Genomic DNA, 115343 nt, shown 5'->3' with positions numbered 1-115343 from the left:
TGTCCCTGGGGTTCGGCGGAACACGCGCCGAAACCGAACGCGGTGTCTTTCTGAACACCCGAGTCCGTCCGGACGGCCGGATCGAGTGGAAGCATCACTTCGCTCATCTGGCCGCACAGGCGATCGCCGCTTCTGCGGATGACACGGTATCCCCCGCCGTACTCACGCCGACCGGGTGGGAGGACCTCGCCGCCGTGCAAGCCCCCATCACTCTCGTGCGCGCGATCGCCGGTTTCGTCACCGCGCCGGACGGTGAGGAGTTCGCACGCCGGGTGCCGGCAGCGCGGGTCATTGCCATGGACGCCACCCACAACGTGCAAGAAACCGCCCCGGCAGAACTCGCCGATGCCATTCGCGAACTGGCTGACCGCACCACGCTCTAGGCTCTACCCGAATCGGCACACAGCACCTGCCGCACCGAGAGGATCTCGCCCTTCATGTTCCGACGCACCAAACGCGCAGCCGTCATTTCGGTCATCGCTGCCACCGCCGTCATCCTGAGTGCCTGCGCCGGGTCTGGACCCGATCCGGTCGAGACCGCCACCGGCGTCCCGGATGCCAGCGCAACGCTCACCGTCGGGCTCGTCCTGGAGCCGACGAACCTCGATATCCGCCACACCAGCGGAGCGGCGATCGAACAGGTCCTCATCGACAACGTCTATGAAGGCTTGGTCACGCGCACGCAGGACAACACGATCGAACCGCGCCTGGCCTCCGACTACGAGGTCTCCCCCGACGGACTCACCTACACCTTCACGCTCAATGAGGGGCTCACCTTCCACAGCGGAACCGCGCTCACATCGGCAGATGTCGTGGCCTCCTTCGAGGCCGTTCGTGCCGACGAAACGATGCAGGGCTTCGCTGATTTCGCTGGTTTTGCCTCGGTCACGGCACCTGATGCGAGCACGGTCGTCATCACGCTGACGCAACCGAACCAGAACTTCCTGTTCGCACTCACCGGTCCCGCGGGGCTCGTATTCCAGTCCGGGGACACCACCGATATGCAGACTGCGGAGAACGGCACCGGCCCCTTCACACTGCAGAAGTGGAGTAAGGGCAGTTCGATCACCTTCGCCCGATACGACGAGTACTGGGGCGAGCCGGCAGGCGTCGCCGAGGTCGTCTTCGAGTACATCCCGGACTTCACGGCAGGCGTCAATGCCGCGCTCGACGGCAGCTTGGATGTTCTCACCGCCGTCGATCCTAACCTCGCACCCGAACTCGAATCCTCCGGTGAGTTCCTGCTGACGCGGGGACGCACCACCGACAAGGCCACCCTCGCCTTCAACAACGCCAAGGCTCCCTTGGATGACATCCGTGTTCGCGAAGCACTGCGCCTTGCCGTCGATCACGAGGGCCTTATCGAGGCGGTCGGCGCCGGCACCACCCAGTACGGGCCGATTCCCGAACTCGATCCCGGTTACGAAGACCTGTCCGACGTCGCACCCTACGACCCGGAGCGCGCAAAAGAGCTGCTCGCCGAGGCCGGACATGAAACGCTCGATCTGACGTTGACCATTCCGTCCTTCTACGGCACCACTGTCCCGCAGGTGCTCGTGTCTGACTTCTCCAAGGTCGGAGTCACGCTCGAAGTCGACCCGGTCGAATTCCCCACCTGGCTCGAGGATGTCTACACCAACCACGACTACGACCTCAGTTTCGTGCTGCACGTCGAGCCCCGCGACTTCGGCAACTTCGCTGACCCGACGTACTACTTCGGTTACGACAACCCCGAGGTTCAGCGGCTCTACGCCGAGGCCCTTGCCGAGATCGATGAGGATGCCTCGGCCGAGTTGCTGGCCGAAGCCGCACGCCTCGTCTCAGAGGACCACGCTGCAGACTGGCTGTACACCGGCGAGACCATCACTGCCGTCCGCCCGACCGTATCCGGATTCCCGCAAGACTCCATCAACTCGCGAATCAACCTCGCGGGTGTCACCGTCGTCACCGAATAGCCCGGTGCTGCGCTACACGCTCACACGAGGGGTCCTGCTCATCGCCGGACTCCTCGTGTCGAGCGTGCTCATCTTCCTGACTCTGCGGGTGTTCCCCGGCGACGTCGCACAGTTGATCGCGGGCACGCAGGCATCGCCTGCCACTGTGGAGGCGCTGCGGGAGTCGCTGGGGCTCAACCACCCCCTGCCAGTGCAGTACGGCGATTGGATCGGCGGAGTACTCACCGGTGATCTGGGCACGTCTCAGCTCAGTGGGGCCTCCGTCGGCGAGGAACTCGTCGAGAAGGCGCAGGTGACCGTCCCGCTGGGCATCATGTCGCTGGTGATCGCATTACTCATCGCGATTCCGTTCGGCGTCCTCTCGGCAGTACTGCGCGGACGAGCGGGAGGCACGGCCATCAGCGTGGCCGCGCAATCCCTCGCAGCAGTCCCGGTCATCTGGGCGGGGATGATGCTCATCGTGGTCTTCGCCGTCTGGCTCGGAGTGCTGCCGGCGCAGGGCTTCCCCCGCAGCGGATGGTCCGAGCCATGGCAGGCGATCCGGGCGCTGCTGCTGCCTGCGCTCACGATCGGCATAGTCGAGGGGGCGATGCTGCTGCGCTTCGTGCGCAGCGCCAGTCTGCAGGCGCGCGGTCAGGACTTCGTCCGTACAGCCGCGGCCAAAGGACTCACGCGCAATCAGGCGCTGATCCGGCACGGCATCCCTGCTGTGGGCCTGTCGATTGTGACCGTCCTGGGACTGCAGGTTGCCGGGATCATCGTCGGCTCGGTTGTGATCGAACAGCTTTTCACCCTGCCGGGAATCGGCCGGATGCTGGTAGCCGACGTCGGAACACGTGATCTGGTCAAAGTGCAAAGTGAGCTGCTGGTACTCACCGGGTTTGTTCTCATCATCGGCTTCATCGTCGATCTCATCCATCATTTCGTCGACCCCAGACAGCGGGAGGCCGCATGATGCCGCGCTGGCTGCGCTCGCTGTGGAGCAGCGCAACGGGACGTTTCGGGCTCATCACCGCAGGGGCGATCGCCCTGATCGCGCTGGTATCGATATTTTGGACGCCGTTCAATCCCCTCGACGCGAACGTCCGCAACCGGTGGGCTGCCCCCAGTTGGCCGCACCTGCTGGGCACCGATAACACGGGCCGCGACATCCTCAGCCTCATCATGGTTGGTGCCCGCACAACCGTTTTCGTGAGCATCGGCGCCGGAGTCATCGCGACCCTCATCGGCATCCTGCTGGCGACTCTGGGAGCTCTGACCTTCCGCTGGATGAGAGAGACCGTCGCCGTTCTCGTCGACATCCTCATCGCCTTTCCCGTACTGATCATCGCCATGATGATCTCCTCGGTGTGGGGCGGATCACTGTGGGTGGTGATCTGGGCGGTGGGCATCGGCTTCGGCGTCAACATCGCACGCGTCACTCGTCCAGAGCTGCGACGGGTCCAGAAGAGCGATTTCGTGCTGGCCGGAAGAGCATCGGGGCTGTCGGCCGGTCAGAATCTGCTCCGTCACCTGCTGCCCAACGTTGCACCGGTGTTCATCGTCCAGCTGTCCTGGTCTATGGCGGTCGCCGTGCTCGCTGAGGCGGGGCTGTCCTACCTCGGTTTCGGTGCGTCCGTCGTTGAACCGTCCTGGGGCATTCTGCTGGCGGATCTGCAGCGGTACATCATCATCCACCCGCTCTCGGTGGTCTGGCCGGGCCTGGCCATCACGATCACGGTGCTGGCATTGAATCTTCTGGGCGATGCGCTGCGCGAGGCGACCGATCCGACGCTGCGGCACCGGTCGGCCGAACTACATACTCCGGCGGTGGTCGCATGAGTCTCATCGTCGAGGATCTCGTCGTCGTCATCGACGGCAGACGCGTCATCGACGGCATCTCATTCGAGGTGCCCGATGGCGCGCGGCTCGGTCTGATCGGTGAGTCCGGCTCCGGAAAGTCCGTCACCGCTCTCGCGATTATGGGCCTGCTCCCCGATGGTGCAACAGCCAGCGGCAGCATCCGCTGGAATGGCACGGAGCTCATCGGGATGCCCGACAAGCACCTCGCCCGCCTGCGCGGCGACGATATCGGCATCGTGTTCCAGGAGCCCCAGACGGCGCTGAACCCGATCCGCACCGTCGGCAGGCAGATCGCCGAATCGGTCCGAATCCACACCCGGGTCAGCAGGCGCGAAGCGCGTGAGCGGGCTGTCGAAGAGGCGACGCGGGTGCGTCTGCCCGACCCCCGATCCACGATAGACAAATACCCGCACCAGCTCTCCGGAGGCCAACGGCAACGCGTCGCGATCGCCATGGCGCTCGCATGCAGACCGCAGCTGCTCATCGCCGATGAGCCGACCACCGCTCTGGATGTCACTATTCAGGCCGAGATCCTGCAATTGCTGCTCTCGCTGGTCGAGGAGCAGGGCATGTCGCTGATGTTCATCACTCACGACCTCGCCGTGCTCGCGCAGGTCGCCACCCACGGGGTGGTCCTGGAGGACGGGAAGGTGATCGAGCACGCACCGGTTTCCACGCTGCTGACCGCCCCCACCTCTCCGATTACGCAGGGGCTGCTGCGCGATGCCACCGCAACGCTGTGGCGCCCGAACGGTGGTGAAGCGTGAGCCTGATCGAAACTCGAGGCCTCAGTCGCGACTTCCCCGTGCCCAAGAAGGCGATGTTCGAACGCGCGCAGACGCAGACAGCGTTGCATCCCACAGATCTAAACATCGAGGCGGGTGAATCCATCGGCCTCATCGGCGAGTCCGGTTCTGGAAAGTCGACGCTGGTGCGGCTTCTGCTGGGACTCGATCGCCCGACGAGCGGCTCGGTCACCATCGACGGCAAGAGCGTGGATGCCAGCGGCTCCGCCCGTTCGTTGCACTGGCTGCGTCGTCAGAGCGGACTCGTCTTCCAAGACCCCTACGCATCGTTGGATCCCCGGATGAACGCCGGGCAGATCATCGCTGAGCCGCTGTGGGCACTGGGCATTGCCGGCGATCGACGCTCCCGCGTTCGTGAAGTTCTCACGCAGGTCGGACTCGAGCCCGAGATGGCTGACCGCTACCCGCACGAGTTCTCCGGTGGTCAGCGGCAGCGGGTCGCCATCGCACGAGCCATCGTCCACCGTCCCCGCATCCTCGTCGGCGATGAGCCGATGTCTGCCCTGGACGTCACCGTGCGCGCCCAGGTGCTGGAACTGTTCGAGCAGCTCCTGCGCACCGAGGAGTTGACCCTCATCGTCGTCTCGCACGATATCGGTATGGTGCAGAACCTCTGCGACACGGTCGCCGTGATGAAGGACGGGCACATCGTGGAGCGCGGCACGACAACCGACGTCCTGCTGAATCCGCAGCAGGCCTATACCCAGAGACTGCTCGCGGCGATCCCGGTCATTCCCGCAGCCGCCCGCGGTGACTCTGCTTCGGCGTGAGCGACTTCTGTAGGTAGACCGTCCCCAACGAGCGACCGAATTTGAACCCGAGGCCGCTCATGCGCCCGGACTCGATAAAACCGAGCTTCCTGTGCAATCGGATCGATGCATCCGCTCCGCTGTCGCTGATCACCGCCACGATCTCGCGCAGTCGGATCTGCTCGCACGCGTCGATCAGCTGTTCCAGCAGCGCCGTGCCCAACCCTTTTCCCCCCGCGGCCGGCCCCAGATAAATGGAACTCTCCACCGTGTACCGATACGCGGATTTCGCCGCCCACGGCTGCACAAGCGCGTAGCCGATCACCTGATTCGTCGCCGTGACCGCAACGATGAACGGCAGTTTGAGCCGCTGGAGCATCGAGAACTTCTCACGCCAGAACCGGTGTGTGGTGGGCTTCTCATCGAAGGTCACCACGGAGTTTTCGACGTAGTGGTTGTAGATGGCCCGAATGTCCGGCAGATCGCTGATCCTGACGGCGCGGATCGTGTACGCGAACGTCTCCGCCTCGGGTGGCATCGCCTGCAGATGCCGCGGTAAACGTCGACGCCGGTCACCGGGTTCGAACTGCATTCCGTCAGAATAGTGCTGGTTGCAGGTCACCGGAATCATCGGCACTCGCGACATTCCAATCGACCGGAGCCGCCCCCTGCTGCTGCAGAAGATCGTTGGCGCGGGAGAACGGTCTCGAGCCGAAGAATCCTCTTCGCGCTGACAGCGGTGAAGGATGCGCGGACTCGATGATCGGCGTCTCACCCAGCATCGGCTCGAGCCGCGCAGCATCCTTGCCCCACAGGATCGCAACCAGCGGCCGGCCGCGGGCCACCAGTGCCCGAATTGCCAGCTCGGTGATCTCCTCCCAGCCCCAACCGCGATGAGAGCCCGGCTCTCCCGGGCGAACCGTGAGCACACGGTTCAGCAGCAGCACACCCTGGTCGCTCCAGGCACTCAGGTCACCATGCACCGCCGGCTGGATGCCGAGATCATCGTGCAGCTCACGATAGATGTTCACCAGGCTCCGCGGCAGCGGACGCACATGGCGATCGGCGGCGAAGGAGAGCCCGATGGGATGCCCTGGGGTCGGGTATGGATCCTGCCCGACGATGAGCACGCGCACATCGTCCAGCGGCCGCTGGAACGCTCGCAGAATGTGCTCGGGCGCAGGAAGGTAGGGCTCGGACTGCAGTCGTTGCTCCATCGCGGCGATCGCATCCGCCTCCGGGGCGAGAGCCGCGGCCCAGCCGGGATCGATCAGCGAGCGGTGCAACACCCGCGGTCAGTCCTCGGATTCGGTGCGCACGCGCAATGTTCCACGGGCGAGCAGGTGCTGTGCGGACTGCGCGACCGGACGCATCGTGATCAGATCGAGGTTCACGTGGCCCGGAGCGTCGAGGGCGTAGCCGATGACGTCGGCGACGTCGTGGGCAGTGAGCGGAGCATCCACACCGGAGTACACCGACTCCGCGCCGAGTCGATCTCCGCGCAGGCGGTTGAGGGTGAACTCTTCGGTGTGCACCATGCCCGGGGCAACCTCGACGACGCGCAACGGCTCGCCGTTGAGTTCCTGACGCAGCACCTTGACGATCATCGACTGCGCGGCTTTCGCTGCGTTGTAGCCGGATCCGCCGGGGTACGCCGTCTGTGCTGCTGTGGAGGTGACGAAGATCAGGTCGCCATGACCGTCGGATACCGCAGCACGCCGCAACAGCGGCAGCATCCCGGCCACCAGCCGCTGGGTCGCGAGCACGTTGACGTCGAACATCCACTGCCAGTCATCGCTGTTGCCGTCTTCGACGCGATCGGTTCCGCGGGCGCCGCCAGCAACCTGTACGAGCGCGTGCACGGGCCCGGAAGCATCCAACTCGGCGATGAGGTCGGCCACCGCATCCGCGTCGGTCAGATCGCACGCGATCGCCGAAGCCCCGGTCTCCTCGACCAGCTGCTGCAAGCGATCCTGGCGTCTGGCGACGCCAATGACGTCCCAACCACGGGAGCGGAGCTCTCGCACGGTCGCCTCGCCGATCCCTGAACTTGCACCTGTCACGACTGCACGCCTGATCACCATGCATCAACCGTACGGCTTTTCCGCCGCGGCGCATGTTACGTAACATTTCCGGCGCGTTGTTGCGCAGCACGGCGTTACGTACTCTTCATGAAGCGGCATCCGCCGTCCTGACCTCTATCCGATCCAGGGAGAACCTCATGTCCGCAGCTGAAACCTGGCGTTTCGAGACCAAGCAGATCCACTCGGGCGCCGCACCCGACCCGGTCACGAAGGCACGTGCCACACCGATCTACCAGACCACGTCGTACGTCTTCGACAATGCGGACCACGCTGCGAATCTGTTCGCGCTCGCTGAGTTCGGCAACATCTACACGCGCATTCAGAACCCCACCCAGGACGTGCTCGAGCAGCGCCTCGCCGCCCTCGAAGGCGGCACCGGTGCTCTCGTCCTCTCCAGCGGCCAGGCGGCATCGACGTTCGCTGTGCTGAACATCGCGCAGGCCGGCGATCACATCGTCTCTTCCAGCTCGATCTACGGCGGCACGTACAACCTTTTCAAGTACACCCTCGCCAAGCTCGGCATCGACGTCACGTTCGTCGAGAACCAGGACGACGCCGAAGAGTGGCGACAGGCCATCCGCCCGAACACCAAGCTGCTGTTCGCGGAGACCATCGGAAACCCGCGCATCAATGTGCTCGACATCCGCACCATCGCAGATATCGCTCACGCGGACGGCGTCCCGCTGATCGTCGACAACACGATCGCGACGCCGTACCTGCTGCGTCCGTTCGAGCATGGCGCTGACATCGTCGTCCACTCGGTGACGAAGTTCCTCGGCGGCCATGGCACCACCATCGGCGGCGCCATCATCGATGGCGGCACCTTCGAATGGTCTAAGAACGTTGAGAAGTTCCCGGGCTTGAGCGAGCCAGACCCCTCGTACCACGGCGCCAGCTACACCACCGCCGTCGGTGACTCGCTCGCGTACATCATCAAGGCTCGCGTGCAGCTGCTTCGTGACCTCGGATCGGCCATCTCCCCGCAGAGCGCGTGGAACCTCATCCAGGGCATCGAGACTCTCTCACTGCGCATCGAGCGCCACGTGCAGAACGCGCAGGAGATCGCCGAGTGGCTCGACAGCCGCGAGGACATCGCCTCGGTGAACTACTCGGGCCTGCCCGCGTCGCCGTGGTACGCCAAGGCCAACGAGTACCTCCCCAAGGGCGTCGGCGCTGTGCTGTCGTTCGAGCTCAAGGGCGGCGTCGAGGCAGGTCGTGAGTTCGTCAACAGCCTGTCGCTGTTCAGCCACCTCGCTAACATCGGCGACGTGCGCTCACTCGTCATCCACCCGGCATCCACCACGCACTCGCAGCTCTCGCCTGAGCAGCAGCTCACTGCCGGCGTCACGCCGGGCCTGGTGCGCCTGTCGGTAGGACTCGAGAACATCGACGACCTCAAGGCTGACCTCGACCAGGCACTCGCTGCCGCGCGCCGTGTGTCGGAGGCTGCTCGCGCCTAAGGCGTCCACAGCCCGCGCTGAGCGGTACTGGAAGAAGAACCCGGGTCGGTGCAACCGCTGACCCGGGTTCTTCCTCTTCACCGAGCAGATGGCACACGCCGGGGCGGACCAGACGCGTAACGTGCGCCCGGATGCCCCCTGAGCAGGCGACAATGGAGGCATGGACTGGCAGAGCACCTCCGAAGACACCGTGCCCTCGGCACGGGTGACGGCGGCGGATGCTCGTCTGCTGCGAGCGCGACCCCCTGTCACCGGAGCGTGGCGCGACGGCGACCCGGTCGGAGACCGCAAGTTCGTGGCATTCGGACCATTCCGCACCGAGAGCGGGCAGGAGTTGCCCAGCATCCGCGTGGCCTATGAGTCGTGGGGCGAGCTGAACGACACTCGCACCAACGCCATTCTTGTGCTGCATGCGCTCACCGGTGACAGCCACCTGCGCGGTGAAGCCGGCGCCGGGCATCCGACGGCCGGCTGGTGGGAAGACATCGTCGGACCCGGTGCGCCGCTAGACACCGATCGCTGGTGCGTCATCGCGCCGAACATGCTCGGCGGATGCCAGGGTTCCACCGGCCCCGCAAGCGTCGCCCCGAACGGTTATGAGTGGGCCTCGCGCTTTCCCTACCTCACGATCCGTGATCAGGTCGAAGCTCAAGTGCTGCTGGCGGATCAGCTGGGAATCGACAGCTGGGCGGCCGTGATCGGCGGTTCGATGGGCGGCATGCACGCACTGGAATGGGCTGTCACACATCCCGAGCGCGTTGAGCGTCTCGCGGTGCTGTCCTCTCCCCCGACGACCACGGCCGACCAGATCGCTCTGAACTCTGTGCAGATCGAGGCGATCCGCATCGATCCTCGATTCCAGGGCGGCGAGTACTACGATCTCAGCGACGGGGACGGCCCGCACCGCGGTCTCGCGTTGGCCCGCCGGATGGCGCTACTGAACTATCGCAGCCCGATCGAGTTGAACCAGCGCTTCCAACGCTCGTGGCAGTCCGGGGTGTCGCCGCTAGGCAGCGGCGGCCGCTTCGCCGTGGAGAGCTATATCGACTTCCACGGAAACAAGTTCACTCGCCGTTTCGATGCCAACAGCTATATCACCGTGGTCGAGGCGATGAACTCGCATGATGTCGGACGCGACCGTGGCGGTGTTGAGGAGGCCCTGCACACGGTCACCGCGACCACACTTGTCCTCGGCATCGACACGGACAGGCTGTTCCCGGTCGACGGGCAGCATCGCATCGCGCGCAGCATCCCGAACACCCTCGACGGCAACGAAGCGGTCGTGCTGGCCAGCGACTTCGGGCACGACGGTTTCCTCATCGAGACCGATGAGGTCGGCGCCCACCTGCGCCGGTTGCTCGCGGCGTGAGTCAGTCGCGCAGGTAGCTCCACGGCAGAGCTGCGGTCTCCAGCCGATGGCGGCCGGTGCCGCCCTCGGGGTGTACTGCATCGCCGCCCCAGACGAAGACTCCGCCGTCGATGATGTGCGTGGCGTAGAGCGAAGGTGCGGATGCTTGCGCCAACGCCGCCGCAACGCTCTCGCTCGACGCCAACTCATGCAGTGTCACCCACGTCGGCGGGAACAGGCGCAGCCGGCCCTCGGCGTGCAGCCGCAGCGCTTCAGGGGGTGTCAGCCAGCGCGATTCCTCTACTTCGTCGGGCGCAAGGACGAGCTCTCCCGCGGGCGCGGGCGCGAGGAAGAACCAGGTGCGTATGCGTTTTGGTGCTTCGGCCGGTGGTATCCAGCACGACAGCGTGACCAGGCGGGCTGGCCGAAGCCCCACTTCTTCTACACATTCGCGAATCGCTGCGACCGCGGCGATCTGCTGCTCCTCACCAGCGTCAGCGCGGTCGAGCTCTTCGACCACCCCGCCGGGGAAGACCCAGCCGCCGGCGAACGAGCCGTGGTCGGGTCGGCGAATCAGCAGAGTCTCCAGCCCGCCGGGTGAATCGCGCAGCAGTATCGCTGTCCCACCGACCGGCATCGTATCCATGGGATCACCCTACGCGTCACGGCGTTCGCCCCGAGGATTACGGTCGCCTCACCGTTTCCAGCCGGGACAGTATCGCGCCGTGCGGACGGCTACCCTGATCCGTGCGAGCGTGGGTAGCGAGGATCTCGAACCCGGCGCGCGCGAGTTCCTTCTTCAGGGCATCGACCGGCCAGAAGTAGGCGGTCACTATTGCATGGTCGAAGGGCTCGATCCGAGGGCCCTCGAAGAAGCCGAGCAGCAGCGTGCCGCCTGGGTGGAGGCAGCGCGCGAACTCTCCGATGATCGAGGGAACGCGCTCGGGCTCGGTATGGATGAGGGAGTACCAGCTCAGGATTCCGCCCAGAGAGCCGTCCTCCACAGGCAGCGACTCCAGGTCACCGACGCGGAAGAGCAGGTCCGGGAACCGGGCTGCCGCGCGCCCGACGAATTCGGGCACGAGGTCAAGCCCTTCGACCTCGACACCGTGGTCGCGGAGAAATGCCGTCCAGTGGCCGGGCCCGCTCCCCGCGTCGAGAGCACGGCCTCTGATCGTTGCAGCCCACTCGGAAATGACCCGGCGGTCCTCGGCGGCCATCGCCTCGACGGAGCCGAGGTACTCGGTGTACTCATCCGCTCGGGCCCCATAGCTGCTCCGGACCTTCTCGACAGCCATCAACCCTACGGCGTGCTGTCGCGCGCGGAGGAGATTTCATCGACCGCCTTCTCGAGCCGCTCGATCTTGCCGTCGATCTCGCCCTCATATCCTGCACGGATGTCGGCTTTCAGAACCAACGATATGCGTGAGCCGAACGGCTCCACCGCTTCGGTCGCCCGCTTGACGACGTCCATCACCGTGTCCCAGTCGGGGCCTTCAATCTCGGTGAACATGCTGGTGGTTCGGTGCGCGAGCCCCGATTCACGAACAACCTTCACGGCTGCTGCGACCGCGTCATGGACGGAACCGTCTTCGCGGCCGGTGCCAGAAGGAGCAACGGAGAATGCAACAAGCATCATGTACCTCTCAGATCAGGATCGGTGGGAAATAGGGCGAACAGGAACGCGCACGAGTGCCCGAACCGCAAGCACCAGCAGGACGACCACCAACACGTTGCGAACGGTCAGCAGCAACACCGGTAGCAGCTGGGTGCGCAATAATCCGTCGTAGGTCAGCGGATAGACCAGGCAGGTCAGCGCAGCCAGGCCGAGTACGATGCCGGCCGGCACGCCCGAGCGGGTGCGATCGAAGATGATCCACATGATCACCGGAACAATCAGCCATGTCTGGAACTGGGGCGAACCGACTTTGTTCGTCACGATCAGCACAAGTACCGCGGCCAGAGCGAGCGGCGGGAACAGCCGAGGAAACGACGCCCCGCGCATCGCTTTGACTGCCCCGATCCCGATGACGACGGCCAGCGCCAGCACCATCAGCGGGGTCAGCATCCAGGCGATGAACTCGACGCCCGGTGCGCCGATCTGGAACGTCAGAATGTCGAAGCTGTAATCAACGGATGCTGCGCCGAAATGCGCCATCCACATGAACGGTGTCGCGGCGACCGCTTCGATCTGCAGGCCGCGTCCGGTCTGCTCGGTCAGAAAACCGAACAGATGCTGGTCAGCACCGAGGAGGAACAGCACGACGATGATCGCTGCCGTGGTCGCTGCTGCGGTGAGGAGGATACGCATCCGATTCTTCGATGCCGCGACCGCCGCGAGCACAAGAGCCCCCGGCCAAATCTTGATCCAGGCGGCGAATGTGAGCACGATCGCGGCCGCGCCGGGGCGACGCACGAGCCACAGCCCGCCCACGACAGCCAGCGGCACCGTCACCGCATCGATGCGGTACATGGCGATCGGGCCGAACAGCGCCAGCGCTCCCGTCCAAAACCATCCCGCTGAGCGCCGCCGTGCGGAACCGGTGCGCCCGACGAGAAGGCCGAAGGCGACCGCATCCAGAGCTGTCACCAACACCGCCCAGCCGATCAGATATGCATCCACCGCCCCGACCACCCCGGTCAGCGGCCACGCGAGCATCTGTGTGAGCAGCATGGGCAGCAGCGCCGGTTGCGGGTATACCCACGACTCGGTGATCCCGACCACGGGCCCACCGCTGAGTGCCGCCTGGGACCACGGCTGATACACGATGACGACGTCGCCCATCGGCTGGCTCGGAAACACCCACCCCTGCCAGGCGACGAGAACATGCACGGCGAGGAACGTGCCCCACAGCAACAGTGTCCGCAACCTCACGAGAGCAGGTCCCCGATGGCAACGGGAAGAGCCTCTGCCACATCGAGCGCGACGATCGGGTGCCCGGTCTGACCATCAAGCGCCCCGGATGCTATGCGTGCCGCATATCCGTGCAACCATGCTCCGGCAGCGGCGAGCTCAGCGATCGGAGCCGCCGGCTTGCTGGCCAGGAGCGCGCCGAGCGCGCCGGCAAGCACGTCACCGGCGCCGGCCGTGGCCAACCAGCCCGGTGCGGACGCCACCGCGATGACAGCGTCGCCGGCTGCCGCCACGAGCGTTGTGGATCCCTTCACCAGCACGGTGCATCCCAGCGCTTCGGCGACTGCGGCCGCATCCGCCGCACGATCCCCGGATTCAGTCAGTTGGAGCTGCTCGCACAACCGAGCGAATTCCCCCGCGTGCGGAGTCACGAGTACGGGCGCAGCAGCTCCACGAACCAGATCCAGCGCGCCTGCATCAACGACGACGGGTGCCTGACCCGCCAGGATCTCGTGCAGCGCCTCGGTCTCCGCAGGAATACGCGTCGCAGCGTCGGTGCCGGACCCGATCACCCAGGCATCCACTCGGGTGCGTCCGATGTCCGGTGCCGCCACTGTCTCCGGTCGGCGGGCGATGACAGCGTCCGCTGCGCGCCCCGTCCCGACGAATCGAACGAATCCCGCACCTGCACGCCACGCTGCCTCAACACCCAGCACGGCAGCGCCCGGATAGGCATCCGTCCCCGTCCGAACAGCGACAACGCCCCGAGAGTACTTGTCGTCGCCAGCGCCGGGCACCCGCAGCAGGTGCGCGGTGTCAGCCCGGGACCACTCGCGCATATCGACCATAGCTTCCACGCTAGCGCGCCTGCCCGGTTGAGACGGCACTACGGTCGAAGGGTGAGTCTTCTCTTTTCCCCTCTCAGCATCCGTTCTGTCACCTTCCCGAACCGCCTCTGGGTCTCCCCGATGTGTATGTACAGCGCAATCGACGGCGTGGTGCAGGAATGGCATCACACCCACCTCACCCAGTTCGCCAGCGGTGGCGCCGGGCTCATCGTCGCCGAGGCATCCGCTGTCGTTCCCGAGGGCCGCATCTCCCCGCGCGATGCCGGGCTGTGGAACGATGCGCAGCGTGATGCGTGGGCGCCGATCGTTGCGGCGATTCATGCGCGTGGTGGACTCGCCGGAATCCAACTCGCCCACGCCGGCCGCAAAGCGTCCACGTGGTGGCCGTGGGCCGAGACGCAGGGATCAGTCGCGCATGCTGACGGCGGCTGGCAGACGGTCGCGCCGTCGGTCGTCGCCTTCGCCGGCTTCGATGAGCCGGCCGCGATGGATGCCGCGGGCATCGAGAGTCTTGTTGACAGCTTCCGCGCCGCTGCCCGACGCGCACTGGATGCCGGGTTCGACGTACTGGAGGTTCACGGCGCGCACGGGTATCTGCTGCACCAGTTCCTCTCCCCGCTGTCGAATCTGCGCACCGACGAATACGGCGGCTCGCTCGAAAACCGGGCACGGCTGCTCCTGCGCGTGGTTGATGCTGTGCGCGAAGAGGCCGGCAACGATGTGCCGCTCTTCGTCCGCATCTCAGCCACCGACCACGCCGATGGCGGCTTCCTCCCCGCGGAAGCGACCGCAGTGAGCACGTGGTTGCTCGAGCACGGAGCCGATCTCATCGACGTCTCCAGCGGCGGACTCGTGGCGCACCAGCAGATCGATGTGCATCCTGGCTATCAGGTGCCGCTTGCCGCGACGCTTCGCCAGAGCGGTGCGGTCCGGACGAGCGCTGTCGGACTCATCACCACGGGGCAGCAGGCCGAGCAGGTGCTTGCCGATGGCGCGGCTGATGCCGTCTTCGCCGGTCGGGAATGGCTACGGGATCCGCACTTCGGCCTGCGGGCCGCACACGAACTCGCAGCACCGGTCACGTGGCCGTCCCAGTACCTCCGCGCACGCTGGCGCTGACCTGCGGGGACACGCGCCCCGAGGGGCACGGGCGCATCAGCGCCCGTGCACCCGTCGAGTCGCGTCCTGGACCTCGCCGATGAGCTCTTCGAGGATGTCCTCCAGGAACAGCACCGCCGTCGTCTCACCCTGGGAGTTGCGCACCTTCGCGAGGTGCCGGCCGGCACGGCGCATGAGTGCAAGCACGTCTTCCAGGTCGGTGTCTTCCTGCACCGGCACCATGTGATGGATGCGCTTGGTCGGGATCGGTGCCACCGTCATCGTGGCGGCGTCCGCTCCTTCCGAGGCACGCAGGATGTCCTTGAGGTGCACATAACCGACCGGCACCTGCTGCTCATCCACGATCACGTAGCGGGAGAATCCGTATCGGGCGACGGCACGCTCAATGTCATCCGGTGTCGTGGTCTGCGGCAGCGTGACCAGATCACCGAGCGAGACGGCGACATCACGTGCCTTCTTATCGGTGAACTCCACGGCCTTGGCGACAGCACCAGAGGTATCTGAAAGCAGTCCCTCCCGACGCGACTGGGTGACGATCGTGGCCACCTCGTCGATCGTGAAGGTCGACGCCGCTTCGTTCTTCGGCTCGACCTTGAACAGCCGCAACACGCCATTGGCGGTCGTGTTCAGAACCCAGATCACCGGCATGAACACCTTCGACACCCATACCAGCGGTGGGGCGAGGATGAGCACCGCACGATCAGGTACCGAGAACGCCAGGTTCTTCGGCACCATTTCGCCGAACACCACGTGCAGGTACGAGACCAGCAGCAGTGCGATCGCGAAGCCGACGATGTCTACAACCGCATCCGGCCACCCGAGAGCGTGCATCGGCACACCGAGCAGATGGTGGATCGCGGGCTCTGAGACGTTCAGGATCAGCAATGAGCAGATCGTGATGCCGAGTTGGGACGTGGCGAGCATGAGCGTTGCATGCTCCATGGCAAACAGCGCAGTCTTAGCCGCCCGCGACCCCTGCTCAGCGCGGGGCTCGATCTGCGAGCGACGTGCCGAGATCACGGCGAACTCTGCGCCGACGAAAAAGGCGTTCGCGATGAGAAGTACGACGAGCCAGACGATTCCTGCCCAGTCGTTCATCGGGTCACCCCCTCGGCCGTGGCGTCAACCGGCACGGGCGTGTACCGGATGCGATCGACGCGGCGACCGTCCATCCGGATCACCTGCAGCACACCAGAGTCCAACGAGACCTCATCTCCGATCACGGGAACGCGCTCGAGAACACTCATCATGTAGCCGCCGACGGTGTCGTAGACATCTCCCTCGGGAACCTGGACTCCTGTGCTGCTGCGCAGCTCATCAGGACGCAGCTCCCCCGGAAACGCGATCGAGTCGCTGCTGCGAACGACGCCGGCACGGGTGCGGTCGTGTTCGTCTGAAACCTCTCCGACGATCTCCTCGATCAGATCCTCCAGAGTGACGATTCCGGCGGTTCCGCCGTACTCGTCAACGACGATGGCCATCTGGTAGCCCTTGGCACGCAACTCGGACACCAGCACATCGAGGTGCAGCGTCTCCGGTACTCGCAACGGATCCGTGGACAGCGCGCCCACCGGAACGTCCACGCGACGCTCCCGCGGCACCGAAACCGCCGCTTTCAGATGCACGACGCCGGTGATGTCGTCGAGGTCGTCCGAATACACCGGGAACCGGCTCAGGCCGGTGCGTCGGGCCAATTGAATGACGTCTTCGGCCGAATCTCCGGAGAAGATCGCGTGCATGCTGGGACGCGGAGTCATGACATCGCCCGCGGAGAGCCGGGCGAAGGTCAGACTGCGATCGAGCAGGCTGGCGGTGTCCGCCTCCAGCACACCGGCAAGCGCCGAACGGCGCACCAGTGAGGAGAGCTCTTCAGCGCTTCGTGCGCCGGACAGCTCTTCTTTCGGCTCAATGCCCATGCTGCGCAGCACCCCGTTGGCGCTGTTGTTGAGCATCACGATCGCCGGTTTGAACACCGCGGTGAAACCGGTCTGGAATGGGATGACCAGTTTGGCTGTCTGACGAGGCAGCGCGAGGGCGAAGTTCTTCGGAACGAGCTCGCCGAGAATCATCGACAGCACAGTGGCGACCACTATCGCAACGACGGTGGCGATAGGACGGACAGCACCTTCGGCGATGCCCCAGGTGATCAGCACCGGGCCGAGCAGATTGGAAAGCGCTGGCTCCATCGTGTAACCGGTCAACAGAGTCGTCAGCGTGATGCCCAGCTGCGCCGACGAAAGATGAGTCGACGTGTGTTTGAGAGCGGAGATCGTCAGCGCCAGCCGGCTTTCGCCGCGGGCCTGACGAGCTTCTAGCTCTGCACGATCAAGGTTGACGAGGGCGAACTCACTCGCAACGAATAAACCTGTTCCTACTGTGAGTAGGAGCCCCACGCCCAGCATGACGTAGTCCATCAGCTGCTTCCCTCCTCAGAGGAAGGCAACGGGCAGTGGGGCACAATACTACAACTGGGAGGGTCGTCCATGATGCTTAGATTCTACCGAACTTCTACCAGCTGACCGGCAGCGCCTTGCCCTCCTCGTAGCCCGCAGCCGATTGCCTGCCGACCAGCGCGCGTTCGTGAAACTCCGGCACAGACGCCGCTCCCGCGTAGGTGAACGACGAACGCACCCCGGAGGTGATCATGTCGAGCAGATCCTCCACACCCGGGCGCAGCGGGTCGAGGTAGATCTTCGAGGAGGAGATCCCCTCTGCGAACAACTCCTTGCGTGCGCGCTCGTAGGCGTCGAGCCGGCCGAACCGCGCTTGCACCGCTTTCGTGGATGCCATCCCCCACGACTCCTTGTAGATGCGCCCCTCGGCGTCAGCAAGCAGCTCACCGGGAGCCTCGATCGTTCCGGCGAACCAGGAGCCGATCATCACGGATGCGGCTCCCGCCGCCAGTGCCAGCGCGACGTCGCGCGGATAGCGCACTCCCCCGTCTGCCCAGACGTGTGCTCCGTGGGAGCGCGCAGCCTCTGCGGTTTCGAGCACGGCCGAGAATTGTGGTCGTCCCACCGCGGTCATCATCCGCGTGGTGCACATCGCGCCGGGACCGACGCCGACTTTCAGAATGGATGCCCCGGCGTCGACGAGATCGTGCACCCCGTCGGCGGTGACGATGTTGCCGGCCACGATCGGGATACCGAGATTCAGCGCGGCGACGGTGCGAAGCGCACGCAGCATCCCGTCCTGGTGCCCGTGCGCAGTGTCGAGGACGAGCACGTCGACGCCCGCTTCTGCCAGCGCTGTCGCCTTTGCGGCGACGTCGCCGTTGATCCCGACGGCGGCACCGACAGCGAGTCGACCGTCCGCGTCGACGGCTGGCGCATACAGCGTTGATCTCAGGGCGCTGCGCGCGCTGAGCGTTCCGACCAAGCGGCCATGATCGACGACCGCGACCACCTCCGCGCCCGTTTCGGTGATGACGTCGAATGCTGAACGCGCATCCGTGATGTCCTCAGCATCCAGAGCAGGCGTGCCGGTGTGCACAAGATCGCCCAACTGCGCATCGGGCAGGGCGGTTGCCAGCCGGGTGGCTGGCAGGATGCCGCGGATCGCGGATGTTTCCACGGTCGCGCCCCTTTCGGCGACGACGATGCCGTGCCCGACAGCAGGCGGCACCAGGCGCAGCGCATCAGCGGCCGTGGCTGAAGGTGGGAGCACGAGCGGGCTGTCCCATGCCACCGGCTGCGCCTTGACGTTGCGGATCGCAGCGTCCAGATCCTGCAACGGCATGTCCTGCGGAAGGATGCCCAGACCACCGCGCCGCGCAAGCACCGCAGCCAGCCGGGGACCGGTCACGGAGTTCATGTTCGAGGCGACCAGCGGCAACGTCGCAGGCGTGCCGTCGTGCGGTGAGAGATCCACGGAAAGCCGGCTGGTGATGTCCGAGTGCCGCGGCACCAGAAAGACATCTGAGTATGTGAGATCGACCTGAGGCTGCTCGCTGACGAACTTCATACCCCCACGGTATCTTTCCAAGCAGCGAAACGGGCGAGTCTACGCGCGTATTCACATGCCAGAACACGTTAGGCTAGTACACGCGATGCATCGTTCCGGACGTTTCGGACTCGAGCATGAGACACAGCTTCAGCGATGAAAGAGGGCGATAACGCGTGGCGAACCAGGTGGCCGGCGTCGGGGGTTCAGACGACGGAGATTTCGGAGCCAATTCGTGGCTCGTCGACGAACTCTACGAACAGTTCAAAGTTGATCGCAACTCCGTCGACAAGGAGTGGTGGCCGATCCTGGAGAACTACAAGCCCGCCAGCGCGGCGGCTCCGCCCGCTTCGACGACGCCTTCGAGCACGTCCGCAGCCGCAGCCGAGCACCCCGTGACTGCACCGATCCCCGTGATCGGTCTGCAGCCGGTGGCGCGCACCACGGCGAAGCCCGCAGCGCCGGCACCGATCCCTGCCCAGGCTCCCAAGCCAACGGCCAAGGCCGCTGCCGAGGAATCGGCCGACGAGGACAAGGCCACTCCGCTTCGCGGCATGTCCAAGACCCTCGCGGCGAACATGGACCAGTCGCTCACCGTTCCGACAGCGACCAGTGTGCGCACGATCCCGGCGAAGCTGCTGATCGACAACCGCATCGTCATCAACAACCACATGTCGCGCTCGCGCGGCGGCAAGGTCAGCTTCACCCACCTCATCGGCTGGGCGCTGATCCAGACGTTGAAGGAGTTCCCAAGCCAGAACGTCTTCTACGCCGAGATCGACGGCAAGCCCTCTGTGGTCGCTCCCGCGCATGTCAACCTCGGCATCGCGATCGACATTCCCAAGCCTGACGGCACCCGTGCACTGATGGTGCCGAGCATCAAGCGCTCAGACACGCTGACGTTCACCGAATACCTCGCGGCCTACGAAGACCTCGTCACCCGCGCTCGAAACAACAAGCTGACCGCCGGCGACTTTGCCGGCACCACGGTCTCGCTCACGAACCCGGGCGGCATCGGCACCGTGCACTCCGTGCCGCGTCTGATGAAGGGCCAGGGCTGCATCATCGGCGCCGGCGCTTTGGACTACCCGGCAGAGTTCCAGGGCGCGAGCGCCAAGACACTGTCCGAGCTCGGCATCGGCAAGACCATCACGCTCACCAGCACCTACGACCACCGTGTCATCCAGGGTGCCGGGTCTGGCGAGTTCCTGAAGAAGGCGCACGAGCTGCTGATCGGTCAGCGCGGCTTCTACGACGACATCTTCGCTGCGCTGCGCATTCCGTACGCGCCGATCCGTTGGAACCCCGATATCGCCGTTGACCTCGCTGAGCGCGTCGACAAGCAGTCGCGGGTGCAGGAGCTCATCAATTCGTACCGCGTCCGCGGTCACCTGATGGCCGACATCGACCCACTCGAGTACGTGCAGCGTTCGCACCCCGACCTCGAGATCGAAAGCCACGGCCTGACGTTCTGGGATCTGGACCGCGAGTTTGTCACCGGCGGTTTCGGCGGTAAGCGCGTCATGAAGCTGCGCGACATCCTGGGCGTTCTTCGCGACTCGTACTGCCGCACGCTCGGCATCGAGTACATGCACATTCAGGATCCGGAGCAGCGCCGCTGGTTCCAGGAGAAGCTCGAGGTCAAGTACCAGAAGCCCGGCCACGCCGAGCAGCTGCGGGTCTTGCGCAAGCTCAACGAGGCTGAAGCGTTCGAGACCTTCCTGCAGACGAAGTTCGTCGGCCAGAAGCGCTTCTCCCTCGAGGGCGGCGAATCGCTGATCCCCCTGCTGGATGAGATCCTCCAGGGCGCAGCCGCGGCTTCCCTCGACGGTGCGGCGATCGGTATGGCACACCGCGGCCGACTGAACGTGCTCACCAACATCGCCGGCAAGACCTACGGTCATGTGTTCCGCGAGTTCGAAGGCATCCAGACTCCGGGCAACCAGCGCGGCTCTGGCGATGTGAAGTACCACCTCGGCACCGAGGGCACATTCGTCTCGGACGACAACTCCGAGCTGCCCATCTACCTCGCAGCGAACCCCTCGCACCTCGAGACTGTCGACGGCGTGCTCGAGGGCATCGTCCGCGCGAAGCAGGACCGCAAGCCCATCGGCACGTTCTCCTGGCTGCCGATCCTGGTGCACGGTGATGCCGCGTTCTCCGGGCAGGGCGTCGTCGTCGAGACGATGCAGATGTCGCAGCTGCGCGGTTACCGCACCGGGGGCACGATCCACGTGGTCGTCAACAACCAGGTCGGTTTCACCACGACGCCGACGGATGCCCGCACCTCGGTCTACGCGACCGACGTCGCCAAGACCATCCAGGCGCCGATCTTCCATGTCAACGGCGATGACCCCGAGTCGGTCATCCGCGTTGCTCAGCTCGCGTTCGAGTACCGTGAGCGCTTCCACAGCGACGTCGTCATCGATCTCGTCTGCTACCGCCGCCGCGGTCACAACGAGGGCGATGACCCGTCGATGACGCAGCCCCTGATGACCGACCTCATCCAGGCGAAGCGTTCGGTTCGCAAGCTCTACACCGAGGCGCTCGTCGGTCGCGGTGACATCACCCAAGAAGAGTACGAGCAGGCGAAGGACGACTTCCAAGGCCGTCTGGAGGTCGCGTTCGCTGAGACGCACGCTGCGGAGACCGGCGCAACGCCGATCGCTCCGGAACTCACGTCCTCGAACGAGGTCGTCGGCGAGCCCGAGGTCACCGGCATCTCGCCAGAGATCGTCTCGCTGATCGCGGAAGCATTCGCGAACAAGCCAGAGGGCTTCACCGTTCACCCGAAGATCCAGCAGCTGCTCGACAAGCGCGTCGAGATGACGCGCAGCGGCAACATCGACTGGGGCTTCGGCGAACTGCTCGCATTCGGGTCGCTGCTGGCTGAGGGTACCCCGGTGCGCCTGGCCGGCCAGGACTCGCGCCGTGGCACGTTCGTGCAGCGCCACGCAGTCATGCACGACCGCGCCAACGGGCAGGAATGGCTGCCGCTGTCGAACATCTCGGAGAGCCAGGGGCGATTCTTCGTCTATGACTCGCTGCTGAGCGAGTACGCGGCGCTGGGCTACGAGTACGGGTACTCGGTTGAGGCTCCAGAAGCTCTCGTGCTCTGGGAAGCGCAGTTCGGTGACTTCGCGAACACCGCCCAGGCCGTCATCGACGAGTACATCTCCTCAGCCGAGCAGAAGTGGGGCCAGCAGTCCGGCGTCACGCTCCTGCTGCCGCACGGGTACGAGGGCCAGGGCCCGGATCACTCCTCGGCACGCATCGAGCGTTTCCTGCAGCTGTGCGCTCAGGAGAACATGATCGTTGCCCGTCCGTCGACGCCGGCTTCGTACTTCCACCTGCTGCGCCGTCAGGCGTACGCTCGTCCGCGCAAGCCGCTCATCGTCTTCACGCCGAAGGCCATGCTGCGTCTGCGCGGTGCGACCAGCAGCGTCGAGGACTTCACCCAGGGTCGTTTCCAGCCCGTGATCGACGACAATCGCGGTGTAGACCCCGCGGCCGTCAAGCGTGTGCTCGTACACTCCGGCAAGGTGCACTGGGATCTGCGCAGCGAGCTGGAGAAGAACCCGAACCCGGAGATCGCGCTGGTGCGGCTGGAGCAGCTGTACCCGACGCCGATCGATGCGCTAAAGGCAATCACCGACTCGTACCCGAACGCGGAGCTCGTCTGGGTTCAGGAGGAGCCGGAGAACCAGGGCGCATGGCCGTTCCTCGCTCTCGCCTTCGCCGATGTTCCCGGTGACCGGCAGTTCCGGACCGTTGCACGCACGGCATCCGCTTCTCCGGCGAGTGGCTCCTCCAAGGTGCACGCCGTCGAGCAGGCAGATCTGCTCAAGCGTGCCCTCACGATGGACTGATCATGGCCTGATCATGACTTGATCGCACGAACCCCGTAGCGCCGCAGATCCTGCAGCGCTACGGGGTTCGTGCTCAGTATCAGGTACTCAGTACCAGATACTCAGTACCGGCGCTTCAGCGGCTCGGAAAGCGTCGTCGATGGATGCAGCAACCTCAGCCGTGACATCCATCCGGCCAGCAGCCCGCAACTGCGCGGCGCTGACGCCACCGACGTACAGCGCGGAGAGCGTCGAGACATCAAGGGTGACATCCGCTTCTCCGCCCTCGACTGGGGTAAGCAGCGCGTGGCCGTCTTCGATGGCCAACCGCCAGCATCCCGAAGCGAAGCCGAGCGTGTCGTCCACGCGCAGCACGATATCCAGCGGCGCGCGGTAGGTGCGAGCGGTGAGTGCGGCCGGAACATCCAGAATGCGCAACCAGCCGTGATCGTGCACCGCAATGTCGACACCGCGCTGATCGGCAACCAGCCACGGCAGCGGATCATCGGTGGGCCGGAGGTCGACAGAGATCTTGTTCACGAGATCGTGCTGCAGAGCGAAGCCCCAGAGGGCGCGAAGCGCATCGGGTGTAACCGTGGAGATCTGGTAGATCGACATCTCAGAGCGGAACTGCCCGGGGATCTCTTCGACCTTGTACGCCATCACACCGCGCACAGCACCGGTCTCATCGAGATAGCGCACTCCACGCACGGCCGCCGGGGCGGGGTGACCGGCTGCAAGGCCTGCAACGCGGTCCCAACGGCGATCCCACCCGGCGACCTGCCCGGCTCGCTGGGTGCGCTCCACCTCGTGCAGCGCGGCAAAGCTCTTCTTCAACGTCTCTTTATCGACGTACTCCAGGGCGCCGGACGGCGTCCCCCCGGCCCACCCGGCTCGTCTGGTGTCGACGGTGACCCGCGCAACCGGAACCGCGGATGCGAAACCGTAGCGGCCGTAGATCGTCGCTTCCGAGACCGTGAGGCCGGCGATGGCGATGCCGGCGGATGCCGCTGCGCGAAGCTCGCCCTCCAGCAGGGCCCGGGCGATGCCGCGGCGCCGGTGCGTACCGGCCACGGTCACCGAACTGATCGCCCACATCTCGATCTCGCCGCCGGGAACCGTCAGCGGTGTGGTCCAGGAGTTGATTGTCGCAACCGGCCACGCACCCACCGGTGCATCCGCCTCGAACACGCCGATGTTGCGACGGTCAGCGATCGCGGCGCCATCGGCCTCGACGACATCTGCTGCCGGATCCTTGTCGAGGAACCCCCGAGCGTCGGCGCGCACGAAGGCTTCGCTATCGGCAGCCGATGCGGTGTCGATAATTCGATAGGTCAATCGTTGAACGGCAAGCCGATCAAAAGAAGAGGGGTCGACGGGGACATTTCGTGCGTCGGTCATCCTTCCACCCTAAAGGCAGACCACCGACAGCGTCGGTCAGTGCGCGGCGGCCTGGGCAGCGCGTAGCTTGGCCAGCACCTGGTCACGCAGCTCTTCCGGAGCCGTCTCCTTGCACGCGCGAGCCACGACCTCGGTCAGAGTGCTGGCGACAAGCGCCTCACCCTGGCAGGACGCACAGTTCTCGATGTGCTCGCGGATCTCGGCGTGCTCGGTCTTGCACACTTCGTTGCGGAGGTACTCCTCCAAGTCCTGACGGGCTTTGGTGCAGCCGCAATCGCTCATTTCTTGCTCCTTGTAGCGGCCGCGGCGATTCCTCGCTCCGCGGCATAATCCGACAGCAACTCGCGCAACATCCGTCTGCCACGGTGCAGACGACTCATCACGGTGCCGATGGGGGTTTTCATGATGTCGGCGATCTCCTGGTAGGCGAATCCCTCGACATCTGCCAAGTAGACCGCCAACCGGAAGTCTTCCGGTACTTCCTGCAGGGCATCCTTCACGACAGACGCGGGCATCCGATCGATGGCTTCTGCCTCAGCCGAGCGGCTGTGCGTCGCCGTCGTCGACTCTGCTCCGCCCATCTGCCAGTCTTCCAACTCGTCGATCGTGCCCTGATAGGGCTCGCGCTGACGCTTGCGGTAGATGTTGATGTACGTGTTCGTGAGGATGCGGTACAACCACGCCTTGAGGTTCGTTCCCTGTGTGAACGACGCCCAGGACGCGAAGGCCTTGACGAACGTCTCCTGCACAAGGTCTGCCGCATCGGCGGGATTGCGCGTCATACGCATCGCCGCCGCATACAGCTGATCCATGAAGGGAATCGCCTGTTCCTCGAACTCACGCCGAGCGTCGCCGAGTGTGTCTGCGGGTGCCGTGTCATCCATCACGGGCCAGTCTAGGCCGACGAGCACCTCCAGCCCACTCTCCAGCGTTGCGACCATAGTCACTCCTTCTCGGCGGTTTGCGTACCATTCACTAAGGTGGAACCGATGACTGACACACGGTATTCCCCTTCCCCCGCCAGGGGCGCCTACACCGCGCCCGATGCATCTGGCGCTGTGAACTCGACGCTGACCATTCCCGGGTCGAAGTCACTGACCAACCGCGAGCTGATCATTGCCGCTCTCGCCGATGGCCCCGGCCGCCTGGTCGGCCCGCTGCATTCCGATGACTCGCGCCGGATGGTCGATGCGCTGCGAGCACTCGGAGTAGGTATCGAAGAGGTCGAAGGGGCCGGTGAATTCGGTCCTGACCTGGAGATCACTCCCGCGCCGCTCACCGGCGGAGCCGAGATCGACTGCGGGCAGGCCGGCACCGTCATGCGTTTCATCGCACCGCTTGCGGGCCTTGCCACTGAGGATGTCCGCATCACCGCGCATGAAACCGCGCTTCACCGTCCGATGGGTGCCATGATCACCGCGCTGCGCGATTTGGGCGTCGACATTGATGACGAGGGCACGTGGTCCCTGCCGTTCACCGTTCGCGGCCATGGCCGCATTCGCGGCGGTCGCCTGGAAGTGGATGCCTCGGCATCCAGCCAGTTCGTCTCAGGGCTCCTGCTGGCCGCCCCCCGCTTCGACGTCGGATTGCACCTCGTCCACACCGGTGAGCACCTGCCGAGCCTGCCGCACATCGACATGACGATCGAGTCGCTCAGCCGCCGCGGCATCCGCATCGAAAGACCGGCGACCGGCGAGTGGCTGGTGGAGGCGGGCATCCCGCGCGCCAAGGAGATCGCGATCGAGCCTGATCTGTCCAACGCCGCACCATTCCTGGCAGCGGCGATGGTCACCGGTGGCGAGGTGACGATCACGGGATGGCCGCTGCATTCCACCCAGCCGGGCGCGCTGCTGCCGGAGATCCTGCAGGCCATGGGCGCCCACGTCGGCCGTCACGGCGGCGCGATGACCGTACGCGCCGGTGACAGCATCCGTGGCCTCGATCTGGACCTCTCCGCTGCCAGTGAACTGTCGCCCACGATCGTCGGGCTCGCGGCCTTCGCCGATGCGCCCACGACCATCCGCGGTATCGGGCATACGCGGATGCATGAGACCGATCGCATTGCCGCGCTGATCAAGAACCTCACGGCCCTCGGCGGCGAGGTCGAGGAACTTCCCGATGGGCTGCGCATCATCCCGCGTCCGCTGACCGGCGGCCACTGGGGCGCGCACCACGATCACCGTATGGCGACAACCGGCGCGCTGGTCGGACTGCGCGTGCCTGGCGTCATCATCGATGACATCGGCACCACGGCCAAGACTCTGCCGGAGTTCACCCAGCTGTGGGAGCGGATGCTGGGAGGCACCGCCGCGTGAGTTGGCTCGACCCAGACGATGACCTCGAAGACGACTTCGAGGACTTCGACGAGACCAGCATCCGTCAGCGCCCTAATCCGAAAGCCAATCGTCCACGCACCAAGCGCCGGCCAGCGCACGAGGATGCGCAGGTCGGCAGGGTGCTCGGAGTCGATCGCGGCCGCTACAGCGTCATGCTGGATGAGGACACCACCGACGAACGGGTGATCACCAGTACGCGGGCACGCGAGCTCCGCCGCACTCCCATCGTCACCGGAGACCGGGCCCGTGTCGTGGGCGATACCTCCGGGACCGAAGGCACGCTCGCACGCATTGTCAGCATCGTCGATCGCACATCGTTGCTTCGTCGCAGCGCCGATGACAGCGATCTCGTCGAGCGCGTCATCGTGGCCAACGCCGATCAGATGCTGATCGTGGTCGCAGCCGCCGATCCCGAACCACGCGCACGCCTGGTCGATCGTTACCTGGTCGCCGCTTTGGATGCCGGCATCCGCCCGCTGCTGGTCGTGACGAAGACCGATCTCGCCGATCCGAGCGCATTCCTGTCGTATTTCGACGGACTCGACCTGCAGGTGTTCACCAGCGCGAACGACCAGATGCCGCTCGAGGAGATCGGTGCGGCACTGATCGGCCACTCCACTGTTTTCGTCGGCCACTCCGGCGTCGGCAAGTCAACCCTGGTGAACGCTCTCGTCCCTACGGCAGACCGGGCTACCGGGCACGTCAATCAGGTCACCGGGCGCGGGCGTCACACCTCCTCGTCGACCGTCTCGCTGCGATACGAGGGCGCGGCCGGCTCCGGATGGGTGATTGATACTCCCGGGGTTCGTTCTTTCGGTCTCGGTCACATCGACCCGGCGAATGTGCTTGCCTCGTTCACGGAGCTCGCGTACGTCGCCCAGCGCTGTCCCCGCGGATGCACCCACCTGCCGGATGCTCCGGACTGTGCGCTCATCGAAGCAGCGGAGCAGGGTGAGCTGAACCCGGCCGAACTCGGGCGGCTGGACTCCCTGCAGCGCCTGCTGCAGACCTTCGCCGACAAGGCCGAAGCGAACCCGGGTTCGTCCTCGGGTCGATAGGCTGGTGCACGTGACGAATCTGCGCCTCGAACCCGGTACCGCTGCTCCCGACTTCTCGCTTCAGGATCAGGACGGGTCCACTGTGACCCTCGCTGACCTTCAGGGCCAGAAGACGATTCTGTACTTCTACCCGGCGGCGATGACACCGGGATGCACGACGCAGGCGTGCGACTTCCGCGACAGCATCACGTCGCTGCAGGGTGCCGGCTACCGCGTGATCGGCATTTCTCGGGATGAGCCGAGCAAGCTCGCTGCATTCCGTGAGCGCGATGCTCTCCCCTTCACGCTGCTCAGCGACCCCGATCACGCCGTGCACTCCGCCTACGGCGTGTGGGGCGAGAAGATGAACTACGGCAAGGTCGTCGAGGGCGTCATCCGTTCGACCTTCGTTCTGGATGAGAACGGCACGATCACCCACGCACAGTACAACGTCAAGGCGACCGGGCATGTTGCACGGCTGCGCAAGACGCTCGGCCTGGACGCCTGACCCGCCTCAGTCGGCGACCGGGTCCTCGGTGGAGTCGGGCGGGCGGACGGCCTCTTTCCTCGTGCTCGCGAGCAGGAGGACGAAGCACACGACGCTCGGGATACCCACGCCCAGGACGAACGTCCAGGCGATCGGCGGCACAGTGAGAGTCGCGAGCACCAGCGCGATGGCGAGCAGCTGCAGCACCACTCCCCCGGACCGCGCCCACATGTGGCCGACCCGCGTCCCCCAGGCGAAGGCGAAGAGCGCCGCAGCACCGATCAGGGTCAGCACGATCAGTGCGATGGCTGTGATCAGCGACGCCGCTTCGCCCGCCCCCAACTGGAAAAGTTCGATGATCGCAAACACCGTTACGGCGGCGCCTTCGAGGGCCAAAACCGCAGCTGCTGCCATCGCAAGGCGGGGTGCACGCACAATGTCTCCTGAGAAATCAGATTTGTAGGCAGAAAATCCTTGATTTCGCGCCCGAGCTGTAACACAATGTTAACAGTCATGTGCTCCCACAGCGGCGTGGGGCGAGCAGATGCTCGCACTACAACTGAGCGACGACACCCGATATCGTCGCCCGAACTGAGCGTTCGTACCGCGATCACTCACTGAGAATCCACACCAAGGAGCCCTAATGGACTGGCGCGACAAATCCGCCTGCCTGACCGTCGATCCCGAGCTGTTCTTCCCCGTGGGGAACACCGGGCCTGCGGTCGACCAGATCGAGAAGGCCAAGGCGGTCTGCGCCACCTGCACCGTCACCGAGGTCTGCCTGCAGTACGCGCTGGAGACGAGTCAGGACTCCGGTGTGTGGGGTGGCCTTTCCGAGGACGAGCGCCGTGCGCTCAAGCGCCGCGCCGCTCGTGCGCGTCGCGCCTCCTGACCGCGTTCACACCTTTACGAAAAAGGCCCTCCTTCCGGAGGGCCTTTCTCATTTCTTCAACCAGCGCATCGGGATGTCGATGGACACCTCGGTGCCCTCCCCGTCGCTTCCGCGCCACTGGATGGAGCCACTGAGCTCGCCCTGGATCAGAGTGTGAATGATCTGAGTCCCCAGGCCCTGTCCCACGCGCCCCTCCGGCATACCGTGCCCGGTGTCACGCACGGAGACGTGCAGGTTGTCGTCAGTTCGGACAGCGTCGATCGTGACGGTGCCTTCCTTGCCGGCGAGACCATGCTCGACGGCGTTGGTGACGACCTCGGTCAGCGCCAGGGCCAGCGGTGTCGCATATTCGCTCGGCAAAACGCCGAACTTTCCGGTTGACTGCGTGCGCGCGCGGGTGTTGGGGGCAGCCGCCACCTCGGCGACAAGATTGAGCACACGATGGAAGACCTCGTCGAAGTCGACGGTCTGAGTGAGCCCCTGCGCCAAGGTGTCGTGCACGACGGCGATGGCGTCCACCCGACGCATGGCCTGACTGAGGGCGTCCCGTGCTTCATCGGAATGCGTACGACGCGCCTGAATGCGCAGCAGCGATGCCACCGTCTGCAGATTGTTCTTCACACGATGGTGGATCTCACGGATCGTGGCATCCTTCGTGATCAGCTCCTGCTCCTGGTGACGCAACTCGCTCACGTCACGGCACAGGATGATCGCACCGATGCGGTTGCCATGATCCTTCAGCGGGATGGCCCGCAGTGACACGGTGACACCCCGCGCTTCGATGTCGGTCCGCCAGGGAGCACGCCCCGTGACGACGACCGGAAGCGATTCATCGACCTGGCGGGTGGCCGGAAGAATCCGCGTTGTGACCTCGGCCAGCGACTCTCCCTCCAACTCGTCCTCGAACCCCATCCGGTTGAAAGCCGACAGCGCGTTCGGGCTGGCGAAGGTGCTGATGCCGTCCACATCAATGCGGATGAGGCCGTCAGAGGCACGGGGAGCGCCACGACGCGGCGACGTCGGTGCTGCGAGGTCGGGGAATTCCCCGGTGCTGATCATCTGGAACAGATCGTTCGCGCACTCGTCGAAGGTGATCTGCTGCCGGGACGGTACCCGCGCTTCACCGAGATTGGTGTGCCTGGTCAGGATGCCGATCACCGGTGTCCCTTCCCCGGCTCTGCCGCGCTCGCGCACGATCGGGACGGCTCGCACCCGGGTGGGAATCTCTTCGAACCAGTCCGGCGACGACGAATCGATGATCTCACTGGAGTCGAACGCGGACTGCACCTGCGTGCGCCACTGCGGACGAACCTGATCGCCGACGATATCGCGGTAGAACAGGGTCGCGGCGCCGCTGGGGCGCGTGTGCGCCACTGCGACGAAGGAGCCTTCCTTGGTGGCGACCCAGATGACGATATCTGCCGAGGCGAGGTCGGCGAGCAGCTGGCCGTCACCGGAGAGACGATGAAGCCATTCGACGTCGTTATCGGTCAGACAGCCCTGGGCATGGACGAGATCACTGAGGGTTGACACCTCATCAGCCTAGCGGCGCATCCGGTATGGAATTTGCTCACAGCACGGCGAATGAGGTCGCGCGCCACCGGCGATCCAATCCCTCCAGCCGGATAGCCACCGCCCGTGTTCGGCCGCGCCCCGCGACGATCACCACTGCCTCGACCACCCCGTCTGCGGGGAACGTTTCACGGATGGAGAGGATCTCGAAGACAGGTCGCGACGGCGCCGTGCCACGAGCATTCCGTGCGCGAGCGGAGAGGTTCGCTCGCGTGCCGAGTTTTCGATACGCTTCTTCGCTGAACCAGCGGGCCAGCTGGTCGAGTTCTCGCACACCGGCGAAAACCTCGAGGACTCCCTGTGTCAGACTCCGCACCAGCGCGGTGGGGTTCGGGAGGTCGTCGGCAGTGGTCGGTTGCGGTGCGAAATACTCATGAAGCGTCATCGTTGTCACTCTCGGTATCGAATGCGAGCCAGTACACCATGCGCGCGGCCCTGCTCGCACGGCTCTGACCAAAAATGTGGATAACCCGTACACGAGCAGAATCTCCCCTACGCTCGATCGCGTGCACTGGGATCGCCTGTTCGAAGACCTCGAAGGCCAGCTGGCCGCTGAGTGGGAGGCGGAGCGCGCCGTATTGGATGCTGAGTCCGAGCGGCTGCGGATCGCCAAGCTCAGCCTGCGCGTGCGCCTGCGTGTTCTGCAGGTGCAGGAAGCACCGGTGACGTTGCGGCTTGTGGACGGAAGTCGTCACTCTGCCTTGATCCGGGCGATCGGAGCGGATTGGGCTGCTGCACAGTCAGCCGGATCACCAACGGCGATCATCGTGCCGCTCGCCGCCCTGACGAGTGTTGAGACGCACCACGGCGCCCTCCTGGACACACTCGATGACACCCCGCTGCCGGCCGATGGACTGCGCGATCGGATGACGCTGGGATTTCTCTTTCGCGATCTGGCTCGTCGGCGCCTGCCGCTGCACCTCGCGCTTCGCGATGGCGAGGTGCTGCACGGAACGATCGATCGGGCCGGAAGCGATCACCTCGACATCGCCGTGCATGATCGGGGCGAGTCTCGCCGTGCCGATGCCGTGCGATCGTTCCGCATGGTGCCGGTGGATGCGCTGGTATGGGCACGCACCGATGGTGCGGCCCTCTAGCTCAGGAACGCGGCCGGCCCCATACCTCGGGGAAGCTCGCTTCGTCTGCCTGACGCCAGAGCGCCATGCGTCGAGCTGCTTCGGTCTGCTCTTCCAGGTACTCCGCGATGCTCTGCTCTTCAACCCGCCACCGAGCGGGAGAACCCAGCTGTGCGCCGCGCAGGCTCCCGGCCAGGATGAGCTCGATGACCTCATCTATTTCGACGCTCAGCAGTTCTGCCACCTGCGCAGGGGCGAGGTAGCGAGAAGCAGATATGGGCGAATCAGCCATAGTTCCATTGTGTCGTGCCCAGCGCCTCTGGCCAGACCGCTTTCAAGCCCTGTGGATAACTTTTCGCCTGTATTTTCAGATTCTGTGACGATGTGGACATGACGACCCAACCGCGCGCGCGACGCGCCTTCTGGGGCGACGTCCGATTTCTGATCGGCACCGCTCTAGTCATCCTCTCGATCGTCGGTGTCTGGCTGATCGTGTCTTCGGCACGGCAGACAACACCGATATTGCAGGCGAACCGTACGATCACCCAGGGTGAGGCGCTGGTCTCGGATGATTTCCGTGTCGTTGAGGTGAGTCTTGGCAGCGTGGAAGGCGGGTACCTCTCGCCACAGGAGCTGACCGGCGGCCTCATCGCCGCACGCACGCTCTCCGACGGTGAACTTCTGCCCGCGGCAGCGGCAGCCGAAGCCAAAAGCGGTCGCACGACCAACATCGTGATCGAAAGCAGTGTCGGCCTGCCTGAGGCAGTCGGCCCTGGCACGGCGGTCGAGCTCTGGTACTCACCGCTCATCGTGGACGGTGATGAGTTCGACGCCCCGCGTATTCTCTCCGCTGATGTCGTGGTCGCCTCCATCCCCGAGGGCGGCGGGATGCTCACCCAGCGAAGCGCGGCCGTTGAACTCGTGATCAACCGCGCAGATGTCGCAGACGTGCTGGCAGCCATCACCGGCGGAGCCGCCCTCTCCGTGGTGCCCGTCGGATCCGGCTCATGACCGCGGTCGTCGTCGCGTTGGATGAACCACGCGCCACATCCCTCAGCGCTGGACTGGAACGCGAGGGCATCCGCATCATCGCCGTCGTGCCAGCAGATGAGGTCACCCGCGCGCTGCTTTCTGAGGCCGACGCGATCATTCTGCCGGCGACCCGCGCGGCCGTGACCGCCGATTTGGTCGCGTTCTGCGACCAACTCGGCGTCCGCATCTGCACCCTCGGCGGCGGAGAATCACGAGTACTGAGCCGCTATGGGCTCCCCGAGTCGCTGCCCGATGATGCCGAGGCCTGGCAGATAGCGGATGCTCTCGCGCAGGAGATCCCAGAGATCGCACAGCCGCCAGCATCCTCAGCACGACGGGTGATCGCCGTCTGGGGTCCGCACGGCGCCCCAGGACGCTCAACCATCGCTATCCAGCTCGCTGTCGAGCTGTCTCGCTCGGGACGGGGCTGCGCTCTTGTGGACGCCGACACCGTCGCGCCGTCTCTCGCGCTGCTGCTGGGTCTGGGCGATGAAGCTCCGGGCATCGCTGCCGCCTGCCGGCGCGCAGAGCTCGGCGGTTTGGATGCTGCGGAGCTCAGTCGCCTCGCGGCCCGTGTGGAAACCAGCGCCGGCAGCATCGAGGTGCTTGCCGGACTCAACCGTCCGTCACGCTGGCCGGAGCTCTCCGCAACACGACTGCGCACCGCTATCCGACTCTGCCGCGACTGGGTCGACGACACGATCGTGGATATCTCAGCATCCTTCGACGCCGACGAGGAGATTTCAGACGACCTGTCCGGCCCCAAGCGGCATGCAGCCACTACGACGGTGCTGTGCGAAGCAGACCGGGTGATCGCGGTCACAGCCGGCGACCCGCTGTCAATCTCTCGGTTCCTGCGCGACTACGCCGAAGTGCGCGGACTCATCGGAGCAACCACGCAGATCTCGGTCGTCGTCAATCAGGTGCGCCCTGGCCCGCTCGGCATCGACGCCCGTGGTCAGATCCGTCGCGCACTCGAGCGCTTCTCGGCCATCACGGATGTGACGTTCCTGCCGTTCGACCAGCGCGCCGCCGACGCTGCCCTCCTGCACGCACGGCCGATGGCCGATGTCACGCCCCGCTCAGCCCTCGTTTCGGCGATCCGCCGACTCGCCGAGAGCCTGGATCCGCCAGCGCCGCGTCTGCGCGCTCAGGTCACTGCTGGTAACTTGCGAGGAAGTTCCCGAGTCGCTCGATGGCTTCGCCCAAAACCCGCGGCTCAGGGAGCGTCACCACGCGGAAATGATCCGGAGTGGGCCAGTTGAAGCCGGTGCCCTGCACGACCAGTATGCGCTCGGAGATCAGCAGGTCGTAGATGAACTTCTCATCGTCGTGGATCGCGTGCACGTTCGGGTCCAGGCGGGGGAAGGCATACAGCGCCCCCTGCGGCTTCACGCAGCTGACGCCGGGGATCGATTCCAGCCCCTGCCACGCAATGTCGCGCTGCTCATGCAGTCGCCCTGTCGGCGCGATGAGAGCGTCGATCGATTGCACGCCGCCCAGCGCCGCTTGCACGGCGTGCTGGGCCGGGACGTTCGGGCACAGGCGCGTCGAGGCGAGCAGGGTGATGCCCTCCAGGAACCCCGTGGCATGCCGCTGCGGCCCGGTGATGACCAGCCATCCGGAGCGGAACCCCGCCACCCGGTAGGTCTTGGAGAGCCCGTTGAACGTCAGGCACAGCAGATCGGGGGCCAGCGTGGCCGTGGGAATGTGTACGGCGTCATCGAAGAGGATGCGGTCGTAGATCTCGTCGGAGAGTATCAGCAGCTCGTTCTCACGAGCGATCTGCACGAGTCCCTCCAGAACCTCGCGCGAGTACACCGCACCGGTCGGGTTGTTCGGGTTGATGATGACGATCGCCTTGGTCTGCGGTGTCACCCTCGAGCGGATGTCCTCCAGATCGGGCGCCCACCCGTTCTGCTCATCGCAGATGTAGTGCACCGGGGTTCCGCCGGCAAGACTCGTCATCGCGGTCCACAGCGGGTAATCGGGTGCGGGGATCAGCACCTCGTCGCCCTCATTGAGCAGCGACTGCATCGTCATGGTGATCAATTCGGACACGCCATTGCCGAGGTAGACGTCATCCGGGCCGAAGCTCGGGAAGTCCTCGATCTGCTCGTAGCGGCTCACCACGGCGCGGCGGGCCGAGATGATACCGCGACTGTCGCTGTATCCGTGGGCCGTGGGAAGCGCTGCCAGCATGTCGTGCACGATCTGGTGCGGCGCCTCGAATCCGAAGATCGCGGGGTTTCCGGTGTGCAGTTTGAGGACGCTATGCCCCTCCGCCTCCATTCGCGCCGCCTCGACGAGCGCTTTACCGCGAATCTCGTACAGGACGTTCTTGAGTTTCGACGATTGATCGAACTGGCGCTTAGGGGTCATTGAAAAAGCCTACCGGCTTTCTGCCGGCAGGCTTTTTCAGATCAGCTGACGCTTACTTCTTCTTCTTTTTGCTCTCGGCGCGGCGCTGCTCACGGTTCTGCGCCTGCGGCGTCTCGCCATCAGTGCGCTGGCCGAATGCTCCGCGCGCCGCAGGTTCGGCTGCTTCACTACCTGCAGCTGCGGCCGCCTGGCGCAGTCGATCGGTTGCCGACTGCTGCACCTGGCCGCGTTCGTTACGCACTTCTACTTCGCCCGCGTCATTGGGTGCCGAGTACTCGAGGCGTTGCTCGCCACCGTCGACGGCAAGACCCTTCGCCTCCACCTCGGTGGTCTCGGAGTCTCCTACGCGGCGCACCTCGACCTCGAGGTTGTAGAGGTAGCCGACAGACTCTTCCTTGATCTGGCCCATCATCGACTGGAACATCGCGAAGCCTTCGCGCTGGTACTCGATCAGCGGATCACGCTGGGCCATCGCACGAAGCCCGATGCCGTCCTTGAGATAGTCCATCTCATAGAGATGATCACGCCAGCGACGGTCAAGAACCTGCAGCACGACGCGGCGCTCAAGCTCCCGCGTTGCGGCCTCGCCCAGCATCTCTTCGCGCTTCTCGTAGGCGATCTTCGCATCGGAGAGAAGCTCACGGGTCAGGCCGTCCGCGGCGATGCCGCCCTTGCGTCCTGCACCCTCAGCCACGACCTCGTCGATGGTCACGCCGACCGGGTACAGAGTCTTGAGCTCAGTCCACAGGGCGTCGAAGTCCCAACTCTCGTTGTGGCCCTGTCCGGTGTGATCAGCAACGACTCCGGTGATGGCGTCTTCGATGAAGTGCTGAACACGGTCGGCGATCTCGTCGCCCTGCAGGATCTGACGACGGTCGGCGTAGATCGCCTCGCGCTGGCGGTTGAGAACGTCATCGTACTTCAGCACGTTCTTGCGCATTTCAGCGTTGCGGGACTCCACCTGCGACTGCGCGCTGCGAATGGCGCGCGAGACCAGGCCCGATTCGATCGGCACGTCATCCGGGAAGTTCGTGCGCGCGAGAATCGCCTCGGCGGCACCGGACTGGAACAGCCGCATCAGATCGTCGGTGAGACTCAGATAGAAGCGGCTTTCGCCGGGGTCGCCCTGACGGCCGGAGCGACCGCGCAACTGGTTGTCGATGCGGCGAGACTCGTGGCGTTCGGTACCGAGCACATAGAGTCCGCCGGCTGCAGTGACCTTGGCGCTCTCTTCTGCGACGACCGCCTTCATCGACTCGTACGCCTCATCCCAGGCGGCCTCGTACTCTTCGGGCGTCTCTGCGGGGTCGAGGCCCCGCGACTTCAGCTCTTGCACAGCGAGGAACTCGGCGTTTCCACCGAGCATGATGTCGGTGCCTCGACCAGCCATGTTGGTGGCGACGGTGACGCCGCCCAGGCGACCGGCACGAGCGACGATCTCGGCCTCACGTGCGTGGTTCTTCGCGTTGAGGACCTCGTGCTTGATGCCCTTCTTCGCCAGCAGCCGCGAAAGGTACTCGCTCTTCTCAACGCTCACCGTGCCGACCAACACCGGCTGGCCGGCGGCGTGGCGCTCCACGATGTCTTCCACGACCTGGGCAAACTTCACGGTCTCGTTCTTGTAGACGAGGTCGGCCTGGTCCTTGCGGATCATCGGCTTGTTCGTCGGGATCTGCACGACACCGAGGTCGTACGTCGACATGAACTCCGCGGCTTCTGTCTCGGCCGTACCTGTCATGCCGGCGAGCTTGTCGTACAGACGGAAGTAGTTCTGCAACGTCACGGTGGCGAGTGTCTGGTTCTCAGCCTTGACCGGCACGTTCTCCTTGGCCTCAATGGCCTGGTGGATGCCCTCGTTGTAGCGGCGTCCGACCAGAATGCGGCCGGTGTGCTCATCAACGATCATGACCTCGTCGTTCATGACGACGTAATCGGTGTTCTTCTTGAACAGCGCGAGCGCTTTGATCGAGTTGTTCAGGAACGAGATCAGCGGCGTGTTGGCCGACTCATAGAGATTGTCGATGCCGAGATAGTCTTCGACCTTCTCGATGCCGGGTTCGAGTACGCCGACTGTGCGCTTCTTCTCGTCGACCTCGTAATCTTCACCGGCCTCGAGGGTACGAGCGATCTTGGCGAATTCGGTGAACCAGCGGTTCGCTTCGCCGGAGGACGGCCCCGAGATGATGAGCGGGGTGCGGGCCTCGTCGATCAGGATCGAGTCGACCTCATCGACAACGGCGAAGAAGTGATCGCGCTGCACAAGGTCTTCCTTGCGCCAGGCCATGTTGTCGCGCAGGTAGTCGAATCCGAACTCGTTGTTCGTTCCGTAGGTGATGTCCGCGGCGTATTGCTCACGTCGAACCGCCGGGGTCTGGCCCGACACGATGATGCCCGTCGTCATGCCGAGGGCACGGAAGATACGGCCCATGAGCTCTGCCTGGTACGAGGCCAGGAAGTCGTTGACCGTAATGACGTGCACGCCTTTGCCCGCGATCGCGTTGAGGTACGCGGGGAACGTGGCGACGAGCGTCTTTCCTTCACCGGTCTTCATCTCGGCGATGTTGCCGCGGTGAAGGGCTGCGCCACCCATCAGCTGAACGTCGTAGGCGCGCATTCCGAGGGTGCGCTTGGCCGCTTCACGAACGGCGGCGAATGCCTCCGGCATCAGCTGATCGAGCGTCTCGCCATTCTCGAAGCGTTCACGCAGCTCGACGGTCTCGTTCGCGAGTTCGTCGTCAGTGAGCTTCTGGAAGTCCTCCTCGAGCGCGTTGACGGCCTTGACTACCTGGTTCAGGCGTCGGATGACTCGACCTTCGCCTGCGCGCAGCAGCTTCTCAAGAGGATTCGCCACTTATGTCATCTCCCTGTTGTGGGTCAGATCCCAGCCACCCAGATCGGGCTTCAGTGCCGGGCATACCTCGCTATGTTACCGGCCGCGGCCCGTGCCAACGTGTGGATATCGCTCTCAGAGAAGTTGCTCGGTATGTATATACTCAGAAACGACTTCAGGAGGTCGCCATGTCTGTGCGTCAGAGCTTGCTCGCCATTCTCGATCAGGGCCCGTGCTACGGCTATCAACTACGCCATGAGTTCGATCGACGCACCGGGTCGACGTGGCCGCTGAACGTCGGGCAGATCTACAACACCCTCGAACGCCTCGAGCGCGACGGTCTCGTCGAGCGCGGCGAGGCGGATGATCAGGGGCACGTGTACTGGGAGATCACGGATGCCGGATCGGCTGAGGTCGCCGAGTGGCTCTCCTCCCCTGTCATGCGCACCCAGGCGACGCGCGATGAGCTGGCGATCAAACTGGCGGTAGCGGCGACTCTGCCCGGCGTGGATGTCAGCGCGGTCATCCAGGCGCAGCGTCGTGCTTCGCTGTCACATCTGCAGAGCCTCCAGAGGGCGAAATATGCGGGAGGCGACCCGGAAGGCCCAGCAGAGCTCGCCTGGTCGCTCGTGGTGGATTCGATGATCTTCACGGCGGAAGCCGAGGTGCGCTGGCTCGATCACACTGAGCAGCGTCTTGCCCTGCATCCGCACCATGCCATGGGTCTGGAGCTGGCGACCGAACGCCCCAAGCGCGGACGCCCCGCGGCCCAGAAGGCCACGGCACAGGAATCCACACGATGACCGAGACAGTCTTGCAGCTGGTCGGCGTAACGCAGCAGTACGGGCATGGCGCTATGGCGGTTTCCGCGCTATCCGGCGTCGACCTCGAAGTCCGACAGGGCGAGCTCGTGGCAATCATGGGCGCATCCGGATCCGGAAAGTCGACTCTGCTGTCCATCGCGGGAGGGCTGGCGACCCCGACCACCGGCGAGGTGATCATCGAGGGGTCCCACCTCAGCGAGCAGTCCCGCGCGCAGCTGGCGAAGCTGCGTCGCCGGTCACTGGGATTCGTCTTCCAAGATTTCAACCTCATCCCCACGCTCACCGCGATGGAGAACGTCACTCTTCCACTCGAACTGGATGGGTTCCGTGGCAGGGTCGCGCGTCGCGCGGGCAAGGATGCCCTCGCATCGGTGGGACTCGGCGACAAAAACGATTCCTATCCAGACGATCTGTCTGGCGGTCAGCAGCAGCGAGTCGCCATCGCGCGCGCCGTCGTGGGCGGTCGGCGCCTTATCCTCGCCGACGAGCCCACCGGAGCATTGGACTCGGTCACCGGCGAAATGGTGCTGAAGATGCTGCGAGCGCGAGTGGATGCGGGTGCAGCAGGCATCCTGGTCACCCATGAGGCCCGCCACGCTGCGTTCGCCGACCGCGTGGTGTTCCTTCGTGACGGACGCATCATCGACGAGACGCGGCACTCGGATGCCGATGTGTTGCTCGCGGGTGCGTCGCGGTGAGCGCAGCCGCCCGGTGGCGGGTCGCCTCCCGGCTGGCACATCGCCAGGTGCGGCGCACGATCTCATCGAGTGTGCTCATTGCGACTCTCATCGCGCTTCCGATCGCTGGAATGGCGGCGTTTTCCATCGTCATGTGGAGCGCGACTTCCACTCCCGAGGAGGCGGTGAAGGCCGAACTCGGTGAGATGCAGGCCTGGGTGCAGCCGGTCGGTGTGCCAGGTACCGGGTTCTGGCAGGCTCCGGCAGAGCCCGGGTGGAACGGATACTCATTCGAGAACAATCAGATGACGATGCCCGAGGGAGATCCGCTGTCGGATCCGCTCACCGCACTCCCGGCTGGAACCGAGTCGATCGCCGTGACCGAGGGCCAGGTCCGCGTGAGCACGGCTGCTGGCGTGGCGACGCTGCCCGCCTGGAGCGGCTCAGTCTGGGACGACCGCTTCCACGGCCGCTTCGATCTCATCGCTGGACGCGCGCCTGCAGCCTCCGACGAAGCCCTCGTGACCCCTGCCGGGCTGGAACGATTCGGAGTCGCGATCGGCGGTGACATCACGATGGCCGACTCCCTCGAGTCGTTCACCGTGGTCGGGACGATCGCGGCCGCCGGTGTCCCCGCTGACCAGACCGCGCTGTTCCTGCCAGATGACGTTGCCCTGACCGGCACGACAAAGTGGTTCCTGCCCGAGGAAACCATGAGCTGGGAGGACGTGGAAATCCTCAACGAGCAGGGCATCGTGGCCTACTCGCGAGAGGTTGTGCTCGATCCACCCGAGGCGACGAAGTCTGATGAATGGTCCTCGTCCAGCGGATCCGATGTCGCGGCGCAGGGCCTGTTCATGATGCTGGGCGCGGCCGGACTGTTTGCCGCGTATGTGGTAATCATGCTGGCCGGAGCCGCGTTCTCCGTCGCAGCAAGGCGCCAGCAGCGGTCACTTGCCGTCGCCGCAAGCGTCGGCGCGACCGGCGCCGACCTCAGACGGACGATCGTTCTGCAGGGAACCGTTCTCGGTCTCGCCGGCGGCCTGATCGGGCTCGCAGTCGGCACTGGCCTTGCCGGACTCATCATGTGGATCACCGACGACGGCTCGGGGACTCGTTACTGGGGCTTCCACATGCCCTGGGCTGTCCTTGCCAGCATCCTGATCTTCTCCCTTCTGGTGGGAACAGCCTCGGCTGCAATCCCGGCACGAACAGTCGCACGCTCTGACACTTTGAGCGCCCTGCGCGGCGCACGACGGCCGCAGAGCCCGCGCGCGTCACGGCCGATCTGGGGCTCGATCATCCTTCTCATCGGTGTGGGCATCACCATCGTGAGCGCTGTGACGATGGCCTCGATCAATGCGATCTCGCCGGAAGATCTGCCACTGGATTCGCCGGTGCGCGCCATCCCGCCCTTCGGCATCGTCATCGGGCCGATCCTCGTGCAGATCGGGATCCTGCTCTCCGGTCGGTGGTTGCTCTGGCTTGCTTCGCGCGTCCTGTCATTCGTCAGCCTCGCCGCGCGCCTGGCGTCACGGGATGCCGCGGCAAATGCCGCGCGCACGGTGCCGGCATTCGCGGCGATCGGAGCGACGGTTTTCATCGCGGTTTTCGCGCTCTCGCAGTCGTCGATGCAGACCGGCAGCAGCGCACGGAACTGGTATTACCAGGGCCCGGTCGGCTCTCTATCGGTGGAGTTCTACCCGTCCGGCAACGGAATCGTGATGCCAGTGACCGCCGCACAAGCCGATGAGTCCGCTGAAGCAGCGGTGGAGCTCGTCACGGACGCGGGCGCGACACGCGTCGGGATCGTCCGCGCCCAATCGGAGCCCGGTTACTACCCGTCTTCGGAAGACATCCCTGCCGAGGATCAGTGGATCATGGCACTGTTGCCCGAGGAGCACCTCCTCGATCCGACGACACAGGACTCTTACCACTTCAATGGCCCGTGGCCGACGAATCCAATCTCCGTGATCGAGCCCAATACGCTGTCAACCGTGCTCGGCATCGATCTCTCATCCGCACAGCTCAGCGAGTTCCGTGCGGGAGGAGCCCTCGTCACGGACCCCCGTTGGGTGACCGACGGCACCATCGACGTCGCGGCATGGACTGCCCGCGAGTCCCACGAGGGGCGCCTTCCGGACAACATCTGGATCCGGCAACCGGAACAGCCAGACGTTGCGGAGCCCCAATGGGAACAGCGCATCGACGCGATCACGGTCGAGGCCACACATGCACCCGTTGCTGTCGTAGTCACACCCGAGACCGCCGAACGCCTCGGAATGAATGTGCAGCCGGTCAAGGTGATCTCCGTGCCGGCCGAGCCACTCGAGAACGAGGACATGGATCGCGTCTACTCCCAGGCCGACCTGCTGAGCAGCCCCGAGGTCAGCCTGGCGCCGTACTACGAACGCGGTCCGTCCGAGGACATGTTTTGGATGGTCCCCGTCCTCCTCGGCGTCACTGTGCTCGTACTCGGCGCATCCGCGGTTGCGCTCGGTCTCGCGCGGTTCGAGCGCAGGCCCGACGATGCCACACTTTCAGCCGTGGGCGGCACTCGAGGGCTGCGACGGCGCATCGGATTCTGGCAGGGACTCATCATCGCCGGTTTTGGCACGATCGCCGGCGCAGCGGCGGGTGTTCTCCCGCCAATCGGCTTCGCGATCCAGTCCCGCGGGGACCTGATCGTGTCGGACATGCCGTGGCTCGTGCTTGCGCTGCTCGCAGTCGCACTGCCGCTGCTCATCGCCGTGGCGTCCTGGCTCGTCCCGCCCCGCGCTCCAGACCTCACCCGCCGCACAGTCATCGCGTGATGCTCAGCGAGATACCCAACAGAATAAGTAGGATCACTGTATGGCCGGTTTCTGGGGTAAACGCAAGCGCGAACAAGAAGAACGAGCAGCACAGGACGCAAGTCTCGCGCGCAACGCGGAGAAGGCACTGGTTGCGGCTGACGAGCGCGTCCGCACCGCCGGCGACGAACTCGCCTTCGCCGAGGCAGAGCTCGGCGCCTCGCTCACCAAGGATCTGAAGACAGCTCTGGATGCTGTGCGCACGCACCTTCGCGAGGCTTTCCACCTGCACCAGCTCAACCACGACGAGATCCCCGATACCGATGAGGAGCTGCGCACTCGCAACGCCCGCATTGTGCAGCTGTGCGAGTGGGCCGAAGATCTGCTCGATGAGAAGACGGCAGCCCTCGCGGACGCGGTCTCAACCGTGCGCAACGCGCCGAAGGTGCGCGAAAAGGTGCGCGCTGACGCGGAGAAGCTGACCGCACGCCTGCCCCAGGCCCGTAGCATCATCGATCGTCTCGCCAGTCGTTACGCCGAAACTGCCGTGCAGCAGGTCCGCAGCAGTGCCGACGAAGCCGAGCAGCTGATCGCGTTCGCCGCCCACGGCGCCGATGTCGCTGAGCGCCGCCGCGCGGCCCAGCAGAACGAAGAGGCCAACCTCGCCCTCGAAACGGCAACCGAGGCGATCCGCCGAACCGGAGCGCTCCTCGACGCCGTCGAAGACTTCGAGATCGAGGCGCTGCGCGCAGAATCGACGCTCGCCGAGGTGGTCGCCGACTCCCGCGGCGACATCATCGCCGCACGAAATGCCCCGAAGGTTCCGGCGGTTTCGGCTGCCATCGCAGATTTGGAAGCAGCGCTTCAGGCCCTGAGCCCCGCCGGCTCCCGCAACGATCCTTTCGCCGAACTGTCCCAGCTGCGCACGGCGAACGCTGCCCTCGACGAGGCAATCGCGAAGGCGAACTACCGCGTACAGAACCCGCTGCCCAGCATCGCCCATGTGCAGCACTCCCTCGACGACGCCGACCGTCAACTCGCCGTAGCCCGCAGCCTGATCTCCGGACACCGCGGATGGATCGGCGCCGATGCTCGCACGCGCCTCGCCGAAGCGGAGCGTCTGCGCATCGACATCGGCGAACTCGTGCAGGCCGAGGAGACTCGCGAACAGGCACTCACCGCCTCCCGCCGCGTCGCCCAGCTGGCCTCCGAGGCTCTTCAGCTCGCCCAGCGCGACATCGACTCGTCCCGTCCGCAGCAGCAGGGCTGGGGCGGCGACAACTGGGGCGGTGGCCGGCGTGGTGGTGGCGGTGACATCATGGGCGGCATCATGGGCGGCCTGGTCATCGGCAGCATCTTGGACGGCATCTTCGACTGATGCGCAAAAAGGCGGGCCCTTCGAGGAATCGAAGGGCCCGCCTTTTTTCTTAGGAAGCCAGTGCCTCCTCAGGCGGAGCCTGTGCGGTCAGTGAGATCACACCGTAGTCCCAACCCTTGCGCCGGTAAACGACACTCGGGTGGTCGGTGCGGACATCGACGAACAGGAAGAAGTCATGTCCGACCAGTTCCATCCGGTCGACAGCTTCTTCAACGGTCATCCATTCAGCATCGAAATTCTTGGTTCGGATGACGACGGGCGAGTATTCCTCTTCCTCGTCGTTCTGGATCGGCACCGCACCGGTCGCCACTGCGCGCAGGACCTCGACGGACGCGGGCTGGACATCGATCCCCTCCAGTGCCCCGCTGCCCTTCTCATAGTGCGCACCGCGAGGATGCTGGCGTCCATCGACCCGCTTCTCCTTCGCACGCCGCAACTGCGTGGACATCTTGTCGACGGCGAGATCGAGTGCGACGAATTTGTCGCCGTCGACAGCCTCCGCACGGACGACCGGGCCCTTGCCGATCAGGGTGAGCTCGACAGTCTCATCCGGCACACGCCCACCTCGATATGCGCGATGCGTGACTTTCACATCCAGCCGCTGGGCTTTGCCCGCCAACTGCTGGACACGAGCGATCTTCTCCTCGACGACGGTTCGGAAGCGATCGGTGATACCCACTCCGACGCCAACGATGCTTGTTTCCATTGCTGTCTCCTTGTCCCGGTCCTCCCGGCCAAGGGCGGACCGTTGTCGCCTTGTGACCCCCACCGTAGTACCCACCACCTCAGTTGTCACCAGTCATTTGACTCACGTTCACATTCGATTGCCGGTGCCGGGGAGTCGCAGCGAGCGTGACCGCTCCGCACACCCGTAATCCCGCGTCGTTGAGCGCCCTGGCCGCTTCATCAAGCGTTGCCCCGGTCGTGACGACATCATCGAAAAGCAGCACATCACGCACACCCCGGGCGTGTCGCGCACGCATACTTCCTGCCACGTTGGCACTGCGTTCCGCGATACCCAGGCCACGCTGATCAGCGGTTCGACGGGTCTGTGTGAGGGCGCGTTGCATCGGCAGCCCGGCTCGTCGCAAGAGCAGCTCCGGTACCCGATATCCGCGGCGCCGAAACGCTGTGCGCCCCGTTGGCATCGGGACGAGCACGGCAGCGGGCAGATCGGCTTCTGCCACCGTTGCTGCCACAGCCCTGCCCAGCGGGCGCGCCAGCAGCGTCTCACCATCTTCTTTCAAACGCCGGATGCACCGTGCCGGCACCCCGTGAAATGGCAACGCTGCGATCACCGGTAGCCCTAACGGAGTCTGCAACCGCACCGGGTCAGCATCCAGCTCTTCCCGACATTGCTCGCACAGCAGCGTTCCGGGAATGTCACAGCCGGCGCAGCATCCGGATAACAGGAATGCTGCCAGCTCATCCGCGAGCGCGACCCACCAGGTTCGGTTGTCCATTCCCCGATTGTGCCGATGCGCGCAGCATCCGCCCGCGCACGATCCCGGACTCTGTCGACAACCCGAGCTGACCCGGAAACCGTGCAGAACTACTGGCCGGCGCGGGTGCCGAGCACCAGCACGTCCGACAGCCCGATCTGCCACGTCGCGCCGCGCTGCGCGAAAAGCACGCCGCTGTCGTTGAGGATACGCACGGCCGCCACCGTCTTTCCACCGGAGATCGCCTTCGCTCCTTCCGGCGCGGCAGCAAACATTCCAGGGCCACCGACATCCTGCGTGAGCACGACACGGTTCTCCCCTGCCTCGACCAGCACGCTCAGCTGTTCTTCACCCACCCACGACAGCCCGAGCGCCGCAGAATCCAGCTGAGCCACCATGTGCAGGGGTCCGAGTGCCACCGGCACATTGTTCTGGTCACGCTGGATCGCCGCAAGCGCGACCCAGTGCTGCTGCCCCACCATCACGACAGCCGCGATCCGTGCGCCAGCTGGGCCTACCCTGATCTGCGAAACCGACGAGACATCAGGGAAGGCGTCGATGTCGTCGCTGGATGTGACATCGGCTTGCCAAGCGATCAAATCCTGCGGCGCGTTCGAGGGCACCGACCAGGTGAAGCCGTAGGGGTCCATCGAGGGCTTCACGAGCTGCGGCCGGGAATCGAGTTCGTCGATGCGTCCCTCGGAGACCGTGAAGATCACGCCCGTGTCCAACTGCACAGCCGCGCGCGTGCCATCGGCTGCGACATCGGCAGCAGTCACCGACGCACCGAGTTCGACGATCTGCGCGCTGATGTCGTCGTACGGGGTGATCTCATCACCGACATAGACGCCGAAGGCAGCCTCGGTGAGCACCACAGTGCCCGGTTCGGGCCGGACGTTGCTGATGCTGGCTGTGCCCGCGTTCAGGTCGCGCCCGTTGACCGTGAGCCGAACTTCGCTGACGCCTGCGGAGCGCAGCGTCGATTCCAACTGGGTGCGCATACGCGAAAGTTCCGTGGCCCCGAGCTCGAGCGCATTCGCGGTCAATTCGACCGTCGCCACCTTGTCTGAGCTCACCGGCACCGCATCACGCGCCAGCGCAACATCGTTGGGGAAGGCCGTGCGAACGGCCGTAGCCAGCCATTCGCTCGGTGCATCCTCCAGCAGCGCCAGCGTCAGAGTCGTGACGATCTGCGGACGACGCGGATACCAGCGCACATCCGGAATCAGATGAGACCAGCCCTGATCGAAGTACTGCAGCGAGTGACGGCGGAATACCTGGGTGAAGGCCTGTGCATCCAACACGATGCCATTCGCCGCACGCGTGATCCGCCACTCGCCTTCCTCGTTCTGCGCGACGTCGTACGACGTGACGGCCTCATCACCGGAGAGTTCCGTGTACGCACCGATCTCATTGACGCGCGCGACCTGCTTCAGCGCGACATGCACGTCTCCGGAATCGGCGGTCTCCATCTCACCGTTCAGATCGGCCGTGAACTCGCGGCTCCCCGCTCCGGAGTCGATCGTGACTTCGACGTTCGGCTTCCAGGTTGCGGCAAGTTCAGGACTCAAGAACTGACGTGCCGTTGCCCAACTGTCCGTCGGAGTGATCGCGGCATCCAGGAAACCCTCGACGATCTCCTCCGGGCTCGCGCCGTCCAGCGGGCCAGCAGCGATCTCGCTGACGTCCGGTGGGAGGTCAGTGTCGCCCAGAGGCAGTCCCGGTGCGACATCTCCGCTGCGCGGGAGACCAGCGCAGGCGGTGAGGGTGAGCGCGACGACTGCGATCACGCTGACCAGAAAACGGCGCCTCTTCGAGATCATGGCTTCTCCTCACCGGTCTGCACGGAATCAGTGAAGTACAGCTCGCGCAGCTCTGTGAGCTGGATCGGCTGGGTCGCCCGACTGACGTCGGGAAGCATCTCCTGCGGTTCGATCGCCACAGGCGACTCTCCGCCGATCGCGCCCGGCACGCGCGGCAACGTCAGCACGAAGTTCGTTCCCACCGCCAGCTCCGACCACACCGCGAGCGTCCCGCCGTGCAGGCGGGCGTCCCCCAGCGCGATGGACAGGCCCAAGCCGGTGCCGCCGATTGTCCGCTGACGCGAAGGATCAGCACGCCAGAACCGGTCGAAGACGCGCTCGGCGTCTGCCGGGCTCATCCCCAGTCCGAAATCGCGCACTCCGACAGCCACAGCGTGCTGGTTGCTGTCAACAGTGACCACCACCGGCCGGCCTTCGCCGTGCTCGATGGCGTTTCCGATCAGGTTGCGCAGCACACGCCGTACCCGACGGGGATCCATTTCGGTCGGCGAGTATCCCCCCGGGGCGATCATCCGGATCTCTGTACCGCGTTCCTCTGCCAGCGGACGCATCTGATCGATGATGTCCTCCGCGAGTTCTGCGAGACTCGTCGGCTCAAGCTCCAGCTGCACGGAACCTGCGTCGTAACGGCTGATCTCCAACAGGTCCGATAGCAGCGTCTCAAAGCGCTGCACCTGCGTGTGCAGCAGTTCTGCCGTGCGATTCGTGGTGGGGTCAAACTGATCGCGCTGGTCGTTGAGCATGTCTGCGGCCAGGCGAATCGTCGTCAGGGGCGTGCGCAGCTCGTGCGAGACATCCGAAACGAAACGCTGCTGCACGAGGGACAGCTCTCCCAACTCCTTGATCTGCGACTCAATGCTGTCGGCCATCGCATTGAAGGAGCGCGCGAGGGTCGCCAATTCGTCTTCGCCGTAGACAGGCAGGCGCACCTCAAGATCGCCGGCAGCGAGCCGAGCACTGGTTTCGGATGCCTCGATGATGGGCCGAGAGACCAACCGCAGCACCGTCCAGGAGATACCCGCGACGATTGCGATGAGGATGAGCCCGGCGGCCCACAGTGTGCTCTGCACGAACCGCAGCGTCTGCTCGGAGTCTGCAAGATCGTAGGCGATATACACCTCGAATGCACCGAAGTCCGGCAGCAGAAGCTGCTGACCGACAACGATCGCCGGGGCTTTGGTGCCGTCCGGCATCGGCAGCTCGACGGACTGCCAGGACTGCCGTTCGGGAAATGCGACCACCCATTCGCGCAGCGCCGGGGTGATCAGATCGCCACTCAAACCGATGGTGAATCCGCGCACGCCGCTTCCGACGGGAACTTCACCAACCGTGAACACGGCGATATGCGAAGAGGATGCCGCACGCGGAATGGTCTCCTGCACATCACCCCACACCCCACGCAGCGCTGAGCTGTCGTCTGTCACCTCAGCCGAGTCCAGAATCGTCTGCGCGGCTGCAACGGCGCTCCTGGCATCGCTGAGCACTTCGGCGCGTCGCGATTCGAACAGGTTGTTCTGAATGACCAGCGCCATCGTCAGGCTAGTGACGAAGATCGCGAATGACGTCAACAGCAGCGTGACCGAGATCGTACGGAAGCGCAGCGAACGTCGCCAGAGGTTGCCGATCGTCTCCGGCCATCCCCGCCAGTCGCGCGCAATCGCGACCGTTGTCGTCGTCGCGCTTGTCGCGGCCAACGCGATCTCCTAGCCGACGCTCCCGGCCCGATAGCCGACGCCACGAACCGTCATCACGATCTTCGGCGCGTCGGGATCAAGCTCGACCTTCGCCCGCAGACGCTGCACATGAACATTCACCAGACGCGTATCTGCTTTGTAGTGATAGCCCCAGACCTGCTCCAGCAGCATCTCGCGTGAGAACACCTGCTGCGGTTTGGATGCCAGCGCAACGAGCAGCTGGAATTCCAGCGGCGTCAGCGGAATCGCAGTCGTGTCCCGACGCACTTCATGCGCATCGACGTCGACGACCAGATCTCCGATCCGCAAAATCTCATTGCTCGTTGTCGGCAGCGGTCGCAACCGGGTGCGGATGCGCGCGACGAGCTCCTTCGGGTTGAAGGGCTTGACCATGTAGTCATCGGCGCCCACTTCCAGCCCTCGGACCACATCGGCAGTGTCACTGCGCGCGGTGAGCATGATGATCGGGACGCCGGATTCGGCGCGGATCCGTGTGCAGATCTCGATCCCATCCATCCCCGGCAACATCAGATCCAGCAGCACCAGGTCCGGGCGCTGGGTGCGCCACTGTTCCACTGCCAACGCACCGTCAGCGCAGAACACAGGCTCGAAGCCCTCGGTTCGCAACACGATCCCGATCATCTCGGCGAGCGCGGTGTCATCATCGACCACGAGGATCCGTGAGGTCATCTGATCCCAGCCTCATCTTTCTAGCCATGTGCGCCACCACACGGGTGAAGTCGGACGCAACTTTTTCCAGCGTACTTCATGACAACGTTTGGATCACGGTAGCGCCTCCGGCGCTTCTTCAGTGCGGCCGTGGGTGTGACACGATGGATCTGCACGTCGGAGGGAGCGCCATGAGCGCACAGAGTTGGACGCCAGCCCCGAAACCGGGGCTTATTCCGTTGCATCCGCTGAGTTTCGGTGCCCTACTGGGCAAGCCTTTCGCAGCGCTGCGCCACAACCCCAAGGTGTTGTTCGGGTTCGCTATCGTCATCCAACTCATCGTTGCGGCCATCACCGCCGGTGTCATCGGCACAGTTATGTTCGCCACCTTCATGCGGTTGGAGTCCATCTCCCCCAGCAGTCCGGATTTCTACCCGGTCATGTGGGGAACGATCGCCATCAATGGTGCCGTCGCGCTCGTCATGGGCCTGGTGAGCCTCGCATTCACCGCGGTCATGCAGGGCATTGTCGCCGCGAACGTCGGATACGCGGCACTCGGAGAGAAGGCCTCGCTCGGACGGCTCTGGCGACTGATGAGACCGGCATTCTGGCCGCTGATCGCCTGGAGCCTGCTTCAATCTCTCGCAACGCTGCTCGTCGTCGCCATCATCGGTGGAATCATCGCCCTCGGATTCCTTGCCGGGGCAGGCGGTTCCGCGTCAGCTGTCGGCCTCACCGTCGTCGTCGGCATCCTGGTCGTGCTGGCGATGATCCCGTTGGGCGTCTGGCTGGCCACCAAGCTGCTGTTGGTGCCATCGGTGCTGGTGCTGGAGCGAGTCGGTATCCGCCATGCGCTCGTGCGTTCCTGGCGCCTCACGCGGGGCCGCTTCTGGAACACTTTCGCGGTGATGCTGCTAATCGGCTTGATCATGAACACCGCAGTGGGACTGGTGAGCGTTCCGCTCTCGTTGCTCGGATCGATGATCGGCGGAGTGATTGCTCCGGGCGGCCCCAACGAAGCATCCGAGATCGGTGCTTTCGCTCTCACGGCCATCGCTCCGCAGCTGCTGACATACGTGCTGCAGGCCGTCGCGATCGTCGTGCAGTGCGCTGCCGCGGCATTCATCTACCTCGACTGCCGGATGCGGTACGAGGGGCTCGACCACAGCCTGATCGGTTACCTGGATCGCCGGGACCGCGGCGTCGACGCGCAAGAACTCGGTGATCCGTTCGCCGTCGATCCTGAGCGTGCCATCGGCCGGACACCACCGCAGCAGCAGCAGTTCGTGCCCCCGTACCAGCAGCCCTACCAGCCCGCCGGATACGCGCCACCGGTTCCCCCGCCTGCGCCGGCGCCGCCTACCTCCCCGCCGCCTACCTCCCCGCCGCCAGCAGCGCCCGGGCAGTGGGCTCCTCCGGGGTCAGGCAGTGCATGATCCGGTTCGACGCCGATCCTTTCGCCCCCGACGGTGAAGAAGCCCGACGCTGGGCCGAGCAGGAACTTCAGAACCCGCGCTACGCCGACGCCAAACCGACCTGGTTCGACTACCTCGCAGAGGATGTCGCAGAATTTATCGCCAGCCTGTTCTCGACGCAGACTGGCGAACAGACCGGCAATGTCGCACTAATCATCGTGACGGTGGTAATCGTGGCGGCACTCATCACGGTGCTGTTGCTGTGGGGCAAGCCGCGCCGGTCACGTCGCGTCCAGCGCACGGGCTCGGAGCTGCTCGGCGAAACCGATGATCGCTCGGCCGCTCAGCTGAGAGCCGAAGCCGAGCGCAGTGCGAAGAGCGGCGATTGGGATGCGGCGACAGTGCTGCGCTTTCGCGCGCTGGCTCGCGCGCTCCTCGAACGCGACATCATCAGTCCTGCCCCGGGCGCGACGGCACAGGGCATCGCGCGGGAAGCTTCCCGCGCCTTCGACGCGCATCACGATGCCCTGGCATCCGCCGCTGAAGCCTTCGACGACGTGCGCTACCTGCGACACCCGGCGTCCGCAGACAGCTACCGCGCTCTTGCTGCCACCGACGACCTGCTCACGAACCAGCACCCTGCGGCGGTGCCGGTATGACCAGTTCTGGAACAGCGGTCAGCGAGAAGGGTCGTGTGCGCTCGGCTCTCGGCTGGGTAGCGATCGCCCTCGTCGTGGTCGTGTTCGCGCTCTTCATCGGCAGCGTCAGTTTCAACACGCCGGATTCGCGCGGACTTCTCGATCCCGAGAGTGCGAAGCCCTCCGGGGCACTCGCCCTCGCCGAGCTGCTGCGCGATCAGGGTGTCGAGATCACCGTCACCCGCTCACGCACCGAAGCACGAGCCGCTATCAGCGACGACACCACTGTCGTCATGGCCGATCCGCTCAATCTGTCTGATGAGGCCGTGATCGAACTCCTGGAACCGGCACACCACACGGTATTCCTCACCAGCGCTGCTCGAATGCTGCGGTTGCTGGATCTGGGGACGAACGCCGAGTCCTCGGCAGGCGAACTCACCGCTGAGTGTGCGCTGCCCGAGCTCGCCCATGTCGGTGCCATCCGACCGGAACGCTTCTTCGCCCCCGCTGCGGACGTGACCGGATGCTATCAAGATGCCGACGGCAACGCCGGGCTGCTCGTCGATGACCGCGGTGACACTCGCACCGTGTTCCTCGAAGGCAGCGACCTGTTCAGCAACGAGTACCTCGCCGAAGACGGCAACGCGGCGCTGGGTCTGGCGTTGCTCGCGCAGACCGGAAACGTCGTGTGGTATGTGCCGTCGTTGGCCGACACCGACCGGGAGGCACAGAGCGTCGATACGCTCGCTTCGCTCACCCCGGAGTGGGTGACGCCTGCGATCGTGCTGCTGCTCCTGGCCGGCATCGTCGCAACCGCTGCCTACGGCCAGCGCTTCGGTCCGCTTGTCGCGGAGACGCTTCCGGTCACCGTTCGTGCCTCGGAGACCATGCATGGCCGCGCCCATCTCACGGCCAAGGCGTCGGATGCTGCGCACGCCGCCGCTGCGCTGCGCGAGGGGACTCTGCGTCGCCTGGCCAAACGGCTCGGGCTGACCGCTCGTTCCACCGCCGCAGAAATCGCAGATGCGGCATCCGATCGACTACGCATCCCGCGCGGTTCGCTGCACCGCCTGCTCACCGACCCGTTGCCCGAGAACGACCAAGATCTCATTGAAACTGCCCGTCAGCTCGCCGAACTGGAAACGGCGATCGACAATGCTGTGCACGTGGAAAGGAAAACACCGTGACCGATACCGCCCCTGAGGCCGCATTCGACGAGGCACAGCTGCGAGATGCCATGCACCGCGTGCGCACGGAGATCGACAAGGCCGTGATCGGCCAGGCTGGCACCGTCACCGGGTTGCTGGTCTGCCTGCTCTCGCGCGGACACGTCCTCCTCGAGGGCGTTCCCGGCGTCGCCAAGACCCTGGTGGTGCGCGCGTTCGCTCGTGCCCTCGGAATCGACACCAAACGCGTGCAGTTCACCCCGGATCTCATGCCGGGAGATGTGACCGGGTCGCTCGTCTATGACGCGCGCACGGGTGAGTTCGAGTTCCGTCAGGGACCGGTATTCACCAACATCCTGCTGGCGGATGAGATCAACCGCACGCCGCCGAAGACGCAGGCGGCGCTGCTGGAAGCGATGGAAGAACGCCAGATCTCAGCAGACGGCACCAGCCGCGATCTGCCTGATCCGTTCCTGGTCGCTGCGACACAGAACCCGATCGAGCACGAGGGGACCTACTCACTGCCTGAGGCCCAGCTCGACCGCTTCCTGATGAAGCTCGTCGTCACGATGCCTGAGCGCGACGCCGAAGTCACCGTGTTGCGTCTGCACGCGAACGGCTTCTCCCCGCGTGCGCTCACCGGTCTCGAACCGGTAGTCAGCGCAGCGGAGATTCGCGCTGCTCAGGATGCCGCGGCACGCGTCGAGGTAACCGATGAAGTTCTCGGTTATGTGGTCGATCTCGCCCGCGCCACCCGGGAATCTCCGTCCGTACTGCTCGGGGCGAGTCCACGAGCATCCACAGGACTGCTCGCCGCGGCCAAGGCTTGGGCCTGGCTGAACGCCTCCACCGCGGTCACACCCGATCACGTGCAGACCATGCTGGTGCCGTGCTGGCGTCACCGCCTGCAGCTGCGCCCGGACGCCGAGATGGAAGGCGTATCGGCGGATGCTGTGTTGGCCTCGGTCATTCAGCAGACGCGGGTGCCGATCTAAAGTGTTCGTCTCTCCTCGACTCGCTCTGGTCACCGGTCTCGGTGTCTTGCCCCTCGTCGCGCTGACCGCGGCGGGGTTGCCGGTGTGGGCTGTGCTTGCCGGTTGGCTCGTGCTGTGCTCCGTGCTGCTGGCAGTCGATGTGACGGCGGCAGCGAGTGCACGCACGATCACGGTGACCCGGCGCGTACCCGCGCGCGGCAGGATGGGCGAACCCGTCGAGACGAGCATTGCCCTGCACAACCATGGCTCCCGAACGCTGCATGCCGTGGTCCGCGATGGCTGGCAGCCGACGGCCGGCGCGAGCGCCGAGCGCCTGCGCGTGCTGGTTCCGGCCGGGGAGCGTCGCCGCGTAAGCGTGCCGCTGCTGCCCCGCCGCCGTGGCGAGTTGGCGAGCGAGTTCGTCTTCGTCCGATCGCGCGGTCCGCTGGGGCTCGGTGGCAAGCAGGCCCGCCACGAGGTTCGTGGTGCGCTGCGGGTTCTCCCGGCGTTCGTTTCCCGCAAGCATCTGCCTTCCCGACTTGCCCGACTTCGCGAACTCGATGGCAACACGAGCATCCAGATGCGCGGTCAAGGAACCGAATTCGACTCGCTGCGCGATTACGTGCGCGGCGATGATGTCCGCTCAATCGACTGGCGTGCCACGGCGCGTGCTGGCACCACGATGCTGCGCACCTGGCGGCCCGAGCGCGACCGGCACGTGGTCATCCTCATCGACACCGGCCGTACGTCCGCGGCCCGCGTCGGCGACGGTACCCGGTTGGAAGCCGCCCTGGAGTCGGCACTGCTGCTCGGAGCACTGGCGACCCGCGCCGGCGATCATGTGCATCTGCTGCTGTACGACCGCGCGGTGCGTGCACGCGTGACCGGAATCGACGGGACCGCACTGCTGCCGGCGATGACGGATGCGATGGCTACGGTGCATGCGCGGCTGGTCGACACGGACTGGTCTGGTGCGTTCGCCGCCATCCGCACGCTGACGACGCGCCCCTCGTTGGTCGTCGTTCTCACCGCTCAGGATGCCGCGGAGTCAGCACGCGGCTTCCTCGGCGCATTTCCCACGCCATCGCGTGCGACGACAGTGCTGGTCGGCTCGGTGACCGATGAGTCTGTTGAGAAGCTGGCGCAGCAGCGCGGCTCGCGTGAGGAGATCTATCTCGCCGCTGCGGCTGAGCGGACCCTCCGCGACGCGGAGAACGTAACCGATGCCATTCGCCGCGCGGGCGGTGAGGCCATCGCCGCCGATCCCGAGGCGCTGCCACCGCGAATCGCCGACCGCTACCTGGAACTCAAGGCCGCGGGACGCCTGTGACTGTCGGCCATCGATCGCAGTAGAAATGAACCATTCTTTATTGTGAATGATTCATCTTTATGGGAGAATGGGGCCATGAACCCCATCGGCACGATCGAAGCTCCTGAGCGGTTGCGTGCCGCCGGGCTTCGCGTGACGATGCAGCGGGTCGCGGTGATCAACACCCTCACCGCACGCCCGCACGCGTCTGCGGAGACCGTGCACTCCTCGCTGCGTTCGATTCTCAGCGGAGTCGCACTCCCCACCGTGCACAGCATCCTGGGCGACCTCACCGGCGTCGGGATCGTCCGACGAGTCAGCCTGCCGGATGCGCCGAGCGCGCTGTACGAGGTGCAGCACGCCGACGACAACCACCATCATCTGCAGTGCGTGGAGTGCGGTCGCGTCGAAGACGTCGCCTGCGCCGTCGGCGAAGCCCCGTGCCTGCATCCATCCCACGACCACGGGATGCGCATCCTCGAAGCCTCTGTGACCTACCGAGCCATCTGCTCTGATTGCGAAAGGAAGAAGTGAATGACTGACAAGACTTTCACCACCACCCAGACCGGCACGCCTGTCGCCAGCGACGCGCACTCGCTGACGAACGGTGCTGACGGCACAACCGCGCTGCACGACCGATACCTGGTCGAGAAGCTCGCATCGTTCAACCGTGAGCGCGTGCCGGAGCGCAACCCGCACGCCAAGGGGGGCGGCGCATTCGGCGAGTTCGTCGTCACCGAGGACGTCTCGCAGTACACCCGCGCAGCCGTCTTCCAGAAGGGCGCGAAGAGCGAGACACTACTGCGCTTCTCGTCCGTGGCCGGCGAGCAGGGCTCCCCGGACACCTGGCGCGACGTCCGCGGTTTCTCGCTGCGCTTCTACACGACCGAGGGCAACCTCGACATCGTCGGAAACAACACCCCGGTGTTCTTCATCCGCGACGGCATCAAGTTCCCGGACTTCATCCACTCGCAGAAGCGGCTGGGCGGCTCGGGGTTGCGCAACGCCGACATGCAATGGGACTTCTGGACGCTCTCTCCCGAGTCCGCGCACCAGGTGACCTACCTCATGGGCGACCGCGGACTGTCGCGCTCCTGGCGCCACGTCAACGGCTATGGCTCACACACCTATCAGTGGGTCAACGCTGAGGGCGAGCGCTTCTGGATCCAGTACCACTTCATGTCCAAGCAGGGCGTAGAGCCGATGTTCGCCGATGAGGCCGAGCGCCTCGCCGGGGAGGATGCGGATTACTACCGCCGCGACCTCTACGAGGCGATCGAGAAGGGCGACTTCCCGGCGTGGGACGTCTACGTCCAGGTCATGCCATACGAAGAGGGCAAGACCTACCGATTCAACCCCTTCGATATCACCAAGACCTGGTCGAAGAAGGACTACCCGCGCATCAAGGTCGGCACCTTCACGCTGAACCGCAACCCGCAGAACTTCTTCGCCGAGATCGAGCAGGCTGCCTTCTCGCCCGGCAACCAGGTTCCCGGCACCGGCATCTCCCCCGACAAGATGCTCATGGCGCGCGTGTTCTCCTACCCGGACGCCCAGCGCTACCGCATCGGCACCAACTACAACCAGCTACCGGTCAACCAGCCGCACGCTGCCCACGTCAGCAACTACATGCACGAGGGCAACATGCAGTACCACTTCAACACCGCCGAGCACCGCGTCTACACGCCGAACTCGTACGGTGTTGCGGGTGGACCGCAGGCAGACCCGCAGCGCGGTGTCGAGGCGAGCTGGGAAGAGGACGGCACACTCCTGCGCAGCGCTGCAACCCTGCGCTCCGAGGACGACGACTTCGGACAGGCCCGCACGCTGGTCAACGAGGTCTTCACCGCTGAGGAACGCCAGCGCTTCATCGAGACGCTCGCGGGTCAGTACGCGGGGCTGACCGTCCCCGCTATCCAGGAGCGCTTCTTCTGGTACTGGGGCCAGGTCGACCAGAAGGTCGCGGACGACATCCGTGCCGTGGTCGCGGCGAACGGCGGATCCGAGCCGGAGCCCGTCGGCGTCGGCGAGTAATAGCCGCAGATTCACTCGGTAGCCGAAGGGCCGGATGCGCATGCATCCGGCCCTTCGGCGCGCCTACAGTGCAAGATATGCGAGTGGGTGGATGATGTGCCCTGAAATGGGTCGTGTCCGACTCGAACTGACGAGAGGGAATCTCATGAGTGAATCGCTCGCCGAAGCAACACCCGCAGCGCCGTCAACCGGAGCACGACTCACGGCTGAAGCACTCGGCACCTTTCTGCTGGTGTTCGGCGGTGTCGGCACGGCGTTGTTCGCATCGAACCACTTCACCGACCCCGGATCAGGCTCTGCGGTTTACGTCGCCGTTGCCCTCGCGTTCGGGCTCACGGTCGTCGTGGGCGTCTACGCCTTCGGCCCGATCTCCGGCGGCCACTTCAACCCGGCCGTCAGCCTCGGACTCGCAGCAGCCGGGCGCCTGCCCTGGCGAGACGTGCCCGCTTACATCATCGCGCAGGTCATCGGCGGCATCATCGCCAGCACCGCGCTGGTGCTGATCGGCATCTTCGGTCCTGAAGGCTGGCTCACGGGCGCGCAGGATGCTGGATTCGCCAGCAACGGCTGGGGCGAGCACTCCCCCGGCGGATTCGGTATGTGGTCAGCGATCGTGATCGAGGTCATCCTCACCGCGATCTTCCTCTTCGTGATCCTCGGTACGACGCACAAGCTCCGTCCGACGCCGTTCGCCGGCCTCGCCATCGGCCTCACGCTGACACTCATCCACCTCATCAGCATCCCGGTCGACAACACCTCGGTGAACCCAGCACGTTCCATCGCCGCAGCCATCTACGGCGGAGCCGGTCCCCTCGCGCAGCTGTGGGTATTCCTGGTCTTCCCGGTGGTCGGCGCTCTGATCGCTGGCTTCGCCTACAAGACGCTGCTGGACGGCACCAAGCACCTCTGAGAATCAAGCACCTCTTGATTACCCGGCGACGAGCTGCGGCGTTCCTGCCTCGTACTCGAGCAGGTCGCCGCGCTCGCCCCGCTGGTAAGCGCGGCGTCCGACGAGAAGCATGTAGGCGAGGAAGACCCCCAGCGCGGCAGCTCCGATACCGATCTTGATCGGCCACGGTAGCGACCAGCCGGTCACGAAGCCTTCGACGAGCCCGGACAGGAACAGCGCGAACACCAGCCCGATGGCCACTGTCGCCAGCGCCCGCCCCTCCTGCGCGAGAGCCGCTGCCCGCGTGCGGTGCCCCGGTGCAGCCCAGGCCCAGAAGATGTGGAGCCCTGCGGCAGCTGCGACGAAGATGCTCGTCATCTCGAGCATCCCGTGCGGAAGGATGTACAGCACCATCACATCCGCGCGATCGTGCGCAGCCATGATTCCCCCGGAGACACCGATGCTGAACGCATTCTGCGCGATCATGTAGATCGGCCAGATGCCGGTGACGCCGAACAGCACGCACTGCACGGCGATCCACGCGTTATTGGTCCACACCATCCCCGCAAACACGGCCGCGGGGTTATCGGTGTAGTAGCCGGTGAAGCTCTCTTCGGCGTACTGCTCGAGGAAGTCCGCCGGCCCGAGGCTGGCTACCAGAGCCGGGTCGCTTGAGATCCATGCAGCGACACCGACCGAGATGGCGATGAATGCCAGTGCGATGACCAGCGTGGTCCAGCGGAGGCGATACAGTGCGGCCGGAAGCTGATCGGTGAAGAACCGCCCGATCTGACTGAGGATGCTGTCGGATGCACCGGTCAGACGCAACCGCGCCTTGGCCAGAATCAACGAGAGGTAGGCACCCTGCGGGGACTCGCCGACCGAAGTCTTCAGCTCGGCAAGATCTGCCGATGCCGCCCGGTACCGGACAATGAGCTCATCCACTCCGCCACCGTCGAGCCGCTGACGGCTGAGTTCGTCCAGGCGTTCCCACTCGGCACGTCGTGCATCGGTCAGGGCATCAGCATCCACCTGATTTACTGTACTCATGTCTACGCCGATCGACACCACGGACGAAGTCCTCTCCGGCGAAGCCGTTGCCATCGATGTTCAACCGCTCGGGTTCTTCATGCGCGCACTCGGCGCGCTCATCGACATGGCCGTCAGCTGGGTGCTGTTCCTGCTGTTCCTGTGGTTGCGCGTATGGCTTCTCGCCACCGGTATCGTGACGCCGGCGATCGACGGCATCGTGAACATCGTCGCGATCGTGGTCTGCTTCGTCGTGGTGCCGATCGTGGTCGAGCTCGCACTTCGCGGCCGGAGCCTCGGGAAACTGGCCGTCGGCGGACGCATCGTTCGCATGGACGGCGGGGCCACCGGATTCCGCCACGCTTTCATCCGAGCGCTGATCGGCGTTCTGGAGACCTATATGACCTTCGGCGCGATCGCCCTGCTGGCCGGGGCGTTCACGGCCCGCTCGCAGCGCCTGGGAGACCTCGTGGCCGGCACCTACAGCCAGCGCGTGCGCACCCCGAAGCTCATCCCCCTCGTCCCGGTCATGCCCGAGTCGCTCATCGGCTGGGGGCAGATCGCCGACGTCGCACGGATGCCCGATCGCCTCGCCCGTCGCATCTCGCAGTTCTTGCAGCATGCCGAGCGCATGTCGCCCTCAGCGCGCGCGAAGATCGCTGCGGAACTCGTCACCGAGACGGCCGAGTACGTCTCCCCGCAGCCGGCTGCCCACCCGGAGCAGCTGCTCATAGCGATCACCGTGCTGCGCCGCGAACGCGAGCGGCGGGCACTGGCCATCGCCGACGCGCGCGCGGAGAAGCTCTCCGGGCGCCGCGTCGGCGTCTGACGCCACTACCGGTCAGAACCGGATCGCGTCGATCACCTTCACGCGCAGCGCAACCATCGCGGGGATGAACCCGGCAACCGCGCCGACGATGACCGATGCCACAAGCCCGGTGACCGCGGCGCGCATCGGGAACGGTGGCACATCCTGCATCCCCTGGAACATCGCCGGAACCACCCAGTCTGAGCGCAGCACCGCGACGACGATCGCGATGCCGATGATGCCCGCGACTGTCGTGGCAACCAGGCTTTCCAGGAGCACGGAGACGAAGACGCGACCCGATGTCGCCCCGAACGCGCGCCTGACGCCGATCTCTCGCACTCGCTGGCGCATGGCGACCAGCTGAATGTTGATGAGACTCAGCGCACCGAGTCCGAGAATGAGCACGGCGATCCCGCCGGTGATCATCTCGAAGGTCCGCATGGAATCTTCCATGCCGGGTTGGGAAGCCCAGTCGCTGCGGTTCACCATGACTGACTGCCCTTCGGGGAGGCCAGCACGCAGATCCATCGCAAGCACGGGTCCGATTTCGGATGCTTGCTGCTCCGTGACCCACACCTCGTGACGGGGCATCACTTCCGGCGGGAGCTGATCGACACGGGCGGTGTACGCGTCGTAGAGCACGTCGATGCGCACCTCTTCATCCCAGATGCCCTGTTTCGGAGTGACCCCGACCACCTGATAGGTGCCGCCAGCATCACCGAGGATCGTGAGAGTCGGATGCTGGTTCATCGGCGTGCGACCGATCAGATCCCAGAGCGGCTCGGTGATGACCACCGGGGGCGCAAGCGCCGCTTCATCCCCTGGCCGGAACGCGCGACCCTCCAGCAGTTGCTCACGGTGCATCTCGGCATAGAGCGGGTCCAGCAGCCTGCCGCTGACCTCCCGCACTCCGTCCGGGAACTGCGCACGGAACATTAAGCCGTCAGCAACGCGCGCCGTGTGTGTGAATTCGAATCGCTCGCTGACTCGAGAAAAGCGGTCGTCGAAGTCCGCGAAATCTACCGGAGCGCCGTTATCGCTCATCACGGAAACGGCGATCGTCGCCGCGCGGCCCCCGTAGCGATCGGACTGTTCGACCTGGAACTGCCGCTGATACTCCGAGAAGGCGACCACGGCTGTCAACGCGGCAACGGATACGGCGATGCCGATGAGGCTGAGCAGCACCCGCAGCTTGTGCACGCGGATCTCGGCCCAGGCGTCGGAGAACGCACCGATAAACCCGCTCATGCCGTTGCCTCCGAGGGGACGCCGGTAGCCAGCGTGGATGCTTCGAATGCCCGGCTGAGATCCACCGGGGCGAGCATGCCCGCCTCCAGCCGGTAGTGCCGTCGTGCGCGCGCAGCGACGTGCAGGTCATGGGTGATGGTCACCAGCGCGGCTCCGGTCTGTGTGGCGACCTCATCCAGAAGCTCCATCACGGATGCCCCGGTGTCGATATCCAGTGCGCCGGTGGGTTCATCCGCGAGGATCAGCATGGGGTTTCGCACCAGCGCCCTGGCGATTGCCACGCGCTGCTGCTCGCCGCCGGACAGACGATCGGCGATCTGATCGATTCGGTGCCCGAGCCCCACCCGCTCGAGCATGTCGGCGGCGAGCTCCCGGCGCTTCCAGAACAGCCGTCCGCTGGCATGACTCAACGGCATCATGACGTTATCGATCGCTGTTCGACCGGCGAGCAAGTTGAACTGCTGAAAGACGAATCCGACGTTCGCGCCGCGCAGGCGATCGAGTCTGCCGCTGCTCATCTTGCGGACCGGGGTGCCCTCGAACGACACCGAACCCTCGGTGGGGGCATCCAGCATCCCGAGAATGTTCAGCAATGTCGATTTGCCGGAGCCGGAGCGTCCGACGATCGAAACGTGGTCGCCGGCATCCACATCGAGACTGATCCCGCGGAGAATCTCCAGCCGCGAGTCATCGGCGAGCAGAACGCTCTTGGAGATGCTGTCCAGTGAGACCAGGCTCACCAGCTCATCCCACTTTCGCACTGTTCGACACCGGGTTCGATCTCGTAGCAGTATTCCTCGACCGGGGCGACGAATCCGGGCACGAACTGGCGCACCATCTCGCCCTCTTCGAGCCCTTCGACGACCTCGACGGTCGTGCCATCGCTCACGCCGAGTGTCACGGTGCGCTCCTGCGGATCTTCGCCGTCACCGGCATCGACCCAAACCACACCGGAGCCGGATCCGCCCTGCACCGCGGTCACCGGGATGACGAGCGCATCCTCCACCTGCCCCAGGGCAAGATCCATCTGCGCGGGAAGACCGGCGAAAACGGTCTGCTCAGCGGGAATCGAGCACTGCACGCTCGCTCCGCCTTCTGCTGTCACCTGCACCTGCACACCCGTGCAGGCAAAAGGCGCAGGTCCGCCCGTGATCGAGACGGTCGCCTCAGCCGGAGCGTTCACCAGTCGATACAACTGCACCGGTTCGACGGCGGCTACCAGGTGGTAGCGAGCCGGCGACAGGGTCACGACGTCACCGCCAACGGATACCTGCTGCCCCTTGATGACAGCGATCTCCGACAGATCGCCCGCCTCGGGAGCGACGATGTCGATGTTGCGCACGGGGTCGTCCTGCTTCACGGTGAAAAGCACCTGTCCGGCAGCGACGGCGCCACCTCCGACGTGGACGGCGGTGACCGTGCCGTTCACCTCGCTGCGTACCGGATAGGCGTTGTCACGTGCGACGTTGCCGCTCAGCGACAGCTCGTTGATCACGGAGCCCCGCTCAACGGGCATGACCGGATCGGTGATCTCGGCCCCTGGCCCCATGGCCGCGGCCTGAGCCTCAGGGAAGAATGCGAGTTTGACCAGCCCTGCCGCGCACGCGCCCAGGATGATCACGAGCAGGATGGGGAGAATCCATCGACGCCAAACGACCACGGAAGCCTCTCTGGAGGCTCCACGGTGGTGCGTCCGGAATCATCATAGCCATAAATGCTTTCCAGGTATGCACTTCATTTGCGTGCATGCAACGCGGTTTCAGGCGCGCAACGCCTCATGGCGGATGACGAGCCAGCCGGCCGGGACCGAGAGCCGGTCGGCATGCTGCGCGCAGAGATCATGAGCGTGCGGATGGTCCGTGCCACCCAGGGGTCCGAGGGCCGCCATCTGATCACCGTAGTCAAACGTCAGCGTCGCGACCGCTTCGCGTGCGCAGGTGACCTTGGAGCAGATTCGTACGTCCATCTCTGTCAGAGTAGAGCGCCGGCGAGCACACGAGCGGATGCCGCGCGGAACGCCATAGACTTTCATCATGGCCCGTCGTTCAGATCCAGGTGCCGCAGCTCCTCGCCGCGGCGCACGGCACGGCCGCCACGGACGCCTCGGACGCAGCGAGGTGCTGCGTCCGCCCCTGGCTCCGCTGAACGGCAGGATCGACCGCTTCGACAGCACCATCGGCGCGGCTGTGGACTTCTTGCGCGGCACCTGGCCGGAGCTGCAGGAGGTGCGCTTCGAGATCGGCGGACTCCCCCGCAACATCGATGATGACGGCATCCCGCGCTGGCACCTCGACCGCGATGAGCGCAGAATCGTGCTGTATCGCATCCCGATCGAACGACTGCTTCCCCCCGGTCACGATGATGACCTGCATCGCCGCATCGCGATCGAGAGCGCTGTTTTCCGGGCGGCCGCCGAATACGTCGGCAAGGAGCCGTGGGATTTCGGGCCCGATCAGGGATAGACCGTGATGGCCGCGCGCTCCGATGCTGCTGGCCATAGCGGCCAGCCGGCCAACTGATTCACATCGGCAAGTGCGACGGCTGCATGCAGCCCGCCGCCGTTCACGGCCAGAGCGTATGTGGTGCTCGCGGTGACATCAATCAGGGTCGAGCCGCCCGCCGCAACGGTGATCTCCGAGCCGGCCTGTCCGTTTGTGGGTGCAAGCGTCGCGGTGACGTCCTCGTCGCCTCGGTTCACCAGATGCAGTCGCGGCGCCGGCCCTGCAGGCACGGCGACAAAAACTTCTCCGGTGATCTCGGGAGCTTGTGTCATCCAGGCAAAATCCGAGCCGGCCGTTACGCCAGTGCTCTGCCAGACGGCTCCCACGAGCGAAGAGTCCGCCTCGACGTTCACGCTGTACACGCCCACATCCAAGCCGTCCAGATTGACCTCGGCGGGGATGGCCGCCTCCAGCGGCACCGTCTTCGTCTGCACGACCTTGGCCCCGGAACGCACGGTGATCGTCGCCGTGGTGGGCTGATCCGCTGCGAGAAGTCGCAGCACCGTGACCGCGGAATCTGCGTTGTCGGCGACAACCTGCACGCCGGAGAATGTCAGATCGGTGCCGGGAACTCCCGCGGTGTCCTGCAGGTCGATGCCTGAGGGGTCGAGGGTGCGGATCAGCGAGGACTGCAGCACTGCTCGCAACGGAGCCCCGGTCGCCGTCACCCGCACGACGGGCTGCTGGAGCCCGGCGGCGACGGATGCCAGGGGCACAGCCAGCTGCGTTCCGGCAGGCACCAGCGTGGTGGTCGTCGTCTGTTCCGATCCGAAGACCGTGAGGGCCGCCGTCGCGGTGACATCGCCCGGGTTCGACAGGATGATCAGGTCGCTGGTACCCGTCTCGACAGTTCCGCCCAACAGCCACGACTCGGTCTGCGGCTCACGGCATGCGCTCGCCGCGAGGCCGGAAAGATCACCGGCTGCGAGCCAGATCGATTCGGCAGCCGCGACCAGCGAGGTTCCCCCCTGCTCGGCGCTGCCGATGAAACGCTGAGGAGCCGCGAACTCCCCGGTCAGATCCGGTACGGCGAGTTCGGATTCGTCACGCGGTCCGTTGCTGTCGACGGTGAGTGCTGGATCGCCCGCTGACGACATCTGCTGCGCATTGTTCGCATCTCGGCCGATCGCACGGAACGATCCGGAACACACCACGGTGGTGTCGCCAGCAGCAGGTCGCACCTGCATCTGTGCTGCCTGGTTAGTCACGCTCGGCCATTCGACGGCGACAGCGGCTGTGACTCCCGCTACGCACGCGACAGCGATAACGGCGCCTGCCACGAGCCTGGCGCTGGTAGCGGCGACACGGATTGGTGGCTTGTGAGTCATCGCTTCTCCTCGGCTGGCTCAAGATCGGCTGGCTCGAGATCGTCATCCGCCCGCTTCGGAAGAATCAGAGGTTCATCGGGTGAACGCCCCACGATCCGTGATTGCGCTCGCGCAGCTCGGCGCGAGGCTCGGGTCGGGATCGACAGCAGTACGGCGCCCAGGAATACGACCAGCTGCAGAATTGTCACGGCCTGCATGGTGCGAGCCTCGGATGCGGTGAGGCCCGGACGCTCAGCGGTGACACTGTCCAAGCGCCACAGCACGCCCTTGTCTGTTTCGCCGACCTTCACGAACCCGGCGCGCTGATCAAGAGCGGTGACAGCGGAGATTCGGAACGCACGTGCGGTGGCGGATTCTTCGCCGGCGACCTGATCGAGAAGGACGAAGTGGATGCCATGGGCTGCGAGCTCGCCGGGAGCATCGAAGGTGCGCTCCGAGAGCAGATCGACCGTGAGGATGCTGATGTCGGTGCCATGCGGTTCGGTGGCGGTGCTCAGCATGGTGGTCTGCGCGCCCAGCGTGTTGCTCGCACCCCAGATCACCTCTGACGCCAGCCCGCCGTCGTTCTGCGGCGTGATGACGAGTGTGGCGATCGCACGGTCGCCGCGCGCCTCGGCGGCGACGTAGGCCGGGAGGGTACTCTCCGGTCCGTTGGTGAGAACTGAGCGTTCGGTGTGCAGCGCGGTCAGCGCCGGCACGGCGCAGAGCGCCAGTGCGAGCCCCGCAATCGTCACCGTGACCACCCGCACACGGGGAAGCGTGATGGCGGTGTCAAGCGTGACGAGCGCACCGCCGACGAGCCCGGCCCAGGCCAGACTCAAGCCTGTTCCCGGCCAGATCGCGACCGCGGTGCCCTGTGCGAAGGAGACGGTCACGCCCACGGCGAGGAATGAGGTCGCGAGACCGATGACGGTGACAGCGAGCAGAGTGATACCAGCACCCCAGCGCGGCGCGATCGCTGAGGCGAGTGCCAGCAGCGCGACCGGCACAAGCAGCAGCGGTGCCCACATCGCAATCGTGGGATCGATGATGCTCATCCACCCGGCAAGATCGGCGGTCGGGAAACCTGTGGCCAGCAGCATCCGTCCGGCGCTGTCCGCGCTCGCTTGACCGCCTGCCCAGATGAGGCCGGGGTCGGCGAAGATCGCCCAGAGATTTCCGTACCGCACCTGCCAGACGACGATCGGCAGGAACAGCACCACGGTGGGAGCCAGCATCCACAGCAGGCGCACGGCTCCATGGAACCATCCATGCGCAAGCACGACGACCAGCGCGATCAGCCAGAGCAGCCCGGCCGCTGGTGCGAGCGCTGGTGCACAGGCGAGAGCTGCAGCGAGGATGATCGACGCTGCGCCCGCCGCACCCCAGGAGCGGTGTGCGACGACGGCCGCATGGAACAGCCACGGCAGGATCAAGTGCAAGAGGACTGCGGCCGGGCGCCCGGTCATGAGAGCGGTGAGGAAGGTCGGCGCGAGCGCCCAGGCGACACCGCCGAAGATGCGCATTCCCGCGCGGTCAGTGATTCGTGTTGCGGCGAACCATCCGCCGAGTACAGCCAGCGGCAGTGCCAGCAGCCACAGCACCACGAGCGCGAAAGACGGTGCTCCGGCCCACAGCGATCCGATGATCGCGATGACTCCGGCGAAAGGATCCGCAGGGCCGATGACGTCGACTCCGAGTCCGCGCGATCCCCACGCAGCATCGCGCCAGAGTGCTGTGACGGTGTCGCGCAGCGGAAGCAGTCCGCCGCCGCCGATGGCAGGCCAAGCAAGCAGAGTTGTGAACGAGGCCACGCTCACCACGAGAGCGCCCAGCACGGCCCAGGCGCCGCCACCGGAGAAGAAATTCAGTTCGCTGACCGCTCCCCCTTCGCTCCCGTGACCGTCGTCGAGATTCCGATGCAGCTGTGCGCGGGTGACACGCAGTGGGGCGATGCTCGACCAGGAGGCGGTTCGGAACGAGCGGATGCGCTGGCGAGACCGCGCCACGGCGCCGAAGCGGACCATCGCGGTGAGCGCTGCTGCCCATTCCGGCAGGACAGCCGCCGGACGCTTGCCGATGAGATGCACGACGGTTCGCCACAGCGCCAGGGGCAACAATGAGAGCCAGTGCAGCGGCACGCTGATGGCGGGAGCGTAGGCGAGCCTGCGGTGCAACTGTGCGAGCCGCGTGACGAACGCGCGTTGCGCTGCGTTCTGCGGGAGCGCTGCCGGGCCGTCAGGATGCACGGAGATCCGCGCGTTCGGGGCGAGGACGACGCGCCCACCACCCAGCCGCGCACGGATACCGAGGTCCAGGCCTTCGTCGGCCCCGGCGAGAGCGGGATCAGGACGAAGCGGGTCGCGCACTTCGCTGCGGATCAGGATGCCCCGGATGTCCGAGCCGAGCGCGTCGTCGCGTCCGTCGTGCTGGCCCTGGTCGAGTTCGCCGGCGGCGAGTTCGACTGATCGGCCAAGCGAGGTCATGGTGACGCCGAGGGAGACGATCTCGCGATCGTTGTCGACATCGACGAGCTTGGGAGCGGCGATGGCCGCCGATGGTGAGCGCTCGAGCGCTCCGCTGAGCTGCGCCAGCGCCTGCGGGTGCGGTGCCGTGTCGTGTGCGAGCAACCAGATAGCGGAGCCCTGCGCCACCCGGGGTCGAGCCAAATCGATGGCCTCAGCGAACGAGGTGCTGCTGCGTGCTTCGATGATGCCTTCGATGACACGAGCGATCGCTTCGCTGTCTCGGGCGGACGAGGCGTCTCCGCACACGACGAGCGTCACGGCGTCCGCCGCACGAGTCTGGAGACTCAGGGCGTCAAGAGTACGCAGGAGCTGTGCGCGGGAGGAAGATCCGGGCCGCGCGACGATGATGGCATGAACTCGGGTTGGCATGGCTTGGCCAGCCTAAGCGCTGCATTCTCAGGCGACTGCCACCGCGGTCGGCGCGCCTGCGAAGCTATGACAGCTCAGCCGGCGCTGCGCTTGAGCTTGCGGCGTTCGCGCTCGCTGAGCCCACCCCAGATACCGAAGCGCTCGTCGTTGTTCAGCGCGTACTGCAGGCATTCGCCACTCACATCGCACGAGGAGCAGATGCGCTTCGCGTCGCGAGTCGAACCGCCCTTTTCCGGGAAGAACGCCTCTGGATCGGTCTGCGAGCAGAGCGCGTCGGTCTGCCAGGAGAGCGCTGTGTCATCGTCGGCGTCAACACGCCTGACCCCGGGAACCCCGAGATTGACCGGATCTACAAACCAGTTCTCGGGAACGTCGGAACGGTAACCCGTCATATCGTTCTCCTTGCCCTTACGGATGCCCCCCACCGGGCCGTGCACAACTAATTACACCCGTGTCATTCGCTCCGGTCAAGTCGCAGATAGTAAACCCTCAATCGACCATTGAAGGTTCACGGCGTGTCTACGGCGTGTCGCGGTGCACCGCAGAGTATCTGGGATCTCAGGCGAAGTGGACGCGCGGTTGCGGGTGGTCGATGAACGCCCTGCCGCGCGGACTCGTCCATTCGATTCGCCCACCGGACAGCTGTCGCGCCGCCCACCGGTACTCGGGGTCGATATCCGGATGTTTCAAAGAATGATGCCGTCGGCACAGATGACTGAGATTCTCGCAGGCTGTCGCCCCACCCCGGCTGTGCTCATCGTTGTGGTCGAGGTCGCATCGCAGCACCGAGGACGCACAGCCGGGAAAACGGCAGCGTCCATCGCGCGCACGCAGATATCGGCGCATCTCGGCTGTTGGTCGGTACCGATCGGTCGCTGTGACCATTCCGGAGTACTCGTCGAGATAAAGACGATCCCATCCGGGTGCGAACCCGGCAATCTCACGGGCGATTCGGGCGTCGACAGGTCCGCATCCGAGCAATTCGGCTGGAGCATCCGACGCTCCGGCGAGAACCGCCGCAGAAAGCGTCACCTGGACATGCCCGCGAATCGCCGCCGCACCATCTGCGGATACTGTTTCTGCGGCGGCTGCCAGCAGGAGGTCCATCACGACATCCGCCCGCGCTTGATCCATCGTGCGCGGATCGTCATTCGGTGCGGACGCGCCGTAGTCGCCATCGACGTCCTGCACATCCTGCTCGGAGATCAACGCATCGTCTTCACCCGTTGCCGGCTCTGTCTCGCCGTCACCGAGCACAGGGCGTACCTCGGACGAGTGCGGATCCCGTGCGAGCCGAGCGAGTCTGGAGGCCCGATCCAGCGCCGCATGAGCGAGCACCGAAGAGGTCAGGATGTGGACCTCAGCCGAACCGTCGTCGAAGTCGTCGATCCAGATTTTCCGGTCTTCGTGCGCCTTCTTCCGGCGGTCGGCAGCACTCACCCCACCATGCTTGGCCGCCAGCATCCGCGCCACCGATCTGACCCGATTCGGGCTCTCCCCTGAGGCGTAGTCGACCGCGGCGAGCTCATAGGCGAAACGATCTGCCTGATCGGAGATCTGCGCACCCGCATCAGTGATGATGCGCGCATGTGTCGGGCTGATCTGCGCATTCTGCAGGGCCTGGAAGGTGACAGGAAAACTCGTCACCAGCGTGTACGCGTTCCACATCGACGATTCCATCGTGCGCGAGGAGATACGACCGGCGGAGCTGAACTCCGCAATCACCGAGCGGACGGGAATGTCTTTGACGTCACTGGGCCCAGTCCGCTGCTCACGCTCGCCTAGCGCGTCAGAGAAGGCCTCGCTGAGCAGCTCGGCCTCCCGCGCATGCAGCCGCGCCTTGTCAGCCTGCAACTCTTGCCACTCGGACATGCGCGACGACGACGCCTGTGGCGGTGTCGGAGCTGTCAACGTTGGCATGCATCCAGTATAGAACAAATGTTCTAATCTGGTCAAGAGTCGGAGCGACTCAGGGCATGGTGATTCCCGGCATGGCGATGAAGGCCTCGCCCGTGCCGGTGAGGGTGAGCGACTTCTCGTCGGCTGTGGCGAACACGGCCGCGCCGACGGGAATGGTCATCTCCTGATCGATACCGGAAACCGAGACATCTCCCCCGGTCGAGAGCACCATCGCCGGTCCGGCAACGTCTACGGCGACCGGTTCGCCGGACAGGGTCACACGCCGCAGGGCGAAGTCCGAGACATCGACCGGATAGGCAGTCACCGCATCGCCCGCCATCGGCGTCATCACCGGGACCTTCGCCGGCGACGTGTCGAGGACTGACAGCAGTTCGGGCACATCGATGTGTTTGGGCGTCAGGCCCCCGCGCAGCACGTTGTCGCTGGCCGCCATGATCTCCACGCCGAGCCCGGAGACGTACGCGTGCAGAAGACCGGCACGCAGGAAGATGCCCTCGCCTCGTCGGAGCACGATGAAGTTCATCAGAAGTGCGACAACAACCCCAGGGTCCCCCGGGTTCCGCTCCGCGATGGTGCGGGCGTTGGCCAATTCGGCGTCGAATTCTTCGGAGGATGCTTCGGCGAGCGCGGCGATGATGTCGTCGACCTCAGACTGCGCTGTACCGGAAAGCAGCCAGCCGATGGCATCCCCGAGCACATCTCCGTCTGCGCTGAGCCTCTCCCGAAGAGCAACAGCTCCGACCGACGAGCCCAGCGAGTCCAGCAGACGCACGGTGTCCGCCACGGGGCGCAGCCCTCCGAGCGCCTCGAACCGCTCGCTGAGCGCGACGATGAGCTCGGGCTTGTGGTTGTCATCTCGGTAGTTTCGTGACGGGTCATCTGCCGCAAGACCTGCTTCGCGCGCCCATCCCGCACGCGCCTGCGCGATCGTCGGGTGCGCCTGAATCGACAGCGGATCGGCCGCAGCGAGCAGCTTCAGCAGATACGGCAGCGTCCCACCGGTAACAGCATCCAGAGTCGTACCGTCAGAGACGTCAGCGGGGTCACCGGGGTGATCTCCGAACCATACCTCGGCCTCCGGCGCTCCGGTGGGCTCGCGGCCTTCCAGCGTCGCGAGAAGGGACGTCGATCCCCAGGCATAGTCACGGGGCTCGTTGGACAGGCTCAGCAGCATGGCTCCAGCGTAGCGATCCCGTCGTGGCACAGCGATCTGCGGGCCGGTCGCGGTAGCCTGAATCCGATGGCGCAGTACACGAAGCATCCCGTGACAGCCCCGCCCACCGCGCCGGAGCGCGAGTCGACGGGGCAGCTACTGCTGCGCGCCTACGCAATCCTCGCGTTCATCGTCGCTTTTGCGCACACCGCTCTGTACAACCTGGTCGGCATGAACGGCGCGGGCATCGTCATGATCGTGCTGACGCTGGCCGCCGTCGCTATCGGCGTGCCGATGATCACCCGGGCGAAGCCGCACGCCTTCGCCTGGCGCCGGCTTCCCTGGTCGGCTCTCGGCTACGTCGTGTTCGCACTGCTGTCGTTGGCCTGGTCGCAGTGGCGCGGGCCGACGATCATCACCTGGCTCCTGCTCGCCGCGATCACTGTGAACGCTCTGCTCATCGCCCATGCCTTCAGCTGGCATGAGATCGTGCGCACGCTGGCATCCGCCTTCAAGTGGATCCTCGGGCTTTCCGTCGTTCTCGAACTCTGGGTGTCACTGGTGCTGCAGCACCCCCTGCTGCCCAACTTCCTCACACTTCCTGATGGCGACATCGACCCGCACTGGTACTGGGTGCGCGACAACTTCCTCGATGGCGGTCGCATCCAGGGCCTCGTCGGCAACTCGAACGTACTGGCCATCATCTGCCTGTTCGCGATCGTCACCTTCGGCGTTCGGTTCGCGCTGCGTGAGCGCTGGAGCACGACACTCGCTCTCTGGATGCTGCTCGCGGCATACCTGCTGCTGCGCGCAGGATCGGCCACGACCTATGTGTGCGCGATCGCCGCGGCCGTCGTGGTCGCGATCATGCTTCTCATCCGTCGCACGCGCACTCCCGGTGGCCGCACCCGCATCTACGTGATCTGCACGGCAAGTGCCGCCGTCGTGATCGCAGCGCTGATCGTATTCCGCAAGCCGCTCCTCGAGGCGCTGGGCCGCAGCGCCGACCTCACCGGCCGCACCGATCTCATCTGGACCACGGTGCTCGAACGGGCCGCCGCCCACCCCGTTTTCGGCAACGGGTTCTCCAGCCCGTGGATACCGACTGACCCGTCATTCGACGGCTGGATTGTGGACCACAACATCACCGTCTTTCATGCGCACAACATGTGGCTCGACGTGCTGATGCAGCTCGGTGTTGTGGGCGTCGTGCTGATGGCGGCCGCCTATCTGGGGCTGCTCTGGCGCGCATGGTTCTTCGCCATCGACCGGCCGCGATGGGATCTGCGCGCCGATCGCCCCTACTCGCCGCTCACGCTCCTGCCCCTGCTGTTCACCGTCATCCTGCTCGTTCAGGGGCTGGCGGAGTCGACGCCGATCATGCTCTGGGGCTGGCTGCTGCTGATGCTGTTCTCCTTCAAGGTCAAGTCGGTCCCTCTGGTTGGTGTGGGCCTCAGCGAACAAGCCCGTGTCACCGAACGCGGCCAGACCGCACGGCGCATTCCGTGACCACCTCCGAGGCTCGACTGAGCCGACTGCTCGGCTCCGTCGAGATGGCTCGTGCCTATACGATCGCCGCGCTGAGCGCGACGTTCGGATCGTTCCTGATCGAGCGGATGACCTCGATGACGACCCTCGCGACGATAACGCTGCTGCTGGGCGTTCTGGGCGCGGCGATCCTGTTCGTCCGGCGAGAAGAGCTCTCACTGCTTCGGCTGGCGCCGTCATCGCTGCTGGCATTTCTCGCCCTCGGCCTGATCAGCGTCTTTTGGACCACCGACCGTTCAGACACGCTGGTGGGCTGGCTGTGGCTGTTCGGTTACGCAGTCATGGCCATCACGATCGGTCATATCCGCGACACCCTGCAGACCATGCGAGCTCTCGGCGATACGCTGCGCGTGCTGCTCGTGTTGTCGCTCGGACTTGAAATCCTCTCCGGCATCCTCATCGATCTTCCGATCGCCTTCCTCGACATCGACGGAAACCTGGCGATGGGCGGTCCGATTCAGGGAATCTTCGGCACCCGCAACATGCTCGGTTTCGTGGCGGTGATCGCGTTGATCACCTTCTTCATCGAATGGCGCACGCAATCAGTCGCCGCCCCGATCGCCATTCCTTCGATCGCCCTGGGCGCTTTTTTGGCTCTGCTCTCAGCGTCGCCGACTGTGCTCGTGCTCGCCGTCGCCGTCGCCGTCGCGACCTCAGCGCTCACGATCGTGCGGCATACTCCGCCTGGCCGCCGCAATATCGTGCAGTGGATGCTGGGGGCACTGGTGGCTGCGGCACTGATCGTTGCCTTCGCATTCCGGCATCCGATCATCGCTTGGATGGGGGCAGGGTCGGATTTCTCGACCCGCGCCGACCTCTGGAATCAGATTCTCGACTTCGTTGCGATCAGACCGTTCCAGGGCTGGGGCTGGTTCGGCTCGTGGCAGCGCGGCGAGTACCCGTTCACGTACATCAACTATCTGCTGGATGATCGCCATCAGAGCGCGCTCAACGCGTTCTTCGACATCCTGCTGCAGTTGGGCGTGGCCGGTCTCCTCCTGTTTTTGATTCTCGGATGTGTGGCGCTGATCCGCTCGTGGCTGGTAGCGAGTGCGCGCCGATCAGTGCTTTACGCGTGGACCCCGCTGGTGCTGGTGACGCTCGCGGTGGACTCGATGTTCGAAAGCTTCACGATCGTTGGCGCCGGCTGGTTCATGCTCGTGCTGTGCGCGTTGCGCGCGGGGCAATCACGGTCCTGGCGCGAGAACATCGACGCGGCGAACACCGGCGTCATCCCGACGTTGCGACCGAGCGAATAGGCCTGATGCTCAGCTCGCGTCGAGCGTCTTGAGCTTCTCGGCCCAGGCCAGAGCGTCGCGCACACCGTCGTCGACGGAACGCTGCGCCTTCCAATCCAGGGCGGCGGCGGCGCGATCGACGATCGCGAAGGCGCCAGCTTGATCGCCGGGGCGGCGCTCGACCTCGACGACAGGAAGAGGGTGCTGGGTGACGCGTTCGAACGCGGCCACCAGTTCACGCACGGTCACGCCATCACCGGTGCCGATGTTGAGTACCTGATAGGGATCGGATACTGTCGCCACCTCATCGAAGCGTTGCACCGCTGCGACGTGCGCCAGAGCGAGATCCCAGACGTGGATGTAGTCGCGCAGGCCGGAGCCATCGCGGGTCGCCCAGTCGGTGCCGGTGATGGTGAACGGCTCCCCCGCGGCGCGAGCCTGCATGATCTTGCCGAGCGCGTGCGATGGGGTGGGATTCTGCAGACCGGTGCGCAGGCGCGGGTCCGCGCCGATCGGGTTGAAGTACCGCAACGCGATCGCTCGCAGGTCGCCGGCGAGCGCAGCATCCGAAAGCACACTCTCGACCATGGCCTTGGTCATGGCATAGGGACTGGACGGCGCCAACGGCGCATTCTCGTCGACGCCTTCGCCACCCTCACCGAAGTAGACGGCAGCCGATGAGCTGAACACGATGCGGCTAATGCCCGCCTCTCGCAGATTGCGCAGCAGGATGATGGTCTTGCCGACATTCGTGTCGTAGTACCCGAGCGGGTCGGCAACCGATTCGGGCACAACGATGCGCGCCGCGCAGTGCACGACGACGTCGATGTCGGGGTGATCGGCGCAGATGCGGGTGAGAAGCTCAGCATCCGCGATGTCGCCGACGTAAAGGTTACGGTCCTCGCCGAAGTCACGGCGACCGGTGGACAGGTCATCGAGAATGACCGTCTCCACGCCTGCTTCCAAGCACGCCGTTGCGATCGTCGAACCGATGTATCCGGCACCGCCGGTGATCAGAGCCTTCATCGCGCCTATCGTAGTCTGCCGACCGGTCCCGACGTCCAGGGCGCGCTCTCCAGGGATCCTCAAGCGCAGAAGGTAGGCTACTCGGTGCCCGCTGAATCCAGCTTGCGCCCATGAGGGCGGGGCGAAGCAATCTCGGAGATCTCTCACGTGACCCACGTCTTGCAGAACGTTGTATTCCCGCTCGATCGCGACCCGGACCTTCTGCCGCTGTACGCCGATCCTGAGACGTGGTCGGTCATCGGCGAGGAGCCAGTCCGCGTCTCCAACCGCGCTCACCTCGGCAACATTCTGGGCCGAAACAGCGCGCGAATCGTATCGGGGCGCCGGGTATCCCTCGGCACCTACTTCAACGCTTTCCCCGCTTCTTACTGGCAGCACTGGACGAGCATTCGCCAGGTGCGACTCACAGTGCGAACCGCGGGACCTGCGACCGTCCTCGTCTACCGATCGAACGGATCGGGTGTGCGCCAGCGCGTCGACACCCGTGAGGTTGTCGGCAACGCCAGCACGCACTTCGATCTTGATTTGAACCAGTACAGCGATGGCGGCTGGCTCTGGTTCGACGTCGTCGCCGACGAGAAGAGCGCCGTACTCGAGGGCGCCGAGTGGACGACAGAGCAGGAGCCGGCCCGAGCTGGCAAGGCGTCGTTGGGGATCACCACCTACAACAAGCCCGACTACTGCGTCGAAACGCTGGAGGCGCTTGCTGCTGCCCCCGATGCACTCGAGCTCGTCGATCGGATCTTCCTCATCGATCAAGGTACTCAGCTGGTCTCCGAGCAGAGCGGCTATGCCGAAGTCGCCGAGGCGCTCGGCGAGACGCTTGAGATCATCCGTCAGCCCAATCTTGGTGGATCCGGCGGCTTCGCCCGTGCCATGCATGAGACGCTGCAGCGCCCGGAGAGCGACTTCGTCCAGTTGCTCGATGACGATGTACGTCTGGAGCCCGAATCGCTGCGTCGATCGATCGTGTTCGGCCAGTATGCGACTAATCCAGTACTCGTCGGCGGACACATGTTCGACCTGCTCGATCGCCCGAAGCTGCACGGCTGGGCCGAGGTCGTCGACGATGCACCATTCATGTGGCGCAACCTCTATCAGGAGAAGCTGCCGCACGATTTCGGTGTCGCGAACCTGCGCCAGTCGCCGCTGCTTCATATGCGCATGGACGCCGACTACAACGGCTGGTGGATGTGTCTGATCCCCCTCGACGCGATCCGCAAAGTCGGGTTGTCTCTTCCGGCTTTCATCAAGTGGGATGACGCGGAGTTCTGCCTGCGTGCCGGAGCCGCAGGCTTCCCAACCGTCTCGATGCCGGGTGTCGCGCTGTGGCACGTGTCGTGGGTGAACAAAGACGACTCCATCGACTGGCAGGCATACTTCCATGCCCGCAACCGAATCGTCGCGGGCCTCCTGCACTCACAGTCTTCGCACGGCGGACGTCTCATCACGCACAGCCGTCGAGTCGACCTGAAACATCTGATGATGATGCAGTACTACCCGGTGGCGTTGCGCGCGCAGGCTCTGCGCGACGTGCTTTCGGGCCCCGATCACATGCGTGCGAACCTGGCCACGGCGATGCCCGCAGCACGCGCTCTTGCGGCCGATTATGCCGAGACGACAGTTCATCGCGACCCTTCGACCGTGTTGCATTCGCGGCACGGCCGCCAGGTCTACAAGATGCAGGCGAAGAACAATTTCGACAACCCCACCGGTATGAAACTGCGGATCTTCACGCTGAGAACACTGGTGTCCCACTGGCTGCACAATCCGAATCCTGTCAATATCGTCCAACCTGAGGTCGAGTTCGGCAAGGAGGACGCGCACTGGTGGCGCTTGCCTGCCTTCGACAGCGCCCTCGTGAGCACTGCCGACGGCTCAGGAAAGAACATCTACACGCGCGACCGGAAGAAGTACCGCCGGATGCTGCGTGAAACAATCCGCCTGCACGCTGAGCTGAAGCGTCGCTGGCCCGAGCTGCAGAAGCAGTACCAGCGGGCGCTTCCTGAGCTCGTGTCCCCCCAGTCCTGGCAGCAGATCTTCGAGGAGAAGGCATGACCGCGGCGCCTGCTGCATTCGACCCAGCGGCGGCGACGATCGTCATCGTGACGTACAACCGTTCGCATTTGCTCAAGGGACTGCTCGAGAGCATCACCGTGATGGATCCGAAGCCCGGCCACGTCGTGATCATCGACAATGCCTCGGCGGATGACACGACCGAGGTAGTCGAATCGTTCCGCGACTCGATCGGCACCGAGATCGTCTATCGCAAGCTCGAGACGAACACCGGCGGGTCCGGTGGCTTCAGTGAGGGCATGCGCACCGCGTACGAGCTCGGCAGCGAGTGGATCTGGATGATGGATGACGATGTCGAAGTCATCCCTGACGGTCTGGCGAGGATGGGATCGTGGGCTCCGCGGTTCAAGAGCATCCAGGGCCGTCGGTACGACTACGACGGCAGCGAGTTCTACTGGCAATACCGGATCGCTGAGCGGATGGGAATTCCGATCCCGTTCGCACCGGCCGGGTTCGATGCATCCGGTTTCAAGGAGATGAACAGCGGATGCTTCGAGGGCATGTTCATCCACCGCTCGATCGTCGAACAGATCGGGTTGCCGGATCCGCGCTTCTTCATCTATTGGGATGACCAGATGTACGGGTGGCTGGCCTCGCGTCTAACGACCGCTGTGATCGTCAACGAATTCGTGCTGCGCCGCACCCGCGAGATCAAGCAGTGGGACATGGGCGTGCGACACATGAATGCTTCCAGCAACGCCTATCGGTACTACATCATGCGCAACCGCGCCTTCATCAAGCACTACTACCGTGTGCACGAGAACTACAACCCGGTGTTGTTCGGCCTCGGGACGACGGCGACGTTCTTCAAGGAGATCATTCGCCTGTTCTTCGTGGAGCGCACCGTGCGCGGGACGAGCAACCTGTTCCGCGGCATCCGCGATGGTGGCAAGATCGGTCGCGACCGCACTTGGCAGCCTATGCCCGCATTGGAGAAGTGATGAGCAACGAGCACCAGCCCGAGGCCGTGTGGGTGTTCCCCGAGGAGAAGAAGAGCAACAAGGGCGCTGTCTGGCTCATCGTCATCCTCTCGATCCTCGCGGTGACGATCGTCGGCCTGCTGCTGTTCTTCCTGTTGCCACCCGCAGGCGATACGGAGCCGACTCCCAGCCCGAGCGCTTCCGACAGCGCTTCAGCGACGCCCACTCCGACGCGCACTCCGACGCCGACCGCGACGCCGACGCTCTCGCCGAGCGCGACGCCCACACCGGTGCCGTCGCCGTCCACTGTTCCAACGGATGCCCCGAATCCCACCGAGCCGCCGGCGCCGAACCAGGATCATGACGCCTTCGCGGCAGCAGTCGCTCCCCGGCTGAACGACGCGTCCACTGGGCTCGGTGTCATCGCCGAAGGCGACCCGGATGCGGCTGGGATCGTCGGCAACCTGCAGCAGGATGCCGGTCGCCTCTCCGACACTGCGGCTCCGAACGACATCGAGGGCGCCTGGGCGGATGCGGTGACGCAGTACAGCGCACGGCTCGCCGAGTTGCGTGCAGCATACGACAACGGCACTGATCCGCAGCAGGCTGTGGATGCCGCCTCAGCAGCCCTGCAGAACGTTCGTGCCGTAGCCGGCATCTAATGCTTGCGAGTGGGCGCCCGTGGCTCAGTTTCACGCCGAAATAGCGCCACAACTACCCACTCGCCGGCAGGTCGCGACTTCTTCTGCACACGTGGCCCCTCCCCTTGTTTGCGAGTGGGCGCTCGTGGCTTGAGTTCCGCGTCGTTTCGCGCCACAAGCGCCCATCCGACTCGCCTAGGCCTGTGGAAAACGCACACGCGCGGATGCCGGATCCCGCAGACTCGGTCACCATGACGACCAGAGATCCTCTTCCTGCTCACGCCGTCGGCACCGCGTTCCTCAGCGGTCGACAGGGCGCCGCCGGCATTGCGGCCCGCGGGCGGCTTCGCGGACGAGACGTAGACAAGCCGTTCCGAGGCATCCGCTCCCAGGGCATCGACCTATCGACCATCCGCGGACGGTGCGTTGCGCTTACTCCCCTCCTCGGCTCCGAGCAAGCGATCAGCCACAGCACGGCGCTTGTGCTTTGCGATGCTCCGCTCCCGTCCACACTCGAACGGGACGACGCCGACCTGCACGTCAGCAGCACAGGGTCACGACGAAAGCGGCGCAAGGGAATAGCGTCGCATCGGCTTGACGGCGCATTCCCCACGACAGTCACCCACGACGGCATCCCGATCGTGACGCCGGCGACGGCCTGGTGTCAGCTCGCCGAGTACGGATCGCAGAGAGCGCATCGACTCGACATCGAACATATTGTGGCCGTTGGCGACTTTCTGCTGTCCGGCACGGTTGTTCCGGGTGGATCACGTATTCCCCCGCTGTGCACAGAGGCGGAGCTGCGCAGCGCGATCCGCGCTCATGCCGGGCGGCGCGGCGCGCTGATGCTGTCCGAGGCGAAGGGGTTGATCCGCGCCGGCGTCGACTCACCGCAGGAGACGCGGTTGCGTCTGCTGCTGGTGTGCGCTGGCCTGCCCGACCCCGTCATCCATCACCCTGTGATGACTCGGCTCAGCACGTTACATCCTGATCTGTCGTACCCGGGAATCCGCCTGGCGATTGAGTATGAGGGTGACCACCACCGCACTGATGACGCGCAGTGGCGTAGCGACTTCGAGCGTGTCCGCGCTTTGCAACAAGCCGGTTGGACGGTCATCCGCATCAACAAGGACGACCTCAATGACCCGATCCGCTCCCATGCGCTCCTCGCCCAAATTCGCGCGCTGCTCGCGAGCGGGTAGTTGTGGCTCGAAAATCACGCGAAACCCAGCCACAACTGGACACTCGCAAGGGGTGGGGAACGAAGGGCGAGGAGGAATCAGCGAGCGGCGGAATCGGCGTTGTAGCGGTCGAGGACCTCATTGATGGGGGCATCCAGGACCAGGCCGCCCTTGTCGAGGTAGAGTCCCCGCGTGCAGAAGCGACGCAGGTCGTGCTCCTTATGGCTGACGAAGAACAGCGTCCGCCCTTCGGCGAGCAGCTCGTCGATGCGCTGATAGCACTTGTCGCGGAATCCCTTGTCGCCGACGGCGAGCACCTCATCCACGAGCAGGATCGGCTCGTCGAGTTGGGAGATCACGGAGAAAGCCAGGCGCACCTTCATGCCATTGGAGAGGTGCTTGTACGGCATCTCCTGGAACTGCTCCAGCTCCGCGAAGGCGATGATGCTGTCGTACCGCCGAGTGACCTCCTCGCGCGGCATGCCGTGCAGACCCGCCATGAGGCGCACGTTCTCGCGCACCGTGAGATCGCCGACGAAACCACCGGTGAGTTCGATCAGCGGAGCGACACCGCCGTTAACGGAGACGGAGCCCTCGTCGGGCAGCAGAACACCGGCGACGAGTTTGAGCAGCGTCGACTTGCCCTGACCGTTGCGGCCGACCACGCCGATCGACTCCCCCGCCTGCACTGTGAAGGAAACGTCGCGCAGCGCCCAGAACTGCCCGGGACGGCTGCGCCGGGATGCACCGGCGAAGAGGTCTTTGAAGTTGCGCCGCCCCCGTCGGTTGCGGCGGAAGTGCACGCCCAGCCCCTTGACCTCGATCGCAGCAGTCATCACAGCTCCTTCAGCACGGGGCGCTCAAGTGTGCGGAACACCCATGACCCCAGCGCGAAGATGGCGAGGCTCATCACGGCCCCGATGAGCACCGTGGTCAGCTGCCATTCGCCGGGGAAGAACGCCATCCGATACAGCGTGAAAATGCCGGCCAATGGGTTGAACGAGGCGATCGTGTCGAACGGAGCGGGCAGATTCGAGACACTGTAGATGATGGGGGTCGCGTAGAACAGCGCACGCAGGATCAGCCCCGTCGTACGCTCCAGATCGGAGTACAGCGCACACAACGGTGCCACTAGTAAGCCGAGCCCCATGAGCAGGATGACCTGCAGCACAATGGCAACAGGGAACCACAGGATGCCCCAGCCGATCTGGACCACCTTGTCGGGGTTCGTCTCGACCAGCATGTTGATGATCACGAAGACGGCGAGCACGGGGAGAGCGAACAGGAACTCCAGGCCCTTGCTCAGCACGATCCGATTTATCCAGATCGACCGCGGGATATTCGTTGAGCGGACCAGGCGCGCGTCCTTCTTGAAGGCCCTCGTGAAGTCCGAGACCGAGGTGTTGAACCACACCCAGGGCAGCAGCGCGGTGATCAGGAAGATGATGTACGGATCCTGGCCGACGTCGCGCTGGAATACCTGCGTGAAGACGAACCAATAGATCAGGCTCATCACCAGGGGGTCGAGCACCGACCACAGGTAGCCGAGGAAACTCGTCGCGTAACGAACTTTCAGATCGCGACCAGAAAGCAGCCACAACGAATGCAGGTATCGCCGGGGCGTACCCGGCGCCCCGACAGCGGCGTGACTCACGGTTCTGAGTTTAGGCGAGGGTGTTGTTCCACATGGTCAGCGCCGAGCCGATTGCCATGTGCATGTCGAGATACTGGTAGGTGCCCAGACGTCCGCCGAAGTGAACGTCCTGCTCGCCCTTCTGCAGTTCGCGGTAGGCAAGCAGCCCCTCACGATCCGCCGGAGTGTTCACCGGGTAGTACGGCTCGTCCGTCTTCTCCGCGAAACGGGAGAACTCCCGCATGATGACCGTCTTGTCCGTGGGGTAGACGTCCTTGCGCTCCGGGTGGAAGTGCTTGAACTCGTGGATGCGAGTGAACGGGACATCCATGTCCGGATAGTTCATCACCGGAGTGCCCTGGAAATCACCAATATTGAGCACTTCCTGCTCGAAGTCCAGGGTGCGCCAACTCAGCTCGCCCTCGGCATAGTCGAAGTACCGATCCACCGGACCGGTGTACACGATCGGGACCTGCCCGACGAGCGCCTTACGATTCAGCGGCTGCGACTCATCGAAGAAATCAACGTTCAGCTTCACCTCAATATTCGGGTGATCCGCCATCCGCTCCAACCAGGCCGTGTACCCGTCCGTGGGCAAACCCTCCCACGTGTCACTGAAGTACCGGTTGTCGTAGTTGTAGCGGACAGGGAGGCGACTGACGATGTCACCGGAAAGCTTATGCGGGTCGGTCTGCCACTGCTTAGCCGTGTAATCACGGAAGAACGCCTCGAACAACGGACGCCCCACCAGCGCAATCCCCTTCTCCTCGAAGTTCGCCGCCGACTTCACGTCGTACTCCCCCGCCTGCTCACGGATCAGCGCACGCGCCTCATCCGGAGAATACGCAGCCTGGAAGAACTGGTTAATCGTGCCCAGGTTCACCGGCATCGGATACACAACACTCTTATGGTTCGTATACACCCGGTGCTCATAGTTCGTGAACGTCGTGAACCGGTTCACGTACTCCCACACCGTCTGATTCGACGTGTGGAACAGGTGCGCACCATAACGATGCACCTCGATCCCCGTCTCCGGCTCCGCCTCGCTATAAGCATTACCGCCGATGTGAGAGCGACGCTCGATCACAGTCACCTTACGGCCAGCATCCGCGGCACGCTCTGCAATGGTAAGGCCGAAGAAACCAGAGCCCACAACAAGAAGATCCATGGGGTACATCGTATCGGCGCAAATCTGTGAGCTTCACTATGCTGACCTCAGACAGCGCAATCTGAAGCGCTTACCCTGCGACCCAAAGGTACAAAAAACGATGTTCCTCCGCGCCCTGACGCTCTTTGCGAGCGCTGTTCTTGTCGGCAGCCTGATGGCTCCGACCGCCGCCTTTGCTGCTGAGCAACCGCCATCGGAAGATGCTCCCGTGACGATGAGCACAACAGGGTTCAACCCCGGTGTCACACGCTTGGCCGGCGCCAACCGATACGAGACTGCACTGGCTATCTCGAAGCGCTACTCCGCTGGCGTTCCTGCTGTGTTCGTCGCCACTGGAAGCAACTTCCCCGACGCGCTCTCGGCCGCGGCCGCGGCTTCGCTCGTTGGCGGGCCCCTCTTGCTGACGCCGGCCAATGCGTTGCCGAAGAACGTTCGTGCTGAGATCCAGCGACTCAAACCCCAGCAGATCTACGTCATCGGGGGCACGGGAGCGGTCAATGCTCAGGTCTTCAATGCGCTGAAGCCTCTCGCGCCGAAGATAACGCGTCTCGGAGGAACTGACCGGTACGAGACTGCGCGCACCATCATCAAGAGCGTGTTCAGCACCAGCAGCACAGCACTGCTGGCAACGGGGCGGACCTTCCCCGATGCGCTCGCTGCCACCGGGGCTGCCGGTCTGCTGGACGCACCTGTCGTCCTCGTCGACGGTGCAAGCTCCAAGATTCCGGATGCCACCGTGAAACTGCTGCGTTCATTGAATGTGCGCTCGGTCACCATTGCTGGTGGTCCCGGTGCCGTGTCAACGGGGATTGGCGCGCATGCCAGGGCCCTGGGATTCACCGTTCAGCGCCTGGGCGGTGCCTCACGTTTCGAAACAGCAGCGGCGATCAACGACGCGCACTTTCCGGCGGGCAGCAGCAACACGATGTTCCTGGCGACAGGCGCCAACTTCCCGGACGCCCTTGCTGGCGCAGCCCTCGCCGGCAGCCTCGGCGCGCCGGTGTATGTCACGCAGGCGAACTGTGCTCCCCCGGCCATCCGCGCTTCTGTCTCGCGTCTCGGCGCATCCAGCACTGTCGTACTCGGCGGCACCAGCGTTGTGAGTGATGCGTCCGCGAAGAATGCTAATTGTGCACCGCCCCGCCCCGTTGCACCGCCCCGCCCAGACCGCACGAAGCCGATCGACACCTGGAACTGCCCAGACTGGGCACGGATCAAGGGAAACGCAAGTTCGATGATCTACCACGTCCCCGGCGGCGCGTTCTACGAGAAGACGAACCCGGAGGAGTGTTTCGCGACCGAAGCGGCCGCCCAGCGGGCAGGCTACCGAAAGTCGAAGCGCTGAGGCCGATATCGCAAACGCACGGCGAGCACGAAGAATCTCAGGCAGAGAATCTAGACTGGCACTGCCATGACTCTGCAGATCTTCGTGCCCTTCTGGGGCGACCCTGACCTCCTGTTCGAGACGATCGATTCGGTGCTCGCCCAGCGCAATCCCGACTGGGAGATGACGATCATCGACGACTGCTATCCGGATGAGTCGATTCCGGAGCGGATGGCCGCGTACACCGACGAGCGCATCACCTATGTGCGCAACCCGAAGAACCTCGGCATCACCGAGAACTACCGTGAGGCGATTCGCCGGGCAACCAGCCAGTACATCACGATTCTCGGATGCGACGATCTGCTGCACCCGCATTACGTGGACGTCGTCACCGATGCCATCAAGCGGCATCCGATGGCCGACGTCATCCAGCCCGGTGTGAAGGTCATCAATGAGCATGGCACGACCATTCGCCCTCTCGCGGATCGCATCAAGCAGAGCCTGCTCACCCCGCGCGGAGGCGAAACGATCCTCACCGGAGAGCAGATGGCCACCAGCCTGCTGCGCGGCGACTGGCTGTACTGGCCGTCGCTGACATTTCGTACCGAGACGCTGCAGCGCATCGACTTCCGCGAAGGCCTCCCGATCATCCAGGATCTCGCGCTTCTGGTCGACATCGCACTCGACGGCGGCTCGCTCGTCTACACGCCGCCGGTCGCGTTCTCCTATCGCCGCCACGGATCAAGCGCCTCGCAGAAGACGCTGCTCGATGGCCGGCGGTTCCAGGACGAGCGCGCCTATTACGCCACCGCACGCGCTCTTGCAAAAGCCCAGGGCTGGCGGCGCACCGCCCGCGTTTCCCGTATCCGTCTCATGGGGCGTCTGCACGCGGTCACGGAGCTTCCTGGCGTTCTTCGGCACGGCAACCGCGCTGGACTAAAGTCGACTCTGGCTCATATCTTCGCGCTGTGACATGACCGCGGCGCCACGACGAGATCGCATCACTGGAGAGGTTCACCCCATGGCCGAACACCTGCTCATTACGGGCGGAGCCGGATTCATCGGCTCGCACCTGGCTCGCCGCTTCCAGCAGGACGGGCACACGGTGACCGTTTTGGACTCGCTGTCGCCGCAGGTGCATGGGACGGACCCTGCGACCACCTCTCCCCTGCTGCGCTCGCTCGATGGCGTCGCCCGTGTGATCGAGGGCACAGTCACATCGACCGATGACCTGCGCGGTGCGCTGAAGGATGCCACGATCGTCATCCATCTCGCAGCAGAGACTGGCACCGGTCAGTCGATGTATGAGATCGACCGCTACGTGAACGCGAACGTCGGTGGCACCGCGAAGCTGCTCGACATTCTCGCTAACGAGGAGCACACGGTGCGCCGAGTCGTGATCGCCTCGTCGCGCTCGATCTACGGCGAGGGCGCATATCGCACCGAAGACGGCCGGGTCATCTACCCCGGACACCGCGCCGATGCAGACATGGCGGCGGGCGACTTCGACGTGCACCACCCGGGCGAAGGCGCGCTCGAGCTCATCCCCACCGACGAGTCTGCGGCGTTGCATCCGTCATCCGTCTACGGCATCACTAAGCAGATGCAGGAGTCGATGGTCATGACCGTCGCCCCCACCATCGGCATCGAGGGAACCTCGGTTCGCTACCAGAACGTGTACGGCCCCGGCCAGTCGCTGAAGAACCCGTACACCGGCATCCTCTCGATCTTCTCCACCCTCATCCGCCAGGGCAAAGAGATCAACATCTTCGAGGATGGCGAGGAGAGCCGCGACTTCGTCTACATCGACGACATCGTCGAAGCCACCTATCTCGCAGCCACGCACCCGGCTGCGGCCGGTGAAGTCTTCAACGTCGGCTCCGGCGTCGGTACGACCGTGAACGAGGTTGTCGAGGCGCTGTTCGAAGGTCTCGGCCGCGAGGTCCCGACGCACATCTCCGGAAACTACCGCCTCGGTGACATCCGCCACAATATCGCCGACACCACCCGGATGACAGAACTGCTCGGCTTCACGCCGGCGGTGACGTTCCGCGACGGGGTAAAGAAGTTCGCCGAATGGGTTCTGACCGAACCTGTCGAAGAGGACTCCTATCAGCGCTCGCTCGATGAGATGGCCCAGCGGAATCTTCTGAAGTGAGTCGTCCGCTGCACGAGCCGCGAGAATTCCCCTACCGCGCCAACAGTCTGAACCTGTTCCGACTGATCCTGGCGTTCCTCGTGCTCGTCGCGCACGCTTTCTTCACCGCGGGCTACGACTGGTCGCCCGGATTCAACGGCGAGAATCTCGGTGGGTGGGCGGTCATCGGTTTCTTCGTCATCAGCGGTTTCCTGATCACACGATCGCGCCTGCGTACGGATGCCGGCACCTACCTCGTGCACCGCATAGCACGCATCATGCCGGCGTTCTTGGTCTGTCTGCTCGTCACCGCTTTCGTCTTCGCGCCGATCGCGATGCTCGCCACACACGGCACACTGTCCGGGTATCTGACCACCGGGCCCACTCCGCTGGAGTACATCTGGGGCAACCTGTTCCTGCACATCGATCACTACGGCATCGGTCAGTCGTTGAGCGCGGTCCCCTACGCCAACACGTGGAACGGCTCGCTGTGGACGCTGTACTTCGAGTTCATCTGCTATCTGATCGTCTGGGTACTGGGCGCTCTGGCCATCTTCCGCCGCTCGGTGCTGCTGGTCGCGGCGCTGTGGGCGGGGTCGGTCCTCGTGCGCATCGTCACCGCGATGGGAATCACCGGCGGCCTGAACGGTGACTTCGAGCTGCTCGCACGCCTGCTGCCGTACTTCCTCGGCGGATCCCTCATCTACCTCATCGTGCAGCGGTGGGGTTTCGTGCCGCTGATCGGCCTCGTGTCGATCCCGATCGCTGCGGTGCTCATGGTGTTCGTGCCCGTCGCCGGCGGACCGCTGGCCGCGCCGTTCCTCGGCTACGCGCTGCTGTATCTGTCGACGATCGTGCGCCAGCCGCAGTGGATAGCCAAAAACGACGTGTCCTACGGCTTTTACATCTACGCCTGGCCGATGCAGCAGCTGGTCTTGATCTTCGGCGGTGCACAGTTCGGCATCGTCGTGTACATCCTCATCACGACGGTCGTGACTGCTCTTCTCGCGACGGCGAGCTGGTTGTTCGTGGAACGACCTGTGATGCGCCTCGCACGCGGCCGCGCAGCGTCTCCGGCTCCTGCTCCGGCCTAGGCGCGGGCTCTCGCGCGCCGGCGCGCTTCACGCCACAGTCGCACCAGCAACAGCCGCGATTGCAGAGCCTGACGGACTCCGCGCGGGCGCTCGCTCGAAGCATTCGAATCGTGGATGCGGCGGCGCACGGTGGGCGCGGCGACATGGACCAGTTCCCCACAGGCGTTGGCGAGCGTGGCGAGCCACAGGTCGTGCGATTCGTCCAGATAGTCAGGGAACGGCAGGGCCGTAGCCAGGAAGTCGCGGCGGATCGCCATCGCGCACCCGAAGTAGGGAGCATCGCCCATCAGAATCTGCCGCTGGTTGTAAGCCGTGCGCGCGCCGTCCTCGGCGCGCAGCAGCCAGTCCCGCCCGGTGAGCGGCGAGCGCAACGGCGAATCGTCGCCAAGTAGGACGAGATTGGATGCTGCGACGGCATGGTCGAGCGTCGCATCCACCAACAATGCGCGACGGCCTGGCACCCAGATATCGTCCTGGTCGCTGAGCATCAGCACATCGCCGGTGGCCAGACCGAGCGCTTCTTCGAAGGTGCGCACGTACCCGCGGTTGTTTCCCCGCGGATGCACGCGCACGCGCGGGTCATCGACCGTTGACAGCAGCGCGACGGTGCTATCTGAGGATGCGTCATCGACGATGACGACTTCGTCCTGCGGTTCCAGCTCCGCGAGGATCGAGTCGAGCTGTTCCTGCAGGTAGGCGGCACCGTTGTAAGTCGCCATACACACGCTGACACGGACATCGCTCATGCGTTCTCCTCTGCGGCGTCAATGGGACGCACGGGGTGCTCGCGCAACGCCGTGCGCAGCACCCACAGCAGGTATCCGCCAACGCACAACTCAGAAATCGCAACGGCCCAGGCGACGGCGGGCACCGAGCCGAGGATCGCGAACAGGATGATCAGCGGGGCTCCGACGACCGCGCCGATCATGGTCGAAACGGCGAGAGCGCGCACCCGGCCGAGGCTCACCAGACTGGCGTAGCCGACCACGGCGGCAGTGGCGATGCCGACGAAAGCAACGCCCAGCGGCAGCGAGACCGACAGCGGCACAGAAATGGTGCCGACCGAGAGCAGCGTCGACGCCCAGGGGCTGAGGAACGCGATCAGCGTGCCGCCGATGATCCCAATACCCATGGCCGCGACGGTCGCGATGCGCATCCGCCGGGGACGCCCGCCATCGTTCGCCGGCACCCAGCTCTGGAAGAACTGTTGGATGGGCAGCAGCGCGATCGATGCATACCGGAACAGCTGGTTGGCCAGCGCAAACATCGGCTGCAACGGCCGCAGGAATATCCACACAGCGAGCATCGGCAGCGTGATGTAGAGACTGGTCACCAGTGTTGCCGAGACGGCATGCCGCTGCGTCGCCAGCAGGGTCTTCAACGGCGTGCGGTCTTCGAAGTCGGCATCCTGCGGCGAGCGATGCACGACGAGCGCGGAGATGCTCACCGCGGCCAGGTAGCCGAGCCCCTGGAAGACCAGGTATACCCAAAGCTCGTGAGTGAACCAGACCCCGACGAGCCCGAGCACACCGCCGATGACGATGGGCACGGTGTCGAAGAGTAGGAGCCGCTTCGGGCGCCCCTCGCCGGTGAAGTACCAGTTCGCACCGAGGTACGGCAGCAGGTAGACGGCAGCGCCGAGGATCGAGATGCCGATATCCCCGTGGGTGAGCGCGATCAGCAGCAGCGCGATCAGGGGGAAAACGCATGCGTACAGGACGGCGCGAGCCTGCAGCGAGCGGCGGAAAAAGGCAGGGCGTCGTTCCTCGGCGATGCTGGCGACGCTCGCCGCGCCCACCGCTCCCCACCCGAAGGCGACGAGAATGCCGCCGAACTGGGCGACGGTCTGGATGAGCACCAGCGTGCCCCACGTGGCCTCTCCGACAGTGTCGGTCAGCAATGGGATCGCGACGATGCCGAGCAGCGTCACGATGATCACCGAGACGGTAAAGCCGCTCAGTCGCCCCGCTACGCCGCGGATGCCGGCCGAGCTCACGCCTGCTCCCCCTCGAGCACAGGAGCCTCAAACACCGGAGCGTTCCAGATGATGGTCGCAGCGATCGGTGCGAGGCCTGCGGGCATCCGCCCCATCCGACCGCGGACGGCCGCAGAGATCGCCGCGCGGTACACCCGCCACAGCGCACGTCGCGGGCGAGCTACCCACAGTGCATTGACGAAATGGATGCCGTCGAGGAGGCTGTCGCGCAGAATCTGCTTCGGGGCAGCGAACAGGTACTCGCGGTTCAGGACGATACGGTTGCGCACCCGGTAGAAGTAGCGGAAAGGCGTGCTGAGTGTGGTCTCCGGCGGGATGCCCGGCAGGCGCACCGGGCGCCCGAACAGCTCACGCCGGTACTGAGTGCCCAGGGCATGCCCCAGACGGATGCCGCTGGCGGCGAGCACCGTGAAACCCGCACGGCGCAGCCGCAGCTCATACTCGGTGTCGACCAGATCGATGAAGAAGTCGGCCCGCAGGTCGCCTACGGCGTCGATGACGGATGCCGGAATCAGCATGCCCGACTGGATGACGTTCGCCGCGGGTGCGTACACCGGCGCGCTCTCGCCGCGCGCCTGGCGAACGGCTGCGAAGAATTCGGGGACGACGACGCCCACGTGCACGCCGTCAGCGCTCGCGGTCGCCGCAACGGCCACCAGCGTGGTGATGAAGCCGGCCGTTGCGACCGAATCCTGATCAAACGTGACAACTTGGCGGGCACCGCGGTCACGGGCAGCGCGAATACCGTCGTTCAGTGCCTGCGCGATACCGACGTTCTCCGACTCACGCACGACGATGACGCCGCGATCTGCCAGACGGACGAGTACATCGTCCGCGTCTGGTCCCGTGCCATCGTCGACGACGACGACACCGTCGACCTGATCGATGACAGAGGCCACCGCACGCTCTGCCGATGCACCCGGCCGATACGTGGAGAAGACCGCCCATACCGGCGCGTGGAGATTCGGTTTCATCGCCCACCTAGACTAGCCTCATTCGCTGATGCGAACCTCAGAACAGGAAGGCGCTCGATGAGTCCCGAACGCCGCCTCGGCGCAATCGTGCTGGCTGCCTACTCCCCCGATCCGGAGCTGTTCAGCGTCCAGCTGCGCTCCCTACAAACGCAGACCGTGCGCGATTGGGAGTGCATCATCTCCGTCGATGGTGAACGGGCGCCGGTGGCAGCACTTGTCGCCGAGCTCACCAACGCTGATGAGCGTTTCCGCGTCATCGGCGATGACTCTCGGCGCGGCTTCTATCTGAACTTCGAGCATGGCCTGCGGGCGGTCGCTGGGGATGCCGCGTGGATAGCGCTCTGCGACCAGGACGATCGCTGGGACGAGGACAAGCTCGAGAGGCTCCTCCCTCACCTCGATGACGTCTCGCTGATCTCGGGACAGGCACGGCTCGTGCAGCACCCGTCCGGCACCGTCACCGGTGTCACCGACCGCCAAGACCATGGCGCTGTGCTCACCATGCTGTCCAACCAATTCACCGGTTCGCTGTGCCTCTTCGATCGCGAGATTCTCGATGATGCGCTGCCGTTCCCCCGGGTGTCGACGCGTGTCGCGACCCACGACCATTGGCTGGCCGTCGTGGCGGGCGCGCACCGCGGAACGCGCATCGTCGACGACGTCGTACAGGATTATGTGCAGCACGATGCGAATGTCTTCGGTGACCCGAGCCGCCTGGAGAAGACCGGCATCGCCGCATCGGTGCGCAACGTCCTGGGCCTCGCCGAACGCTACGAAGGATCGCGATCGCCCCGGGCACTGGCGCGAATGACGTTCTGGACGTATGTCGGCTGGCGCCAGATCATGTTCGACACTCTCCAGGCGCGACGCAGTTCGATCGCCCCCGGCATGGATGCTCTGTTCGGTGCCGGACGACGCTGGGGCGCGCTGAACAGGCTGCTGCAGTCAGCTCAGCGAGACGGCGACGTGCCGCGGAGATTCGTGCTCGAGTATCGGGCGAGCTGGCTCGCCGGTGCGCTCAGCGGTGGACGTCGGGCCGCGGCTCGTATGGCCGCTCAGTCCTCTGACTGACCGCCGCCTGCCTGGTTCTCCCACTGCTGCATCCGACGGGAAAGATCCTCGATCTCGGCACGCTGCAGCGCGGACTCCTCTGCCAGCCGTCGGATCTCGTCCTCAGCGCTGCTGAGTTCCCACGACAGGTGAAATGTCACGCCGAGCAGCAGCAGCAGCGCAGCGGCGAACAGCAGGTTCGAGGGCAGCTGCACGCCGAGTAGTTGGGTGAGCCCCTCCCACATGCCCGGAAAGAGGCCAATCACCAGCACGACCAACGCGATCAGCAGCCACAGCACCGCGTACTTTTCGCGCAGGCGGCGGGTCAGCAGCATCCACAGCACGACGGCGATGATGACGGCGGCGAGGACGATTCCCGCGATGACGATCATGCTGCGCTCACTTTCGGCTCAGAGCGCCGAGCGGGATTTCGCATCACGGCAAGCAGCAGCGCGAAAGCCGAGCGGAACAGATAGACGGCGGCGCCGACCGGGTGCTGGCTGGGGTTGCCATGTGCACGCGGCCGCATCGCAACGGGGACCTGCGCAACGCTGAGGCCCGAATGCACAGCCGCGACAAGCGAGTCGATCGTGTCGCCGAGGTACTCGGCGGGGTAATAGCTGACGTACTGTTCGATCGCCCGACGGTTGGCTGCGCGGAAACCGCTGGTCACGTCTGTGAGTCGTGTCTTGGCGATTCGCGAGACGACACGGGCGAGAACCAGCATCGCCCAGCGGCGCGGGCCCCGCACGGTGTACTCGCCGACTTGAGCGAAGCGCGCACCGATCGAGATGTCTGCCTCGGCAAGACCGGCGAGAACGCGCTCGATATCGGCTGGGTCGTGCTGCCCGTCAGCATCCACCTGAATCGCGCGGGTGTATCCATGCCGTGCCGCATAGGTGAATCCTGTGCGCATGGCACCGCCGACACCGAGGTTGAACGGCAAAGACAGCACGACAGCACCCGCCTCGCGGGCGACGCGAGCGGTTTCGTCGGTGGAGCCGTCATCGATGACGACGACATCGAAGTCTGCTGAGGCCGCACGGATCTCTTTGACGGTGATACCGACGTTGCGGCTCTCGTTCCATGCGGGTACGAGCACGAGGACGCGATCTTGCCCTTGCGTCATTCCTCGGTCCCCTATCAGCTCAGCCGCGCCCACAGGCGATCACCTTATACAGTCTCGCATCGCCCTCGCTGTCGACCAGCTGCACGGCGGGTGAGTCTTGGAGCTCTTGCACACCGGGAAGCGGGTTCTCATCGTCTTCGTGAACCTCATCGGCACCGAAGTCCAGGACATAATCGACGCCGAGAGCATCGATAGCCGCACACACCTCGGGCATGTCGACGGCGTCGGCCAGGTGCTCGTTGATGAGCTCCAGATCGGGTGAGATGTCCATCAGCGCGTGCGGCATCAGCACCTGGCGATCCGCGAGGGCATAGGCGAGGCTCGCACCGGTATAGGCGCTTCCGGCGATGACGGCATCCTGCGGCACGATCTCATCCACCCGCTCCAACAGCGCTGTCTCATCAGCGGTGAGCAGGTAGGAGTCCTCATCGGCGCCGTAGACGTTGTTCGCCCAATCCTCGGCCTGAGGCGTGACCTGGATATGGAAGACGAGGAAGGCGATGACGGATGCTGCGATCGCGAGGGTCAGTCGCTTGGCTGCGGGTACCCGGCGCCGGCGTACGACGGCGGTGACGGCATCCGCTGTGCGCGCGATTCCGAGTGCTGCCAACGGCACCAGCGCAACGGCCAGCAGCGCAGCGAGACGCGGCCAGTTGTTGTACCAGCTGCCGGTGAGGGCATCGCGCAGGTTTCCCCAGGTCAGAGCCTCGGCGGCGACGAACAGCACCGCGCCGATGAACCACATGCCCGCTGCGATCATCACTTCGCCGCTGCGCTCACGCACCACCCAGTAGAGGCCGACCAGAATCGAGATGCCGACGAGCCAGGCGCCAGCCGGGTAGAACAGCGTCACTGTCAGCACCTGCCAGATGGCTTCGCCCATCCCCGACTCGGTCGGCCATTGGCGTGTTGCGAGCGGTGGACGCAAGGCACGCAGCAGCAGCACGCCGGCCGCCACGTAGACGAGCGCCGCGACGATCACCGCTATGCGCCTCGAGCGCGACGTCGATGCGCGCCAGTGCCGCACGCCGAACACGACGAACATCGGCGCACTCAGCGCGAGCCAACCGACGAATCCTCCGGGGTGAGCAAGGGTGAGCCCCGGCAGGGCACCGATCAGCACCAGAGCCCACCAGCCGGCAGGCAGACGCTTAGCGTGGTGTCCGATTCCCAGCAGCGATGCGGTTGCGGCAAGCGTCACCGGAAGAAGCGCGAGTGCGAGCTGGTACGGATACAGCACGCCGAAGTCCATCGGAAGCAGCGGGAAGGCGGGAACGGCGGCCGCGACGATCCCCGCGCCCACCATCACCGAGGGTGCCGAGCCGAGCAGCACGCGTGCCAGCAGTAGAGCGCCGACCGGCCAGACGACGACAGCAACCGAGAACGACATGGCGTTGATCACCAGCGGTATGCTCGCACCGCTCAGCTGCATCACGATCGCCGCCAGCGCGTGCCAGGCAGCCGGATAGAACGGGATTCCGCCACTCGGGCTCGTCATCTGGCCCAACTGCAGAGACGAGGCGATGCCGGTCTCGGTGATGTAGCGGATGGCGTTCAGATGGAAGATGTTGTCAAAAGTCTGCGAGATCGCATCAGGTGTACCGAGCACCCGGAAGATCAGCAGGGCGATGGCAAGGCCGGTCACAGCAAGCACGCCGAGCGTCCACCAGCGATACCGCCTCGGGAACCGCACGACCTCGCGTGAACCCGTCACTCGGCGGACGATGACGATCACCACACCGATCAGAACAGCAACGCCCAATGCGGGCACAACTGACCAGCGCATGCCGATCCAGCCGGCGACCGTGCTGCCGACGCCGGCGACGGTGGTGGAAAATGCCGGGGCCGCGGCAGCGGCCCAGAGGCCCCGCAACCCGATCAGTCGGGCGAGCGTCCAACCCAGAACCGCAAACAGCGCGAGCGCCACAAGCACCGGCCACAGTAATTCGAGCATCTCCACGAAGCGTTTACCTTCCTGCCGTGGCCACTGAACAGAATAGTCCGTGTGCTTGCGCCAGCCTGCGCATCGACTGCGAGCAATATGACACCATGGACACGTGAAAGGCATCATTCTTGCGGGCGGTTCTGGTACCCGGTTGCACCCGATTACGTTGGGTGTCTCGAAGCAGTTGATCCCGGTATACGACAAGCCGATGGTCTATTACCCGTTGTCGACGTTAATGCTTGCGGGCATTCGGGACATTCTGGTGATCACGACGCCGCATGATGCGGAGCATTTCGAGCGTTTGTTGGGCGATGGTTCGCAGTTCGGCATCAATCTGACGTTCGCGCAGCAGCCGTCTCCCGATGGGTTGGCTCAGGCGTTCACGATCGGTGCGGACTTCATCGGCGATGACAGTGTCGCGCTGGTTCTGGGTGACAACCTGCTGTACGGGCCGGGGCTGGGTTCGAAGCTGCAGAGGTTTGAGAACATCGACGGTGGTGCGGTGTTCGCGTACTGGGTCGCGGAGCCCGAAGCGTATGGCGTGGTCGAGTTCGACAGCGCAGGCAAAGCAATCTCTCTCGAGGAGAAGCCTGCTGTGCCCAAGAGCAATTTCGCCGTGCCTGGCCTGTATTTCTATGACAACGATGTTGTGGAGATCGCCCGGAACCTCGCGCCGAGTGCGCGGGGTGAGTATGAGATCACGGACGTGAACCGGGCGTATTTGGAGCGCGACAAGTTGCAGGTCGAGGTTCTTCCGCGCGGCACTGCCTGGTTGGATACCGGGACGTTTGATCAGATGACGGATGCTGCGGACTATGTGCGCACGATGGAGCGCCGCACGGCGTTGAAGATCGGTGTGCCCGAAGAAGTCGCGTGGCGTCAGGGATATCTCACCGATGACGAGTTGCGGGTGCGGGCGGAGAAGCTCGTGAAGAGTGGGTACGGCACGTACCTGTTGGATCTGCTCAAGAGAGGACACGTATGAGCCGTCTGCTTGTGACCGGTGGGGCCGGTTTCATCGGGTCGAACTTCGTTCACCATGTCATCGAGAACACCGATGACCATGTCACTGTGCTGGACGCTTTGACGTATGCGGGCAACCGTGAGTCGCTGGCGGGACTGCCTGCGGATCGGGTCACGTTCGTGCATGGCAGCATCACGGATGCACCGTTGGTGGATGAGCTGTTCGCGACCACGGATGCGGTGGTGCACTACGCCGCCGAGTCCCACAACGACAACTCCTTGGATGATCCGCGCCCGTTTTTGGACACGAACATCATCGGCACGTACACGCTGCTGGAAGCCGCCCGGAAGTATGACACCCGGTTTCATCACATCTCCACGGACGAGGTATATGGCGATCTGGAGCTGGATGACCCGGAGCGGTTCACCGAGACCACCCCGTACAACCCCTCGTCACCGTACTCGTCGACCAAGGCCGGCAGCGACCTGCTGGTGCGGGCGTGGGTGCGCTCGTTCGGGGTGCGCGCGACGCTGTCGAACTGCTCGAACAACTACGGTCCGTACCAGCATGTGGAGAAGTTCATCCCGCGTCAGATCACGAACGTGATCCGCGGCATCCGTCCCAAGCTTTACGGGGCCGGGGAGAACGTGCGCGACTGGATCCACGCCGATGATCACTCCTCTGCCGTGCTCACGATCCTGAACAAGGGTGTGAACGGGGAGACGTATCTCATCGGTGCGGACGGGGAGAAGAACAATAAGGACGTTGTCGAACTGATCCTGACCATCATGGGTCAGCCCGCCGATGCGTACGAGCATGTCACCGACCGGGCAGGTCATGACCTGCGCTACGCGATCGATTCGACCAGACTGCGCACCGAGCTCGGGTGGATGCCCGCGTTCGCCGACTTCGAAGCAGGCCTTGCCGCAACGATCGACTGGTACCGGAACAACGAGTCCTGGTGGGCGCCATCCAAAGACGCCACCGAAGCCTTCTACGCAGGAAAAGGCCAGTGAGCGAGATTTTTGGCAAGCAGCTGCAGCAGATCGAGACCACGATTCCGGGTCTGGTGCTGTTCGACCTGCCCGTGCATGGTGATTCGCGAGGCTGGTTCAAGGAGAACTGGCAGCGCGAGAAGATGACCGCACTGGGGCTGGAGGACTTCGGTCCCGTCCAGAACAACATCTCCTTCAACGACGCGATCGGCACGACCCGTGGCATCCATGCCGAGCCGTGGGACAAATGGGTGTCCGTTGCTACCGGCCGGATCTTCGGCGCGTGGGTGGACCTTCGTGAAGGGCCCACGTTCGGCGCAGTGTTCACTGCCGAGATCGACCCGTCACGAGCGATCTTCGTCCCGCGCGGCGTGGGCAACTCCTATCAGACGCTCGAAGAGAACACGGCGTACGCGTATCTGGTGAACGACCACTGGTCGCCCGATGCCGAATACGCGTTCCTGAACCTCGCCGATGAGACTGCGGCGATCGAGTGGCCGATTCCACTCAGCGAGGTGGAGATCTCCGAGAAGGACAAGGCCCACCCGCGTCTGGCTGAGGTATCTCCGGTCTCTCCGCGAAAGACACTCGTCGTCGGCGCTGGCGGACAGCTCGGCCTCGCGCTGCGCGGGCGTCTCGGCAATGCCGCACACATCGAGTACGTCACCCGTGCTGAGCTCGATGTCACCTCTCCCGATCTCGTCTCCGCACGCCGCTGGCGCGACTACGGCACGATCATCAACGCTGCCGCATACACGGCCGTTGATGCAGCCGAGACAGCAGAAGGCCGTGCGGCCGCGTGGCAGGCGAACGCAGCATCCGTCGCCGCGCTCGCCCGCATCGCCGATGCGAACGGCATCACGCTCGTGCACGTCTCCAGCGACTACGTGTTCGATGGCAGCTTCGACGGCGCCTATACCGAGGATGCGGCGTTCGCGCCGCTGGGCGTATACGGACAGACCAAGGCGGCCGGCGACATTGCGGCTGTCACCGTGGCCCGCCACTACATCGTGCGCACCTCGTGGGTGATCGGCGAGGGCAACAACTTCGTGCGCACCATGGCATCGCTCGCCGAACGCGGCGTCGATCCGAAGGTCGTCAGCGACCAGATCGGCCGGCTCTCATTCACCACCGACATCGCCGCTGCCATCCAGCATCTGCTGGATTCGGGCGCCGCGTACGGCACGTACAACGTCACCAGCAGCGGTGAGCCCCGTTCCTGGGCCGACATCGCGCGCGAGGTCTACCGTGTCACCGGCCACGACCCGGAGCGTGTCAGCGACGTCACCACCGCGGATTATTTTGCGAATGCAACCACGCCGGTCTCGCCACGCCCGCTGAACAGCGTCCTCGATCTGACGAAGATCACCGCGACCGGGTTCCTTCCCCGTGACGGCGCAGAAGCACTGGCGGAGTACCTCGGCTGCTAGGCCGTGTGATAGGTCCACGCATCGTCGTTAGAACGGTGCGTTTCCTTCGCCGTCGTGCCACGGATTCTCGGGTGTAACCGGGCCCTGCACTCGCAGTGCGACATCTTCGAAGGTCACATGCCCGGTCACGCCCGGCGCGCGATCAACGTAGACGTGGCCGATCGGGCTGGTCCACTCCAAAACACCACCTGGGAGCTGTTTAACCTTCCACGGGGTGTGGTGCTTCGTGACATGGTGCCGGCGACACTTGCCCGAGAGGTTGTCGATGTCGGTTGCGCCGCCCAGGGCATGATCAACGGTGTGGTCGTCGTCGGTTTTGCGGGCGGTGATCCGGCATCCGGGAAATCGACATCGTCGATCCCGGGCCCGGAGGTGTCTTCGCATTTCTTCGCTCGGGCGATATCGGTCAACGGCGAGAACAGCCCCGCTGATCGGATCTGTCATCACCCGATCCCATCCGGGTGCGTTTCCGGCGAGAATACGTGCCGTGTCGGGATCGATCGGACCAACACCCTCCAGATGTGCCGGCGGTGCCGTGTCGTTTAGATCGGTGAGCGTGAGCAGAGGAATCGTCACCTCGACAAAGGCTTGAATGGCACCCAAGAGGCTGTCCCCGGCGTCGTGTCCGGTGGGAGTGCCAGTCAGCAGCAGGTCAGCGGCGATATCGGCACGAATCTCTCGGAGCGTCCGGGTGTCCGGTGTGAAGTCTGGATCGCCCGCGTGTTCTTTCGCCGCGCGGTCGTTCTCTTTCTTCTTTGCGAACGCCATCTGCGTGAGACGCTCGAAGATCCCACGGATCACAGCAGTGGAACCAGAGATTCCGAGGTCGCTCTGCCCGTCCTCTAACGTGCGTGTCCAGACGCCGCGCTTCTTACGAGCCTCGGCATGACGATCAGCGAACGATGTTTCACGGAACCGCTCCGAGAGCTGCTTCGCATACGGACGTAGCCGGTTCGGAGATTCCTCGAGCGCTCGAGCAAGTACCGCCTTCTCGTAAGCTGCGCGCTGTGACGCATCTTCAATCGGAGCCCCCGCCTCAGTGATCACTCGGACATGAGCGGCGGAGATTTCTCCCCTACTGAACGCCGCGGCCGTAAGCGGGAAATTATCACGAAGCAGGGCGGCATCGCCCATCTGCGCCTCAATGGTGCGGTCGGAGACCCGTATTGCCGCGCCGATCTCGGCTGCGACGGCACGATGAGCGAGTTCTCGGGACTTCAGATCAGTGATGTCTTCGTCATGATCAGCAATGGTGTCGGCCGTGGCCAGCAACGAGGAACGCAGCGCGTTCATCTGCTGGATCGTGCGCTCAACGGTGATCAGAGTCGACACGACGTCGCCGAGGAGCACCTGCTGCTCCGGGGCCGTCATCGTCGATTCGGTCATAACTTCATTGAACACCGGGCCACGGACATTGCACTTTCGACGATGTGCGAGAAGGCGACTGACTCCATACCAAAGGCTAAACGACTAGCCTTCGGTATGATCGCGTGATGACCACGAATGGGGTCCCGGCTTTCATCGCGAATGCCCCTGTGGAACTTGCTGCCGCGACGCTCGCGCTGGCAGATGATGCAAGCCAGGAGCTGGCACGGTTCGACACCGAAGCGGGCATGATCGCTGCGCCCTTCGCGGCAATCCTGTTGCGTAGTGAGTCCGCATCCAGCTCAGAAGTGGAGAACCTCACCTCCAGTGCCAAGCAGGTGGCCCTCGCCGAGATCGGAGAATCGAGGTCCAGTAACGCACAACTGGTTGTTGCGAATGTTCGTGCCATGAACGCAGCTATCGCCCTGTCAGACAGACTCGATGAGAGCTCGATCCTCGCCATGCAGGATGCGCTGCTGCGGGATACTGCACCAGAGTTCGTCGGCCGGTGGCGGGAACAGCAAGTGTGGATCGGCGGCGGGAACATATCTCCGCATGCCGCGATATTTGTACCACCACATCAGAGTCGGGTTCCTGCTCTGATCGCTGACATGGTCGGCTTCGCACGGCGCACCGATGTGCCCGTGCTCGCGCAGGCGGCGATCGCGCACGCACAGTTCGAGACGATCCATCCCTTTCCTGACGGCAACGGTCGAACCGGGCGCGCACTCCTGCAGGGAATGCTCCGTCATGGCCGGCTAACTCGCAATGTCACTGTGCCGGTCTCCGCGGGGCTGTTGCAGGACACCGACGCGTACTTCGACGCGCTCACCGAGTATCGGGCAGGCCGCCCGGACGTCATCGTGGCGATCGTCGCTGAGGCGGCATTCGCAGCTGTGACAAATGGCCGCGCGCTCGTGAACGATATTCAGACCGCAGAGAAGCACTGGGACAGTCAGGTCATCGCTCGGAGCGACTCTTCGGTGCACCTGGTGAAGAAGTACTTGCTGCGTCAGCCAGTCGTGAACACGAAGACCACGGCAGCCGAACTGGGAATCAGCGAGGTCGCAGCGCAGGGGGCGATCGACCGGCTCGTCGATGCCGGCATCCTCACCAAAATCAGCACGGGCAGGCGGAACCGCATCTGGCAAGCACCTGAGGTTCTCGCCGCACTCGATGCGTTCGGCGCGAGGGCGCGACGCCGGCGCGGCTGAGACGCTACCGGACGCCGTCTACTCAGGCAGCGGTGCCGACGACGATGCGCGGCGTGCCGGCCCACAGGTCGGCATCCGTCGCCGCGCGACCATCGACAAGCAGCTTCACACCGGGCAGGGCCGCTGGCGCAAGCTGCTTGTACTCGGCGTGATCCGTCTGCAGGACCGCGAGATCCACCTCGCCGCCCATCGCATACGGCTCAAGGCCAAGGGCACGCAGTTCGTCGTCGGTGTACAGCGGGTCATGGACAACGACATCCGCACCACGATCCTTCAACGCGGCGACCGTCGGGAAGACGCCGGAGAACGCCGTCTCCTTCACTCCCCCGCGGTATGCAGCGCCCAGTACGACAGCACGCTGTCCGGTGAGATCCCCGAGGATGCCCGCAGCCTGGGCAACCAGACGCTCGGGCATCGACGCGTTCAGCTGGCGGGCAACGCGGACGATGTCAGCATCCGGGTCTGTCGACAGGTAAAGGCGCGGATACACCGGGATGCAGTGACCACCAACGGCGATCCCTGGACGGTGGATGTGGCTGTAGGGCTGGGAGTTGCACGCCTCGATCACCTTGTAGACGTCGATACCGTTGGCCGCGGCGAACAGGCCGAACTGGTTCGCCAGCCCGATGTTGACGTCGCGGTATGTCGTCTCGGCGAGCTTCGCCATCTCGGATGCTTCCGTGGTGCCGAGGTCCCACACGCCGTTGGGCCGGGGAAGGTCGGGCCGCTCGTCGAACTGCAGCACGGCCTCATAGAACTCGCGAGCCAGACGATTGCCCTCATCCGACAGCGCACCGATGAGCTTGGGGTACTTGCGCAGGTCGGCGAAGACACGGCCGGTGAGCACACGCTCCGGCGAGTACGCGAGATGGAAGTCCACGCCCTCGGTGAGGCCGGATCCGGATTCGATCATCGGCTTCCAGCGGTTGCGCGTGGTGCCGACAGGCAGGGTCGTCTCATAGGAGACGAGGGTGCCAGGAGTGAGGTGCTCGGCGAGGGATCGCGTCGCAGCATCCATGTACTTGAAATCGGGCTCCCACGTCTCGTCGTCGACGAAGACGGGGGCAACAAGCACGACAGCATCCGCACCCGGAATCGCTTCGGCGTAGTCGGTGGTGGCTCGCAGACGGCCAGCAGGGATCAGCTCGGCGAGCTTCTCCTGCAGGTGGGCCTCGCCAGGGAACGGCTCGAGACCTGCGTTGATCGTGTCAACGGCCTTCTGATTGACGTCGACGCCGATCACATCATGCCCCGAAGAGGCGAACTGGACGGCGAGGGGAAGCCCGATCTTTCCAAGGGCGACGACAGCAATGCGCATGGGTTCTATTCTAGGCGCGCGATCAGCGATGGGCTGGGCGGGCACCCCGCCGCGCTCGTCACGAAACCGATCAATAGTGCGGCGCAGCCGGGAGTCCGAAGTACTGTTCCAGGGTGTGGAAGCCACCCGCCTTGTAGTCGGTTGCCAAGGCAGCGCCGACATAGCGCAGATGCCACGGTTCACTCATGTATCCGGCGATGTGCTGGTAGCCAGGCTCGTAGCGGACGATGAACCCGAAACGATGCGCGTTGTCGTTGACCCAGCGACTCTGCGGTGTGCCGCCGAACCCATAGATACTTCCGCATCCGTTGCCGCAGGCGACGACATCGATGGCCATGCCGCTCTGATGCTCGCTGAATCCTGGCCGAGCAGTGTCGATCTCGGCCTGAGCTATGCCCTTGCGACGGACAGCACTGTCGAACAGCTGCTGCTGGTACGAGTACGAACGATGTGCGCTGGCATTCCCCATCGCGCCCGCCCCCTCTGCGCTCGCGTGCGCGAAGAGCTGTTCGAGAGCTCCGGCCGCTTCCCGACGCATCCACCCTCCGCCGACGTTACGCACGTTGACAGGACGCATATCGGCCGGTTCATGGGACGACGGAAGCGGACGCTTCTTGTTCACGACCAGCCAGGGGCTGTGGGGATCCGTCGTGCTCAAGCAGCCGTGCTGGTTGCCGACGAGACCGCGGAGTGCACCGACGCCGCCAATCAGGGTTAGCGTCTTGACCGATGGCTGGCTGGTAATTCTGGCTGTCGTTGTTGATACGCAGTACGGGATCGTGAGCACGACGGGTGCTCCGCGCCGCGCCGCCAGCGGGATCGCCGAGATCGCGTCAGGAAAATCAGTGCCGGTGGCGAGAAGCACTTCGTCGATCACACCGAACTCGCCCGCAACCACGGCGCTGGTCTCGTAGCGGTCCGCTCCGCCCAGTCTCGACGGCTTCGCCCCGGTGACGGCAGCTGCTTCCTGTGCCAATGCGCTCGAGAGCGCACCCTGCCCACCGATGACTACGAGCCGTGATGCTCCGAGCTTCCCCAGCGTCTGCTTTGTCGCGGCGTCCAGGCGCGGCAGTGCCGGGTCGATGAGCAACAGCGGTGCGCTCTTCGCCGCGGCGAGAGCGCCGCCCGAAACGGCATCGGCGAACGTGCGTCCGGCCGTGACATAGACAGTGCCCGTGCCGTTCGGGAACCCCTGTTCCACCACCAGTCGCGACGTGTCATAGCGATCGGCTCCGCCGGTTCGTGTCACAGTCGCCGCATAGCTCTTCAGCTGATCGCCGACGCTTCTCGAGATCACACCTGTGCCGCCGACGATGACGATCTCCTTTGGCGACAGCCGACGGAGCTCATCGATCGTCGCGCGCGGCAGCCCGTTGTTGTGCGCAAGCAGCACCGGGGCGTTGCGTACAGTCGCCACGGGACCGGCGCTCAGGCTGTCGGCGAACGATGCCCCTGTGGTGACAAATACCACCTCCACCGCCTTCGGATCGCCGAAGGCCGCCTGTGAGACCGCGGCGGCGGTCTCGTAACGGTCTGAACCGGCGATCCTTGATGCCGCGGTGCCCGCATACGCCGGTGTCGACACCACCGCCGCCGCGCTCGAGATGATCAACGCGCTCAGCACAAACGCCAGGACACGCGCTTTCGACATTTCAGCCTCTCCACGGCGCGGCCTTCTGGTCGCCACAGCCATCCGACACGCTAACAGCATCGGCGTCGTCACAGCGGTCCCCACCAGGCTCAGCCCTGCTCAGTGTCGGCTGGTCAGCCAGGTTGCCGCGGCGAAGCGCAACGGCGCCTCGCGCGCGCCGAACCGAGACACTCGAACAGGGATGAGTGCCGCCGGGGTCATGAACCTCCGCCTCGCGCGGGACGCGCCATCGAGGTCGTCGTCCGCCACAGCGGGATCGAGGATGCCTCGCACAAGTTCCCGGTCGGCGCGCGAGAGAACGTCCAGCGCCGACGAAGCGAACCGCACCAGCTCTCCCCCTGCATCCGCGAGTGCGACCCGATCCCCCGCATTCCAGCTCGCGGCGCGGTAGTGAACAGCCCCAAAAACCGGAAGACGCCAGAGCTTCACGGCGATCGCCTCCCGGCTGCGCTCCGGCAACGCCATCACCCAGTCATCAGAGATAAGCCGTCGCACAGCCTCGAGATCCTCCGCGACCGGCCGCCGGGTGAACGTGACGCGTTCGGCATCATCGTGCACGAAGTACTCGGCTCCGTCGCGAACCCTCGCAATGGATGCACCGGAGAACCAGAGCCGAGTAGAGAAGTCGAGATCTTCGCCACTGGCGAGACCGGGCGTCATCCGTAATCCCCCGAAGCGCTCCCGGGCGACGAGGCCGAGGGGCGCAGTGCGGTACGCGAGTCGATCGCGTATCGGATCCAGAGCACCCGTGCGCCAGGGACGAGTCGGCGGGGTCGGCATCCGCGCACCTCCGGCGTACCGCACAACCGGGATCACCACTTCCGCCGAGTATTCATGAGCTACGCGAAGCCACGTGTCCACGGCACCGGGCGCAAGCTCGTCATCCGAGCCCATGATGGACACGAACGGCGCTTCGGCGAGCTCGAGACCTCGGTTGAACGGCCCCGATGGACTTCGGATCCCGTCATCGAGCGGCACGAGGACCACCCGCGGATCCGCGGCAAAGTCCCCCAGCCGCTCCGCAATGCTCCGCACGGGAGTGTTGTGGCAGACCACGATCACCCGTGCGATTGCGGACGAGCTGAGTACCGATCCCACTGCGCGAGCAATCTCGCGGTTCGGGTCGTGGACCGCGATGACAAGGTCGACCTCGGGTGAAGACAGATGCACCCCTCGACGCTACCAGCGTAGGTCCAGGGCTCCTCCTCTAGAATCAGTGCACGTGAAGGTCATCAGCGTCGTGGGCGCGCGCCCCCAGTTCGTCAAACTTGCTCCGATCGCAAAGGCTGCCGCCGCCGCCGGCGTTGATCATGTGATCGTCCACACCGGTCAGCACTACGATCCGATGCTCTCGGACGTGTTCTTCGAAGACCTCGGCATCCCCGCACCGAATGTGCACCTGGGCGTCGGATCCGGCAGCCACGGCGTGCAGACCGGTGCCATGCTGGGCGCCCTCGACGCCGTCTTCGAGGAGTATTCCCCTGACTGGGTACTCGTCTACGGGGACACGAACTCCACCCTTGCCGCCGCCGTGAGCGCCGCCAAGCTGCACTACCCTCTCGCGCATCTCGAGGCTGGTTTGCGCTCGTTCAACCGCCGCATGCCCGAGGAGCACAACAGGGTGCTCACAGATCATTCGGCCGACCTGTGTCTGGCACCGACCGAGGTCGCGATGGGCCACCTTTCCAACGAGGGGCTCGCTGGGCGCTCAATACTCGTCGGCGACGTCATGACCGACGTGCTGTTCCAGGTGCGCGATACGGTCGCCGAGACCCCCTCTGTGCTCGTGGAGGAACTGGGGCTGGCTCCGGGTGAGTTCTACATCGCAACGATCCACCGCGCGGAGAACACAGACGATCCAGCCCGCCTCACCGAGATCGCGCAGGCCCTCGGCTCTCTGAAGCATCCAGTGATCCTGCTGGCGCACCCGCGCGTGGTCGCGAAGGCTGCCGCGCACGGCATCGAGCTGACCCAGGGGTCGCTAATCGCGCACGCCCCACTCGCTTATCCCGAGCTGATCTCGGCGGTGCTCGCGAGCCGGGGCGTCGTCACCGACTCGGGCGGGTTGCAGAAAGAGGCGTTCCTACTCCGTGTTCCGTGCACGACCGTTCGCCCCGAAACCGAATGGGTGGAGACCATCGACCTCGGCTGGAACGTGCTCGCGAACACGGCTGAGGAGATCGCGACCGCCGTCACTCGTCCAGCGCCGCAGCCGACCAGCGCAGCGCCCTATGGCGATGGTCACGCAGCCGAGCGCGTCATCGCCGAGTTGCAGAACGCCGTCCGCTGAGCGATCAGCGCACCGCGATCCCATCAATCGCGGTGCGCCAGCCGATCACCTGTCCTTCTGCGGACAGCTCACGGGCGGCCGCACCCGAAGCCGATTTGTACTGCGCCACGTGGGCTGCGTCCAGTCTCTCGATTTCCCGCGTGAGCGCCTCCGTTGTGAAGTCAGAAGCAACGGCACCCAACCCGCGTTCATGCACCACGCGCGCCATCTCTGGTGACGGTCCGATGATCAGTCCGAGCCGCGCCTGGACGTAGTCGAAGAACTTGTTCGGCAGCGCCCACCGGTTATTGAAGTTCACGGGCGGCAGCACATGCACACCCACGTCATAGCCGCTGAGCGTCTCGTTGAGGTCGTCGTAGGGAACGGGCTCATGCACGGTGATCCGCGAGTTCTGGCGCGCCCTGAGCGCATCCAGGTATGCGGGATCGTTCGGGGTCAGATACAGGTCGAGTGTGCAGCCACCCGATGCGGCATCCACGGCGTCGACGATCATCATGATGTTGCGATCGTGAAGCGCGGCACCGCTGTGGACCAGCCGGATCGGCTCGTGTACGGGCTGCGGACTCCGTTCAACGAACGGCGCCGCGTTTGTCACGACAGCAGCCTCGAACCCGAACCTGCGCCGGTACTCCCGCGCGATGCCATGCCCGACTGTCGTGGTGCTCTTCGCGCGGCTCACAAAACTCCGACACATCCAGCGCATGAACGGAGCAACGAACACCCGCCAGCGCAGCAGATCCTCCTTCTGTCGCGGCGAGTACTCGTGTAGGTCGGCATGTACGCCGCCGGATGGTATCGCCAGCGCGAGGCCGACTGCATCGACGTCATCCGCCAGCACCGCATCGAACTCCTGCCCAGCCAACAGATTCTTAGCTGCGACGATGGCTGGGTTCTGCCAGTACGCACGCCGATAGCGACGCAAGGCGACGAGCAGGCGATCGTAACGCCAGATGGCCAGCTCGTCCGGGATCGCAAGATGCTCGACCACGCCCAGTGGCGCCGGTCCGTACCCGCAGGTGGTCACCGCATAATCGTCGGAGAAGAGCCGCACCTGCTTGAGCACCCGCGCGTCCGACGCGATCGGTGAGAACGACAGGATCAGAAGCCGTCGTCGGTTATCCGCATTCGTCATCGGTCTGCCTCCCCCGCCATCAACCGGTCCACGCACTCCGCCCAGATATCGACCTGCGTTTCCGCAGACAGCGCCCTGGCACCCGCATCCGAGCGTTGCTTCCACTCCACAACGGTCTCCACGTCAATGTCGATGAGAACGTCGCGCAGCGCAGGGGCGCTGAAGTCTTCAGCGACTGCGCCGATACCGTTCGCGTTGACGACAGCGGCCATCTCGGCCGAAGGTCCGACGATTACGCCGAGGCGAGCCTGCACATAGTCGAAAATTTTGTTCGGCAGCGCCCACTGATTGTTGAAGTTGACCGGAGGAAGCAGGTGGACGCCGACATCGTAGCCATTCAGCGTCTGCACGAGCTCCTGATACCGCACAGGTTCGCGCACCTCCACCCAAGCCGACTGCGCAGCGCGCCGACGCAGCTCCTCGAGATGTCCGGGATCATTCGGCGTGAGGTAGAGATCCAAGGTGGCGGCGCCGCCGGCGGCATCGACGCCATCAACCAGCGCCATCAGATTGCGATTCTTGAGGCAAGCACCGCTGTGCACGAGCTTGATCGGCGTGTCGACCTGTTGCGGAACGAGTGCAGCGTAGGGCGCGGCGTTAGTCACGATCACAGGTTCGAAGCCAAACTCCCGAGCGTACTCACGAGCGAGCCCTGTGCTGACAGTCGACCAGGACGACGCCTTGGCGACATAGCGTCGGCACAGCCAGTCATAATACGGCTTGATCCGCTTCAGCCAGACCGGTATCTCCTCATGCAAACGAGGTGAGTACTCGTGGAGATCGGCGTGCACGCCCAAACGCGGACGAACCCTCAGGGCGACCGGAACGGCCTCGACGTCGTTGGCGATGACCACATCGACGTCCAATCCCGCAAGTGCAGAACGCGCCCACCGCACGGCGGACAGTCGCCAATACGCTCGCGAGTACCAGCGAAGGGTGATCAGCCTGCCGTTGAGATCGTTTATCCGCTCCTCATCCGGGATTCGTATATGGCGGGCCACCCCATCGGGAGTCGCGCCGTACCCGCAGGTGATCACCTCATAGCGGTCCGCGAACTCGGCGACTTGCTTGAGTACCCGTGCATCGCCCGCGATCGGTGAGAACGAGAGGATCAGCAAGCGCTGGCGGGCAGGCGTATTTTCAGTCACGGGTGAGTCCGTTTCGGTGAGTGGGCGTCCGGATTTCGCAAGACGTACTCACGGCCAACTCCGGTAGCGCAGGAAGCGGCGGAAAGAGCTCTCACGATCCACAACGGCGAATGGGTTGCGCGGGATCAACCGGGCAATGCGACCGGCGGAGGTGTGCGCCGTCGCCGCTGCGAGGGCCGCTGCGGAATTGAGCGGCGTTGTCGCCAGCCCGTCGAGGACATCTCGGTCCGCACGAGAGAATGGACGCGACGAACGCGGCGCGATTCTCAGTGCGGTGCGCACGACCTCCGCATATGCATGGAGGTCGTCCGTCGTGAGTGTGTTGCTGGCTGCCCGTCGCAGCACGGGACCGAGCACATGGATACGCAGCACTTTGATCATCAGACTCCTGCGTACCGACGCGGAAGCCGTGGTGAGCCATTCCCTGGTCAAGAGCAACCGCAACGCCGTAAGCTCCACGCGGGCGCCACGCGGCGCCGCGGTGACGCGTGTCTCGGCATCCGCTCCAATCACGTATGCCGGGTCGGAAGGATGGAAATCAATGCGCGCACCCGAGTACCAAAGCTTCGCGGAGAACTCGATATCCTCGCCCGCCGGCACATCCGCAGTGAGTTCGAGATCAAGTTCGTCGAGGATGCCGCGCCGCAGGTACGCAAGCGGCGCTGTGCGGTATGCGAGTCGATCTCGAACCCCATCGAGCGAGCGGACGTGTCCTCGTCGGGTGAGCGGATTTCGGAGTATCTCGCCTGACTGGTGCTGGAGCGGGAGCACGAGCGCATCAGGAGCATCAGCGCCAAGGTGGGCGACCGCGGTCGCGACCGCTCCCGGCTGGACGAAGTCGTCGGATCCCATGATCGTGACATAGTCCGCTGTCGCTGCGCGAAGACCGCGCGTGAACGGTCCGGTTGGCGACCGTACACCGTCGGAGAATTCGATCCATTCGACCGGAGACGCCGCGAACATGGCTCGTGCGTCGGCGAATGCCGAAATGGACAGGCCATGGCAGACGACGATGACGCGAACACCGTCGACGCCGTCGTGCAGTACGGATTGCACGGCACGAATAAGCGGTCTGGACGGATCGTGTACGGCGATCACGACGTCCACCGTTGGCACGCTGGGCATGAAGTGAATTCTCCCAGGCCCATGCCTCGCGTCCAAACCGCCGCTGGGAGAACTGTCGCGCGCGGTTGTTCTGCCGGATGCCACTCAGCCGACCCCGAGGAAGCCGCTGAGCGCCGCTGCTGAGCGTCGGCCGTCATGCACGGCGCGCACGTATGCGGGCCCGAGTTCGGCACTGCGTCGTGCGTTGTCAGGATCAGCGATGAGATCGCGCACCACCTGCTCGATATCGGCGCCCGTCGACTGCACGATCGGAAGCTCCAGCCCGGTGCGCGCAAGCACCGAACGGCGAACGGCGCGATCGACATGACCCACGACAACACGGCCGGCCGCCATCGCCTCGCAGGCGGCGACGCCGTAGTCACCGATTCGGAACTGATCGAGCACGATGTCAGCACGCCGGTAGATGCCCGGCATCTCCGCGGCCGGGATACCAGTGACTCGAAGGTACTCGATGACACCCTCCGCCTCGAGTCGGCTCAGCGCTGGATCGACGAGGTCAGAACCTTTGATGCGCCCACTGCTCGGCGCGTGCGCTACCACAGGGAGCCCCTGCTGAAGCGGGGCCGCGCCCCCGGACCACGCATCCGGGGTGACGACCACGGGCAGCCAGTGCGCGGTCGGCAAATCTTCGAGCAGACCGAGTGTCGAGACGAAGACGGGCAGATCAAGGCGCTCGAGCAGCGCGATATTCTCGGTTGCTTGCTTCTCGAAGATCGGCACCTGGTCCCACTCCGAGTCGGCGAACGGCGAATCGGAGTGCGCCGCTGCATGGCGGCTCGGCAATCGCACCTCGCTGCCGTGCGCGATCATCGCGACCTTGATGCCACGATCGATGAGCTCGCGCACCTGTGATTCGACGGTCTGATCGTAGACCCGGCCGAACAGATTGCGCCCGGCCTCGACGAGAACATGGCTGAAACCACTCGACACCGCGTCATGTTGACGGCGCTGCCAGCTCCGCGAGAGCACGTAGGCGGGTGCGGGAACTGTCTGGTCGACCGGGAATCCGAACTCGGTCCCTATTCGGTAGGCCATGCTCACTGCCCCGACGCCCGACAGACGTTCAGCTGCGCGCGCCCACTGCCATCCCTGCCCCGCGAAGTTGACCGGACCGATGAACAGTCGTACGGACGTGTTTGGCGGGTGCGCGATCGGAGTCTCACCGGGGTCGTATCGCAGCTTTCTCGGCAGGACTCGGACAAGCAGACCCTCCGGCACGAACCGGGTTGCTCGCCCGGCAACCGCCGCGAGTCCGGAGGGCAACATACCCGCGCCCTACTTGACCAGGCCGGCCAACGCCGCCTGTGTCGCGAAATCGGGGACCTCGGCGACAACCTGGTCGAACGTGCCGCGCGCGACGATCGTGCCCTCGCGCATGAAGACGACCTGATCACTGTCGCGAATAGTCGAGAGCCGGTGAGCAACAGAGACGATCGTCACCTGTCCGCGCAGGTTGCGGATAGCGAAGGCGACGTCGGACTCGGTCTTGGTGTCGAGGGCGCTGGTAGCCTCGTCCATCACGAGCACGAGCGGATCACCGTACAAAGCGCGTGCGATGCCGAGCCGTTGCCGTTGTCCGCCTGAGAGCGCCATGCCGCGGTCTCCGATGCGCGAATCGATGCCGCCAGGGCGCTGTGAGATCGTGTCCCACAGTTGCGCACGCTCGAGGGCTTCGCGCACCTTTTCACGGTCGACATCGTCGGCCCAGGTAAGCGCCACGTTCTGTGCCACAGTGCCGTCGAACAAGGACACATCCTGTGGGACATAGCCGACCCGCGAGCGCCAGTCCATGAGGACCTCCTCGAGGTCTACGCCGTCTAGACGAATGCTGCCCTCGGAGGGAACCAGCAGCCCGAGGATGAGATCGACCAGCGTCGTCTTCCCGGCGCCTGACGAACCCGCGATCCCGAGCGTCGTTCCCATGGGAAGTACGAGATCGATCTTCTCGAGCGCCGGGTTCTCACGCTGCGGGTAAGTAAAGCGCACGTCTTGGAGCACGAGTTCACGCGGCTCCCCTTCGATGGGGCGCCTGCCGACGGTGTCTGCGTAGTGGACGTACTCAACGGATTTCTCGATGTCGCGAATCACATCGTTCACAATCGGAACGTTGGCGTGCGTCTGGGTCATCACGGATTGGAAGCCAGTGAGCGACGGCACGAGCCGGTAGCCGGCGACTCCGAAGAGCGCCACAGACGAGAATGCGGCTGCCATGTTGCCACCGCTGGTGAGGTACGCGGCACCGCCGACCAGCAGGAAGCCTCCGACGAGCGCGGCGTCGAATACGAACTTGGGCAGCTGCCCGAGAAAGCTGAGGTTGGAGCGAGCGCGTGTCGTGTGGATGCGGTTGTCATGCACGGCCGCCGCCACGGTCGGTGCGCTGTTTCGAAGGGTGATCTCCTTGAGCGCGTTGACCATGTCAGTCATGAGCCCCGCAACCTTGAACGAGTAGGTGCGGTTGACCCGCCCCGCCTCGATTGATTTGCGTGCAACGAGGAAATACAGGATGCACGCGATGAGACCGAGATAAACGAGCGTGATTGCGGCGGTCACTGGCTGCGCGATGACGAGCACGGCCACCACAGCGATAAGCGTTGTGATCATGGTGGGAAGTGAGAGCACTGGCAACATGAATCCGCCAACGACGCTCGCGATGCCGACATCGGCGAGCCTGATCAGCTGCGACGTATTACGGCGCAGCCGCTCGGTCCAGGGCGCCTTGATGTAGGCGGCGAACAACCGATCGCCGATCTCGAGCTCGTACGACGCGAACCGCCGAGTGGCCACCCACTGAAGCCAAACAGCGATGACGGATTTGAGGATGATGAGCCCGCACACCACGAGCAGCACCCAGATGAAGGCGCTGGGGTCGATGGTGCCGATCACCGGAAGCTGGATCGGCTGGTTGCTCACCATTCCGGAGAGCGAGACCGCGAGGAGCATGAGAGCAGCGATGTCAAGCCCCGCGAGTGCGCTGGAGAACACCACATAGATCCACAGGAACGCACGTGCCTTAGCGGGCAGCAGCGGAAGGATCCGCCGGAATGTCTGCAGGTTTGCCTTCACTGTCGCTTCTTTCTCATGGATGATCGCAATGCACAGCGGCATCTACTGCCCTGGCGTAGACGGCACGGCACCGGGTCAGCGTGCGATCAAAATCCAATCCTCGCATAGCCCCGCCCAGGACTGGCTGAAGATGCTTGCCGGCGGTCATCCGAGCAGGAATCCGCGAAGAGTCTCGGCAGACACACGACCGTCGTGCACCTTTCGGGCGAAGTCAGCGCCAGCGGCAGCGACCGACCGGTAGTACTCACGGCGTTCGAGCATGTCGAGCACCACGGACTCCAAAGTCTTCGGCGTTGCCTGAACGACGGGCAACTCGACCCCGTGACGATCCACGACATGCTCGCGCACCTGGTCGTGCACGTGGCCGATGACCACTCGGCCCGATGCCATCGCCTCGACGGCAGCCACCGAATAGGTTCCGATGCGGAACTGCTCCAGAACGATATCGGCGTCTCCAATCAGAGCCGGCATATCGCTGGAGGCTACCCCCGTGAACTCTCGATATTCGATAAGACCGCGGTCAGCGAGCGAGCGCATCAGGGGTCGGATCAGGTCAGTCCCCTTGACAACAGCCCTGCTCGGAGCGTGCACCACCACTGGTACCTCGCGTTCGAGTGGCACGGTGTCGCTGCGCCAACGCTCCGTGTCGACTGCCAGAGGCAGCACCGTTGCCGTTGGCCAGTCGCCGAGCAGGTCCGGCGTAGATACGAATACCGGGACGCCCAGACGTCTCAGCACCTCATGCTTCTGCTCGGCGCGCTCCTGCAGCTTCGGCGTCGAAGCCCAGACCCCGTCGTGGAAGGGCGACCACTCATCGATAGCCGCATGCCGGTCGGGCAGGCGGATGTCACTTCCGTGGGCCACCACCGCGACGCTGACCCCGGCATCGTGCAGCGCTGCGACTTCGCGCTCGACGTCACCGTCGAACCTCGATGTGAACAACGGCCATACCGACTCCATCATCACGTGCGTGAATGATCGCGAAACGGCGCGGAAGTGCGCGCGCTGCCAGGCTTCCGACCGAACGAATACTGTCGTCGGCACTTCGTAGTCAACATCGAATCCGAAGCCGGTCTCCGAACGATGCTGCATGTCGACGGCACCAACGCCGGGTAGCCGCTCCGCGGCGCGAGCCCACGCGTACCCTTGGCCCGCCGAGTTCACTGGAGCCACGTACAAGCGCACCGGTGTCTCCGGGGCAACCGGAGGCTTTGGTCGATCGCCAGGAGCGAAGCCATACTTCCGCGGATTCACACGCAGCTGGATGCCTTCAGGCAGAGCGCCAAGAGCACGCCAAGCCGCCCGGCGAAGCGCACTCGGCTCCGCACTCACGATGTCCTCACGTTTCGCGTGTCCGCTGACAAGACCCGCCGGTGAAGTGCGACAAGCCGAGCGGATTCTTGCTGCCAAGTGAGGTCGCGAGCAGCATCAAGCGCTGCCGCGCGATGCCGGTCGGCCGAGGTCGCCACGTCCAGGAGCGCGGCAGCGAGCGCTTCCGGGGATGCATCCGGAGCGATGACGCCACCGAGGTCGTATTCGTTCACCAGCGCCGCGGCATCGCGGGTGTTTGAGACGAGTATCGGTATCCCTGCATGAATCGACTCGAACAGTTTGTTCGGCAGCGAATACTCGTACGACAACACGGTCGGCTGAGTCAGTGCTATCGATACATCGGCGTCGGCGAGAGCCTGAGAAACCTCGGATTGCGCAACGGCTCCGACGAAGTGGACTCGCCCGTGCCCTCCCGCCCGATCCACGAGGCTGCGCAGTCCTGCTACGTAGACCTCGGAGCCTTCACCGAGCAGCACAAAGTGGACGTCGTCGGGTAGACACTGGATGGCCTCGATCACACGCTCGATACCACGGTTGAACGTAATACCACCGCAGTACACGATGACGCGAACGTCGTGCGCCAGTCCTGCAAGCTCATGCAGGCGCCCACCTGACCGTTCGATTTTCCGGTCACCGAGCGGAGGAATGTTGCGCACGAGAATCGGGCGCTCACGCAGCGAATAACGTTGCTGCAGCCATTCGGCGATGCTCGGTGAGACGGTGATCACCCCGGCCGCTCGACGCGCACCGCGCCGTTCCATCGGGCCTTCGAGCCGTTTCGCCAACGGTCGATCGGCGCTCACGTTACGATGCGTCCACAACTCGTGCGAGTCATAGACGAACGGAATCTGGAGCGAGCGTGCCGCGCGGGTGGCGATGGGGAGTGTGTTCGCGTCGTGTACATGCACGAGGTCAGGTTTCCAGGCACGCACAGCGCGGCCCGCGCTGTGCCAGAAGGAGAACTGGCGCACGGTGCGATCGGCGCGGAGCCACTGCTTGACGGCCCATCCCTTGATGCCCCTCGGCGTCGCCGGCAACGCAGCAGCGGCACCTTCGGGAGCCGAGACGGGCGATACCGGAACGGGCGATACCGATGCGAAAGCACCAGATGGCTCCGATGCGTCGCCGATCGGGGCCGACCGGCGGAGTACTCGCCGCGCGACTCGGCCAGCATCGACCAGCATGTGGCCTATCGATCGAATCGGTACACGTTCGATCTCGAAGCCGTCTTCGTGGCCCGTCACACCGGTCGGGTACCGGCTCACCCGAGCACCACCGAATGCGAACACGCGCACCCGCGCCCCGGCATCCGCGGACGCCTTCGCAATCCTCATGACGCGGGCATCGCGGTGGACGTCGTTGTAGACGACGAAGGCAACCCGGGGCGCTAAGCCGTCGCGAGGCTCGTAGCGCGCCGCAGTCGTCGTCGGCTCGGAGTCAGAGCGCAACCGCATCTCCGGTACGCGCGGATTCGAGTGCGCCTTCGACGACAGCGAGCGTACGCTGGCCCTGCGCCATCGTGACGATATCGGTGTCTTTGCCGAGCACCGCATCACGGAACGCCTCGTGTTCGACCCGCAGCGGCTCGCGCTTGGCGAACGCGTACCGGGTGACGTCCCCTTCAGAGACACCACGGAAACTGGAAACGGACTCCCACTCCAGTGGGATCGTTCCGTTGGCGTAGAAGGTGAGATCCCCGGTGGAGGTGTCGGCGACGAACGCGCCCTTCTCCCCCGTGACGACGGTGAGTCGTTCCTTCATAGGGCTGAGCCAGTTGACGATGTTGTTTACGATGACACCGGATGCCGTGCGCCCGGTGATCGTGATCATGTCTTCGTGCTCGCGCCCGCTCTTGAACGCGGTCTGCGCGAAGATGCGCTCGTAGTCGCTCTGCACGACCCAGGCTGTGAGATCGACATCGTGCGACGCCAGGTCTTTGGCGACTCCGACGTCGGCAATGCGCGACGGGAACGGCCCCTGCCGACGCGTCGCTACCTGGTAAACCGCTCCGAGCTCCCCCGCCTCGATCCGGCGGCGCAGCTCCTGCAGTGCAGGGTTGAAGCGCTCGATGTGCCCGACGGCACCGACGAGGCCTGCCGCGGCGAAGGCGTCGACCATGCGCTGGCCGGCCTCGAGCGTATGGGCGATCGGCTTCTCCACGAGCGTGTGCACACCGGCAGCAGCGAGTTTCAACGCTGCATCCTCGTGGAAACGCGTCGGGACAGCCACCACGGCGATGTCAATACCGGCAGCGATCAGCGCTTCGATATCGGGCAGCACCTCCAGGTCACCGGCGACCCCGTGCGGGTCGCCGCCCGGGTCGGCGATCGCGACGAGGTCGATGCCATCAACCTCGCGCAGCACCCGAGCGTGGTGACGTCCCATCATCCCGACGCCGAGGAGACCTGCGCGCAGAGCCATCAGGCGCCCGCCTTCGCCACGGTGTTGACGGCAGCGACAATGCGCTCCAGATCGGACTGGCTGAGCGACGGATGCACCGGCAACGACGCGACCTGTCGAGCGGCCCGCTCCGTCTCGGGCAGCTCCAGGCCCGGCGCATACGGTGCCAGTGACGGTAGGCGGTGGTTGGGAATCGGGTAGTAGACACCGGCGCCGACGTTGTGCTCGCTCTTGAGCGCAGCGACGAAACCGTCGCGGTCTTCGGGGACACGGATCGTGTACTGGTGATAAACGTGCACGGCGCCGTCGACAACCCGCGGCACGACAACGCCCTGCAGGTTCGCGTCGA

Annotated in this window: 105 protein-coding genes (2 of these 105 only partly in view); 47 read left to right on the top strand and 58 right to left on the bottom strand. The window is 64.8% G+C overall.

The window, feature by feature from the left end; all coding sequences use genetic code 11:
- The 6 genes in view from ACW5CM_RS04615 to ACW5CM_RS04590 are tightly spaced (at most 54 nt apart) and all read left to right on the top strand, a layout consistent with a single transcriptional unit that may run on beyond the window.
- Window positions 1–383 carry the end of an alpha/beta fold hydrolase gene (locus tag ACW5CM_RS04615; RefSeq protein WP_457124301.1) on the top strand. 541 nt of this gene lie to the left of the window's left edge, so only the last 383 of its 924 coding nucleotides appear in the window; its start codon lies off the left edge, out of view; it ends in the stop codon at window positions 381–383.
- Window positions 384–437: 54 nt separating this feature from the next.
- A complete protein-coding gene (locus ACW5CM_RS04610) occupies window positions 438–1955 on the top strand; it encodes an ABC transporter substrate-binding protein (protein ID WP_457124300.1) in 1518 nt (505 codons plus the stop codon).
- A gap of 4 nt (window positions 1956–1959) precedes the next feature.
- Window positions 1960–2910, top strand: coding sequence for an ABC transporter permease (locus ACW5CM_RS04605; protein ID WP_438253588.1), 951 nt, complete (start codon window positions 1960–1962; stop codon window positions 2908–2910).
- Complete coding sequence (locus ACW5CM_RS04600) at window positions 2907–3776, top strand: ABC transporter permease (RefSeq protein ID WP_439254822.1); 870 nt, start codon at window positions 2907–2909, stop codon at window positions 3774–3776. Before ACW5CM_RS04605 ends, ACW5CM_RS04600 begins: the two co-directional genes overlap by 4 nt.
- Window positions 3773–4564, top strand: a complete 792-nt coding sequence (locus ACW5CM_RS04595; protein ID WP_438253586.1) for an ABC transporter ATP-binding protein — start codon at window positions 3773–3775, stop codon at window positions 4562–4564. Before ACW5CM_RS04600 ends, ACW5CM_RS04595 begins: the two co-directional genes overlap by 4 nt.
- A gap of 53 nt (window positions 4565–4617) precedes the next feature.
- Window positions 4618–5373 (top strand): ABC transporter ATP-binding protein, encoded by a 756-nt coding sequence (locus ACW5CM_RS04590; protein WP_438253711.1) that lies wholly within the window; start codon window positions 4618–4620, stop codon window positions 5371–5373.
- Here the strand turns inward: ACW5CM_RS04590 and ACW5CM_RS04585 are convergent.
- Genes ACW5CM_RS04585 through ACW5CM_RS04575 form a run of 3 tightly spaced genes read right to left on the bottom strand, consistent with a single transcriptional unit; the run spans window position 5333 to window position 7436 of the window.
- Window positions 5333–5944, bottom strand: coding sequence for a GNAT family N-acetyltransferase (locus tag ACW5CM_RS04585; protein ID WP_438253585.1), 612 nt, complete (start codon window positions 5942–5944; stop codon window positions 5333–5335). The two genes, ACW5CM_RS04590 and ACW5CM_RS04585, sit on opposite strands and share 41 nt — an antisense overlap.
- 4 nt (window positions 5945–5948) lie before the next feature.
- Window positions 5949–6641: a uracil-DNA glycosylase gene (locus ACW5CM_RS04580; protein WP_439254825.1), complete on the bottom strand. Its 693-nt coding sequence runs from the start codon at window positions 6639–6641 to the stop codon at window positions 5949–5951.
- A gap of 6 nt (window positions 6642–6647) precedes the next feature.
- A complete protein-coding gene (locus ACW5CM_RS04575; RefSeq protein ID WP_438253583.1) occupies window positions 6648–7436 on the bottom strand; it encodes an SDR family oxidoreductase in 789 nt (262 codons plus the stop codon).
- Between the two features lie 137 nt (window positions 7437–7573).
- On the opposite strand from ACW5CM_RS04575, the gene ACW5CM_RS04570 reads away from it, so the two are divergent.
- Together ACW5CM_RS04570 and metX are read left to right on the top strand one after the other, a co-directional pair.
- Window positions 7574–8896: a bifunctional o-acetylhomoserine/o-acetylserine sulfhydrylase gene (locus tag ACW5CM_RS04570; RefSeq protein ID WP_438253582.1), complete on the top strand. Its 1323-nt coding sequence runs from the start codon at window positions 7574–7576 to the stop codon at window positions 8894–8896.
- Between the two features lie 160 nt (window positions 8897–9056).
- Window positions 9057–10265: a homoserine O-acetyltransferase MetX gene (gene metX / locus ACW5CM_RS04565; protein ID WP_457124299.1), complete on the top strand. Its 1209-nt coding sequence runs from the start codon at window positions 9057–9059 to the stop codon at window positions 10263–10265.
- Between the two features lies 1 nt (window position 10266).
- Here metX and ACW5CM_RS04560 read toward each other — a convergent pair whose 3' ends face one another.
- Genes ACW5CM_RS04560 through ACW5CM_RS04540 form a run of 5 tightly spaced genes read right to left on the bottom strand, consistent with a single transcriptional unit; the run spans window position 10267 to window position 13946 of the window.
- Window positions 10267–10890 carry an NUDIX hydrolase gene (locus tag ACW5CM_RS04560; protein ID WP_457124298.1) on the bottom strand — a complete coding sequence of 208 codons (624 nt, stop codon included), beginning with the start codon at window positions 10888–10890 and terminating at the stop codon, window positions 10267–10269.
- 37 nt (window positions 10891–10927) lie between these two features.
- Complete coding sequence (locus ACW5CM_RS04555) at window positions 10928–11542, bottom strand: class I SAM-dependent methyltransferase (RefSeq protein WP_457124297.1); 615 nt, start codon at window positions 11540–11542, stop codon at window positions 10928–10930.
- A gap of 5 nt (window positions 11543–11547) precedes the next feature.
- Window positions 11548–11880, bottom strand: coding sequence for a thiamine-binding protein (locus ACW5CM_RS04550; protein WP_438253710.1), 333 nt, complete (start codon window positions 11878–11880; stop codon window positions 11548–11550).
- Between the two features lie 15 nt (window positions 11881–11895).
- Window positions 11896–13119: a hypothetical protein gene (locus tag ACW5CM_RS04545; protein WP_457124296.1), complete on the bottom strand. Its 1224-nt coding sequence runs from the start codon at window positions 13117–13119 to the stop codon at window positions 11896–11898.
- Complete coding sequence (locus tag ACW5CM_RS04540; RefSeq protein WP_457124295.1) at window positions 13116–13946, bottom strand: ADP-dependent NAD(P)H-hydrate dehydratase; 831 nt, start codon at window positions 13944–13946, stop codon at window positions 13116–13118. The genes ACW5CM_RS04545 and ACW5CM_RS04540 overlap by 4 nt, the downstream gene beginning before the upstream one ends.
- A gap of 51 nt (window positions 13947–13997) precedes the next feature.
- On the opposite strand from ACW5CM_RS04540, the gene ACW5CM_RS04535 reads away from it, so the two are divergent.
- Window positions 13998–15065 (top strand): NADH:flavin oxidoreductase/NADH oxidase, encoded by a 1068-nt coding sequence (locus ACW5CM_RS04535; RefSeq protein ID WP_457124294.1) that lies wholly within the window; start codon window positions 13998–14000, stop codon window positions 15063–15065.
- A gap of 36 nt (window positions 15066–15101) precedes the next feature.
- Here the strand turns inward: ACW5CM_RS04535 and ACW5CM_RS04530 are convergent, their stop codons facing one another.
- From ACW5CM_RS04530 to guaB1, 3 genes are all read right to left on the bottom strand, one after another.
- Window positions 15102–16163, bottom strand: coding sequence for a hemolysin family protein (locus ACW5CM_RS04530; protein WP_457124293.1), 1062 nt, complete (start codon window positions 16161–16163; stop codon window positions 15102–15104).
- Window positions 16160–17479 (bottom strand): hemolysin family protein, encoded by a 1320-nt coding sequence (locus ACW5CM_RS04525; RefSeq protein WP_457124292.1) that lies wholly within the window; start codon window positions 17477–17479, stop codon window positions 16160–16162. Before ACW5CM_RS04525 ends, ACW5CM_RS04530 begins: the two co-directional genes overlap by 4 nt.
- 94 nt (window positions 17480–17573) lie before the next feature.
- On the bottom strand, window positions 17574–19028 hold the full coding sequence (gene guaB1 / locus ACW5CM_RS04520; RefSeq protein WP_438253573.1) for a GMP reductase: 1455 nt from the start codon (window positions 19026–19028) through the stop codon (window positions 17574–17576).
- A gap of 155 nt (window positions 19029–19183) precedes the next feature.
- Here guaB1 and ACW5CM_RS04515 point away from each other — a divergent pair, with 155 nt between their 5' ends.
- A complete protein-coding gene (locus ACW5CM_RS04515; RefSeq protein ID WP_439254832.1) occupies window positions 19184–22876 on the top strand; it encodes a multifunctional oxoglutarate decarboxylase/oxoglutarate dehydrogenase thiamine pyrophosphate-binding subunit/dihydrolipoyllysine-residue succinyltransferase subunit in 3693 nt (1230 codons plus the stop codon).
- An 87-nt stretch (window positions 22877–22963) separates the two neighbouring features.
- Here ACW5CM_RS04515 and ACW5CM_RS04510 read toward each other — a convergent pair whose 3' ends face one another.
- The 3 genes from ACW5CM_RS04510 to ACW5CM_RS04500 are packed head-to-tail and all read right to left on the bottom strand — an operon-like array spanning window position 22964 to window position 25197.
- On the bottom strand, window positions 22964–24256 hold the full coding sequence (locus tag ACW5CM_RS04510) for a GNAT family N-acetyltransferase (protein WP_457124291.1): 1293 nt from the start codon (window positions 24254–24256) through the stop codon (window positions 22964–22966).
- A gap of 36 nt (window positions 24257–24292) precedes the next feature.
- Complete coding sequence (locus ACW5CM_RS04505) at window positions 24293–24538, bottom strand: zf-HC2 domain-containing protein (RefSeq protein WP_438253570.1); 246 nt, start codon at window positions 24536–24538, stop codon at window positions 24293–24295.
- The gene (locus ACW5CM_RS04500; RefSeq protein WP_438253569.1) at window positions 24535–25197 is read right to left on the bottom strand and encodes a sigma-70 family RNA polymerase sigma factor; all 663 of its coding nucleotides are present in this window, start codon (window positions 25195–25197) and stop codon (window positions 24535–24537) included. Before ACW5CM_RS04500 ends, ACW5CM_RS04505 begins: the two co-directional genes overlap by 4 nt.
- Window positions 25198–25245: 48 nt before the next feature.
- On the opposite strand from ACW5CM_RS04500, the gene aroA reads away from it, so the two are divergent.
- From aroA to bcp, 3 genes are read left to right on the top strand one after another with little or no spacing between them, the layout of a single operon-like run.
- On the top strand, window positions 25246–26571 hold the full coding sequence (aroA, locus tag ACW5CM_RS04495; protein ID WP_457124290.1) for a 3-phosphoshikimate 1-carboxyvinyltransferase: 1326 nt from the start codon (window positions 25246–25248) through the stop codon (window positions 26569–26571).
- Window positions 26568–27650, top strand: coding sequence for a ribosome small subunit-dependent GTPase A (gene rsgA / locus ACW5CM_RS04490; RefSeq protein ID WP_457124289.1), 1083 nt, complete (start codon window positions 26568–26570; stop codon window positions 27648–27650). Before aroA ends, rsgA begins: the two co-directional genes overlap by 4 nt.
- A gap of 10 nt (window positions 27651–27660) precedes the next feature.
- Window positions 27661–28137, top strand: a complete 477-nt coding sequence (bcp, locus tag ACW5CM_RS04485) for a thioredoxin-dependent thiol peroxidase (RefSeq protein WP_457124288.1) — start codon at window positions 27661–27663, stop codon at window positions 28135–28137.
- A gap of 6 nt (window positions 28138–28143) precedes the next feature.
- Here the strand turns inward: bcp and ACW5CM_RS04480 are convergent, their stop codons facing one another.
- Entirely contained in the window at window positions 28144–28551 is a 408-nt protein-coding gene (locus ACW5CM_RS04480; protein WP_439254835.1) for a hypothetical protein, read from the bottom strand.
- A 208-nt stretch (window positions 28552–28759) separates the two neighbouring features.
- On the opposite strand from ACW5CM_RS04480, the gene ACW5CM_RS04475 reads away from it, so the two are divergent.
- The gene (locus ACW5CM_RS04475) at window positions 28760–29008 is read left to right on the top strand and encodes a WhiB family transcriptional regulator (protein ID WP_438253564.1); all 249 of its coding nucleotides are present in this window, start codon (window positions 28760–28762) and stop codon (window positions 29006–29008) included.
- A gap of 48 nt (window positions 29009–29056) precedes the next feature.
- Here ACW5CM_RS04475 and ACW5CM_RS04470 read toward each other — a convergent pair whose 3' ends face one another.
- Entirely contained in the window at window positions 29057–30541 is a 1485-nt protein-coding gene (locus ACW5CM_RS04470; protein WP_438253563.1) for a sensor histidine kinase, read from the bottom strand.
- Between the two features lie 37 nt (window positions 30542–30578).
- Window positions 30579–30965, bottom strand: coding sequence for an Rv3235 family protein (locus ACW5CM_RS04465; RefSeq protein WP_438253562.1), 387 nt, complete (start codon window positions 30963–30965; stop codon window positions 30579–30581).
- A 121-nt stretch (window positions 30966–31086) separates the two neighbouring features.
- Between ACW5CM_RS04465 and ACW5CM_RS04460 the strand changes: the two genes are divergently transcribed.
- Window positions 31087–31677 (top strand): hypothetical protein, encoded by a 591-nt coding sequence (locus tag ACW5CM_RS04460; protein ID WP_438253561.1) that lies wholly within the window; start codon window positions 31087–31089, stop codon window positions 31675–31677.
- A 1-nt stretch (window position 31678) separates the two neighbouring features.
- On the opposite strand, the gene ACW5CM_RS04455 is transcribed toward ACW5CM_RS04460, so the two are convergent.
- Window positions 31679–31948, bottom strand: coding sequence for a helix-turn-helix domain-containing protein (locus ACW5CM_RS04455; RefSeq protein WP_457124287.1), 270 nt, complete (start codon window positions 31946–31948; stop codon window positions 31679–31681).
- 98 nt (window positions 31949–32046) lie between these two features.
- Here ACW5CM_RS04455 and ACW5CM_RS04450 point away from each other — a divergent pair, with 98 nt between their 5' ends.
- Together ACW5CM_RS04450 and ACW5CM_RS04445 are read left to right on the top strand one after the other, a co-directional pair.
- The gene (locus ACW5CM_RS04450) at window positions 32047–32667 is read left to right on the top strand and encodes an SAF domain-containing protein (protein WP_457124286.1); all 621 of its coding nucleotides are present in this window, start codon (window positions 32047–32049) and stop codon (window positions 32665–32667) included.
- On the top strand, window positions 32664–33953 hold the full coding sequence (locus tag ACW5CM_RS04445) for a CpaE/TadZ family protein (protein ID WP_457124285.1): 1290 nt from the start codon (window positions 32664–32666) through the stop codon (window positions 33951–33953). The genes ACW5CM_RS04450 and ACW5CM_RS04445 overlap by 4 nt, the downstream gene beginning before the upstream one ends.
- On the opposite strand, the gene ACW5CM_RS04440 is transcribed toward ACW5CM_RS04445, so the two are convergent.
- Window positions 33844–35070, bottom strand: coding sequence for a pyridoxal phosphate-dependent aminotransferase (locus tag ACW5CM_RS04440; protein ID WP_457124284.1), 1227 nt, complete (start codon window positions 35068–35070; stop codon window positions 33844–33846). The two genes, ACW5CM_RS04445 and ACW5CM_RS04440, sit on opposite strands and share 110 nt — an antisense overlap.
- Before the next feature lie 52 nt (window positions 35071–35122).
- Window positions 35123–37921: a preprotein translocase subunit SecA gene (gene secA / locus ACW5CM_RS04435; protein WP_457124283.1), complete on the bottom strand. Its 2799-nt coding sequence runs from the start codon at window positions 37919–37921 to the stop codon at window positions 35123–35125.
- Window positions 37922–38088: 167 nt separating this feature from the next.
- Here secA and ACW5CM_RS04430 point away from each other — a divergent pair, with 167 nt between their 5' ends.
- Genes ACW5CM_RS04430 through ACW5CM_RS04415 form a run of 4 tightly spaced genes read left to right on the top strand, consistent with a single transcriptional unit; the run spans window position 38089 to window position 43571 of the window.
- Window positions 38089–38703, top strand: coding sequence for a PadR family transcriptional regulator (locus ACW5CM_RS04430; RefSeq protein ID WP_457124282.1), 615 nt, complete (start codon window positions 38089–38091; stop codon window positions 38701–38703).
- Window positions 38700–39422, top strand: a complete 723-nt coding sequence (locus tag ACW5CM_RS04425; protein ID WP_457124281.1) for an ABC transporter ATP-binding protein — start codon at window positions 38700–38702, stop codon at window positions 39420–39422. Before ACW5CM_RS04430 ends, ACW5CM_RS04425 begins: the two co-directional genes overlap by 4 nt.
- Entirely contained in the window at window positions 39419–42214 is a 2796-nt protein-coding gene (locus ACW5CM_RS04420) for an ABC transporter permease (RefSeq protein ID WP_457124280.1), read from the top strand. The genes ACW5CM_RS04425 and ACW5CM_RS04420 overlap by 4 nt, the downstream gene beginning before the upstream one ends.
- A gap of 40 nt (window positions 42215–42254) precedes the next feature.
- Window positions 42255–43571, top strand: a complete 1317-nt coding sequence (locus tag ACW5CM_RS04415) for a hypothetical protein (protein WP_438253552.1) — start codon at window positions 42255–42257, stop codon at window positions 43569–43571.
- 49 nt (window positions 43572–43620) lie between these two features.
- Here ACW5CM_RS04415 and hpf read toward each other — a convergent pair whose 3' ends face one another.
- The 5 genes from hpf to mtrA all read right to left on the bottom strand — a co-directional run bounded on the left by hpf (window position 43621) and on the right by mtrA (window position 49220).
- On the bottom strand, window positions 43621–44277 hold the full coding sequence (gene hpf / locus ACW5CM_RS04410; RefSeq protein WP_439254841.1) for a ribosome hibernation-promoting factor, HPF/YfiA family: 657 nt from the start codon (window positions 44275–44277) through the stop codon (window positions 43621–43623).
- A gap of 79 nt (window positions 44278–44356) precedes the next feature.
- Entirely contained in the window at window positions 44357–45034 is a 678-nt protein-coding gene (locus ACW5CM_RS04405; protein WP_439254842.1) for a ComF family protein, read from the bottom strand.
- A gap of 89 nt (window positions 45035–45123) precedes the next feature.
- Entirely contained in the window at window positions 45124–46836 is a 1713-nt protein-coding gene (locus ACW5CM_RS04400) for an LpqB family beta-propeller domain-containing protein (protein ID WP_457124279.1), read from the bottom strand.
- A complete protein-coding gene (gene mtrB, locus ACW5CM_RS04395; RefSeq protein WP_457124278.1) occupies window positions 46833–48530 on the bottom strand; it encodes an MtrAB system histidine kinase MtrB in 1698 nt (565 codons plus the stop codon). The genes ACW5CM_RS04400 and mtrB overlap by 4 nt, the downstream gene beginning before the upstream one ends.
- Window positions 48531–48539: 9 nt before the next feature.
- Entirely contained in the window at window positions 48540–49220 is a 681-nt protein-coding gene (gene mtrA / locus ACW5CM_RS04390) for an MtrAB system response regulator MtrA (protein WP_438253547.1), read from the bottom strand.
- 170 nt (window positions 49221–49390) lie between these two features.
- Here mtrA and ACW5CM_RS04385 point away from each other — a divergent pair, with 170 nt between their 5' ends.
- The 8 genes from ACW5CM_RS04385 to aqpZ all read left to right on the top strand — a co-directional run bounded on the left by ACW5CM_RS04385 (window position 49391) and on the right by aqpZ (window position 57645).
- Window positions 49391–50635: a DUF7847 domain-containing protein gene (locus ACW5CM_RS04385; RefSeq protein WP_457124277.1), complete on the top strand. Its 1245-nt coding sequence runs from the start codon at window positions 49391–49393 to the stop codon at window positions 50633–50635.
- Window positions 50632–51273: a DUF4129 domain-containing protein gene (locus ACW5CM_RS04380; RefSeq protein ID WP_457124276.1), complete on the top strand. Its 642-nt coding sequence runs from the start codon at window positions 50632–50634 to the stop codon at window positions 51271–51273. The genes ACW5CM_RS04385 and ACW5CM_RS04380 overlap by 4 nt, the downstream gene beginning before the upstream one ends.
- On the top strand, window positions 51270–52439 hold the full coding sequence (locus ACW5CM_RS04375) for a DUF4350 domain-containing protein (RefSeq protein WP_457124275.1): 1170 nt from the start codon (window positions 51270–51272) through the stop codon (window positions 52437–52439). The genes ACW5CM_RS04380 and ACW5CM_RS04375 overlap by 4 nt, the downstream gene beginning before the upstream one ends.
- Before the next feature lie 50 nt (window positions 52440–52489).
- Window positions 52490–53413, top strand: coding sequence for an AAA family ATPase (locus ACW5CM_RS04370; protein WP_457124361.1), 924 nt, complete (start codon window positions 52490–52492; stop codon window positions 53411–53413).
- Window position 53414: 1 nt separating this feature from the next.
- The gene (locus tag ACW5CM_RS04365) at window positions 53415–54722 is read left to right on the top strand and encodes a DUF58 domain-containing protein (protein WP_457124274.1); all 1308 of its coding nucleotides are present in this window, start codon (window positions 53415–53417) and stop codon (window positions 54720–54722) included.
- A gap of 75 nt (window positions 54723–54797) precedes the next feature.
- Window positions 54798–55235: a Fur family transcriptional regulator gene (locus ACW5CM_RS04360; RefSeq protein ID WP_457124273.1), complete on the top strand. Its 438-nt coding sequence runs from the start codon at window positions 54798–54800 to the stop codon at window positions 55233–55235.
- Window positions 55236–56735 (top strand): catalase, encoded by a 1500-nt coding sequence (locus tag ACW5CM_RS04355; protein WP_438253541.1) that lies wholly within the window; start codon window positions 55236–55238, stop codon window positions 56733–56735.
- A 145-nt stretch (window positions 56736–56880) separates the two neighbouring features.
- Window positions 56881–57645, top strand: coding sequence for an aquaporin Z (gene aqpZ / locus ACW5CM_RS04350; RefSeq protein ID WP_438253540.1), 765 nt, complete (start codon window positions 56881–56883; stop codon window positions 57643–57645).
- Between the two features lie 18 nt (window positions 57646–57663).
- On the opposite strand, the gene ACW5CM_RS04345 is transcribed toward aqpZ, so the two are convergent.
- Complete coding sequence (locus tag ACW5CM_RS04345) at window positions 57664–58656, bottom strand: stage II sporulation protein M (RefSeq protein WP_438253708.1); 993 nt, start codon at window positions 58654–58656, stop codon at window positions 57664–57666.
- A 16-nt stretch (window positions 58657–58672) separates the two neighbouring features.
- Between ACW5CM_RS04345 and ACW5CM_RS04340 the strand changes: the two genes are divergently transcribed.
- Complete coding sequence (locus ACW5CM_RS04340; protein ID WP_438253539.1) at window positions 58673–59482, top strand: RDD family protein; 810 nt, start codon at window positions 58673–58675, stop codon at window positions 59480–59482.
- A 12-nt stretch (window positions 59483–59494) separates the two neighbouring features.
- On the opposite strand, the gene ACW5CM_RS04335 is transcribed toward ACW5CM_RS04340, so the two are convergent.
- From ACW5CM_RS04335 to ACW5CM_RS04320, 4 genes are all read right to left on the bottom strand, one after another.
- A complete protein-coding gene (locus tag ACW5CM_RS04335) occupies window positions 59495–60709 on the bottom strand; it encodes an ABC transporter permease (RefSeq protein WP_438253538.1) in 1215 nt (404 codons plus the stop codon).
- A complete protein-coding gene (locus tag ACW5CM_RS04330) occupies window positions 60706–61449 on the bottom strand; it encodes an ABC transporter ATP-binding protein (RefSeq protein WP_439254849.1) in 744 nt (247 codons plus the stop codon). The genes ACW5CM_RS04335 and ACW5CM_RS04330 overlap by 4 nt, the downstream gene beginning before the upstream one ends.
- Window positions 61446–62369 (bottom strand): permuted SH3 domain-containing protein, encoded by a 924-nt coding sequence (locus ACW5CM_RS04325; RefSeq protein ID WP_457124272.1) that lies wholly within the window; start codon window positions 62367–62369, stop codon window positions 61446–61448. The genes ACW5CM_RS04330 and ACW5CM_RS04325 overlap by 4 nt, the downstream gene beginning before the upstream one ends.
- A gap of 99 nt (window positions 62370–62468) precedes the next feature.
- Entirely contained in the window at window positions 62469–62675 is a 207-nt protein-coding gene (locus tag ACW5CM_RS04320; RefSeq protein WP_438253535.1) for a DUF3499 family protein, read from the bottom strand.
- Between the two features lie 67 nt (window positions 62676–62742).
- Between ACW5CM_RS04320 and ACW5CM_RS04315 the strand changes: the two genes are divergently transcribed.
- Window positions 62743–63171, top strand: a complete 429-nt coding sequence (locus tag ACW5CM_RS04315; protein ID WP_438253534.1) for a hypothetical protein — start codon at window positions 62743–62745, stop codon at window positions 63169–63171.
- Here ACW5CM_RS04315 and ACW5CM_RS04310 read toward each other — a convergent pair.
- From ACW5CM_RS04310 to manA, 5 genes are all read right to left on the bottom strand, one after another.
- Window positions 63162–64538, bottom strand: a complete 1377-nt coding sequence (locus ACW5CM_RS04310; RefSeq protein WP_457124271.1) for a DUF5719 family protein — start codon at window positions 64536–64538, stop codon at window positions 63162–63164. The genes ACW5CM_RS04315 and ACW5CM_RS04310 overlap by 10 nt on opposite strands.
- Complete coding sequence (locus ACW5CM_RS04305) at window positions 64535–67414, bottom strand: glycosyltransferase (protein WP_457124270.1); 2880 nt, start codon at window positions 67412–67414, stop codon at window positions 64535–64537. Before ACW5CM_RS04305 ends, ACW5CM_RS04310 begins: the two co-directional genes overlap by 4 nt.
- A 74-nt stretch (window positions 67415–67488) precedes the next feature.
- The gene (locus ACW5CM_RS04300; RefSeq protein WP_438253531.1) at window positions 67489–67806 is read right to left on the bottom strand and encodes a WhiB family transcriptional regulator; all 318 of its coding nucleotides are present in this window, start codon (window positions 67804–67806) and stop codon (window positions 67489–67491) included.
- Window positions 67807–67972: 166 nt separating this feature from the next.
- Window positions 67973–69334, bottom strand: a complete 1362-nt coding sequence (locus tag ACW5CM_RS04295; RefSeq protein WP_457124269.1) for an HNH endonuclease signature motif containing protein — start codon at window positions 69332–69334, stop codon at window positions 67973–67975.
- 49 nt (window positions 69335–69383) lie between these two features.
- Window positions 69384–70508, bottom strand: a complete 1125-nt coding sequence (manA, locus tag ACW5CM_RS04290; protein ID WP_438253707.1) for a mannose-6-phosphate isomerase, class I — start codon at window positions 70506–70508, stop codon at window positions 69384–69386.
- A gap of 66 nt (window positions 70509–70574) precedes the next feature.
- Between manA and ACW5CM_RS04285 the strand changes: the two genes are divergently transcribed.
- Both ACW5CM_RS04285 and ACW5CM_RS04280 read left to right on the top strand, forming a co-directional pair.
- Entirely contained in the window at window positions 70575–71996 is a 1422-nt protein-coding gene (locus ACW5CM_RS04285; RefSeq protein ID WP_457124268.1) for an O-antigen ligase family protein, read from the top strand.
- Window positions 71993–73294 (top strand): O-antigen ligase family protein, encoded by a 1302-nt coding sequence (locus ACW5CM_RS04280; protein WP_439254856.1) that lies wholly within the window; start codon window positions 71993–71995, stop codon window positions 73292–73294. Before ACW5CM_RS04285 ends, ACW5CM_RS04280 begins: the two co-directional genes overlap by 4 nt.
- Window positions 73295–73303: 9 nt before the next feature.
- Here the strand turns inward: ACW5CM_RS04280 and galE are convergent, their stop codons facing one another.
- Complete coding sequence (gene galE, locus ACW5CM_RS04275) at window positions 73304–74299, bottom strand: UDP-glucose 4-epimerase GalE (RefSeq protein WP_457124267.1); 996 nt, start codon at window positions 74297–74299, stop codon at window positions 73304–73306.
- A gap of 147 nt (window positions 74300–74446) precedes the next feature.
- Here galE and ACW5CM_RS04270 point away from each other — a divergent pair, with 147 nt between their 5' ends.
- From ACW5CM_RS04270 to ACW5CM_RS04255, 4 genes are all read left to right on the top strand, one after another.
- Entirely contained in the window at window positions 74447–76357 is a 1911-nt protein-coding gene (locus ACW5CM_RS04270) for a glycosyltransferase (RefSeq protein WP_439254858.1), read from the top strand.
- Window positions 76354–77316, top strand: a complete 963-nt coding sequence (locus ACW5CM_RS04265; RefSeq protein ID WP_457124266.1) for a glycosyltransferase — start codon at window positions 76354–76356, stop codon at window positions 77314–77316. The genes ACW5CM_RS04270 and ACW5CM_RS04265 overlap by 4 nt, the downstream gene beginning before the upstream one ends.
- Window positions 77316–77957, top strand: coding sequence for a hypothetical protein (locus ACW5CM_RS04260; RefSeq protein WP_457124265.1), 642 nt, complete (start codon window positions 77316–77318; stop codon window positions 77955–77957). Before ACW5CM_RS04265 ends, ACW5CM_RS04260 begins: the two co-directional genes overlap by 1 nt.
- Before the next feature lie 230 nt (window positions 77958–78187).
- Complete coding sequence (locus ACW5CM_RS04255; protein ID WP_457124264.1) at window positions 78188–79138, top strand: endonuclease domain-containing protein; 951 nt, start codon at window positions 78188–78190, stop codon at window positions 79136–79138.
- A 77-nt stretch (window positions 79139–79215) separates the two neighbouring features.
- Here the strand turns inward: ACW5CM_RS04255 and ACW5CM_RS04250 are convergent, their stop codons facing one another.
- Genes ACW5CM_RS04250 through glf form a run of 3 tightly spaced genes read right to left on the bottom strand, consistent with a single transcriptional unit; the run spans window position 79216 to window position 81918 of the window.
- Entirely contained in the window at window positions 79216–79953 is a 738-nt protein-coding gene (locus ACW5CM_RS04250; protein WP_438253522.1) for an ABC transporter ATP-binding protein, read from the bottom strand.
- Entirely contained in the window at window positions 79953–80771 is an 819-nt protein-coding gene (locus tag ACW5CM_RS04245; protein WP_438253521.1) for an ABC transporter permease, read from the bottom strand. Before ACW5CM_RS04245 ends, ACW5CM_RS04250 begins: the two co-directional genes overlap by 1 nt.
- A 10-nt stretch (window positions 80772–80781) precedes the next feature.
- Entirely contained in the window at window positions 80782–81918 is a 1137-nt protein-coding gene (glf, locus tag ACW5CM_RS04240) for a UDP-galactopyranose mutase (protein ID WP_438253520.1), read from the bottom strand.
- Between the two features lie 214 nt (window positions 81919–82132).
- Between glf and ACW5CM_RS04235 the strand changes: the two genes are divergently transcribed.
- From ACW5CM_RS04235 to ACW5CM_RS04220, 4 genes are all read left to right on the top strand, one after another.
- Entirely contained in the window at window positions 82133–83263 is a 1131-nt protein-coding gene (locus tag ACW5CM_RS04235) for a cell wall-binding repeat-containing protein (RefSeq protein ID WP_457124360.1), read from the top strand.
- A 66-nt stretch (window positions 83264–83329) separates the two neighbouring features.
- A complete protein-coding gene (locus ACW5CM_RS04230; RefSeq protein WP_438253518.1) occupies window positions 83330–84214 on the top strand; it encodes a glycosyltransferase family 2 protein in 885 nt (294 codons plus the stop codon).
- Between the two features lie 49 nt (window positions 84215–84263).
- Window positions 84264–85400, top strand: a complete 1137-nt coding sequence (locus ACW5CM_RS04225; RefSeq protein WP_438253517.1) for an NAD-dependent epimerase/dehydratase family protein — start codon at window positions 84264–84266, stop codon at window positions 85398–85400.
- Window positions 85397–86473, top strand: a complete 1077-nt coding sequence (locus ACW5CM_RS04220; protein ID WP_438253516.1) for an acyltransferase family protein — start codon at window positions 85397–85399, stop codon at window positions 86471–86473. Before ACW5CM_RS04225 ends, ACW5CM_RS04220 begins: the two co-directional genes overlap by 4 nt.
- On the opposite strand, the gene ACW5CM_RS04215 is transcribed toward ACW5CM_RS04220, so the two are convergent.
- The 3 genes from ACW5CM_RS04215 to ACW5CM_RS04205 are packed head-to-tail and all read right to left on the bottom strand — an operon-like array spanning window position 86470 to window position 89443.
- Window positions 86470–87219 (bottom strand): glycosyltransferase, encoded by a 750-nt coding sequence (locus tag ACW5CM_RS04215; RefSeq protein WP_438253515.1) that lies wholly within the window; start codon window positions 87217–87219, stop codon window positions 86470–86472. The two genes, ACW5CM_RS04220 and ACW5CM_RS04215, sit on opposite strands and share 4 nt — an antisense overlap.
- On the bottom strand, window positions 87216–88469 hold the full coding sequence (locus tag ACW5CM_RS04210) for a lipopolysaccharide biosynthesis protein (protein ID WP_457124263.1): 1254 nt from the start codon (window positions 88467–88469) through the stop codon (window positions 87216–87218). The genes ACW5CM_RS04215 and ACW5CM_RS04210 overlap by 4 nt, the downstream gene beginning before the upstream one ends.
- Complete coding sequence (locus ACW5CM_RS04205) at window positions 88466–89443, bottom strand: glycosyltransferase (RefSeq protein WP_457124262.1); 978 nt, start codon at window positions 89441–89443, stop codon at window positions 88466–88468. The genes ACW5CM_RS04210 and ACW5CM_RS04205 overlap by 4 nt, the downstream gene beginning before the upstream one ends.
- A gap of 57 nt (window positions 89444–89500) precedes the next feature.
- On the opposite strand from ACW5CM_RS04205, the gene ACW5CM_RS04200 reads away from it, so the two are divergent.
- A complete protein-coding gene (locus tag ACW5CM_RS04200; RefSeq protein WP_439254870.1) occupies window positions 89501–90514 on the top strand; it encodes a glycosyltransferase in 1014 nt (337 codons plus the stop codon).
- Here ACW5CM_RS04200 and ACW5CM_RS04195 read toward each other — a convergent pair.
- The 3 genes from ACW5CM_RS04195 to ACW5CM_RS04185 are packed head-to-tail and all read right to left on the bottom strand — an operon-like array spanning window position 90499 to window position 93576.
- Window positions 90499–90885 (bottom strand): DUF2304 domain-containing protein, encoded by a 387-nt coding sequence (locus ACW5CM_RS04195; RefSeq protein WP_438253511.1) that lies wholly within the window; start codon window positions 90883–90885, stop codon window positions 90499–90501. The two genes, ACW5CM_RS04200 and ACW5CM_RS04195, sit on opposite strands and share 16 nt — an antisense overlap.
- The gene (locus tag ACW5CM_RS04190) at window positions 90882–91622 is read right to left on the bottom strand and encodes a glycosyltransferase family 2 protein (protein ID WP_438253510.1); all 741 of its coding nucleotides are present in this window, start codon (window positions 91620–91622) and stop codon (window positions 90882–90884) included. The genes ACW5CM_RS04195 and ACW5CM_RS04190 overlap by 4 nt, the downstream gene beginning before the upstream one ends.
- A gap of 19 nt (window positions 91623–91641) precedes the next feature.
- Entirely contained in the window at window positions 91642–93576 is a 1935-nt protein-coding gene (locus ACW5CM_RS04185; RefSeq protein WP_457124359.1) for a DUF6541 family protein, read from the bottom strand.
- A gap of 103 nt (window positions 93577–93679) precedes the next feature.
- Between ACW5CM_RS04185 and rfbA the strand changes: the two genes are divergently transcribed.
- The 3 genes from rfbA to ACW5CM_RS04170 are packed head-to-tail and all read left to right on the top strand — an operon-like array spanning window position 93680 to window position 96956.
- Entirely contained in the window at window positions 93680–94552 is an 873-nt protein-coding gene (gene rfbA / locus ACW5CM_RS04180) for a glucose-1-phosphate thymidylyltransferase RfbA (RefSeq protein WP_439254871.1), read from the top strand.
- On the top strand, window positions 94549–95547 hold the full coding sequence (gene rfbB, locus ACW5CM_RS04175) for a dTDP-glucose 4,6-dehydratase (protein WP_457124261.1): 999 nt from the start codon (window positions 94549–94551) through the stop codon (window positions 95545–95547). Before rfbA ends, rfbB begins: the two co-directional genes overlap by 4 nt.
- Window positions 95544–96956, top strand: coding sequence for a sugar nucleotide-binding protein (locus tag ACW5CM_RS04170; protein ID WP_457124260.1), 1413 nt, complete (start codon window positions 95544–95546; stop codon window positions 96954–96956). Before rfbB ends, ACW5CM_RS04170 begins: the two co-directional genes overlap by 4 nt.
- A gap of 27 nt (window positions 96957–96983) precedes the next feature.
- On the opposite strand, the gene ACW5CM_RS04165 is transcribed toward ACW5CM_RS04170, so the two are convergent.
- On the bottom strand, window positions 96984–98342 hold the full coding sequence (locus ACW5CM_RS04165; protein WP_438253506.1) for an HNH endonuclease signature motif containing protein: 1359 nt from the start codon (window positions 98340–98342) through the stop codon (window positions 96984–96986).
- A 107-nt stretch (window positions 98343–98449) separates the two neighbouring features.
- Here ACW5CM_RS04165 and ACW5CM_RS04160 point away from each other — a divergent pair, with 107 nt between their 5' ends.
- Window positions 98450–99535 carry a Fic family protein gene (locus ACW5CM_RS04160; protein ID WP_457124259.1) on the top strand — a complete coding sequence of 362 codons (1086 nt, stop codon included), beginning with the start codon at window positions 98450–98452 and terminating at the stop codon, window positions 99533–99535.
- A gap of 22 nt (window positions 99536–99557) precedes the next feature.
- On the opposite strand, the gene ACW5CM_RS04155 is transcribed toward ACW5CM_RS04160, so the two are convergent.
- The 3 genes from ACW5CM_RS04155 to ACW5CM_RS04145 all read right to left on the bottom strand — a co-directional run bounded on the left by ACW5CM_RS04155 (window position 99558) and on the right by ACW5CM_RS04145 (window position 103674).
- The gene (locus tag ACW5CM_RS04155; RefSeq protein WP_439254876.1) at window positions 99558–100853 is read right to left on the bottom strand and encodes a nucleotide sugar dehydrogenase; all 1296 of its coding nucleotides are present in this window, start codon (window positions 100851–100853) and stop codon (window positions 99558–99560) included.
- Window positions 100854–100923: 70 nt separating this feature from the next.
- Window positions 100924–102504 (bottom strand): cell wall-binding repeat-containing protein, encoded by a 1581-nt coding sequence (locus ACW5CM_RS04150; RefSeq protein WP_457124258.1) that lies wholly within the window; start codon window positions 102502–102504, stop codon window positions 100924–100926.
- 99 nt (window positions 102505–102603) lie between these two features.
- Window positions 102604–103674, bottom strand: a complete 1071-nt coding sequence (locus tag ACW5CM_RS04145) for a glycosyltransferase (protein ID WP_457124257.1) — start codon at window positions 103672–103674, stop codon at window positions 102604–102606.
- A 52-nt stretch (window positions 103675–103726) separates the two neighbouring features.
- On the opposite strand from ACW5CM_RS04145, the gene wecB reads away from it, so the two are divergent.
- Window positions 103727–104794: a non-hydrolyzing UDP-N-acetylglucosamine 2-epimerase gene (wecB, locus tag ACW5CM_RS04140; protein WP_438253502.1), complete on the top strand. Its 1068-nt coding sequence runs from the start codon at window positions 103727–103729 to the stop codon at window positions 104792–104794.
- 4 nt (window positions 104795–104798) lie between these two features.
- On the opposite strand, the gene ACW5CM_RS04135 is transcribed toward wecB, so the two are convergent.
- From ACW5CM_RS04135 to ACW5CM_RS04095, 9 genes are all read right to left on the bottom strand, one after another.
- Entirely contained in the window at window positions 104799–105926 is a 1128-nt protein-coding gene (locus ACW5CM_RS04135) for a glycosyltransferase family protein (RefSeq protein ID WP_438253501.1), read from the bottom strand.
- Window positions 105923–107074 (bottom strand): glycosyltransferase, encoded by a 1152-nt coding sequence (locus ACW5CM_RS04130; protein ID WP_438253500.1) that lies wholly within the window; start codon window positions 107072–107074, stop codon window positions 105923–105925. Before ACW5CM_RS04130 ends, ACW5CM_RS04135 begins: the two co-directional genes overlap by 4 nt.
- Window positions 107075–107122: 48 nt before the next feature.
- Entirely contained in the window at window positions 107123–108199 is a 1077-nt protein-coding gene (locus tag ACW5CM_RS04125; protein WP_457124256.1) for a glycosyltransferase, read from the bottom strand.
- Window positions 108200–108283: 84 nt separating this feature from the next.
- Entirely contained in the window at window positions 108284–109465 is a 1182-nt protein-coding gene (locus ACW5CM_RS04120; protein WP_438253498.1) for a glycosyltransferase family protein, read from the bottom strand.
- A gap of 9 nt (window positions 109466–109474) precedes the next feature.
- Window positions 109475–111262 (bottom strand): ABC transporter ATP-binding protein, encoded by a 1788-nt coding sequence (locus ACW5CM_RS04115; protein ID WP_439254880.1) that lies wholly within the window; start codon window positions 111260–111262, stop codon window positions 109475–109477.
- A 144-nt stretch (window positions 111263–111406) separates the two neighbouring features.
- On the bottom strand, window positions 111407–112447 hold the full coding sequence (locus tag ACW5CM_RS04110) for a glycosyltransferase (protein ID WP_457124255.1): 1041 nt from the start codon (window positions 112445–112447) through the stop codon (window positions 111407–111409).
- Window positions 112448–112590: 143 nt separating this feature from the next.
- Window positions 112591–114042, bottom strand: a complete 1452-nt coding sequence (locus tag ACW5CM_RS04105) for a glycosyltransferase (RefSeq protein ID WP_457124254.1) — start codon at window positions 114040–114042, stop codon at window positions 112591–112593.
- Complete coding sequence (locus ACW5CM_RS04100; RefSeq protein ID WP_457124358.1) at window positions 114032–115018, bottom strand: Gfo/Idh/MocA family oxidoreductase; 987 nt, start codon at window positions 115016–115018, stop codon at window positions 114032–114034. The genes ACW5CM_RS04105 and ACW5CM_RS04100 overlap by 11 nt, the downstream gene beginning before the upstream one ends.
- Window positions 115015–115343, bottom strand: the end of a protein-coding gene (locus tag ACW5CM_RS04095; RefSeq protein ID WP_457124253.1) for a DegT/DnrJ/EryC1/StrS family aminotransferase. The gene runs 769 nt beyond the window's last position; 329 of the gene's 1098 nt are visible here — the last part of the coding sequence; its start codon lies off the right edge, out of view — the gene reads right to left on this strand; its stop codon occupies window positions 115015–115017. The genes ACW5CM_RS04100 and ACW5CM_RS04095 overlap by 4 nt, the downstream gene beginning before the upstream one ends.

This window comes from Microbacterium wangyouchuni, assembly GCF_054072595.1.
Note: the sequence above shows the minus strand (reverse complement) of the source record. Positions and strands in the feature narration are given on the sequence as shown.

Coding starts and splice junctions, on each gene's coding strand:
- ACW5CM_RS04360 (WP_457124273.1), top strand. CDS start 54,798: ATGAACCCCATCGGCACGATCGAAGCTCCTGAGCGGTTGCGTGCCGCC.
- ACW5CM_RS04320 (WP_438253535.1), bottom strand. CDS start 62,675: ATGGACGTACGAATCTGCTCCAAGGTCACCTGCGCACGCGAAGCGGTC.
- ACW5CM_RS04555 (WP_457124297.1), bottom strand. CDS start 11,542: ATGGCTGTCGAGAAGGTCCGGAGCAGCTATGGGGCCCGAGCGGATGAG.
- ACW5CM_RS04195 (WP_438253511.1), bottom strand. CDS start 90,885: ATGATCGTCATCGCGGGAATCGTCCTCGCCGCCGTCATCATCGCCGTC.
- guaB1 (WP_438253573.1), bottom strand. CDS start 19,028: ATGAAGTTCGTCAGCGAGCAGCCTCAGGTCGATCTCACATACTCAGAT.
- ACW5CM_RS04550 (WP_438253710.1), bottom strand. CDS start 11,880: ATGCTTGTTGCATTCTCCGTTGCTCCTTCTGGCACCGGCCGCGAAGAC.
- ACW5CM_RS04285 (WP_457124268.1), top strand. CDS start 70,575: ATGGCGCAGTACACGAAGCATCCCGTGACAGCCCCGCCCACCGCGCCG.
- ACW5CM_RS04370 (WP_457124361.1), top strand. CDS start 52,490: ATGCACCGCGTGCGCACGGAGATCGACAAGGCCGTGATCGGCCAGGCT.
- ACW5CM_RS04150 (WP_457124258.1), bottom strand. CDS start 102,504: ATGTCGAAAGCGCGTGTCCTGGCGTTTGTGCTGAGCGCGTTGATCATC.
- ACW5CM_RS04120 (WP_438253498.1), bottom strand. CDS start 109,465: ATGTTGCCCTCCGGACTCGCGGCGGTTGCCGGGCGAGCAACCCGGTTC.
- ACW5CM_RS04230 (WP_438253518.1), top strand. CDS start 83,330: ATGACTCTGCAGATCTTCGTGCCCTTCTGGGGCGACCCTGACCTCCTG.
- ACW5CM_RS04190 (WP_438253510.1), bottom strand. CDS start 91,622: ATGACGCAAGGGCAAGATCGCGTCCTCGTGCTCGTACCCGCATGGAAC.
- ACW5CM_RS04200 (WP_439254870.1), top strand. CDS start 89,501: ATGAGTCCCGAACGCCGCCTCGGCGCAATCGTGCTGGCTGCCTACTCC.
- ACW5CM_RS04500 (WP_438253569.1), bottom strand. CDS start 25,197: ATGGTCGCAACGCTGGAGAGTGGGCTGGAGGTGCTCGTCGGCCTAGAC.
- glf (WP_438253520.1), bottom strand. CDS start 81,918: ATGGATCTTCTTGTTGTGGGCTCTGGTTTCTTCGGCCTTACCATTGCA.
- ACW5CM_RS04475 (WP_438253564.1), top strand. CDS start 28,760: ATGGACTGGCGCGACAAATCCGCCTGCCTGACCGTCGATCCCGAGCTG.
- ACW5CM_RS04525 (WP_457124292.1), bottom strand. CDS start 17,479: ATGGACTACGTCATGCTGGGCGTGGGGCTCCTACTCACAGTAGGAACA.
- ACW5CM_RS04405 (WP_439254842.1), bottom strand. CDS start 45,034: ATGGACAACCGAACCTGGTGGGTCGCGCTCGCGGATGAGCTGGCAGCA.
- ACW5CM_RS04505 (WP_438253570.1), bottom strand. CDS start 24,538: ATGAGCGATTGCGGCTGCACCAAAGCCCGTCAGGACTTGGAGGAGTAC.
- ACW5CM_RS04415 (WP_438253552.1), top strand. CDS start 42,255: ATGGCCGGTTTCTGGGGTAAACGCAAGCGCGAACAAGAAGAACGAGCA.
- ACW5CM_RS04465 (WP_438253562.1), bottom strand. CDS start 30,965: ATGACGCTTCATGAGTATTTCGCACCGCAACCGACCACTGCCGACGAC.
- rfbB (WP_457124261.1), top strand. CDS start 94,549: ATGAGCCGTCTGCTTGTGACCGGTGGGGCCGGTTTCATCGGGTCGAAC.
- ACW5CM_RS04315 (WP_438253534.1), top strand. CDS start 62,743: ATGGCCCGTCGTTCAGATCCAGGTGCCGCAGCTCCTCGCCGCGGCGCA.
- ACW5CM_RS04510 (WP_457124291.1), bottom strand. CDS start 24,256: ATGACCGACGCACGAAATGTCCCCGTCGACCCCTCTTCTTTTGATCGG.
- metX (WP_457124299.1), top strand. CDS start 9,057: ATGGACTGGCAGAGCACCTCCGAAGACACCGTGCCCTCGGCACGGGTG.
- ACW5CM_RS04425 (WP_457124281.1), top strand. CDS start 38,700: ATGACCGAGACAGTCTTGCAGCTGGTCGGCGTAACGCAGCAGTACGGG.
- ACW5CM_RS04595 (WP_438253586.1), top strand. CDS start 3,773: ATGAGTCTCATCGTCGAGGATCTCGTCGTCGTCATCGACGGCAGACGC.
- ACW5CM_RS04160 (WP_457124259.1), top strand. CDS start 98,450: ATGACCACGAATGGGGTCCCGGCTTTCATCGCGAATGCCCCTGTGGAA.
- ACW5CM_RS04300 (WP_438253531.1), bottom strand. CDS start 67,806: ATGACGGGTTACCGTTCCGACGTTCCCGAGAACTGGTTTGTAGATCCG.
- mtrA (WP_438253547.1), bottom strand. CDS start 49,220: ATGACCTCACGGATCCTCGTGGTCGATGATGACACCGCGCTCGCCGAG.
- ACW5CM_RS04355 (WP_438253541.1), top strand. CDS start 55,236: ATGACTGACAAGACTTTCACCACCACCCAGACCGGCACGCCTGTCGCC.
- ACW5CM_RS04155 (WP_439254876.1), bottom strand. CDS start 100,853: ATGCGCATTGCTGTCGTCGCCCTTGGAAAGATCGGGCTTCCCCTCGCC.
- ACW5CM_RS04165 (WP_438253506.1), bottom strand. CDS start 98,342: ATGACCGAATCGACGATGACGGCCCCGGAGCAGCAGGTGCTCCTCGGC.
- ACW5CM_RS04575 (WP_438253583.1), bottom strand. CDS start 7,436: ATGGTGATCAGGCGTGCAGTCGTGACAGGTGCAAGTTCAGGGATCGGC.
- aqpZ (WP_438253540.1), top strand. CDS start 56,881: ATGAGTGAATCGCTCGCCGAAGCAACACCCGCAGCGCCGTCAACCGGA.
- ACW5CM_RS04590 (WP_438253711.1), top strand. CDS start 4,618: ATGTTCGAACGCGCGCAGACGCAGACAGCGTTGCATCCCACAGATCTA.
- ACW5CM_RS04310 (WP_457124271.1), bottom strand. CDS start 64,538: ATGACTCACAAGCCACCAATCCGTGTCGCCGCTACCAGCGCCAGGCTC.
- ACW5CM_RS04450 (WP_457124286.1), top strand. CDS start 32,047: ATGACGACCCAACCGCGCGCGCGACGCGCCTTCTGGGGCGACGTCCGA.
- ACW5CM_RS04610 (WP_457124300.1), top strand. CDS start 438: ATGTTCCGACGCACCAAACGCGCAGCCGTCATTTCGGTCATCGCTGCC.
- ACW5CM_RS04560 (WP_457124298.1), bottom strand. CDS start 10,890: ATGGATACGATGCCGGTCGGTGGGACAGCGATACTGCTGCGCGATTCA.
- ACW5CM_RS04380 (WP_457124276.1), top strand. CDS start 50,632: ATGATCCGGTTCGACGCCGATCCTTTCGCCCCCGACGGTGAAGAAGCC.
- ACW5CM_RS04125 (WP_457124256.1), bottom strand. CDS start 108,199: ATGCCCAGCGTGCCAACGGTGGACGTCGTGATCGCCGTACACGATCCG.
- ACW5CM_RS04135 (WP_438253501.1), bottom strand. CDS start 105,926: ATGACGAATGCGGATAACCGACGACGGCTTCTGATCCTGTCGTTCTCA.
- galE (WP_457124267.1), bottom strand. CDS start 74,299: ATGAAGGCTCTGATCACCGGCGGTGCCGGATACATCGGTTCGACGATC.
- manA (WP_438253707.1), bottom strand. CDS start 70,508: ATGCTGCTGAGCCTGTCCAACGAGCCCCGTGACTATGCCTGGGGATCG.
- ACW5CM_RS04385 (WP_457124277.1), top strand. CDS start 49,391: ATGAGCGCACAGAGTTGGACGCCAGCCCCGAAACCGGGGCTTATTCCG.
- ACW5CM_RS04540 (WP_457124295.1), bottom strand. CDS start 13,946: ATGGTCGATATGCGCGAGTGGTCCCGGGCTGACACCGCGCACCTGCTG.
- ACW5CM_RS04340 (WP_438253539.1), top strand. CDS start 58,673: ATGTCTACGCCGATCGACACCACGGACGAAGTCCTCTCCGGCGAAGCC.
- ACW5CM_RS04600 (WP_439254822.1), top strand. CDS start 2,907: ATGATGCCGCGCTGGCTGCGCTCGCTGTGGAGCAGCGCAACGGGACGT.
- ACW5CM_RS04250 (WP_438253522.1), bottom strand. CDS start 79,953: ATGACTGCTGCGATCGAGGTCAAGGGGCTGGGCGTGCACTTCCGCCGC.
- ACW5CM_RS04530 (WP_457124293.1), bottom strand. CDS start 16,163: ATGAACGACTGGGCAGGAATCGTCTGGCTCGTCGTACTTCTCATCGCG.
- ACW5CM_RS04400 (WP_457124279.1), bottom strand. CDS start 46,836: ATGATCTCGAAGAGGCGCCGTTTTCTGGTCAGCGTGATCGCAGTCGTC.
- ACW5CM_RS04440 (WP_457124284.1), bottom strand. CDS start 35,070: ATGACCCCTAAGCGCCAGTTCGATCAATCGTCGAAACTCAAGAACGTC.
- ACW5CM_RS04255 (WP_457124264.1), top strand. CDS start 78,188: ATGACGACCAGAGATCCTCTTCCTGCTCACGCCGTCGGCACCGCGTTC.
- ACW5CM_RS04335 (WP_438253538.1), bottom strand. CDS start 60,709: ATGAGCGGGTTTATCGGTGCGTTCTCCGACGCCTGGGCCGAGATCCGC.
- ACW5CM_RS04215 (WP_438253515.1), bottom strand. CDS start 87,219: ATGAGCGATGTCCGTGTCAGCGTGTGTATGGCGACTTACAACGGTGCC.
- ACW5CM_RS04205 (WP_457124262.1), bottom strand. CDS start 89,443: ATGAAACCGAATCTCCACGCGCCGGTATGGGCGGTCTTCTCCACGTAT.
- ACW5CM_RS04295 (WP_457124269.1), bottom strand. CDS start 69,334: ATGCCAACGTTGACAGCTCCGACACCGCCACAGGCGTCGTCGTCGCGC.
- ACW5CM_RS04265 (WP_457124266.1), top strand. CDS start 76,354: ATGACCGCGGCGCCTGCTGCATTCGACCCAGCGGCGGCGACGATCGTC.
- ACW5CM_RS04585 (WP_438253585.1), bottom strand. CDS start 5,944: ATGCAGTTCGAACCCGGTGACCGGCGTCGACGTTTACCGCGGCATCTG.
- ACW5CM_RS04305 (WP_457124270.1), bottom strand. CDS start 67,414: ATGCCAACCCGAGTTCATGCCATCATCGTCGCGCGGCCCGGATCTTCC.
- ACW5CM_RS04445 (WP_457124285.1), top strand. CDS start 32,664: ATGACCGCGGTCGTCGTCGCGTTGGATGAACCACGCGCCACATCCCTC.
- ACW5CM_RS04225 (WP_438253517.1), top strand. CDS start 84,264: ATGGCCGAACACCTGCTCATTACGGGCGGAGCCGGATTCATCGGCTCG.
- ACW5CM_RS04260 (WP_457124265.1), top strand. CDS start 77,316: ATGAGCAACGAGCACCAGCCCGAGGCCGTGTGGGTGTTCCCCGAGGAG.
- ACW5CM_RS04570 (WP_438253582.1), top strand. CDS start 7,574: ATGTCCGCAGCTGAAACCTGGCGTTTCGAGACCAAGCAGATCCACTCG.
- aroA (WP_457124290.1), top strand. CDS start 25,246: ATGACTGACACACGGTATTCCCCTTCCCCCGCCAGGGGCGCCTACACC.
- ACW5CM_RS04235 (WP_457124360.1), top strand. CDS start 82,133: ATGAGCACAACAGGGTTCAACCCCGGTGTCACACGCTTGGCCGGCGCC.
- ACW5CM_RS04430 (WP_457124282.1), top strand. CDS start 38,089: ATGTCTGTGCGTCAGAGCTTGCTCGCCATTCTCGATCAGGGCCCGTGC.
- hpf (WP_439254841.1), bottom strand. CDS start 44,277: ATGGAAACAAGCATCGTTGGCGTCGGAGTGGGTATCACCGATCGCTTC.
- ACW5CM_RS04185 (WP_457124359.1), bottom strand. CDS start 93,576: ATGCTCGAATTACTGTGGCCGGTGCTTGTGGCGCTCGCGCTGTTTGCG.
- ACW5CM_RS04455 (WP_457124287.1), bottom strand. CDS start 31,948: ATGGCTGATTCGCCCATATCTGCTTCTCGCTACCTCGCCCCTGCGCAG.
- ACW5CM_RS04375 (WP_457124275.1), top strand. CDS start 51,270: ATGACCAGTTCTGGAACAGCGGTCAGCGAGAAGGGTCGTGTGCGCTCG.